The organism is Candidatus Pelagibacter sp. HIMB1493, from assembly GCF_052047995.1.
Classification (GTDB): domain Bacteria; phylum Pseudomonadota; class Alphaproteobacteria; order Pelagibacterales; family Pelagibacteraceae; genus Pelagibacter.
Genome location: NZ_JBNAIP010000001.1, coordinates 1150218 through 1261598, shown reverse-complemented (window position 1 = coordinate 1261598; position 111381 = coordinate 1150218). Strand labels below are relative to the sequence as shown.

Genomic DNA, 111381 nt, shown 5'->3' with positions numbered 1-111381 from the left:
AAAATGTTATTTTGGCTGCGGATAAAACGAGGGCTAAAACTCCAAAATTAATGGGACCGTTCATTGTTCCAAGAACAATGGCAAGTACAGCTTCTGCAACACTTGCTGTTCCATTTAAAATTAAAGGAACCAACTACACAATGAGTTCTGCTTGCGCAACAAGTGGCCACTGTATTGGTAATTCAATGGAATTAATTCAAATGGGAAAACAAGATGTTGTTTTTGCAGGTGGAAGTGAAGAAGTTCATTGGGCTATGACGGCAATGTTTGATGCGATGACTGCTTTATCATCAAAATATAATGATGCTCCCGAAACAGCATCAAGAGCATATGACAAAACAAGAGATGGTTTTGTGATTGCAGGTGGTGCAGGTGTGTTAGTGCTAGAGGAATATGAACACGCTAAAGCAAGAGGTGCTAAAATATACGCAGAATTAACTGGTTATGGAGCAACTTCAGATGGATACGATATGGTAGCTCCATCAGGAGAAGGTGCTGTCAGATGTATGCAAATGGCAATGTCTACTGCTAAAAATAAAATTGATTATATCAATACTCATGGAACTTCCACTCCAGTTGGAGATATCACGGAGCTAAATGCAGTTAAAAATACTTTTGGAGACAATATCCCAAAGATTAGTTCGACAAAATCTTTATCGGGACATCCACTTGGTGCGGCTTCAGTTCATGAAGCAATTTACTGTTTGATAATGATGAAGAATAATTTTATAGCTGGCTCTGCAAACATAAGTGAGATGGATGAAGAAGCTAAGAAATTTCCCATAGTTTCAAAAACTGAAACGGGGGCAACTTTAAATACAGTAATGTCAAATAGCTTTGGTTTTGGTGGAACTAATGCAGCTTTAATTTTTGAAAAGGTTTAATTTATGAGTTTAATGAAAGGCAAAAAGGGATTAATCATGGGTGTTGCAAATGAAAGATCTATTGCCTGGGGTATATCTCAAAAACTTGCTGAGGCAGGAGCTGAACTAGCATTTACATATTTAGGTGATGCTTTAAAAAAAAGAGTAGTTCCTTTAGCAGAAAAATTAAACTCAAACGTTACATTTAGTTGTGATGTTGAAAAAAAAGAAGAAGTTGTAAAATTATTTGAAGATATCAAATCCCAATGGGGTGAAATAGACTTTGTAGTTCATGCAGTTGCTTTCTCTGATAAATCAGAGTTATCAGGTGAATATTTAAATACAACTAGAGAAAACTTTTTAAGAAGTATGTTAATCTCATGCTTTTCATTTACTGAAGTAGCAAAAGAAGCTTCAAAGGTAATGAAACAAGGTGGAAGTTTATTAACTTTAACTTACGAGTCTACTAAAGCAATTCCAAATTATAACGTAATGGGTGTTTGTAAATCAGCTTTAGAAGCTAGTGTTAAGTATCTAGCTCGAGATTTAGGTGCCAAGGGCATGAGAGTAAATGCAATAAGTGCGGGACCTATAAAGACGCTAGCTGCATCTGCAATCGGAGATGCGAAATTCTTATATAAATGGAATGAAGACCATTCTTTTCTAAAAAGAAACGTCGATATCCATGATGTTGGTAATTCGGCACTATACCTACTAAGTGACCTTGCAAATGGAGTTACTGGTGAAATTCATTATGTAGATGCAGGATACAACAAAGTTGGAATGCCCGATCCAAAAAATATTAAATAAAACTTATTCAATTTATTTAATTACTTTATCTTTTTATAGCTAACCTCACGCTTTCATCAATTCTGTTTAACAATAAGTTCTCATTATTTTTTTTCATATATTCGTCAGTTGCTTGACGGGCACCTCGACACCAACCATAATCATCAATCACTAAAACTCCTTCCTTTGTTAAAATTGGATACAAATGTTCTAGCTCGTGATATGTTGAATTATACCAATCGGTATCTAGCCTTAGTAATGATATTTTTTTAGGTATAATATTTGGAATTGTCTGTTCTACGGGCCCTTTAACAAACACAAAGTTTCTCTCAGGATAATCTGTTGCGGAAAAAATATTATTTTTAACATCATCAACATTTCCTCCATATCCCCACAATGGTGCTTCTATTCCCCATTTTGGTTTTTTTTTGTAACCTAATTTTTCAATTTGATTTAATGAATCCTGATCCCATTTTTTTTTAAGAATTTTTCCATGCCAATCAACATCATTATTATCGGGTTCTGTCATTCCAGTAAAAGTATCATATAAAAAAATTTTTCTTTCAGTATCTCCAAAATATTTTAAAGATAGAGCCATAAGTATTACAGAGCCGCCACGCCAAACACCACATTCAACAAAATCTCCAGGAATTTTATTTTTAACTAAATAACCAATTGATTTAAAAAGTGAATATGATGGCTCTATTCCTCTTCCAATAGTCATTGTATATGGTGCAAATTTAGCAATAGTTTTAACGAAAAAAAGATCATATGGATCACCCTTTATGATATCTCTATAACTAAATTTTTTTCCATCAGGTAAAGTTATGGTTAAAATAGATTTATCTTCATCAAATTTAATAGAACCTTTAGACATTACTTTATTACAAATGTTCTTATCATAAAAACTGAAAACCTCTTGTCCATTTATAAAAATAAATATATTTACATTAGTTTTCGAACTAAAAAAGGCATTCTAATAGAACTCCTTAACAATTTAACTAAGAGTCTACTTGTTTCATAGAAAGTTTAACTTTACCTCTATCAAAGCCAATCACTTTAACTTTTACCTCATCGCCTTCTTTGACAACATCGGTTACTTTAGCAACTCTTTTATCTGCAAGTTCTGAGATATGAACAAGCCCGTCTTGTTTTCCTAAGAAATTAACAAATGCACCAAATTCCATAATCTTCATTACTTTACCTGAATAAATTTTATTCAGTTCAGCTTTTGCAGTTATGTCTTTAATCATTTGCATTGCGATGTATCTAGACTCTTCATCTGGAGCAGCAACTGTTACCACACCTTCGTCATTAACATCTACTTTCGCACCTGATTTTTCAACTATCTCTCTGATTGTTGCACCACCTTTTCCAATGACAGCAGCAATGTCTTTTTTATCAACATTAACTTGTTCCATTTTTGGAGTGTGTTTTCCAACATCAGATCTTGAAGCTGATAATGCTTTATTCATTTCTCCTAAGATATGAACTCTTCCATCTTTAGCTTGGCTTAATGCTTGCTCCATGATTTCAAATGTAATACCTGTAATTTTGATATCCATTTGAAGAGAAGTAATTCCATCTTTAGTTCCAGCAACTTTAAAATCCATATCCCCTAGGTGATCTTCATCACCTAAAATGTCTGATAAGACACTAAAGTCATCACCTTCTTTAATTAAACCCATTGCAATACCTGCAACTGGCTCTTTAATTGGCACTCCCGCGTCCATTAACGCTAAAGAAGTTCCGCAAACAGTAGCCATAGAAGAAGAACCATTAGACTCAGTTATTTCTGAAACTACTCTAAAAGTATATGGAAATGCCTCTTTCGTTGGTAATGAAGAGTTAATCGCTCTCCAAGCTAATTTACCATGTCCGATTTCTCTTCTACCAGTTCCAATTCTTCCAGTTTCTCCAACTGAAAAAGGAGGAAAATTATAGTGAAGCATAAATCGTTCTCTCTGAAGCCCATCTAAACTTTCAATTCTTTGTTCGTCATCAGAAGTCCCTAGAGTTGCAACAACAATTGCTTGTGTCTCACCTCTAGTAAATAATGCAGAACCATGAGCTCTAGGTAAAATACCCACTTCACACTCGATAGGTCTTACATCAGATAAACCTCTTCCATCAATTCTATTTTTATTTTTTAGGATATCAGTTCTAACAATTGATTTTTCTAGACTTTTTAGCTGACTGTTAACATCAAGATCTGTGTAGTTTTCATCTTCCTCATAAAGTTTTTTAGCTTTATCAGTAATTTCAGAAATTTGATTTGATCTATCTTGTTTATCTCTTGTAGCAAAAGCTTTTTTAAGATCTTCAGTAAAAGTTTCCTCAAGTTTTTTCTTAACTTCAGACAAATCTTTTTTCTCAACTGTCCATTCAGGTTTTCTACATTCTTTTGTAAGCTCCTCAATCATTTCAATCACTGGAACAAAGCCTTCATGACCAAATTTAACTGCATTTAACATTTCTTCTTCAGTTAAACCGCTTGCTTCTGACTCAACCATAAGCACAGCATCTTTTGTACCTGCTACAACTAAATCTAATTTTGATTTTTCTAACTCTGCTTTAGATGGGTTTAAAACATATTTTCCATCAATAAATCCAACCCTTGAGGCCCCTACAGGTCCCATGAATGGCATTCCTGATATAGCTAATGCTGCTGATGAAGCAGTGATTGATAAAATATCTGGTTCGTTTTCTTTGTCATATGAAATTACAGTTGGTAATAACTGTACTTCATTTTTAAATTCATCAGGAAACAAAGGTCTGATTGGTCTATCAATTAATCTAGAGATTAATGTTTCACTCTCAGTTGGTCTTGCTTCTCTTTTAAAATATCCACCTGGAATTTTTCCAGCTGCATAATATTTCTCTTGGTAGTTTACAGATAATGGAAAGTAATCCATATCAGGATTTACTTTTTTTGCCCCTACTACTGTTGCTAGTACGACTGTCTCTCCGCATGTTGCAATTATTGCACCGTCTGCTTGTCTTGCTACTTTACCTGTTTCTAAACTTATCTTCTTTCCCGCTACTTCAATTTCCTTCTTGTATACTTTAAACATTTCATTTCCATTTCGTTTCGTTCGTTTCGTTCCATTCTATCTATCTTGACTTCTATTTTCTTAAATTCAATTTCGACAGTACATTTTTGTAAGAATCCATTTTGTTTTTTTTTAGGTATTCTAACAATTTCTTTCTTCTATTTACCGCTCTCAACAATCCAACAGATGAATGTTTATCCTTCTTGAATTGCTTAATATGCTTCGAGAGAGTTTCAATTTTCTCTGTTAGCAAAGCAATTTGAATTTCTGAAGATCCAGTATCTTTATCATGCATTGCTAATTCTTGTGCTTTTTTATTCATGCCTCTTTCTTCCTATTTATTTGTTTGTTTTATTAAGTTTTCTATTTTTTCCGCATACTCAAAAGACTCATCTTTTCTAAAAAGTAATTTTGGTAAAAATTTCATAACCACTTTTTGTGATAAAATTTTTCTTATTAAAAATGAGTATTCTTTCAAAACATTAATTGTTTCTTCAGCATCTTTTCCTCCCAATGGAAGAACATATGCTTTAGCAATTTTTAAATCAGGACTCATTCTAACCTCAGTAACTGTTATAGTATTTGTTTCTAAATTTGGCACCTTAGCCTCATTTCTTATAAAAATCATGCTTAAAGACTGCTTAATCATCTCTCCAACTCTAAGCTGTCTTTGTGATACTGGTTTTCCTATTCTATCAGCCATTAAATTGATCTCTCTGTAGATGTAACACTGAATGCCTCTATTGTGTCGTTTTTTTGGAAATCCATATAATCTTTAACGGTAATTCCACATTCTTGACCATCACTAACTTGTTTTACTTGATTTTTTTCTCTGAAAATTGTTGAAACTTTTCCTGTGTAAATTATTGCCCCATCTCTAATAATTCTCACATCAGAATTGCTATTTATTTCACCTTCTGTAATTTTTGAGCCTGCAACTTTTCCAGCACCTGAAACTTTGAATATCTCAAGAATTTGCGCTGTTCCGGTAATTGTTTCTTGAACATCAGGAGATAATAGTCCAGACATTTTTTGTTTAACATAATCCAAGACTTCATAAATGATATTATAAGAAGAGATTTTTATTTTTTCATTTTCGGCAAGTTTTTTAGCTTCTTTACTCGGTTTAACATTGAAGGCTATTAGAACGGCATTAGATGCTTTGGCCAATGTAACATCAGTCTCAGTTACCATTCCAATATCTGCTAAAATTATTTTTGGTTTCACTTCTTCATGTTTAATTTGAGCAATTGCATTTTTGATAGCCTCAGATGATCCTTGTACATCGGATTTAATAATTAAATTTAATTCCTCAGAAGACTTATCTGAAAAAGCAGAATCTTGTGTTGCAAAGGTTAACAGGTTTTTTCCATCTTTGCTCTCTTGAGCTCTATTTTCACTCAAAGTTTTAGCTTCTTTTTCAGTGTCTAAAACAATAAAATCATCTCCCGCTTTAGCAGCACCATTTATCCCTAAAACTTCTACAGGGGTTGATGGTGGAGCCTCACTAATATTTTGACCTTTATCATTAATTATTGCTCTAACTTTTCCCCATTTTAAACCACTAACAAAAAAGTCGCCCTTTTTGAGAGTACCTGTTGTTACAATAATATTCGCAACCGGTCCTCTCCCAACGTCTATTTTTGATTCTAAAACGATTCCTGTAGCTTTAGACTCATAATCTGTCTTAAGATCTAAAATTTCAGCTTGTAAAATTATAGACTCAACTAACTTATCTAAATTTTGTTTAGTTTTTGTAGAAACTTCAACCATTAAAGTATCACCAGATAAGTCCTCTGCTATCAATTCATGTTCAAGTAATTGGTTTTTAATTTTCTGTGGATCAGCTTCAGGAAGATCACACTTATTTATAGCAACTACAATTGGAACATTCGCAGCTTTTGCATGTTTTATAGACTCGACTGTTTGTGGCTTAACTCCATCATCAGCTGCAACAACCAAAACTACTACATCTGTTAGTTTTGACCCTCTAGCTCTCATTTCTGTAAAAGCTGCGTGACCTGGAGTGTCTATAAAAGTTAATTTATTATTTTGACTTTCAATTTGGTATGCTCCTATATGCTGAGTAATTCCACCAAACTCTCCTGAAACTACATTTGCACTTCTTAAAACATCTAAAACAGAAGTTTTACCATGATCAACATGACCCATAACAGTAACAATAGGTGGTCTATTTTTTAAATTTTCTACTCTAGTAGCCTTTATTTTTTGAATAATTTCTTCTGCTTTTTCTTCTCTTATTGGATTATGTCCAAATTCTTTAACTAAAAATTCAGCTGTGTCAGCAGCTAAAGATTGATTAATTGTTACAGTTACTCCCATTCCAAATAAATATTTAATTACATTGCTGGATTGCTCCGCCATTCTATTGGCTAGCTCTCTAACAGTTATTGCCTCTGGAATATTAATATCTCTTTTTACTGATTTTGAATTTTCTTGCGCCTCTTCTTTGGAAGTGTTTTTCATTTCTTTTTGTCGAGCTCTTTTTACTGATGCTAAACTTCTTTCTCTTGCTTCTATTTCATCACTTAATGCTCTTGAAACAGTTAATTTTAATTCTCTTTTTTTTGTTCCAGCTTTTAATGTTTTTTTATCTTTTTCACTATCTCCCTTAAGTCTTTTGGTAGCTCTTTGTTCTGCCAGTTTTCTTCTTTCAAAATCGCTTGTAATTGGAGGAGATTTTGGTGCAAAAAATGGTTTCAATGGTGCACCTCTATTAAATGAGGTAGTAGATTTTGATTTTCCTACACCAGGTCTAAACGATCCACCTCTATTAGTGAATTTTCCACCTTGCTTTTCAATTACTCTAGAATTTTTTCCTTGAGTTTTAGCTATCTCAATATTTCTTATAGATTTCTTTGCAGAGCCGGATATTGTTAATTTTGTTTTTTTCTCCATTGCTCATCTCTCAATCTTTATAAATTATATTTCTAGCAGACATAATTAATTCATCTGCCTCTTCTTTAGATAAAGCAAAATCCTCTAGATAACCCTGAATTTTAACTCTCTCTCCTTTAACTACATCGTAGCCACCAGTAAGTTCATCAGATGCAAGATCTGCAAAATCTTCTAATGTTAATATTTTTTGTTCACCCAATGTAACTAACATTCCTGGAGTTAGACCTTTGAAGTTGATAAGAGCATCTTGTAGACCGAGCTCTTTAATTCTTTCCGATATATCTTCTTGATCTTTTTGATGAAACTCTTTTGCTCTTTCAATTAACGCTATAGCTGTTTCTTCCTCAATTCCCTCTATTTTAGTTAAATTTTCTGGCAAGCTATCTTTAATATCGTCTATTGTTGAAAAACCTTCAGCAACTAATAACTGACCTAAAGTTTCGTCCAATTCTAAGTTTTTAACAAAGTTATCTGTTTTTTCTTTGAATTCTAACTGTCTTCTCTCGGAGTCTTCCGCGTCAGTCATAATATTAATTTCATAATTTAACAACTTGGTTGCCAATCTTACATTTTGACCCCTTCGACCAATCGCTTTACTCAAATTTTCTTCAGTTAAAATCACATCAAGTTTTTTTCTTTCTGCATCAACATTGACTCTTTGAACTTCTGCGGGTGACAAAGCATTTGATACTAATATTGCAGCATCCTCTGACCAATTCACAATATCAATTTTTTCTCCTTGAAGTTCATTTACAACTGCCTGAACTCTAGAACCTCTCATACCAACACAAGCTCCAACAGGGTCTAATGATGTATCAACTGCTTTAACACAAATCTTTGCTCTACTTCCAGGATCTCTTGAAGAAGATTTAATTTCGATTAATCCATCATATATTTCGGGAACCTCTTGAACAAAGAGTTTTTCCATAAATTTTGGGTGAGCTCTAGACAAGAAGATTTGTTGACCTCTTGGCTCTCTTCTTACGTCATAACAATAAGCTTTTACTCTATCACCAGCTTTAACATTTTCTCTAGGAATTAATTCATTTTTTTGAATGATTGCTTCTGTTCTACCTAGATCAACAATAACACTTCCAAATTCTAATCTTTTAACAATACCACTTAAAATTGTATCTTTTTTATCAATAAAGTCATTAAATTGTCTTTCTCTCTCTGCTTCTCTAACATTAAAGCTTATTACCTGTTTTGCAGTTTGAGCAGCTATTCTACCAAAATCAAAAGATGGTAGTGGCTGAAGAACTTCATCACCGATTGATTTATCTTTATTATTTTCATTAAGACTTATCGCATCTTCTAATTTTATTTCTGTATTTGCGTTTTCAGGATTTTCAGAAATAACAAGTTTTCTGAACAATTCTATGTCTCCATTATCTCTATTGATTGAAACTTTAATTTCATTTTCTTGACCAAACTTAGATTTAGCTGCTTTAGCTATTCCTGTTTCCATAGAACTAATTATAAGTTCTTTATCTATAGATTTTTCCAAAGCTACTGCTTCAGCAATTCTTAATAATTCTAATTTATCTGCTCTTTTATTTAACATTTTTTAACTACTCCAAAAAAAAATGGGCCAAGGCCCATTTTGATAATTCAACAATGTAAAGGCAATATAGTAAAGTTTTTTTTTAATTCAACAGAAACTATTTAGAAAAAACATCGATTTTATCAGTTTTTTCCCACGAAAATGATCCATCATCTCCTGGAGTTCTTCCAAAGTGACCATAGGCTGCTGTTTTTTCATATATAGGTCTATTAAGGTTTAACATCTCTCTAATTCCTCTAGGACTAAGATCAAAATTTTCATTAATCTTTTCAACAACAAATTTGTTTTTATCTAAATCATTATCAAACAAATCAACATAAATTGATAGAGGTTTTGAAACTCCTATTGCATAAGCTAACTGTATCAAACATTTATCTGCTATTTTTGAAGCAACAACATTTTTAGCAATATATCTTGCTGCATAAGCAGCCGATCTATCTACTTTTGTAGGATCCTTGCCTGAAAATGCTCCTCCTCCATGGGGCGCTGCTCCACCGTAGGTATCTACAATAATTTTTCTTCCCGTTAAACCACAGTCCCCATCTGGACCACCTATTACAAAATTACCAGTTGGGTTTACATAAAACTCTTCTTCATTAAAGTCTTTAAGAAATTTTTCTGGAATTGATTTTAACATATACGGTCTTAATAATTCTCTTACCTGAGATTGATTTACACCAGATACATGTTGAGATGATATAACAACAGATTTTACTTTAGTTGGTTTACCATCAGTATATTCGAATGTAACTTGGCTTTTTGAGTCAGGTTCGATATTTTTTAATTTACCAGATTTTCTATCCTCAGCCATAAGTCTTAAAATTTTATGCGAGTAATGAATTGGTGCAGGCATAAATACATCTGTTTCATTACATGCATAACCAAACATTATACCTTGGTCTCCGGCACCCTCATCTTTGTTTCCAGATGAATCTACACCCATTGCAATATCGGCAGATTGAGAATGCAAATGACTTTCTATTTTTGTTGCTTCTTTCCAGGTAAATCCTTCCTGATCATATCCAATATCTTTTATACAATTCCTTACTTTTTCGATTAAAACATCTTTTTTAATCTCAGGTCCTCTTACTTCGCCTGCAAGCACAACTTTGTTTGTTGTCGTTAAAGTTTCACAAGCAACTCTTGAATTAGGATCTCCAGAAATATAACTATCAACAACCATATCAGAAATTCTATCTGATACTTTATCTGGATGTCCCTCTGAAACTGACTCACTTGTAAATAGGAAATTTTTTAAATTACTCATTTTTAATTTTATTAAATGAAAATATTAAAAAAATATACAATAAAATTATTAAACCAAAAATTTTATTCCCATATTTAGAAAAGGGTGTTGATTGAATTTTTCTCATTTTCGTAAAATCAATATATCCAACTTCATTAAACTTAATTTTTTCCTCAACGATACCGAGAGGATTTACTATTGCAGCTATTCCGTTATTAGCTGATCTAATTACGTATTTTCCACTTTCGATAGCTCGAAATATACTGTGAACAAAGTGTTGTTCTGGTCCTATTGATTGACCAAACCATCCATCCTCTGAAATATTTACTATTATATCAAAGTTATGATTTTTATATAATTTTCCAGAATAAATTATCTCATAACAAATTAATGGTAAAAATTTTATAGAAAAATTATTTTGATTTAACTCTATAATTTCCCTTTTATGACCTTTTGTGTAGGATTGATAATTGTTAGTTAACGATTTGAGACCTACTTTTTTTAATAAATTTTCCATGGGTAGAAATTCGCCAAACGGTACAAGATTTATTTTATTATAATAATTTAATAAATTAAGGTTATGGTCATAAACCGATAAAGAATTGTAATACTTAACTTGATCATTAACTTTTGATTTATTGTTTATACCTAAGATAAGTAAATGATTTTCGTTAAAACTTTCATTAAATAAATAATCATAACTTTGAATTTGATCCTGTGAAATTCCAGGCAATATACCTTCTGGCCAAATGAAAATTATTTTCTCTTTCTTGTTTGGTGAACTAATATTTATAAGATCTTGTATACTTGATAAAGGCCCTTCTCCTGAATAAAACCTATCTAAAGAAATATCAGTACCAACTAATCTTATTTTATAATCAAGTTTTTCAACATCACTATTGTAAAAATCCTGCTTATTTGAATATCCAAAGAAATAAAATAATAAAAATATTGAAGGTAAAATTAAGCAAAAAATTAAATCTTTTTTGTCATTCCGTAAAATGAAGAGCGCAGGACTTAGAAACAAAGTTATACAAAATAAGTTGAAAGAATATGTACCTATTAAAGATGTTATGCTTAAAATTTCTAAATGATTTGAAAAACTATATGCAATTAAGTTCCAAGGAAAACCAGATAAAATTGAACCTCTAATGAATTCTAGAAAACCAAAGATTACAGAAAATAACAAAATTGAACTCAATGTTTTATTTGGTTTAAAGAAAATAAATAAATAACATACAAAACCGTAAAATATCGCAATAAAAGAAGGAACTAAAATTAAAGCAAATGGAATTAAAAATTTAAAATTTTCATCAAATGTTAGTGAAATAGAGATCCAATATATATTTGTTAAAAAATATCCAAATCCAAATAACCAGCCATAGAAAAAAAATAATTTATGTTTGTTCTCTTTTCTTTTTATTAAAAAAATAAAGAATAAACTAAAAGATAAAAAATTAATTATTAACAAATTGAAAGGTGGTAAACTTAGTGAAGTTATCACTCCAAGAAACAATAAATAAACTATGTCAATATATAAATTTTTTTTCAATTTACTTAATTTTTGAGATAACTGATTTATAGATTTTTTCTTCTTCTTTTAACATTTTCAAATAATCTTTATTTTTTACATGATCAAAACCTAACAAGTGTAAAAAACCATGAATAAATATTTTAATTATTTTTTCTTTAAATTGTTTATCTGTTTGTGATTTTGGTTTATTCATAAAATTAAAACTAATAATTATATCTCCTAAGTAAGTTTGCTTTGATATTTTTAATATTTTGCTAGATGGGAAAGATAAAATATCAGTAGATTTATTTTTATTTCTAAATTTTTTATTTAAAATTTTAATTTTTTTATTATTTGAAAGAAGTAAAGATAAACTTATTTTTTTATTTAAAAATTTAAATTTTTTTGGAAAAGCATTTGCAATGCTTTTAAAAAAAAATTCTTTCTTTTTTAGTTTTTTAGACCAAGCCTTCTCTTCTGAGAAGACGTTTAAATTAATCATTTTTAGAGTAGGCTTTTACAATTTTAGAAACCAATGGATGTCTAACTACATCTGAATGATCAAAGTCTACAACTGAAATTTCATTTAGATGCCCCAATAATTCTTTTGATCTAACTAATCCTGACATACTTTTGTTAGGAAGATCTATCTGAGTAGGATCTCCATTGACTACAATTTTTGAATTTTCACCGATTCTTGTTAGAAACATTTTTATTTGTGTATCTGTTGCATTTTGTGCTTCATCTAATATGGCAAAAGAATTTTTTAGTGTCCTGCCTCTCATAAATGCCAAAGGAGCAATTTCGATATCACCAATTTCGATCATTCTTTGTATTTTTTCAAAATCAAATAAATCGTACAAGGAATCATATAAAGGTCTTAAATAAGGATCTACTTTTTCTTTCATATCTCCAGGTAAAAAGCCAAGTCTCTCTCCTGCTTCAACAGCAGGCCTAGATAGAATAATTCTTTCTATTTTTTTTTCTAACAACATAGTTAAACCAACTGCTACAGCTAAAAAAGTTTTTCCTGTTCCAGCTGGACCTGCTGAGATTACAATATCACTTTGTCTTAGAGCTCTGACATAGCTTTTTTGTTTTTCGGATCTGGGAATAATTGATTTTTTTGGTGTTTTTATAATGTCAGTTACATTATTATCTTTAACTTTCTCTTTAATCATAAATTGATCAACTGATGATATAAGATCTTTATTTTCGATTGAACCATTATTTATAAATTGATTAGTTAAAAATTGAATTGCATTTTTTATTAATTCATTTTTTTGTGGATCTGATTTTATCATTATTGAATTTCCCCTAGAATACAAACTAGAGTTAGTCATCTTTTCTAATTCTTTTAAATTTTTATTAAATTCTCCGGCAACACCCATGAGTAATTCGTTGTTGTGAAATATTACACTTAATGAATTGTTATCTGAGTAAACAAATTTTAGAGTGGTGTCGATTTTTTTTTTAATTGTATTATTCAAAGATTATGCCACCTTTTGATCTGGGTTGCTTAACAATTCTCCAAACAATGTAGTTCTATTACTATTTGTAATTTTTACTTTCACAATTTTTCCAATATGTTCTCTTTTACCATTAAAAATTACTGATGTCATATATTCAGTTCTGCCAAAAGCTTTGGATTTATCTTCAGTTAAATTTTCAACCAACACATCAATTGTTCTATTTTTTAATTTTTTGTTCATTTGGGTTTGATTTTCAGATAATAAATTTTGAATAATTTCTAACCTTTTCATTGAAATTTTTTTATCAATTAAATCTAAACCTTCTGCCTTTGTCCCAGGCCTAGGACTAAAAATAAATGAGTAAGAATTTATAAAATTAACTTTTTTAATTAAATCGACTGTACTTTGGAAATCTTCTTCAGTTTCACCAGGATAACCAATAATAAAATCACTAGAAAATTCAATTGATTGATTAATTTTTTTCAATTCGTCATAAACTTTTAAATAATGATCTATTTTATGTTTTCTATTCATCAACTTTAAAATCCTATCGGATCCACTCTGAACAGGAAGATGGACTAAAGGCATTAACTTTTTTGAGACTTTATATACTTCAATTAAATCATCAGTCATATCTTTTGGATGCGAAGTTGTGTATCTAATTCTTTTTATATCTTTAATCTTTTCAGTTTCTAAAATTAAATCAGATAGTCTTTTGCTATTATTATTGTAAGCATTTACATTTTGTCCCAAAAGTATGATTTCTTTTGCTCCATTTTCTGACAAATAATTTGCCTCCTCAATTATTTGATTAAATGGTCTAGAATATTCTGGTCCTCGAGTATATGGAACGACACAAAAATGACAAAACTTATCACATCCTTCTTGAATAGTTAAAAAAGACGAAACTTTACCTGCCTCATTCTTTATTTTGCTAAAATATTTAAATTTTGAAACAGCATCAAAATCTGTTTGTTCAATTTTTTTTCTTTTTTCAATATGATCCAGAATTGTTTCGTTAATCCTATGATAGGCTTGAGGGCCAATTACTAAATCTATATAAGGTTCACGTTTAAGCATCTCTTGGTTTTCTGCTTGAGCAACGCACCCTGCAATTATTACTAATGGTTTTTTTTTGGCTCTAAAGCTTTTTTTAACTCTTCCTATTTCAGAATAAACTTTTTCTTTTGCTTTATCTCTAATGTGACAAGTGTTTAATAAGTAACAGTCAGCATCTTCTAGATTTTCACTTTTTTGATAACCAATTTTCTTTAATGAATCAAAAATTCTATTTGAATCATATTCATTCATTTGGCATCCAAAAGTTTTTATAAATATTTTTGATTTTTCAATCATAGGGATTATACTATGCCAACTATGTCTTGATCTACATATGCATTAAATGAAACAGATCTTCTTTCTTCCTCAGTGTCTGTAAAAGGATAAACTGTGTGCATAACATAATTTGGAAAAAAATAAAAATCACCCACTTTTGGCTGGATTGTAAATATAGATTTAGAAAGAAATTGATGGGAACCATGAACCAGAACTAAATTGCCATTTCTATTTTTTTTATCTTTCTGAACGGTTTTACCCATATTATCAGGAACCTTTAAATAGCCGACTCCTGAGACATGACCACCATGAAAATGAATTGGATTGTATTCATTCTTAAACTGTCTAACGACCCAGGATGCAATTAAATCAAATTTTTTTATTTTTTTTTCAGTTTTTTTTAATAACCAGTCCTGTACGGAAAGAGCTAAGAAATCAATCCATTTTATTTTTTTCATGAAATCACCCTCCAATCTAAATTCTTGAGTAACATTACCTGCTAATTTATAGCCACCATCTAAAATTTCAGATTTTTTATTATCTTTTAAAATTTCATCAACATAATTGTTCATTGAATCTATAATCTCTTTAGGTATAGAAACCTTTGCGATTGAAGGGCCAAAAGGTTGTAAAATCTCTAAATCATTCATTATTATTTTTAATTTTAATTCCGTATAATTCTAATTTATGATCTACTAATTTGTATCCATATTTATCTGCTACTTTTTTTTGAAGTATTTCTATTTCTTCATCAACAAATTCTATTATTTCACCTGACTTCACATCAATTAGATGATCATGATGTCCTTCATTAAGCTCTTCATACCTTGCTTTTCCACCTTTAAACTCATGCTTGGTAAGTATTCCAGACTCTTCAAATAATTTTACTGTTCTGTAGACGGTGGCAATACTTATTTTATTATCAATCTTTGAAACTCTATTGTAGAGTTCATCAACATCAGGATGATCGGTAGACTCTGACATAACCTGGGCAATTATTTTTCTCTGATCTGTCAATTTTACACCTTTTGCTAAACATTTTTGTTCAATTGTTTCAGACATAATTTAATTTTAACTTATATAAATAGGGTTAATCAAATTTTTTTTAATTTTAAATTTATCACACAAATAAGGGACATTTTCATATTTTACATCTTTTTCACCTTTAAAATCTTCTAAACTATAGCAATAATAATCAATACTTTTTGCTAATTTAAGAGCCTTTACAACAGAGATAGAATTTCTAATCCCTGCAAAACTTCCTGGGCCTCTGTTAATGTATATTTTGTTAATATCCTTCAATTCAAATTTATTTAATTCCAAAAATTCTTTTATTAACAAAGTTAATTTTTCATAATTTATTTTAGTATTCTCATGAGTAATATTGTAAATATGATCATTAACTATGAGCATTAAAAAAATTTTATCTCCAGCTACATCAATTATAAGTTTATTCATTTTATCTTTATTCTTTAATTTTAGTTCTAAATCAGATGAAAATAATATCAAATTTTATTCAGAAGATAATGGCATTTTATCAATAATGTATCATCGTTTTAATGAACATAGGTACCCATCAACCAATATTAATATGGATGTGTTTAAGAAGCACTTAGAAATTGTTAAAAATTCTAAATACAATTTTCTTAATCCTAATGAATTTGATTCAAAATTTAAAACTTCAAAATCAGAAAAAGAAGTTTTGATAACAATTGATGATGCATTTGAATCATTCTACAATGAAGCTTGGCCACATTTAAGAGACAACAAAATTCCATTTATACTTTTTGTTTCAACAGAACCAGTTGGAAACAAAGGTTATATGACCTGGGATCAAATTAGAGAAATTGATACAGTGGATTTTTCTTTAATTGGACATCATTCACATAGCCACGGATATCTAATTGAAGAAACTGAAGAAAATTTCATTTTAGATATTGAAACTGCAAACAAAATTTTTAAACAAGAACTTAATTATATTCCTGATTTGTTCTCTTATCCATTTGGCGAATATTCTAAATTTATGAGAGATTATATTTCTCAAAACTTTGAATACGCATTTGGTCAACATTCGGGGGTTATTGATCTTAATAAAAATAAATTTGAATTGCCAAGATTTCCGATAAATGAAAAATACGGAGAGCTTAAAAGATTTAAATCTATAATTAATTATTATCCTTTAGAATATAAAAGTTTATCTCCAAATGAAAAACAGCTTACAATAAATGATAATCCACCAAATTTTAAAGTTGAATTTTTTAAAGAACAAAAAAATTTAAGTAAAATTACATGTTATTCCAACGAAGGAGACAAGTGGGATAAATCTAAAACTAATTTATCTAATCAAATCTTAACTATTGAATTTAGAGAACCTTTTAAGCCTAGAAGAGGCAGAATCAACTGTTCTTTAAATGACGATGGAAAATGGAGATGGTTTGGAGTTCAATTTCCAATCAAAAAAAATTAAATTAAGCTTTCTAAATCCTTGCTAGATGGCAACAATCTTGCCTCATCAAAATCTTTCAATTTATTTTGATTAATTATTTTTTGGAGAACTTCGATGTACTGATTTCCTGTTTCAGCATATTTATCTAAATGTTTAGATAAAATTATACTATCAAGTGGTTTATCATTGCTTCTCAATTCACTCCTAGCTTTTCTTAAATTTATGTAAGATTTATGAGTATTTAAATTTCTTAAATATGCTCTCACAGATAACTGTAAACTATTAAATTTCATGACTTTATGGGTTTCACCTTTCTCAGCTTCTTTAGGTTTTAAACCTTCACCTGACCATGTCCATTGACCAAATAAAGCATTCCCTTTTCTTGCAAATCTTGAAGTTCCCCAACCTGTTTCTTTTGCTGCTTGTGCAATTGCTAACGAAGCTGGAATTTCATCCATTCTTACCTTTAATGATGAAAAATCATTTTGCCTAACACCATATTGCTTAAATTTTTTCTCAAGCCATTTTTTTTCGATATCAGTATTGCTATTTTTATTTAAAATCGAAAAGAGTCTTTTTCTATCTATTCTAATTTTAGTATTTTCTTTAACAATCAATGGGAGTATTATTTTAATAAACATCTCCTTTTTTTTCTTTGAACTTGAAATATTATCAATTTCATTTGGAAGAAGTCCTATATCGATAGGCTTAACAAGCTTATTTTCTCTCACATCATTTAAATTATAATTTACTTCCTTAAATAAGGTATTAATTTCTGATGTTGTATACCTGACTAAATTAATTTCTGAATTATTTTCCTCTAAAATATCATAAAGTAAATCCATCTCATCTACTTCACCTGATATATCTTCTTCAATTAAACCATTTGTATTAAGTTTTTTTAATAAAAGATTTTTAGAATTATTTGTAAATTCCTTATGATTAAAATTTTTTTCAGCAAAGTTAATAAACATCGGGGTTATATAAAAAAATGAGATTAAAAAAATTCCACTTAACATAAATCTAGAAATAGAATTAATGCTTTTATTTTTACTAAATTGAAATTTAACTAAATTTTTTTTCATAAACTTTTATATCGCAACAACTTGTTTTACCTCTGGAAGATAGTGACATAGAAGATTTTGTACTCCTTGCTTTAAAGTCATTGTCGAACTTGGGCAGCCTGAACAGCTTCCTTGTAGTTGCACTTTTACTATTCCGTCTTTAAATTCTTTAAACTTTATATCACCGCCATCTCTTCCAACTGCGGGTCTAATTTTTTGATCTAAAATTTTTACAATTTTTTTCTCTATTTCACTTAGATTGTCATTTTTTTCTTCATCATTTTCATCAATGACGTATTCCTTACCATCTAAATAAAAGTCGTTTATTAATGAGATAACAATATGTTTAATTTCTTCCCATTTAATTTGGTCATTTTTATTTACTGAAATAAAATCCTGTCCTAAAAAAATACCCTCAACTCCATTGACTGATAAGATATTTCTAACCAAATCATTATTTATTTGATCTTTATTTGTGATTTCGTAAGGACCACTATTTGATACTTTCTTCCCAGGAAGAAATTTCAAAGAATTAGGATTTGGCGTTATTTCAGTTTGTACGAACATATTGTAAATATATATAGAGCTTATTTATAAAATTTAAACTTGATATTTAAATTATATTAAAATCCTAGTATTTCTTTAATTCTATCTATCTTTTTTGATGCAATTGAGTTTGCTTTTTCAACTCCTTCTAGAAGGATTTTATCTAAATAAGGTTGATCATTTAAAAGTTTTTTTATTTCTAGAGATATAGGTTCAATCTTTTTAACCAATAAATCAGTAAGTTGATTTTTAAATTCAGAAAAATTTTTACCTGAAAAAATTTCGACTGTATTTTGTAAAGTTGAATTATTTAAACTAGAATATATTCCAAGAAGGTTTCTTGCTTCTAACCTCTCATTTAATTCTTCAACACTACTTGGCATTGGTAACGGATCGGTTTTTGCTTTTTTAATTTTATTTACAATTGCATCTCTGTCATCTGTTAAATTAATTCTGCTTAAATCTGATAACTCGGATTTACTCATCTTTTTTGATCCATCTTTTAAACTCATAATTCTAGAAAATTCTTTTTGAATTAAAGGTTCAGGTACTTGCAAAAAGTTATCTTGATCAAAATCGTTATTAAACTTTTGAGCAATATCTCTACATAGCTCAAGATGTTGTTTTTGATCATCACCAACAGGGACATGAGTTGCATCATACAAAAGAATATCTGCTGCCATCAAAACAGGATATGAATACAGTCCAACGCTTGCTTTTTCTTTATCTTTACCTGCTTTTTCCTTGAATTGCGTCATTCTATTTAACCAACCCATTCGAGCAACACAGCTCAAAATCCAAGCTCCCTCTGAATGGGCTGCTACACCAGATTGATTAAAAATAATGCTTTTTTTGGGATCAATTCCACTTGCTATAAATGTAGCTACAGTCTCTCGGATATTATTTTTTAGCTCTTTTGGGTCTTGTTTAACTGTAATTGCGTGCAGATCAACTACACAGAATATACAATCATTATCAACGTCATTACTAAGGTCTACAAAGTTCTTGATTGCACCTAAATAATTACCCAAGTGAAGATTACCTGTTGGCTGAACACCAGAGAATATTTTTTTACCCATATTCTTAATAGTTTAATTTAATATCACTAATTTTAAAAGCTTTGATGAAATAACAAATAAATATGTAAAAGAATAGTGCAAATAATACGCTTAAGATTAAATAAATTGATTTAAAGCTATAATAAAATGAAAGTTGATTTTCAAAAAAGTTTAATAGAAAATTAAAGAATAATCCCATTAAAATTGATGCAAAAATTATTTTAAAGAAATTTAAAAAAAAGTTATTTTGAAAATAGAATAATTTATTATTTCTTAAGTATATAAATAGCACTATTGCATTAAACCATGACGAGATTGAAGTTGCGATTGGAATTATAATAAAACCTATTTTGTTAAAATAATAAATACTGATTAAAATATTTAAAAGAACTGAAATCAACGAAATATAAAATGGTATTTTTGTATTATGATTAGCAAATAAAAAACTTGAAAAAACTTTTATCAAAGCAAAAGCGGGTAAACCTAAGGCAAAATAGAATAAAGCAAGACTTGAATTATTAACAGATTCTTTATTAAAATTCCCATAACCAAACAACGCTGAAATTATTTCTTCTGAACCAATCACTAAGGCTATTGTTGCTGGAATACTTAAAAATAAACTTAGCTCTAAAGCTTTGTTTTGAATAAGAGAAATTTTTTCTTCATTTTTAGATTCAATAAACCTTGAAAGTTGTGGCAGAATCACGACTCCAATGGCAATACCGGCTATCGCTAGGTTGATCTGATAAATTCTGTCTGCGTAATAAAGATAAGAAACTGCGCTAGCTTGAAATGAAGCAATAATTGTTCCAACCAAAATATTGATTTGTGTTACGCCAGATGAAAAAATGCTCGGTAATAGTTTTCTAAAGAAAAACTTTACTTTTTCATCAATTGCTAAATTAAAAGTAAATTTTAATGAAAAAAATTTTTTAACAAAATAATATAAAAAAATTAACTGTAATAATCCTGCCAAGGATACACCATAAGATAAATAGTACACAAGTTCATCTCCTAAAGCTTTGGAAAATAATAAGACAATTATTAAAATAACATTTAATAGAATTGGTGCTGCAGAAGCTGCAGCAAATTTATTATGAGAATTTAATATTGCAGAAAAAAAAGATGCTAAACTAATAAACAATAAAAAAAGGAAAGTAATTCTTGTTAAACTGATAGCTAAATTCATTTTTTCTATATCGTCTACAAAACCTGGGGCAATAATTGATACAAATCCAGGCATAAAAACCTGAACGACTATTGTTAAAATTAAGAGACCTAAAAATAAAAGATTAAAAATATCATTTGCAAACTCGTTTGCAGATTTTTTTCCTTTGTTCATTTCAGACGTGTAGCTAGGTACAAAGGCTGCATTGAAAGTTCCTTCTGAAAATAATCTTCTAAATGTATTTGGAATTCGAAATGCTACAAAAAAAGCATCTGCCAACAAACCTGTTCCAAGAAATATTGCAATTAATATATCTCTAATATATCCAAGCAATCTGCTAATGATGGTATAAAAGCCAAATGTGCCTGTTGACTTAATTAAGTTCATAAATCATATTAGTCTTAATTTTACCCTAATTGTATACTTATTATCAGAATATATAGATCAAATATTCCAAATAATAAAAAATATAAAATAGATAAAGTTTGTATTCAGTTTAATAAAAATGAAAAAAACAAAGATTGATCATTACACAGATAAAGAAGCTTTAGATTTTCATAAGGATAAAAAACCTGGCAAGATCGAAATAATTTCTTCAAAGACCATGACTACTAAAAGAGATCTTGCTCTTGCTTATTCTCCAGGGGTTGCTGCCCCAGTTAAAAAAATAAGTGAGGATCCAGAAGCAGCTTATGATTATACGAGTAAAGGAAATTTAGTAGCAGTAATTAGTAATGGTTCTGCAATTTTAGGATTGGGAAACTTGGGAGCATTAGCATCTAAACCAGTTATGGAAGGAAAAGCAGTACTATTTAAAAGGTTTGCAGATATAGATTCGATTGATTTAGAAATAGACTGTAAAGACGCTGATGAAATTATCAATTCAATTAAAAACTTTGCTCCAAGTTTTGGAGGAATAAATTTAGAGGATATAGCTGCACCAGATTGTTTTATCATAGAGCAAAAACTTAGAGAAATATTAGATATTCCAGTATTTCATGATGATCAACATGGAACAGCAATTATCACAACAGCAGCTTTATTGAATGCACTCGACATAAGTGGAAAATCAATCAAAGATATAAAAGTTGTGGTTAATGGCGCGGGTGCTTCTGCTCAGGCTTGTACGGAGTTATTTATTAACTCAGGTGTTAAATCTGAAAATGTAATAATGCTAGATCGGAAAGGTGTAATTTATAAAGGAAGAGCGGAAGGTATAGATCAGTGGAAATCAAGATTTGCAATTAATACAGATCTAAGAACTTTAAGTGATGCAATTAAAGGAGCTGATGTTTTCTTAGGATTATCCTCAAAAGGTGTTTTGAAAAAAGAAATGGTTAAAAGCATGTCTAAAAATCCTATAATATTTGCATGTGCAAATCCTGACCCAGAGATTACGCCAGAAGAAATAAATGAAGTAAGAGATGATGCAATTATTGCAACTGGAAGATCAGATTATCCCAATCAAGTAAATAATTTAATTGGATTTCCTTACATATTCAGAGGCGCACTAGATGTAAGATCGAAAACAATTAATGAGGAAATGAAAGTTGCTGCTGCTAAAGCTATAGCAAAACTTGCTAGAGAAGATGTGCCAGATGAAGTTGTAGCGGCTATGGGAGGAGAAAGACCTCATTACGGCAAAGACTATATTATCCCATCAACTTTTGATCCAAGATTAATTAGTGTTATTCCAGCTGCTGTAGCTAAGGCAGCAATAGAAAGTGGAGTGGCTAGAAAAAAAATTGATAATTTTGAGAACTATAAAGAGCAACTTAAACAAAGATTAGATCCAACAGTTACAATTATGCAAGGTATAAACTCGTTCATTAAAAAAAATCAAAAAAGAATTGTTTTTGCAGATGGGGAAGATGAAAATACTTTAAAAGCTGCAATAGCATTTAAAAATTCAAAACTTGGTATTCCAATTTTAGTTGGTAAAGAAAGTAAAATTAAAGAGCAGATTAAAAATATCGGATACAGCGAAAATTTTGATATTGAAATTACCAATTCGAAAGATGAAGAAAAAAGAAAAAAATACGTAAATCATCTATTCAAAAAGCTTCAAAGGGAACAAGGCTTATTAGAGCGAGATTGCGATCGAATGGTTAGAAATGATAGAGTTGTTTGGGCTACAAGTATGGTCGCTTGTGGAGATGCAGATGGTGCAGTAACAGGAAATACTAGACGTTTTGGAGCATCTCTTGAAAAAATAAAACAAGTTGTAAATGTTAGAAAAGGCGAAATAATGTTTGGACTAAACATGGTTGTTAATAAAGGAAAAACAATTTTTATTGCAGATACAAGCGTTCACGAATACCCAACATCAGAAGAAATGGCAGAAATAGCAATTTCAGCAGCAAGAGTAGTAAGACTTTTTGGAATTGATCCAAAAATCGCATTTGTTTCTCACTCTACATTTGGACAACCTTTAACAAGTAGAACAAAACACATTCGTTCAGCAGTAGATATTTTAAAAGATAGACAGGTTAATTTTGAATTTGATGGTGATATGCAGCCCGATGTTGCTTTAAATCCTGATTATGAAGAACTGTACCCTTTTGCAAAAATAGTAGGTAAAGCAAATATCTTGATAATGCCTGGACAACATAGTGCAGCAATATCATATAAACTTATGAAAACTTTAGGTGATACTAAAGTTATAGGACCCTTATTGATTGGACTTGGTTTGCCAATTGAAATTGCTCCTCTTAGATCTTCAACATCAGAAATTATTAATTTAGCTTCAATTGCTGCTTATTCATCTGAGGTGATTGAATATCTAATAGATTAATTTTTTTGAATTCTCAAATCCTCAAGTAGCAAAATACTTGCCACAACATCTTCAACGTCAAGAATTTCTTTTGCTTCACTAATAACCATTTCTTTTTCTTCGTCAGTTAAAGCTATTCCATAAACATAAATTTTCTTTTTATAAGTATCAATTTGATAGTTGGTTGCTTTGATATTTTTATTGACTATTAGAGCTGTCCTTAATTGAGACGTTATTAGTAAATCTTTTGCTGATTGCTTAAAATTAAATTCCTCTTTTATTTTGATATCATTTCTTACCGATCTAGCGCCTTTTGTTTCCCAAGCAATTTTAGTAATTTTTAATTTCTCTTCTGGTGCATCAACTTTCCCAGTAATAAATATTCTTCCATCCAAAACTTTAGTTTTAACTTTTAAAAAATGTTTTTTATCCATAGCAAGTATTTTACTTGAAATTGTTTTTTGCATAATTGAGTCATCTATTTGTGTTCCCACTGTTCTCGGATCAATTGCAACTGACACTCCAGTGCCAAATAGACCAGTTGAGCTAACTCCTGGTACACAACCCGATAAAATAATAGATAAAAAAATAATTATTAAAAATTTAATTTTCATTTTTTAATTTTAAGCAAAAATTATAAACAATTTTTTTAGGAATATTTTTATTCCTACATATTAAATCTGTAATTTCTTTTGTTGTTAATTTGGTAATCATTTTCTTAATCAGATTAATATCTGATTCACTTAGCTTTTGTGAAGCTTTTTCTTCTTTTTTTTCAGAAATAACTATTGTTAACTCACCTTTTAATTCATTGTTAAATAATTCTAGTTCATCAATATTCTTTCTAATGTACTCTTCATATAATTTAGATAATTCTCTACAAAAGACTATTTTTCTTCCAGTAAAAAATTTTTTAAATCCAGGAATAAATTTATTTATTTTTTTGGATGATGAAAAAAAAACTAAACTGTGATTAAAATTTGATAGTTTTTTTAATTCATCTTCAATTTGATTTTTTTTTTCTGGTAAAAAACCATAAAACAAAAACTTATCCGAAAATCCACTTGCTGCAACAGCAGTTGTAACTGCTGATGGTCCAGGTATTGAAAATATATTAAGATTATTTCTTATACATTCATTTACCAATACTAAACCTGGATCAGAGATGCTTGGAGTTCCCGCATCTGATATAAGTGAAATTAATTTACCTGATTTTAAATATTCAATTATCTGTAATGTATTTTTTTTTTCATTGAATTTATGATTTGAAATCAATTTTGATTTAATTTGATATTTTTCTAATAAATTTTTAGAAACGCGTGTATCCTCACAAAGTATATAATCTGATTTTTCTAGAATCTCTAATGATCTAAATGATATATCTTTTAAATTGCCTATTGGTGTTGCCACTAAATAAAGCCCATTTTTATAATCATTTGATTTAAATTGTGGTTTTGTGATCATAATTCAGCTTAAAAATTATATAATAACATCAAAATGAAAAAGATTATCAAAATTATTTCAATTTCTTTGCTTCTCTTATTCTTAAACTTTTTAAATTTAGTAAATGCCAATGAAAAAATAAAAATTGGACTGTTAGTTCCGATGACTGGAGAAAATAAAGATCTGGGATCGTCTATTATTAAGGCTGTAAGTTTAGCTGTCAAAGATATTAATAATGATTTAATTGAAATTTATCCAAAAGATACCGCGTCAAGAGCTAACCAAACTCTTAAGTCTGCTTTTGAATTAAAACAAATGGGAATAAAAATTGTTATTGGACCAATATTTCATGAAAGTTTAACTTATTTAGATGAGATGAAAGATTTAACTTTTTTATCATTAACAAATAAGACTTTAGATTTACCTGAAAATGTAATTTCTGCTGGAATAAATTCCACATCACAGTTTAATACTATAAAAAAATTTTTAGATAATAATAATTTACAAAAAACTCTTTTTTTAACACCAATTCAGAATTTTGAGTTTGAAGTCAAATATGGTGTGAAAAATTCTAAAATAAAAGTTTTTAAAAATTTTGAATATAATACTGAACCAACAAAACTTACAAAACAAATTGAGGAAATAACTGAATACAAAATTAGAAAACAAAATCTAGCAGATGAAATAAGAAGAATTAAAGAGTCAAATGAACCAAATAAAGAAAGAAAAATTAAAAGCTTGGAAAAAAGATATACAATTGGAAATGTTAATTTTGATTCAATTGTTATATCTGATTTTGATGAAAGTCTTAAAAGTGTTGCAACCTCTTTACTCTATACCGACGTATCTCCAAAAAATAAATACTTTATAACCCTTAACCAATGGTTTGATGAAAGTTTAATGGAAGAAACAAATATTCAACCAATTTATTATCCATCAATTAATAAAGAAAACTTTGATAATTATAAAATCAAATATTTTAATGCTTTCAATAAAAACCCATCCCATCTCTCACTATTAAGTTATGATTTAGTTGGTTTAGTATATTATCTTTCATTGAAATCAGATCTTTCGAAAATGGATAAATTATTTAAGAAAGAAAATTCATTTAAAGGAAAGATAGGAATTTTTGATATTAAAGATAACAAAATTAATCACAGATTAAATTTTTATAAAATAGAAAATAAAAAACTTACAGAAATCTTTTAAGCTTTTTAAAAGCTTGATAACGATGGTCCATTTTGTATTTTTGAGATGGTTTCATTTCACCAAATGTTTTAGTTTTTTTAAGTGGGATAAAAATTGGATCATAACCAAATCCATTTTTTCCCTTTGGCTCATTTGATATTCGACCCTCAACTTTGCCTACTACACAGGCAATTTTTTTATTTAAATATGAAATTGATAGAGCGCAAACAAATCTTGCTTTAATTTTTTTATTTTTCCAATTCTTATCTTTTTTATCTAACTCTCTAAATACTTTTTTAATAGCTTTGTTAAAATCCCCAGATTTTCCTCCCCATCGTGCAGAATAAATTCCGGGTCTTTTATCTAAATGATCTATCTCCAAACCAGAGTCATCAGCCAAGCATATTAAACCAGTCTTTTTAGAAAAATATTTTGATTTAATTAAGGAATTTTCCTCAAAAGTTTTTCCATTTTCAACAGGACTTTTAAGTTTAAAATTAGAATTGGAGTAAATTTTGATATAATTTGGTAATAAACTCCTAATTTCTCTTAATTTACCCTTGTTGTTGGTACCTATTAGTAATTGTTTAATTTTTTGCTCAGACATCTAGAAATAATTAAATTGCTTACCATATATGAGCTCATGGAAAAAGAAGAAAACCAAAACAATACTCTAGAAAACGAAAATCAGAATTTAGAGAAAGAAACAGAAAAAACTGATGAAAGCTCAGCAGGTGAAAACAATCAGGAAACACTTCAGGAAACCAAAGAAGAGATTAAAGAACCAACTCCAGAAGAAAAAATTGCTGAACTCGAGGATAAACTGGCACGAACTTTTGCTGAAATGGAAAATCAAAGAAGAAGGTTTGAAAAGGAAAAAGAGGATGCCTTTGAGTATGGAGGTTCTAGCTTTGCTAAAGAAGCATTAAATTTAATTGATAACTTAGATCGTTCTAAACATGTTTTAGAAAGCGATGACAAGTTAAAAGAAACAGACGCTTTAAAAAAGACACTGGAGCATTTAGAAATAATAAAGAAAGATTTAATTTCTATTTTTGAAAAAAACAATATTAAACCAATTGATTGTATTAACAAAAAACTAGATCCTAACTTTCATCAAGCAATGATGGAGATTGAAGACGACACTAAAGAAGCTGGAACAATTATTCAAGAAATTCAAAAAGGCTTCACAATTAAAGATAGACTTTTAAGACCCTCATTAGTTGGTGTCTCAAAAAAAATTACCAAAAAAGAAGAAAAAACTGAACAAAATCAAGAAAATTCAGGAGATAAATAATAGTGAGATCAACTTGTAGTTTCAAATTTAAACCCTATATGACGAAAGAGACAATAATATTATGAGCAAAATAATTGGCATAGACCTAGGAACAACCAACTCTTGTGTTGCAGTGATGGAAGGAACACAAGCTAAAGTTTTAGAAAATGCAGAAGGAGCAAGAACGACACCTTCAGTAGTTGCATTTACTGATGAAAATGAAAAATTAATAGGTCAACCTGCTAAAAGACAGGCAGTAACAAATCCTGAAAACACAATTTTTGCAGTTAAAAGATTAATCGGAAGAAATTTTGACGATCCAACAGTAAAAAAAGATGTTGAGGCTGCACCATTTAAGATAGTTAACTCTGAAAAAGGAGACGCTTGGATTGAAGCTAAAGGAGAAAAGTATTCTCCCTCACAAATCTCCGCATTCATATTACAAAAGATGAAAGAGACAGCTGAAAAATATTTAGGATCAGAAGTAACAAAAGCTGTAATTACTGTACCAGCATATTTTAACGATGCACAAAGACAAGCTACAAAAGACGCAGGTAAAATTGCAGGACTAGAAGTTTTAAGAATTATCAACGAACCAACTGCTGCATCACTAGCTTATGGTTTAGATAAAAAACAAAATAAAAAAATTGCTGTATACGATCTAGGTGGCGGAACATTTGATGTTTCTATACTTGAGCTAGGTGACGGTGTATTTGAAGTTAAATCAACTAATGGTGATACTTTTTTAGGTGGTGAAGATTTTGATAATGCTATAGTTGATTATTTAATTTCTGAATTTAAGAAAGATAATGGTATTGATCTTAAATCAGATAAACTTGCTTTACAAAGATTAAAAGAAGCGGCTGAAAAAGCAAAAATAGAATTATCATCAGCAGAGCAAACAGACATAAACTTACCGTTTATAACTGCAGATAAAACTGGTCCAAAACACATTAATTTAAAGATGACTAGAGCAAAGCTTGAGGCTTTAGTTGAGGACTTAATTGCTAGAACAATGCCTCCATGTCAGACTGCTTTAAAAGACGCAGGAATTACCGCAAGTGAGATAGATGAAGTAGTTATGGTTGGTGGTATGACTAGAATGCCAAAAGTTTTAGCAGAAGTTAAAAACTTTTTTGGAAAAGACCCTAATAAAAGTGTAAACCCTGATGAAGTAGTTGCAATGGGTGCTGCTATTCAAGCAGGAGTGTTACAAGGAGATGTTAAAGACGTTCTTTTATTAGATGTTACACCTTTATCATTAGGTATTGAAACACTTGGTGGTGTTTCAACAAAACTAATTGATAAAAATACAACAATTCCAACTAAAAAAAGCCAAGTCTTCTCAACTGCTGAAGATAATCAGCCAGCTGTTTCTATTAGAGTTTTACAAGGTGAAAGAGAAATGGCTTCTGATAACAAGTTATTAGGTAATTTTGAATTGGTAGGTATTGCTCCAGCTCCAAGAGGAGTTCCTCAAATTGAAGTTACATTTGATATTGATGCTAACGGTATTGTAAATGTTTCAGCAAAAGACAAAGGAACTGGTAAAGAACAAAAGATACAAATTCAAGCTTCTGGTGGATTAAGTGATGAAGAAATTGAAAAAATGGTCAAAGATGCTGAAGCTAACAAAGAAGCTGATAAAAAGAAAAGAGAGTCAGTTGATGTAAGAAACCAAGCAGACACTTTAATTCACTCAACAGAGAAGAACTTAAAAGAGCATGGATCAAAAATTTCAGGTACAGATAAAAAAGCGATTGAAGATGCATCATCTGCTGTAAAAGAAGCTCTAAAAGGTGAAGATATTGAAGATATTAAGAAAAAAACAGAAGCTTTAGTTCAAGCTTCAATGAAACTTGGAGAAGCAATCTACAAATCACAACAAAGTGCTAAACCAGAATCGGGAAAAGATGATGGTGAAGATAATACAGGTAAAAAAGACGAAAATGTTGTTGATGCTGATTTCGAAGAAGTAAAAGACGAGAATAAAGAAAAAAGCGCATAAACTGACATTTAATTGTCTGGGGTAATTTGATGGCTAAAAGAGACTATTATGATGTCCTAGGCGTTAACAAGAGCGCAAGTCCTGATGAACTAAAATCTGCGTATAGAAAACTAGCAGTTAAATATCATCCAGATAAAAATCCTGGTGATTCAAAAGCAGAGGAAAAATTTAAAGAAGCTAGTGAGGCTTACGGAATACTTTCAGACAAAGAAAAAAAGCAAAACTACGATAACTTTGGACATGCTGCTTTTGAAAATGGTGGTGGTAGACCGGGTGGTGGTTTTGGTGGTTTTAGTGGAGCTGATTTTTCAGATATTTTTGAAGATTTCTTTGGAGATTTTGGAGGTGGGGGAAGATCAAAAAACAGAAGATCAAATAACAGAGGTTCAGATTTAAGATACGATTTATCAATTTCGTTAGAAGAAGCTTATCACGGTAAAAAACAAGATATAAAATTTGCAACTACTGAACAGTGTGGAACTTGCAAAGGTAATGGTTCAGAACCAGGTTATTCTCCAGATAGGTGTTCTTATTGTGGAGGAAATGGAAGAATAAGATCTAACCAGGGTTTCTTTACTGTTCAACAAACTTGTCCACAATGTAATGGTAATGGTGAAGAAATTACTAATCCATGCAATGATTGTAATGGTCAGGGTAAAAAACAAACATCCAAAAAAATATCTGTAACTATTCCTAAAGGAGTAGATGATGGTACCAGAATAAGACTTGCTGGAAAGGGTGAAGCTGGTAGTAGAGGTGGTGCTACAGGTGATTTATATTTATTTATAAATGTTCATTCTCATGAACTATTTAAAAGATCGGATGAAAACCTATTTTTTGAGTTTCCGCTATCTCTTGCTGATGCAGCTCTTGGAACTACCATTGAAATACCAACAATTGATGGTGGACGAGCAAAAATAAAAATTCCAGATGGAACTCAAAATGGTAAACAATTTAGATTAAAGGGCAAAGGAATGCCATTTATGAGAAGAGGTGATTTTGGTGATTTATATGTTCAGGTAAAAACCGAGGTGCCTGTATATCTAAACAAAAAACAAAAAGAATTATTGGAACAATTTAGAGAAATAGAAAACGATAAATCAAATCCAAGTATCAAAAAATTTTTTCAAAAAGCAAAAGACTTTTGGAAGAATTAAGATATGGGTTTAGAAGAGATTATTCCATCTATAGCTTTAATATTAATACTAATTCTAATTTTACCTAGCTTCATAAAATCAAACTTTAAGAAAAAAGTATTTTTTAAAAATTTAAGTATTTGGGGTGTCATTATAATTGTTCTTATGATACTTCTATACTTTATCAATTAATGAAAAAAATTAATTTAGCTATTTCTGGTTGCATGGGTAGGATGGGTCAACAGCTCATAAAATCATCAAAAAAAAATAAAAATTTTAAATTAGTTACACTCACAGAGAACAGATTAGTTGATAAAAAATTTAATGGGATTAAACCTGAGTTAAATTCTCATAAAGCATTTAAAAAAACTGACGTAATTATTGATTTCACAGTTCCAAATTGTACGCTTGAAATACTTAGAGTAGCCTCAAAATTAAGAAAAAAAGTAGTAATTGGTACAACTGGATTTACTAGAGAACAAGAAAATCAAATTAAAAAATATTCAAAAAAAATACCAATTTTAAAAGCTGGTAATATGAGTCTTGGAGTAAATTTATTGATGTATCTAACTGAAATTGCCTCTAAATCACTAAATGAGGAATACTTGACCAAGATATTTGAAGTACACCACAAACATAAAAAAGACTACCCATCTGGTACTGCTTTAATGCTCAGTAAAGGAATTGCTGATGGAAAAAATAAAAATTTATATAATTTAATTGGTAAAAAATTCTTAAATAAAAAAACTTTTCCTTATGGAAAAAAAATTAATTTTAACTCAATTAGAAAAGGTGAAATTATTGGTGAGCACGAAGTGAAATTCTCAAGTGGAAAAGAAGTAATTACACTAAACCATGAGGCTTTTGATAGAGCACTTTATTCAGACGGAGCTTTGACGGCTTCTAAATGGTTGATGAAAAAAAAACCTGGATTATATTCTATGAGAGATTTGCTTAACTTTTCATAATGAATGAAAAACAAAAAGCAAAAATCATAATAAAAACTTTAAATAAAATATATCCTAAAGCACCTGTTCCTTTAAAAAGTAAAAATACTTTCACACTTTTAATTTCAGTCTTACTTTCAGCACAATGTACTGATGTAAATGTAAATAATGTAACAAAAGACATATATCCAAAATACTATAAGCCTGAGCACTTTGTAAAATTAGGAAGAAAAAAAATTGAAAAATTAATAAGAAAAATTGGAATTTTTAGAGTTAAAGCCAAAAGCATTTATTTAATGTCAAAACAAGTGTTGGAAAAACACAAAGGTAAAGTGCCTAAAACTTTTGAAGAACTCGAAAAACTACCCGGTGTAGGACACAAAACAGCAAGTGTAGTAATGTCCCAAGGTTTTGGATATCCAGCTTTTGCTGTTGATACTCATATTCACAGACTTGCACAACGTTGGGGTTTAACAAATGGAAAAAATGTAATTCAAACTGAAAAAGATTTAAAAAGAATATTTCCTAAAAAAACCTGGTCTAAACTTCATCTCCAAATAATCTTTTATGGTAGAGAATATTGTAAAGCAAGAGATTGTCATGGAATGAAGTGCAAAATATGTACTACTTGCTATCCAAATAGAAAAAAACCTGTTATTACCAAAAAAGCTTAATATGAAAATTTTAGGAATAGGAAACGCTATTGTGGATGTCATTTGTAAAGTTGATGACAATTTTATCAATCAAAACAACCTTACAAAAAGTACGATGAAATTATTTTTTGACGAAAATGAATTCAAAAACTTATTAACAAATCTAAAAATTGAAAAAACAGTTTCTGGAGGATCAGTTGCAAATTCAATTGTTGGTATATCTCAGCTTGGAAATAAAGCTGGCTTTATAGGAAAAATTTCAGATGATGAGTTTGGTAGTAATTATGAAGAAGGGTTAAAGAAAGAAAATGTAGAATATTTTTATTCCAAAAAAAAAGAGGAATTACCAACTGGAACATGCTTAATACTTGTGACTCCAGATTCAGAAAGAACAATGTGTACTTTCTTGGGCACAGCAGGAAAAATTAATGAAAACGATGTTAGTTCAGATGCTATAAAAAAAAGTGAAATAATATTTTTAGAAGGTTATTTGTGGGATGAAGGAGAGCCAAAGAAAGCGTTTGATAAAGCTATAAATAATGCAAATAAAGTTGCAATGTCTCTTTCAGATCAATTTTGCGTCGATAGACACAAACCTCATTTTTTAGAACTAGTTAAAAATAAAATTGATATAACTTTTGCTAATGAACAAGAAATTGCTTCATTAATTGAAGCAAAAAATTTTGAAGAAATTATTAATTTTTCAAAACAACTTAATAAATTAGTGGTTGTAACCAGAGGAGAAAAAGGTGCGATGGTAATTAATGGTAATGAAGTTGTTGAAAGTGATATACAAAAAAATCTAAAAATAATTGACCTCACGGGTGCAGGTGATCTATTTGCTGCTGGATTTCTACATGGATTTATTAATAGATTATCAATAAAAGAAAGTTTAGAAAAAGGAACAGAAATGTCATCAAAAATAATTCAACAAATTGGTGCAAGATTAAATAAAGACTAAATAAATGAATGAAAAGAATGAAATATTAAAATTATTTCCTCAGCCAGTGTTTAAATTTAAAGTCAAAGACTATGAAAATCTAAATTTAAAACTTCTAGAATATATTTATAAACTTCAAAAAAAAGATCAAAAAGGAGTTAAAAAATCAAATGTAAATGGATGGCACTCCCAACCTTTTGATTTATCTAATCCAAATGAGATTCCTAACAAATTTTTTAGTTCAATTAATATCTATATAAAAAGTGTATTTAAAAGCTATGGTTGGTTGTTCGAAGGTAACAAGGTTAAATGCACTTCAATGTGGGCAATTATTAATAAAAAAAATAATTTCAATATTGAGCATGCACATCCTAATAATTATTTAAGTGCTGCGTATTATGTAAAAGCCCCAGATAAGTGTGGAAATTTCAAAGCATCAAATCCAAATATAATTAATAGGAACATGTATCCCAAAGCTGAAGTCGCTTCAGAATTAAATTCTAATAGCGCTGTAATCAATATTAGCGAGGGAGACTTGCTAATATTTCCGGCTTATCTTCCACATTCTGTTGAAGAAAATCAGTCAAATGAAGACAGGGTGATAATAAGTTTTAATTTAGATATTCTTAGATAGTTTGTTTAGATAATATCCCTTTTTATCACTTAAAATAAAGTCTTTTCTACCAAATATATTCAATATTTTTTTTCTTAATCTATGTATATGTGTTTCAACAGTATGAGTTTCTAGTTTAGTTTCATAACGCCACACTTTCAACTCAAGTTCTTTAATACCTACACATCTCTCAAACTTATTTAAAAAATTAATCAAGTTAGCTTCTTTTTCAGTTAAATTAATAACTTTTGAATTAAATATTAGTTCTCTTGAATTTAAATTCAAAATATAATTTCCGATTATTTGATTGGAATTATTTTTTGTCTTAAGTTTAATAAATTCAATATTAATTTTTTCAATTAATTTCGAAATTTTAATAGGAAAAGTAAATTCCAAAGTATTTTTATAATTAAGATTTTTTTTCCAGGTTAATATCAGAAATTCTAGATGATTAATTTTAGATAAATCTTTAACATCAGTAAAACTGTATAAATTATAATTTAAGTCCTCTTCTAATTCTTTTAAAACTTTATATAAAATAGGAATTGAGTAAATAATTAAATTTTGTTTAATCATAAATAGTAAAATATGATAATTTTTCTTAAAAATAAAGATACACTTATAGTAGGTGATTTTAAATTTAAATGTACTGTTGGGAAAAAAGGTTTATCTACAAAAAAAAAAGAGGGTGATAAAAAAACACCAAAAGGATTATTTTCACTAGGAAATTTATACTATAGAGCTGATAGAGTAGAAATACCCTTCACAAGGCTTACTAAAAAAATAATCAAAAAAGATATGGGATGGTGTGATGATATTAATTTTCCAAGATTTTACAACAAACTTATTAAAGTAAATAAAAAAATTAAGCACGAGAAACTTTTTAGGAAAGATACTAAGTACGATATGATGATATTGATTAAGTACAATTCTATTAAACCTAAAATCCCTAATGGTAGCTGCATTTTTTTACATTTAACAAATGATTTAAAACCAACAGCGGGTTGTATTGCAATTAAAAAAAGTGATTTTTTAATACTAATTAAATTAATTAATCCAAAAACAAAAATTTTAATAAATTAACTTCTTTTACCAAAAATGTTTGATCCTATTCTTAAATAGGTAGCCGAATATTTTGAAGCTTTCAAATAATCAGCTGACATACCCATACTTAACTCTTTAAAATTATATTTTTTATTTAAAAATTCCATTTTTTTAAAATAATCTTCAGCTTCTATGTTCTGTGGGGGTATACACATCAAGCCAATTACATTTAAGTTGAGACCCAAACAATATTTATAAAAGTCATCTAATTTTTCTATTTCTATACCTGATTTTTGTTTTTCGTCTCCAATATTTACTTGTATAAAAAGTTTAATTTTTTTTTTATTTTTTTCTTCTTCAGTGGCTATTTTATTTGCTAATTTTTCACTGTCTAATGAATGAATATAATCAAAGATTTTAACTGCAAATTTGACTTTGTTAGATTGAAGCTTGCCGATCAAATGAAGCATAATATTGGAGTTCTCTTCTTTTATTTTACTCCATTTATTGATTGTTTCTTGTACTTTATTTTCTCCAAAATGAATGTGACCAAAATCAATTAATGGCATCATTTTCTCAATAGGAAATGTTTTTGAAACTGCAATAATCTTTAAGTTTTTAAAAGTAATATCATTTAAATTAAGTTTTAATTGATCTTTTATGATATTGAGATTTTTAATAGTGATATGCATAATTTTTTTAAAAAATACTTTTTCATTAATGAATTTGAACCAAATCTAATTAAAAACCAAGATAAAAATACAACCATAATCTATCGAAATTATGATGAAAAAATTGATTTAAATAAAATATTAAAAATCAAAAATTTTTGTAAAAAAAATAATATTAAATTTTTTCTATCAAATAACATAAAATTAGCTGTTAGACTTGACTTAGATGGTGCCTATATTCCATCGTTTAATAAAAATTTTAATCATTTGACCTATTCATATAAAAAAAAATTTTCCATCATTGGCTCTGCACATAATTTAAAGGAAATAAGAATTAAAGAAAGACAACAAGTTTCTAAAATAATATTATCATCAATTTTTAAGAAAAATAAAAATTATCTAGGTTTAAATAAGTTTAACAATTTCTCTAAACTTTCAAAAAAAAGAATGGTCGCTTTAGGAGGTATAGACAATAACAACTTTAGAAAAATAAATTTATTAAATATTTCTGGTTTTGCAGGAATAAGTTTTTTCAAAAAAAAGGCCCCTATGTAAGGGGCCTTTATTAATCTTAACTTTAAAATAAATTAGAATGCAAATCCTAAATTAAGTTCGTATCCTTCAACATCAGCAGCAGTTGCACTACCACCTCTGTTTTCTACTGTGTTCATATGACCAGCAATAGTTATACCACCCATTGTGTATGAAGCTGAAATACCTGAATACTCTTCATCAGATGTCCAATCACCATCATTGTATGTGTGTTCATTGTAAGATACTGAGAAATCATCAGTTACTTGGTAAGAAATACCGATAGTATCTGACTCATCAGAGTTTGTTGCAGAAGCTGCATCTGACTCAGATTGTTGGTAACCAACAGTTATTGGACCATAAGCATACTTAACGTATAAAGTGCTATCGTCAATTGGTGTACCTGCAGTAGCTTCTGTTTCACCCATTGCATATCCAATTTCTAAACCTTCAGCCATTTCTGGTTTGAAAGTTATACCGAAGTCATTGTATACACCATTGTAAGCTGCAGCACTGTTCAATAGAACTGAAGCATGAACAGTTGCACCGTTAATGCTTGGTGAGTCATATCTTATAAGATCATTTCCACCATAACCATTGATAACTGAATCAGTACCAGTTTGAGTTAGACCATCCCATGCTTCTTCATAAGCAGTTGGAGTTTTGTCGTCCATTCCACCTAATACAGAATCACCACCGTGACCAGCGTACGTAATTGTACCTGAACCATCAGTGTCTATCGTGATAGAGTGATTGTCGATCGCACCATCATCTGATTCATCACCATCTAATTGTAAACTGAAAGTTACAGTCATACCATTGTCAAGCTCACCTGAACCTGAGAAAGTTACATGGTCATCATTTGAAAATGTAGTCTTTCCATTTTCGTCTGTTGTTGTCATATAAAGGTTAGCACCACCACTAACTGTCATCTCTCCTGCACTTGCTGAGAATGCAACTAAAGATCCAGCTAAAGCTGACGCACCTAGTTTTTTTAGATTGTTCATATTAATTACTCCTTATTAGTTTTTATTATTAATAATAAACATTAGCTTTTTAACAGTTCAGTTAAATATTGAGTTAAATAATCCCTTTAAATGCTAAAAAAATAGACAGTGTGATATATTTGCCACTATATTTGTTATATTTTATCTTAATTTTATGTAAAATTACTAAAACTAGTGTAAACCATGAATAAATTTCAATGATAACAAAATTAATTAACACAAAACTATTATTAATTTTTCTGATTTCAATTTTCTTAACCAACTGTGGAGGAAAACTTGGAGGATCAGATGCAAGAAAAATTTCACCTGACCCCAAAGCTAGGGTAAAAAAAAATCTTGAAGAGGGTAAAGGTTTTAGATTAGGTGATACCCTAAATAATAAATCAGGAACAAATTATGAATTTGCATCATCAAATGAACTTTGGAGGGCTTCTTTAGACACAATTGATTTTATGCCATTGTCAACAGCAAATTACAGCGGAGGCATTATCGTAACAGATTGGTATAGCGACAATCAAGAAATTGGTGAGTCTATAAAAATTACAATAAGATTCTTAACAAACGAGGTTAGATCCGATGCAATTAATGTTAAAGTTTTTTATAAAAAATGTGAGAGTACATTAAATTGTAAAATAAGTGAGTCCAAAAGCACTTTAAGAGAAGAGTTAACAAGATCAATTTTAAAAAAAGCAGCACTTTATAAAAAACAGAATGATGCGGAAAATTTTGTTCCTTATACTGATCCAAAAAATACTAAAGGACTTTAAAAATTAAATATCAGTGTCCAAAGAAAGATATAACTTTAAATTAATTGAAGATAAGTGGCAAAAGGTTTGGTCTGAGCAAAAATCTTTTAAAGCAGAAATAAAAAAAGATAAAAAAAAATTTTATTGCCTAGAAATGTTTCCATACCCTTCAGGAAAAATTCATATGGGTCATGTAAGAAATTATACTATTGGTGATGTGTTAGCGAGATACAAGAATTTAAAAGGATACAATGTCTTACATCCAATGGGATGGGATTCTTTTGGTATGCCAGCAGAAAATGCTGCAAGACAAAATAACTTGGATCCGAAAAGTTGGACAGAAGAAAATATATCCAATATGAAATCACAACTAAAAAGGCTGGGATTATCTATTGATTGGGATAGAGAAATCTCAACATGCTCCTCTGATTACTATAAACACCAACAAGAATTTTTTTTAGAATTATACGATAAAGGATTAGTTTATAGGAAAGAACAATATGTTAATTGGGATCCAATAGACCAAACCGTATTAGCCAATGAACAGGTCATAGATGGAAAAGGCTGGAGATCAGGCGCCATTGTTGAGAGAAAAAAGTTAAATCAATGGTTTTTTAAAATATCTAAATTTTCAAATGAACTCTTAGAAAATTTAGATCATTTGGAAAAATGGCCAAATAAAGTAAAAGTTATGCAAAAAAACTGGATTGGAAAATCTGTGGGATGTGAAATTGATTTCAAAATTGAACCAAAGAATAAACTGAATCATATTAAATGTTTCACTACAAGACCAGACACTTTATTTGGAATGTCCTTCCTAGCTTTGTCAGTAGATCATCCTCTATCAGATAATTATTTAGAAAATAAAGAATTTTTAGAATTTAAGAAAGAGTGTTCTAGGGTCGGCACTACAGAGGAGGCAATAGCAAATGCCGAAAAAATTGGTTTTAAAACTAACTTGTATGCAATTAATCCTTTTAATGATGAAAAAGTACCAATTTATTTTGCAAATTTCGTTATAATGGATTACGGACATGGCGCAGTTTTTGGTTGTCCCGCACATGACCAAAGAGATTTTGAATTTGCACAAAAATATAATTTAAGAATTAAGCCTGTAGTAACGCCAAATTTAAATGATAAAAATTTTGAGGTTACAAATGAAGCATATACAGGTGAAGGTTTTATTTTTAACTCTTCTTTTTTAAATGGCTTGAAGTATCCGCAAGAATCAGTTTTAAAAACAATTGAATATTTAGAAAAAAACAAAATTGGTAATAAAAAAATAAACTACAGGCTTAAAGATTGGGGTGTATCTAGACAAAGGTACTGGGGATGCCCAATCCCAATTGTATATGATCAAGAAGGTAATCCTCATAAGGTACCAAAAGAAGATCTACCAATTAAATTACCAAAAATAAGTAAATTAAAACCCACTGGCAATTCATTAGATGAGGAAGTTGATTGGAAATATATAAATATAAATGGAAAAAAATTCATTAGAGAGACAGATACGTTAGATACGTTTGTAGATTCCTCTTGGTATTTTTTAAGATTTTGCTCGCCTAATAATAAAAAATATGGATTTAAATTAGAGGAAGCAAATTATTGGATGCCTGTAGATCAATATATTGGCGGAGTTGAACATGCGATTTTACATCTACTCTACTCAAGATTTTTCATGCAAGCCTTATCCTTTAAAAATGAAACATTTAATTTTAAAGAACCATTTAAGGGCCTTTTCACCCAAGGAATGGTTTGCCATGAAACATACAAAGATAATAAAAATAATTGGATAAGTCCTGATGAAATAATTTCAATCAGTGGTGAAAATTTTCTAAAAAGAGACCAATCAGTTAAGATTACAACTGGACCGTCTGAGTCTATGTCTAAATCAAAAAAAAACACAATAGATCCAGAAAAGATCATAAATAATTTTGGAGCTGACTCTGTCAGACTTTTTATTCTTTCGGATAGTCCGCCAGAAAAGGATGTGCAATGGTCAGACGATGGTATAGAAGCTGCACATAGATTTGTATTAAAATTATGGTCATTACATTGTAAAATCAAAAAAGAAATTGAAAAAGATCACGATATTGAGGAAGGACAAAATTTAAATAAAATTACAAATATTTTTATAAAAAAAATCACAGATTCTTTTGAAAACTTTAATTATAATAAATCAATTGCAAGTATATATGAAATTTACAATTCACTTAATAAAGAAATAAATTCGAAGTATAAAAAAAATACTTTATTAAACAATTATAAAAAAATAATAATCTGTCTAAACCCTGTTTTGCCACATTTAAGTAGTGAAATTTTAGAAGAATTAAACTTAATAGACAATTATAGTTGGCCAATTCATGAAGATAAATATTTGGTTGAAAAAGATATATTTTACGTAATTCAAATTAATGGCAAAAAGAGATCTCTAATTAAATCATCAAAAAATATAAGTGAGGATGAAATTTTTGAAATGATACTGAAAGATGATAAAATTAACAAATATTTTAAAGATAAAAATATTAAAAGAAAAATATTTGTCCCAGGAAAATTAATAAACTTAATATTATAAATAATGAAAAATTTTAAATTTATATATCTTGTTATTTTTCTTTTTTTATTTAGCTGTGGTTACTCTCCGATTTATACATCAAGTGACAATAAAGATTTTAATATCAAAATTATAAATACAAATGGAAATAATGAAATTAATAATTTGTTCTTAAAAAAACTTGAAGTTTATAAAAATGAAAATAGTGATAAAGACTTTAACATTATAATAAACTCCTTTTATAATAAAAAAATATTATCAAAAAATGAAAAAGGTGATGCTACAAATTATAGATTAATTTTAGAAGTTAAAATAAATACTAATATTAATAACGAAAATATTAATTTAAACTACAGAGAAACTTTTGATATGAAGAAACAAGCTGAAATATTTGAAGAGGAAAGATATGAAAAATTAATTAAAAACAATATGATCACATCAATTGTGAGAAAACTTTTGAGCACCTTAAGTCAGCAGAAATGATATATAAACCTTATCATTTAACTAGTGAGATTGTAAATAAAAGTAAACTTTGTTTATTATACGGAAAAAATGAAGGTCACAAGAATGAAATTATTTCATCTGTAACTAAAAAGAATAAAAATATATCAAACTATGATGAAAGAGAAATTATAGAAAATTCATCTCAGTTTTTAGAAAATTTATTTAATCAGTCTTTATTTGATAATAAAAAATTTATTATAATTAAAAGAGCAACTGATAAAATACTTAAAGTTATTGAAGAAATTGAAAAAAAAAATATAGATGAAACAACAATTTTAATTTGTTCAGATGTTTTAGAAAAAAAATCAAAGTTAAGAAAATTTTTTGAAAAAAGCAAAGAAAACCTTTGCATACCTTTTTATCCAGACAACAATCAAACACTGGTAAAAATTTCCACTGACTATTTAAAAAATAAAAAAATACAAATGTCTCAAGTAAATATTAATTTGATTGTAAGTAAATGCAATGGTGATAGAGAAAAATTATTTAACGAATTAAACAAAATTGAAAACTACTCATTAAATGGCAAAAAACTTGATAGTCATAATATTTCTAAACTAATCAATTTATCCGAAGATCATAATATTTCGGATCTTATTGACAACTGTCTTGCAAAAAATAAGAAAAGGACAATTACTATTTTAAATGAAAACAACTTTGTTAGTGAAGATTGTATCGTAATTGCAAGAACTTTTCTAATTAAACTAAAAAAAATACTTATACTTTCTAGTGAATTTAAAAATAATAATAATATTGATTTAACAATATCAGGTGCAAAACCACCAATTTTTTGGAAAGATAAAGAAATTGTTAAACAACAAATATTCAATTGGGGACCAGAAAAAATAAAAAAGTTAATTTATAAAATTAGCGAAATTGAGTTTCTTATTAAGAAAAATATGCAAAATTCTGTTAATTTGATAAGAGATTTTATATTAGAACAATTAAACTCTAAAACTAATAATTAGATTTTATAATATCTATTATTTTATTTAACTGATCTAGATCTTTGTATTCAAAAGAAATTTTTCCCTTATTTCTTTTATTATTTTTTATATCAACATTTAATCCAATTTTATTTGATATTGATAATTCAAGTGCAATAATATTTGTATCTTTTGATAAATTAGTTTTTTTTTTATTTTTGAAAATTTTAACAAAATTTTCTGCTTGTCTAACAGATAATTTTTTTTCAATAATTTTATTTGCAACAAAGCTGGCATTATCAAGACCAACCAAAATTTTAGCATGTCCAGTTGATAATTTTTGCGTTTCAATTAATTTTATTACATCATCTGGCAAATTTAATAACCTCAAAGAATTAGTGATGTAACTTCTACTTTTACCAATAAATTTTGATACCTTTTCTTGATCATAAGAAAATTCATCAATTAATCTTTTATAACCTTGAGCTTCCTCTAGAGGGTTTAGATCGTGCCTTTGAACATTTTCTACAATTGCAAATTCTAAAGACTTTAAATCGTCAGCATCAGTAATAACAACAGGAACATTATGTAGACCTGCCCTTTGTGCTGCAAGCCACCTTCTCTCTCCTGCTATTATTTCAAATTTACCTTCAGCATAATTTGATTTTCTAACAATAATTGGTTGTATCATTCCCCTTTCTTTAATTGAGTTTGTCAAATCAATTAAATTATTCTCATCAAATGTTTTTCTTGGTTGATATTTATTTGGAACAAGGTCACTAATTTGTACTTCATTGTTCTGTGACTCTACTTTTGCTTCACCAATCAATGATGATAAACCTCTCCCCAGACCCTTTTTAATTTTATCCATTAAGCAGCACTTCCTATTGTTGACTCTTGATTTATAAATTCATCTGTAAAACTAAAATATGATTTACTTCCTGGACATGATTTATCATAAATTAAAACTGGCATTCCATGTGAAGGTGCTTCTGATAATCTAACATTCCTTGGTATTACTGTTGTATAAACTTTTTCATTAAAATAATTTCTTGCTTCTTTTTCAACTTGCGAGGATAATTTATTTCTTTTGTCATACATTGTTAAAAGTATACCTCTAATTTTTAATTCTGGGTTTAGATTTACCTTTATTCTTTCGATTGTCTTCATAAGCTGAGTAAGGCCCTCAAGAGCAAAAAATTCTGTCTGCAACGGAACTAGGAGAGATCCTGAACACACTAGTGCCATGACAGTTAACAGGCTAAGAGAAGGCGGGCAGTCTATAAGTATATAATCATAGGACCCTCTAGAATCATTTAAATAAGCTGCTAATTTACGCTTTAAAATAAAGGCTCTATTTGTATCATCAGCTGTTTCAACTTCCAATCCTGATAAATCAACATTAGAAGTTACTAAATCCAAATTTTCAAACTGTGTTTTCTTGATTACTTGATAAATTTCTTTAGTTCCATTCAAGACTCCATAGATTGTATCGCTTGAGTTTTCCATATTAGATAATCCAAGACCTGTAGTCGCATTTCCCTGAGGATCTAGGTCTATAACTAAAATTTTTTTATTATGTTGTGATAATCCGGCTGCAAGATTTATTACTGTTGTAGTTTTTCCTACCCCACCCTTTTGATTTATGACTGAAATAATTTGCATGTGATTTTTTTCAATTTCTTTTTAATTTTTTTTTTTAATTTTTTTTATATTTATCAAAAAAGAGTCCTTACTAGTTAAACTTTTCTTTTCTATATATTCTAAATTCCATTTTTTTTTTGAATTTTCAAAAACTTTTTTTCCACTTTTACCCATAAAAAAAATTAAATTTTTATATTTAGAAAAATTTTCATAAACTAAATCTAAAACTACTGGCATAGGTTTAAAAGCCCTCGACATAATTGTTCCTGTCTCTAAATTTTTTATCTCAAAAATATTTTTTTGAAAAACTTTTGTATTCAAATTTAATTTTTCTGAGACTTCTTTTAAAAAATGGCTTTTATGGTAGCTTTTTTCATACAAATGCACATTCATTTTATTTTTCATGTTTTTTAGTATAATTGCCACTATAATTCCTGGTAAACCAGCTCCAGAGCCTAAATCTGTGGTCGTATTGCAATTTAAATCAACAAAATCAATTATTTGTGCAGAATCAATAATATGACGCTCTATTATTGCATTTTTTGATGCTGTATTTTGACCAATTATGTTTATTTCTTTATTTTTTTCCAGAATCAGAGATATATAGTTTTCAAAGTCTAAAAATGTTTCACGTGAAACATTTAGATCATTAAGTCTAGAGTAAGAATTTAAAATTTCTTGATCCATTAAGCTATATGCTTAATAGACTTTCTTTTTACGTGTGACAACAAAATATATACAGCTGCTGGGGTTATTCCATCAATTCTTAAAGCTTGACCCATAGTTTTAGGCTTTATTTCTTTAAATTTAGCTTTAACTTCATTAGATAAGCCTGAAAGTCCATCATAATTAATTTTATCAGGAATAATTAAATTCTCATCCCTCTTAAATGCTAAAATATCTGCTTTTTGCTTCTTTAAATATCCTCTATAATGAGCATTAATTTCTACTTGTTCATCAATTTCTTTAGTAAAATAGGGTATTTCAGGCCATATTTCTCTAATTTTATTCATATTTACGTCTTTTTGAGTTAGCACCTCATTTGAAGATCTCAATATTCCATCTTTTGCTATTTTAATCCCAAATTTTTCTGCTTTAGATGGAGAAATACTAGACTTATTCATTTTTAAATTAATTTTTTTGATTTTTTCAAATTTATCCAAATATAAAGCTTTTCTTTTCTTTCCAATTAAACCAATTTCTATTCCCTTAGCTGTTAATCTTTGATCTGCATTATCTGCTCTCAAACTTAATCGATATTCTGCTCTTGAAGTAAACATACGGTATGGCTCCGCAACTCCCTTAGTCACTAAATCATCAATCATTACACCAATATAAGCATCAGATCTATCAAGTATAAAAGGCTCAAAATTTTTAACAGATAAAGCTGCATTTATACCAGCTATAAGGCCTTGCGCAGCTGCTTCTTCATATCCTGTTGTTCCGTTAATCTGTCCAGCAAGATAAAGATTGCTAATCTTCTTAGTTTCAAGGGTCAAGAATAGTTCACGTGGATCTATATAGTCATATTCTATAGCATATCCTGGTCTTATAATAGTAACATTCTCTAAACCATTGATATTATTACATATTTCTTGCTGTACTTCTGTTGGGAGGGATGTGGAGATACCATTTGGGTAAATTGTGTGATCATTAAGACCTTCTGGCTCTAAAAAAATCTGATGACGAACTTTATCTGCAAATTTTACTATCTTATCTTCTATAGATGGACAATATCTTGGACCTACTCCCTTTATATTACCTGAGTACATTGCACTTTTAGATAAATTTTTTTCTATAATTTTATGAACCTTCTCATTGGTATAAGTCATTCGACATGACACTTGTTTGTTTAAATTTTTTTTAGTCAGGAAAGAAAAAAAATAAGGATCATCATCTGCAAATTGTTCTTCAAGGTTTTTAAAATTTATCGTTCTTGCATCTAGTCTTGGAGGCGTTCCAGTTTTTAATCTTCCAATTTTAAAATCATATTTTGCTAATTGTTCACTTAAACCTGTTGAAGGCTTTTCATCATACCTACCTGCTGGTGTTCTTTCATCACCTATATGTATCAAACCATTTAAAAAAGTTCCTGTAGTTAGTATTAACTTGTTGCATAATACTTTTTTACCCTCTTTAGTTTCAAAACCGCTTATAGTGTTTTTATTAAAAGTAAACTTTATTACAGGATCTGAAAAAATGCTTAAATTACAGTAGTTTATAAGTTTTTCTTGCATAAATTTACGGTAAAGCGCTCTATCTGATTGTGTTCTTGGTCCACGTACTGCCGGACCTCTGCTTCTATTTAATAATCTAAATTGTATGCCTGATTTATCTGCAACATCTCCCATAACACCATCAAGTGCATCTATTTCTCGAACTAAATGACCTTTACCCAAACCACCAATTGCAGGGTTACATGACATCTCACCAATAGTTTCTATTTTATGGGTGAATAGGGCAGTGTTAACTCCTAGTCGAGCAGAAGCAGCAGCTGCCTCGCATCCTGCATGACCTCCACCAATTACAACTACATCAAATGACAAATCATTTTTCATGGGTTGAATTTATATGTGAATACATAATTTACAAGACAGGCTTAATTTTTTGTAAATAAACGTTAATTATCAATAGTTTTGGATAAAAAAAGTCTAAAAAATAAGGAAAATAGGGGATTACTTACCGATACAAAAATCGTTGAAAATACTACCTAATATCTCCTCTACATCAACTTTTCCAACGATCATACCCAAATGTCTAGTAGCTAATCTTAAATCTTCTGCTGCTTTATCAAAATCTTCTATTTCTTTTTTTTGATTAAAGTTATTCAAATGATCTAAACACTGTTCCAAATGTTGTCTGTGTCTTTCTCTAGTAATTAAAATATCATCACTAGTTATAAATTTATTTTTTAAATTATTTTTTATTTTTGAAATAAGTTCATTAATATTTTTATTATCTTTAATTGAGATTAAAACATGATTTATATTTTTAATTTCTGGATCAATTTCTTTTTCTAAAAGATCAGACTTGTTTATAACTAAAATTGCATTTTCATCTAATAAACCCTTCAAAACGTTTGTAAAATCAAGGCTTTTTGCTTCTACCACTACAAGCTTTAAATCTGCTTCTTCAGCTCTATTTAAAGATAATTTAATACCTTTTTTTTCTATCTCATCTTTAGATTCTCTTATTCCTGCCGTGTCAGATATTATTACAGGATAACCATCAATATTAAGATGAGTTTCGATAACATCTCTAGTGGTGCCTGCTATTTCAGAAACAATTGCAACATCTCTATTTGATAAATGATTTATTAAACTCGATTTCCCAGCATTAGTTGGTCCAAGAATTGCAATCTTAAAACCTTCTCTAATTCTTTCTCCAACTTTTTGATCATTTAAAATCTTTTCAATTTTTTGAATAACATCATTTGAATTATTTTTGATTTCATTCAAAATATTGTTTGGCAAATCTTCATCGGGAAAATCAATTTTAGCTTCAACATGAGACAAAATTTTTAGTAGTTTTTCTCTTAAAAAATTGAATTGATCTGCAGATTTTCCATTCATAATTTTAATTGCTTGTTGTCTTTGAATTTCTGTTTCAGATGAAATTAGATCAGCTATACTCTCTGCTTCTAGTAAGTTTATTTTTCCATTTTGAAATGCGAGTTTTGTAAATTCACCTGGCTCTGCTAATCTACAATTGTCAACTTGTGAAATGGAGGAGTGAAGAGCGTCTACAACAGCTTTACTACCATGAACTTGAATTTCAGCCATATCTTCACCTGTGTAGCTCTCAGGCCCAGGAAACCAAAGTATTATACCTTCATCAATTAGCTCTTGAGTGTTGATTTTATTGATTTTTCTTAATGTTGCTACTCTTGGAACAGGAACATCCTTTCCAGTAAGAAGTTTTATAACTTTTTGTGTTTCTTGTCCTGAAATTCTTATAACTGCTATACCTGAAATACCTGGACCAGATGATAATGCAAAAATAGACATATAATAATTTTTCTTAAACCATCTTTTTTCGATTTGTATAGTCTGTAATTTTTTTAATCAATTTTAAATTAGTTAAATTTTTCATTAAAAAGTGTTTGAATACATCTATAAAAATCCTTTGAGAATTTTTTTGTATCAAATAAGGGACTCGCTAATAACTTTTCATAAACTTCATTTCTTAAGTCTAATAACTTATCAATGTTTGAAGCATAAAATGATGCAATATCTATATAATTTTTAAAATCTTTTGCGATTAGTTTTTTCATTCCTAAATTAATATTAATAGATTCACCACACCTTGAATTAAAATTAAATCCTTTCATTACTAATATTGGAACACCCATCCACAGAGATTCGAAACTAGTTGTCACTCCATTATAAGGGAATGTGTCTAAACTTAAATCTATCTGTTTATATAGGTGTAAATGTTCTTTAAATGATTTAGTTTTTGCTTTAAACTCTATTGAGTTTGAAACACTGTATTTATTAAACCTTTCATACAATTTATTTAAATCTCTTGAAGAGCCAGACTTAAGAATTAGTTTTGAACCTTTGTTTTCTTTTAAAATTGTTGACCATGTTTCAATGGTCTCCTCACTAATTTTGGTAAAATTGTTAAAACTACCAAAAGTTATATATTTTTGTTTAATAAAAGGAGATGGATATTTTGGTCTTTCATATTTAAACCCAGAATGAACGTTCCATATGTTTGGCAAATAAACAATTTTTTCAGTATATAAATGTTTTTCGTCTGGATAAATTAAATTTTTATCAACAAAGATAAAATCCATTTCTTTTATGCCTACAGTATTGCAATATCCACACCAGTTGATCTGGATTGGTGCTATTCTATTTTTGTATAAAGCAATTCTGTTATCTGAAAGTAAACCCATAGTATCAATCATTATATCAATCTTTTGTTTTCTAATGAAATTGATAGCGTCTAAATCTTTTAAATTTTTTATGTTATAACTATTTGAAACTAATTTTTTAAATAGCTTTGTAGTTTCGTCTTGTTTTTTTATATCTATATTAAGAAATAAGTTAACCTCAAATTTATTTTTATTGTAATTTTCCAATATTGATCGTAAAAAATTATTTACTACATGATTACCTTTAATATCTGAGGACAAAATACCAACTTTAATTTTTTTCCCAATGATTTGATTTATAGGTACTAAATCAAATTCAGGAATTGCCTCCAATTTTTCATCAAATAATTTTGAATTTTCTAAAAAATTTATTTGATTCCATTTATATTTAAAGCTGTTGTGATAAATATATGAACATAAAATTAAGTGATCATTTTGTTCAAAATTCATAATTTTTTCTAAGTTTGTGATAATATTATCTACATCAGCAAATCGCTTATAAATTCTTGTAATAGCGAGCAAAATTTTTTTATTATTATCAAAGTGTTTATTATTTTTTTTATAAAAATTTATTGCTTCATAAAAATTTTCTTTACAATGGGACCTATTTCTCTCTGAAACATCCATATCGTAAAGATTTACACTAGAATTTACAAAATTATTAAATGCTCCAATTGTGTGGATACTTAAACTTTCTTTCAAGTATGCTTCTCTAAAAACTTTTATAGCTTCAATTAAATTATTTTTTGAATTACCATTTTTAAGCAATTTACAAACCCCCAATATATTTAACAATTGAGAATTTATATCTTTTTTGTCTATCTTATTTTCAACAACATCAATTATTTCATTATATTTTTTTTGATTAAAAAGTTCTGAGATATTTAGTTTTTTTTTAAGCATTAATTTGATTATTATAAATCAAATTTCTTACAAAAATAGATTTTATGAAGGCTTGTTCATTGAGTTAAAGAACTCAGCGTTATTTTTAGTATCTTTTAATTTTGAATTTATAAACTCTATTGCGTCCATGGTTCCCATTGGAGCTATAATTCTTCTTAATACATTCATTTTTTGCAAATCATTTTTATTGAATAATAGTTCTTCTCTTCTTGTTCCAGACTTTGTTATATCAATTGCAGGATAAATTCTTTTATCTGCAATTTTTCTATCTAGTACAGTTTCACTATTACCTGTTCCTTTAAATTCCTCAAAAATAACTTCATCCATTCTACTTCCAGTGTCAATCAAGGCGGTAGAAATAATTGTTAATGACCCGCCTTCCTCAATATTTCTCGCTGCACCAAAAAATCTTTTTGGTCTCTGAAGTGCATTTGCATCTACACCTCCTGTTAAGACTTTTCCTGAACTTGGTATTACAGCGTTATATGCTCTACCTAATCTTGTTATTGAATCTAGCAAGATAACAACATCTTTTTTGTGCTCAGTTAATCTTTTTGCTTTTTCTATAACCATCTCAGCAACAGCTACGTGTCGTTGTGCTGGTTCATCAAAAGTAGAACTAATTACTTCACCTTTTACAGTTCTTTGCATATCTGTAACTTCCTCTGGACGTTCGTCTATCAATAAGACTATAAGGTAACACTCTGGATAATTTTTAGCTATCGAGTTTGCTATGCTTTGTAAAATCATAGTTTTACCTGCTTTTGGTGGCGAGATAATTATTGATCTTTGACCTTTCCCAATTGGACTAACTAAATCAATTAATCTTGGGGTAAGATCTGGCTTTTTTTCTACCTTAGTTGTTTCAATTTCCATTACCAATTGTTTGTCTGGATATAATGGGGTCAAGTTATCAAACGCAATCTTGTGTCTTGCTTTTTCTGGTTCTTCAAAATTAATCTTGCTTACTTGTAACAATGCAAAATATCTTTCTCCCTCTTTGGGTGCTCTAACTGGCCCTTCAACAGTATCTCCTGTTCTTAAACCAAATTTTCTTACTTGGCTTGGACTAACATATATGTCATCCGGTCCTGGAAGATAGTTAGACTCCATTGCTCTAAGAAAACCAAAACCATCTTGTAACAACTGCAAGACTCCTACACCGGTTATTTCCTCTTTTTCAGCAACTTTTTTAAGAATGGCAAAAAGAATTTCTTGCTTTCTTAATGTGCTAGCATTTTCAATCCCAAGCTCTTCTGCCTGTGTAATGAGCTGTTCAGATGATTTAAGTTTTAGTTCTTGAATGTTCATGATTATTTTTTTGATAAGGACTTATCAGTTTTTATAATATATATGCTGTTTTTGTTATTTCAACCCTAGATTGGCTTAAAAATAGCTAAAAATACAACAATAATTAAAATTACAGTTGGTACTTCATTAATAATTCTAAAAAATTTAGAAGATCTGGTGTTTTTTTCATTTTTCAATGCTTGAAGACATTTGCCTAAATATTTATGATAAATTGATAGAAATAATACCAACACCAATTTGATTTGCATCCATAAATTTGAAAAAACTTCGAAGCCAATTAAATAAATTAATATTAATCCAAAAGCCCATGTTAGCAACATAGCAGGACGCATAATATAATTATATAGTCTCTTCTCCATCAAAATAAAAATATCATTGGTTTCTTTTTTTTCTTTGTTTTCAACATGATAAACAAAAATTCTTGGAAGATATAAAAGACCAGCCATCCAGGAAACAACGGCAATTAAATGTAAGGACTTAAAAAGCAAATAAGTATTCATTAATCAAATGTTTTTTTCAATTAAAGATTTTAATAAAATAATATGGTCCTCATTGTCATTTAAACATGGAACCATATCAAAGTTTTTTCCTCCAGCATTTATAAAATTTTCTTTACCTTGAATTAATATTTCTTCTAATGTTTCCACACAATCAGATGAAAAGCCTGGACAAATTGTGAGGATATTTTTAATTCCTTCTTTGGGTAAATTTTCTAATGTTTTGTCGGTGTACGGTTGAAGCCATTCTTGTGGACCAAATCTTGACTGAAAGGTAGTTTTGATTTTTATAAAATTAAACTTTTCTGAAATAAGTCTTGTTGTTTTATGACAATAGCAATGATACGGGTCTCCTTTATCAAAATATTTTTTTGGTATTCCGTGGTATGAAGCTATGATTAAGTCTGGTTTCCAGTTAATTTCATTAATTTTTTTATTAATTGAATTAACTAGTGCTTCAATGTAGAGAGGATTAGATTCATAGTGTGGTATTATTTTAAGGGAAGGTTGCCATCTCATTTTCATTAATGTTCTATAAACTTCATCACAAACAGTTGCTGTTGTTGCTGCTGCATATTGAGGATAGAGAGGAAGTATAACTAAATTTTCACAACCCATCTCGTGTAATTTGTGTATTTTACTTTTTATGCTTGGATTTCCGTATCTCATTGCAAAATCTAAAACAATATTTTCTTTTTGTAATAACTCGGAAGTTTTTTCACTTTGGTTTTTTGTATAATATAAAAGGGGAGACATATTTTCGTTTTTCATCCAAATTTCTTTATAAGCCTTGGCAGTTTTGGAAGGTCTAAAAGTTAGGATAAATAAATTTAAAATTATTTGCCAAACTATAGGATTTACTTCAATTACTCTTCTGTCTGACAGAAATTCCTTTAAATACTTTCTAATATCAAGCCAATTTGTCGAGTCTGGGGTGCCCAAATTAATTATAAGAACTCCTGTTTTCCCATATTTTATTGGCGGATGATTTTTATCCATAATTTAATTATTTTTTACTATTTCAATTAAGTTTGCAACCATCTCTGGATTGGTTTCAGGAAGAATACCATGTCCTAAATTAAATATATAAGGATGATCCTTGAAAATTTCTAAATATTTAGAAGTTTCTTTTTTCAAATTTTCATAGTCTGTTAAAAGAATTTTGGGATCTAAACCTCCTTGAATAGGAATTTTGATATCTTTAAGTATTTTTTTAGGATCAACATTATAATCAATACTTATTGCATCAGGTTTAACTATCTCACAAAATTCTTTATAATTTTTAATCTCTCTTGGAAAACATATTACCGGTACATTTAAAGATTTTACATACTCTACTAAATTTAAAGTAGGTGTGTAAATGTAATTTGGTAAATCTTTTTCCTCTAATAAACCAGCCCAACTATCAAAAATTTGGATAATATTTGCTCCATTATCTATTTGGTTTTTAATATGTACTTTTAAAAATTTTTCTATGATTAATAAAATTCTATTGATTAAAAAGTCATCTTTAAAAAAATTTTCATTTAAATCTTTTTTTGGAGATTTTAAATTAATCATATAGACTAGAAGAGTCCAGGGAGCACCTACAAATCCAATAGTGTTTTTATCTTTTACAATTGTATCAGAACTTACTTTTTTTATTGCTTTATAAACAGGATATATTTTTTCAACAAAATCTACTTCATCTAATTTTGCTATCTCATTTAGATCTAGACTATCTAATTTAGGACCAAAATTTTTCTCAAATTTTACTTTTTGACCTAAGCCATAAGGTAACATTAAAATATCAGAAAAAATTATTGCAGCGTCAATATTAAATCTTTTCAGTGGTTGTAGTGTTATTTCGGCAGATAAATTATCATTTAAACATAAATTAATAAAATCAGGATTTTTTTTTCTGATTTCTCTAAATTCAGGTAAATACCTACCTGCTTGTCTCATTATCCAGATAGGATTAAATGAAGTATCTTTATTGTAAATTATTTTGTTTAAAGGTTTCATATAAAAGTCTTATAAATTATTGTAGTATTAATATATCTTGTGAATAAAGGAGATTATTTTTTATAAACATTATACTTACAATTTATCAACAAGTTCGATGATTAAAATTGTTTAAAATGAAGCTTTTTTGATTATCTTAATTTTTGTGTATTGTTTTAGCTTATTTATTATTATTGTTAATAAAATTCAGGTTTTACAGATGTTATTGGAGAAATTTAAAATTGTGTAATTTAATCAAAATAATACAGAGTTTATTAACAATTTATTTATGAGTAATACATATCAAATTTATTTAATTTCTGACTCAACTGGAGAAACTTTAGATAGAATATTTTTAGCTCTTAAAGCACAATTTTTAAACATAGAATATAAAGTTAATTCTTATTCATTTACAAGAACAGAAAATCAAATTTTAAAAATCTTAGAAAATGCAAGAAAAAATGAAAATTCAATAATTCTATATACTATTGTAGATAATAACCTTGCTAAGTATTTAGCTAACGAGAGTCAAAATAAGAAAATACCATGTTTTGGAGTATTAGGTAATTTAATTTTAAATTTTTCTAAAATTTTAAATCAAAAAGCTACCCACGAGCCAAGTGGACAACACGTTTTGAATGATGAGTATTATGACAGAATTGAAGCAATTCAATTCACAATGAATCATGATGATGGAAATTTGATTAATGAAGTTGAAAAATCTGATATTATTCTTGTTGGTGTCAGTAGAACCAGTAAAACACCAACTTCTATTTATCTTGCTAACAAGGGCTTTAAGACATCAAATATACCTTTAGTTAATGAAAACTCCTTACCAGAAAAACTTAAAAAAAATCCTCATATAACTTGTGTTGTTGGATTGAGTACAGAACCCGAACGACTAGCAGATTTAAGAAAAAATAGAATGAATTCATTAAAAGAAACAGAAAGTATAGATTACACCAACTTAGAGAGTATAAAAAAAGAAGTTCTTCAAGCAAAAAAAACATTTCAAAAGTACAAATGGCCTTTAATAGATGTAACAAGAAAATCAGTTGAAGAGACCGCTGCCTCAATAATTAAAATACACGAAATATATTCAAACAATGTTAAGTAAAATTATTCTAGCGTCAAAAAGTAAGGTTAGAAAAAATATTCTCGATAAAAATAATATAGAAGTTATTGTGGAGCCTTCAAACGTTGATGAAGATATTGTAAAAATATCATTACTCAAAGAAAATGCTAGTCCAGAAATTATTTCAAAAAATCTAGCAGAGCTGAAAGCAAATAAAGTTAGTGCTAAAATTCAAGACAAAATAGTCCTTGGTGCAGATAGCGTTATTGATTTAGATGGAGAGTTAATTTCAAAACCTGAGAGTAGACAGGAAGCGATGGATATATTAAGGAAACTTAATGGTAAAATGCATTTATTAATAAGCTCTGTTTGTATTTCAAAAAATGGATCAATGATTTGGAACCACACAGACAAAGCAACTTTAATAATGAAAAGTTTTTCAGATTCAGAATTAGCAGAATATTTATCTAAAATATCAGATGAAAATCTTTATGCTTATAATGTCTATCAAATAGAAGGAGAGGGCAGAAATTTGTTCAGCAGCATAAAAGGAGACGAAGATACGATAATGGGCCTACCTATAAAAAAAATTAAGGAATATTTAAATCTACAAAAATGAAAAAATATTTTGTAATTGGAAACCCAATCAGTCATTCATTATCACCAAAATTGCATAACTATTGGCTAAAAGAAAACAATATTAACGCAGTTTATGAAAAAATTAAACTTGAAGAAAACGAAATTAAAGATTTTTTTCTTAAAATAAAAAATCAAGAAATAAATGGTTGTAATGTTACTGTTCCGTTTAAAAAATCAGTAATTCCTTTTTTAGATAAGTTAAGTGAAGAAGCAGAACAGACACAGTCAGTAAATACCATTTGCATTCATAACGGTGTCGTTGTTGGTCACAATACAGATATAATTGGTTTTCACAAAGCTATAAATAGTTTGAACTACAAAATTAAAGATAAAAAAATTTTAATTTTAGGTGCTGGTGGCGTAGTCCCATCATTAATTTTTGCTTTAAACAAAATGGAGGCTTCAGAAATAACTATAAGCAACAGAACTATTAAAAAAGCTGAGGATTTAAAAATTCAATTTAATAAAATTAATACTGTAGGTTGGGGTGAGTTGCCCGATTTTGATATGATTATAAATGCAACCAGTTTAGGTTTAAATAATGAGACCATCAATTTAAACACTTCTAATATTGGTGCAGATAAGTTGTTTTATGATGTTATTTATAATCCTAAAGAAACTAATTTTTTAAAATTAGGAAAAAAATTAGGTAACCAAATAGAAAATGGTAAACTAATGTTTATTTATCAAGCATTTGAAGCATTTAAATTGTGGCATGATGTTGAGCCTAACGTAAGTGAAAAAGTGTTAAAATTATTGGATCATGATTAAGATATGCATAATTGGTGAAATTGGTTCTGGAAAAACTTTTGTAGCAAATAACTTTGGATATCCAGTTTTTAATGCAGATCATGAAGTAGAAAAAATTTATAAAAAAAACAAAAAAATTTTTTTAAAATTAAGAAATGAACTTCCGCAATACATAACTAAATTTCCTATAGATAAGAATGAAATTATAAATGCAATTTTGAATAATCGGCATAATTTAAGAAAAATAATTAAAATTGTACACAAAGAGGTAAGAAAAAAACTTAATGTTTTCTTAAAGAATAATAAAAATAAAAAAATTGTAGTTTTGGATATTCCATTATTAATTGAAAACAAACTTTACAACAAAAAAGATTTATTGATTTTTGTTGATTCTAAAAAAAAAGACATTGATAAAAAACTAAAAAAAAGACCTAAGTTCAATTCAAAACTTTTGAAAATTTTTAGAAAAATTCAGTTAAGTCCAAATTATAAGAAGAAAAAATCTCATTATATAATTAAAAATACATTTACAAAAAAACCTGTTAAAAATGAAATTGCTAAAATTATAAATAAAATTTTATAAATGAAAGAAATCGTTTTAGATACAGAAACAACTGGAATATCAGTAAAAGACGGTCATAGAATAGTTGAAATAGGATGTATCGAATTAGATAATCTGGTGCCAATAAATAAGTTTCATACTTATTTAAACCCCGAAAGAAAAGTTTCTGACAAAGCATTTGAGGTTCATGGTTACTCAGATGATTTTTTATCAAAACAAAAGAAATTTTCTGAAATAGTAGATGATTTTCTTGATTTTATCGAAGGCAAAAATTTAATTATTCATAATGCAGAATTTGATGTTAGTCATTTAAATAATGAGCTCTCTTTGATAGGAAAAAAAAAAATTAGTAATGTAATAATTGATACTTTAGAATTAGCTAGATTAAAATTTCCAGGGACATCATCAAGTTTGGATGCATTGTGTAAGAGATATAGAATTGATAACTCTAGGAGAGTACAACATACAGCGTTAATTGACTGCGATCTTTTAGCTAAAGTTTATATAAATTTAATAGATCAAAAAGAGCCAGCACTTGACTTTAAAAATGATAATAATTTTGAAACAAAAAAATTAAATTCACAAGTTTCTTACTTTAAAAAAGTTGTTACTCCTTCAAAAGATGAAATATTAATGCATAAAGAATATTTGAAAAATTATTTAAAAAAAAATTATTTTAATTAAATCTTTTCATATAAAGATCTTCAAAATCTATTTTTTTTTCTAATTTAACACCTTCATAACCTGAATTATGAAGCATATTTAAAAATGATTTTTCAAGATCAGGATATATTTTAATTTGTGCATCACATAAAATTATTCTTTCTAGATCTTTTTTTTCTTTAACCTCATCATTTATTTTGACGATTGTTGCATAATTCATTTCAAAATATGATTTATGTGCTGAGTTTTCTTTGTCTTCAAATTTTAAGATTGTGTTTATTTCAACCATTTTGTTTTTTAAAGGTTTTGAATTGATATCAATATTTAGTTGATATTTTAAAATATTATCTTTTACATATACATAAGTCTCAGTGTCCTTTGTTTCACTTGACATATCTTTAATGAATTTTCCTAAAATTTTAAATTTATCTGTCATTTTTTTCGTCTAAATCTTCGTATTCGCCATCAATAAAATTTTTGTTTCTGGTATTTACAGTATTAAATTTTTTAAACAAACGATTAAATATAAATTTTCTAGTTAATGGAAAAATTAACAATAAGCCTAGTAGGTCAGTAGCAAATCCTGGAATTATTAATAATAAAGCCGCAAAAGCAATAACTGCACCAGATAAAATTTCATAAGCAGGAGTTTCGTTTTGTTTTAATTGGTTGAACGCTGATCTTAGGGTATTTAAGCCTTCATATTTTGCATAATATACTCCTACAATAGCTGTGATAAATATTAAAAATATTGTTGTTATTGCACCTATTTGAGCCCCTATCTTAATTAAAAGATAAATTTCAATTGCTGGTACAAAAATAATTGTTAAAAATATTGGGTTCATTTGTCCTTAATCTAAATTGCCGGTTGAAATTAATCAACAGAGTAATTACTATCTAACTATGAATTACAGTTTTGAGTACATCGATATAATATTACTTGCTATGATTGCAGGTTTTATTTTTTTAAGATTAAGAGGCATTCTCGGAAAAAGAACAGGTTTTGAGGGAAAATCTCCAGCTCAATTTAAAGAGGTTTTAAAAAATATTAAAGTTGATCAATCAACAAAACCCAAAGAAAGTTTTGATGATGAAGCACAAAAAGAATTCTTAAAAGGTGCTAAAATTGCTTATGAAACCATTATTACAGACTTTAGCGATAATGATAATAAAATTACAAATGCAAAGCCATTGCTAAATAAAGATATATTAAATCAATTTAATGAAGCACTAAAGGATAGAGCCAAAAGAGGCCATTTTGCAGAAATAACTTTTATTGGTGTAAATAAAGCAGATATCAAAGAGCATAAAAAAATTGGAAATATTTTAAATGTAACAGTAGATTTTATTGCAGAGGTCATTACTTGTATCAAGGATAAGGAAAATAAAGTTATTTCAGGAGATCCAGAAAAAATTAAAAAAATATATGATACTTGGGTTTTTTCTAGAGACACTACTTCAGTAAATCCAAATTGGCAGCTAGTTAATATATTAACTTAATTGAACGATAATATTTCAGATAAAGATAAAAAAGATTGGCAAACTTTTGTTTTAAGCAAAGATAAATTACCAAATAAAGATTTTAAACTACAAAAGCAGAATACGCCAAAAGTAAGATCTATTGATCTTCATGGATACACTTTAGAACAAGCAAATAATACTATAGAGAAATTTATATTAAAAGCGTATGAGGAAAAGGTTGGTAAACTAATCGTTGTTACAGGAAAAGGAATTCACTCAGATGTTGAAAATGATCCTTATGTTTCAAAAGATCTAAGTATTTTGAAATATTCAGTACCTGAATTTATTAACAATAATCAAAATTTAATGAAGGTCATAAATGATATACAGGATGCTACTATAGAAGATGGAGGTAGTGGGGCTTTTTATATATTTTTAAAAAAAAATAAATTTATAGAATAAATTTAGATAGATCGGTATCTTTAACGAGGTTATCAAGATTTTTATTAATATACTCTTTATCAATTACAATTTTTTCACCAGCCCTATCAGTTGCTGTGAAGCTTATATCATCTAATATTTTTTCAATTATAGTATGGAGTCTCCTTGCACCAATGTTTTCTACTGTTGCATTTACTTCAGATGCAATATTTGCAATTGTATCAATACCATCATCAGAAAATTCAAGATCAACATTTTCGGTTTTTAAAAGAGCTACATATTGTTTTATTAAACTGTAGTCTGGTTCTTTTAAAATTCTTTTAAAATCTCCGCTAGTTAAAGCTTCTAGCTCAACTCTTATCGGTAATCTTCCTTGTAATTCTGGTAGCAGATCAGATGGTTTTGCAAGTTGGAAAGCACCTGATGCAATAAATAAAATATGATCAGTTTTAATTGGACCATGTTTAGTATTCACAGTTGTTCCCTCGATAAGAGGTAATAAATCTCTTTGTACTCCTTCTCTAGAAACATCACCACCAACACGATCAGTTCTTGCTGAAATTTTATCTATTTCATCTAAAAATACTATACCGTTATTTTCTGTTGATAATTTAGCGGCTTTAACGATTTTATCTTGTTCAATTAGTTTGTCTGACTCATCATTTATTAAAATCTCATGAGACTCTTTAACTGTCATTTTTTTCTTTTTTTCTTTGTTACCCATAGACTTGCCAATCATTTCCCCAATGTTTATCATTCCAACATTAGCACCTGGCATTCCCGGGATTTCAAAAGACGTACCATTTGAGCCTGTATCACTTACAGCGATTTCTATTTCATTATCATCTAAGTCACCATTCCTTAGCCTTTTTCTAAAACTTTCTCTTGTTGCAAGGCTTGCTTTTTTTCCAACCAAAGCATCTAGTACTTTTTCCTCAGCTGCTTTTTGTGCTTGCGCATAAACTTCTTTCCTTTTTTTTACTTTTTCCATTGCAATTGCAATTTCAATTAAGTCTCTAACAATCTGTTCTACATCTCTTCCAACATATCCAACTTCTGTAAATCTTGTTGCCTCAACTTTAACAAAAGGAGCTTCAGCTAGTTTTGAAAGTCTTCTAGAAATTTCTGTCTTTCCAACTCCTGTTGGTCCAATCATTAAAATATTTTTTGGAAGAACTTCATTTTTCATTTCACCTTTCAAAGCCTGTCTTCTCCATCTATTTCTTAATGCAACAGCTACAGCTTTTTTTGCTTTATTTTGTCCAACAACAAAACGATCTAATTCTGAAACTATTTCTCTTGGTGAAAGAGCACTTACTAGAGAAGCTTCTTCTTTTTGAGTTTTCTCTTTTGGGTGTAGTGGGGTTACGTTTGAATTATCCATTAGATTTTTTCAATTTTAACATTTTCGTTTGTAAAAACACATATATCGGCTGCAACTTTAATAGCTTTTTTTGCAACATCTTCTGCGGATAAATCACCTTCAATTAAAACTTTTCCTGCAGCTAAAGCGTAATTCCCACCTGAACCTATTCCAATTACGTCACCCTCAGGCTCTAAAACATCTCCAGTTCCAGAAATTATATAACTATTATTTTTGTCACCAACAGCCATTAATGCTTCTAATCTTCTTAAGTATTTATCAGTTCGCCAATCTTTTGCTAACTCAACTGCAGCTCTAGATAAATTACCAGCATGTTTTTCTAATTTTCCCTCTAGTCTTTCAAATAAAGTTAATGCATCAGCTGTCGATCCTGCAAATCCTGCTACGACATCTCTTTTTTCAATTTTTCTAACTTTAGATGCTGTGCTTTTGACAACTGTATTTCCCATACTAACTTGTCCGTCACCAGCAACTACAACTTCATTATTTTTTCTAACCAGTACAATTGTTGTCATATCTAGTAAATGGTAACTATTTTTGATACTTCAAGTCTTTACACTAATATTGATATAGTTGGATTAAGTATGTATACCATTTAAAATATATGGCTAGAAAAGGAAAAGTATCACGAAAAACAAAAGAAACTAGTATCAATGTTGAATTAAACATTGATGGTAAAGGTAAATACCAAATTGATACTGGAATAGGTTTTTTAGATCATATGCTTGAACAATTATCAAAGCATTCATTAATAGATTTAAAAGTTAAAGCAAAAGGCGATACCCATATTGATCTTCACCACACCACAGAAGATACAGGGATTGCAATTGGAGAAGCTTTAAAAAAAGCTGCAAAAAAATTTGTTGGTATTAAAAGATATGCACACAGAGTTATCCCTATGGACGAAACATTAACTAGAGTTGCAATAGATGTTTCAAACAGACCTTATTTAATTTGGAAAGTAAAATTAAAAGTTGAGAAACTTGGCGAGATGGATACAGAACTGTTTAAGGAATGGTTCCAGGCATTTTCACAGTCCGCAGGCATCACAATGCATGTTGAAAATATTTATGGTGATAACAGTCACCACATTATTGAGTCTTGTTATAAAGCATTAGCAAGATCATTAAGAGAGGCATTAGAGATGGATCCTAGAAGCAAAAAAAGTATTCCATCAACTAAAGGCTCATTATAAGTTTAATGAACGTCACTATTGTTGATTATAATTCGGGTAATATAAGCTCTGTAATTAACTCGTTTAACGAAGTTGCCAAAGACAAAGTAAATATCGAAGTAACCTCAGATTTAAACAAGATTAAATCTTCTGATAAAGTAGTTTTGCCAGGGCAAGGTTCGTTTAAAAGTTGTGTCGATGCATTAAACAATATCGATGGTTTAGCTGATGCTTTGAATGAATTTGTAACCAATAATAAAAAACCTCTTCTTGGTATTTGTGTTGGGTTACAAATGTTTGCGGACATTGGATATGAAGAAATAGAAACCAAAGGTCTTGGTTGGATATCTGGCAAGGTATCTAAAATAGATAATCAATATGGAAAATTTAAACTTCCTCATATTGGATGGAATGAAATTGATATAAAGAAAGATAGTAAAATATTTAAAGGTATTGAAAATAAATCTCATATGTACTTTGTGCATAGTTATGAGTTTGTTCCTGAAGATAAAAATGTGATTTCTGCAACTACAAATTATTCATCAAATATTGTTTGTTCTGTTGAAAAGGAAAATATTTTTGGAACCCAATTTCACCCTGAAAAGAGTGATAAAATTGGACTTAAAATAATTGAAAATTTTATAAAGATATAATGAAAATTATTTTATTTTTATTATGTTTGGCAACCTTAGTTTCTTGCAACAATGCTTATGAAACCAAAGTAAATGATAACAATGAAAAACAAAATAAAATAATTATGAAAGTGACAGCTGCAACTGACATTAAAGTAAAAAAATGAAAATATTTCCTGCTATTGATATTAAAGACAAGAAGTGCGTGAGGTTGGTTAAAGGAGACTTTGATAACAAAACTGAATATGAAATGTCTCCAATAGAACAGGCTGGAAAATATAGTGACCATGGTTTTAAAAACTTACATATAGTTGATTTGGATGGGGCATTAACTGGTGAAACAATTAATTTAGATATTATTCAAGAAATAGTTAATAAATTTAATCTTAAAATTGAGATTGGTGGAGGTATAAGAAATTTTGAAAGTATTCAGAAATATACTGATGCTGGCGTTGAAAAAATTATTTTAGGAAGTGCTGCCATAAAAGACAAAAATTTTTTAAAAGAAGCTTGTAAAAAATTTCCAGACAAAATTGCTTTAGGTTTAGATGCTAAAGATGGTTATTTGTCTGTTTCTGGTTGGAAAGAAAATTCAGATCAATTGACTTTAGATTACCTAAAAGAAGTGAATGATTTTGGTGCCAGTAGATTGATTTATACTGATATCAATAGAGATGGGATGAAGCAAAGTCCAAATTTTGAGGAGACATTAAAAGTTGCAGATATCTCAAATTGTCCTGTGATTATATCTGGTGGCGTTTCCTCAATTGATGATATTAAAAAAGCCAAGGAATTAAATAATAAAAATATCGAGGGCATAATAGTTGGAAAAGCTATTTATGACGGTGATATTAAACTGGATGAATTAGTTAAGGAAGTAGATGCTTAAAAATAGAATAATACCTTGCTTAGATGTTAAAAATGGCCGTGTTGTAAAAGGAATTAACTTTGTTGATCTACAGGATGCAGGCGATCCAGTTGAACAGGCTAAAATTTATTCTGATGGAGGAGCAGATGAAATTTGTTTCTTAGATATTACTGCATCAAACGAAAATAGAAATACAATTTATGATGTTGTAGAGAAAACTTCTAAAAAATGCTTTGTTCCATTAACAGTTGGAGGAGGTATTAGAAGCGTTGATGATATAAATAAATTACTTAATTGTGGAGCAGATAAAGTTTCTATTAATACTGCAGCAGTTCAATATCCAGAAGTAATAGTTGAAAGCTCAAAAAAATTTGGTTCACAATGTATTGTGGTTGCTATTGATGCAAAAAAAGATGGAGATAAATGGGAAATTTTTACACATGGTGGAAGAAACAATACTGGAATTGATGCAATAGAATTTGCATCAAAAATAGAAAGTAGTGGAGCAGGTGAGCTATTGGTAACATCAATGGATAGAGATGGCACTCAAGCAGGTTATGATATTGAGCTTATGTCTAAAATTTCATCCAGGGTAAATATTCCTGTCATTGCATCAGGTGGGGTAGGGAAACTAGATCATTTAGTTGATGGAATTAGATTGGGAAATGCTAGCGCAGTCTTAGCAGCATCGATATTTCATTATGGCAAACACTCTGTAAAAGAGGCGAAGGAATATCTGGATTCAAAAGGAATACCTGTTAGAATTTAATATGCTTAATACATTAGAAAATTTAATTAAACTTGCAAGAGAGAGAAAAAATAATCCCCTTGAAGGTTCTTATACAAACAAATTACTTACAGATAAATCTCTCAGTAAAGCAAAAGTCTTAGAAGAAATTGATGAATTAATTGAAGCTATAGAAGAAAATACAAATAAAATACACGAAGCTGCTGACGTATTTTATCATTTATTAATGTATTTAGAAGCTAATGATGTAAAAATTGAAGAAGTAATGGAAGAATTAGAAAAAAGGAAAAAATGAGCTACGATGACAATAATATTTTTGCTAAAATTTTAAGTGGAGAGATACCCTGTAATAAAATTTACGAAGATGATTATGTTTTGTCATTTCATGATATCAACCCACAAAAGAAAATTCATGCTTTAGTAATCCCTAAAGGAAAATATATAGATCTTGATGATTTTAGTATGAATGCATCTTCAGAAGAGATGGTGGGCCTTTTGAAGGGTATTAATATAGTTGCAAAAAAACTAGGTATTTCAACAAAAGTAGGCCAAGGTTATAGGGCGCTAGCTAATATTAGTGAGCATGGTGGTCAAGAGGTTCCTCATTTGCATTTTCATTTATTTGGTGGCGAACCTGTTGGAAAAATGGTCGAGTGACAGAAGAAGTTAAAAGAAATTATCTAGAGATAAACTCACTGCATGATTTAAAAGATGGTGAATTACCTTCTGAAGATTATAAAGTTAATTTGATTGAACCGACCGATTTCCAGTTAAATAAATTTTTTTATAAAAATATAGGTAAAAAACATAAATGGATTGATAGATTAATATGGACAGAAGAGCAGTGGATCAAATACGTATCCAACAAAAATGTTAAAACATTTGTATTAAAAAATAAAAAAAATTTGGTAGGTTTTTTTGAATTAATTATCCATCCAGATAAGAAAGAGGTAGAGATTGCATATTTTGGAATATTAGAAGAATATCAGAATAAAAAATTAGGATCATTTTTGTTATCAGATGCCATTAAAAAATCATTTCAAGAAAAAGTAGATAGAGTTTGGCTTCATACTTGTTCATTGGATCATAAAAATGCACTAAATAATTATCTAGCTAGAGGAATGAAAATATTTAAATCAGAAATTGTTAAAATTTAATTTTGAAGAGGAGTTTTAAATATTTTTTCGTCAACAATTTGATTTGATTTAACTGAATAAAGGAGTGTGACAGCAATATTTTGATAAACATCCTTAGTTTGCCAGCCAATTAAATTATAATTATTTATATCAAAAAAAATATCTATCGATTGATTATTTTCATTTATTGTAAACTTGACCAGAGAATTATTAATAATTTCTTCGTTTAATTCGGCTATTTTTTTTAATAAGAAATTTTTATCTAAAATAAAATTTAATGGTGTTTTATCCAATGGATACCTGTAATAGCTAGAAGTAGATTTTATAACTAAAGATTTTCCATTTGAAACTATAACTTTGTTTTTTTGATCATACGCACAAAACATTTTTTTTGGATATTGAATTGTACAGTTTCCAAACTCAATTTTTCCATTTATACTTTGTTCAAAATCAAAATTTAAATTTAAGGTATCTTTTAATTTATTAATTATTTGACTTTTATTGTTTGCACTTACTTCATTAGATAAACTAATTAGATAAACCAATAGCAACAATCTCAACATCAAAGAACGTCTCTTTTACCCACATGATTTGCTTTGCTAACAATTCCATCAGCTTCCATCATATCAATTATTCGTGCAGCTCTATTGTACCCAATTTGAAGTTTTCTTTGTAAAAACGAGGTAGAGGCCTTTCCTTCAGATCTAATTATTTCAACTGCTTGTAGATATAATTCATCTTTATCTCCTTGATCTGTATTTGATCCCAACTCTTTCTCGTCTGCAAAATTTAAGATTTCATCAATATAATCTGGTTCAGCTTGTGATCTTAAAAAATTGTTTATTTTCTCTATTTCATTATCTGAGACAAATGGAGCATGAATTCTTACTATTCGATTAGCAGATGACATATAAAGCATGTCTCCCTTTCCTAATAACTGTTCTGCTCCTTGTTCACCAAGAATTGTTCTACTATCTATTTTTGAAGTTACTTGAAAAGATATTCTTGTTGGAAAATTAGCTTTAATTGTACCTGTTATTACGTCAACACTAGGTCTTTGTGTAGCCATAATAATATGAATACCAGCTGCTCTAGCCATTTGAGATAATTTTTGAATATAATTTTCTATTTCTTTACCTGCCACTAACATTAAGTCTGACATTTCATCTACCACCACAACTATGTAGGGCATTGGAAGTTTATGCTTGGCATTGTAACCATCAATATTCCTAACTCCTTCTTTCGTCATTAATCTGTATCTACTTTCCATTTCTTTTACGACCCAACCAAGTACTGACGCAGCTTTTTTTGCTTCAGTTATTACAGGGCAAAGTAAGTGAGGTATGCCTTCATATGTTGAAAGCTCAAGCATTTTAGGATCAATTAATATAAACTTACATCTTTCAGGTGTGTGACGGTAAAGAAGAGATAAAATAATTGTATTAATGCAAACAGATTTTCCTGAACCTGTAGTACCAGCAATCAGCAAATGCGGCATAGAAGATAGATCTCCTACAATAGATTTTCCAGAAATATTTTTACCAAGAGCTATTGGTAATTTAGTTTCCTTCTTTTTAAAATCAGCGTTATTTAGAATTTCACTTAGATAAACGTTTTCTCTTGAATTATTTGGTAATTCAATTCCTACAGTATTGCTGCCTGGTATAGTTGAAATTCTAGCAGATTCAGAGCTAGTATTTCTAGCAATATCATCTGATAAATTTATAATTTTAGAAACTTTTACGCCAGCAGCTGGCTCAAATTCATTGAGAGTTACAACTGGACCATGACTTACTTTTTGAATTTCGCCCTTAACTCCAAAGTCCATTAGAATTTTTTCTAAAAATTTAGGGTCATTAGTTTCATTTTTATTTGAGTTTTCTCTTTCTTTCTTAGTTGGAACTTTTAATAATTCTATTTTTGGTAATTGAAACTTATTTTTAGAATTTGATTTATTTTCTGCTTTGATAAATGGTAAGTCTTCTTGTATTAAGTTTTTGATTTCCTCTTGAGGAATATATTCACTTATAAGTTCACTTTTATCAGTGTAAGATTTATTTTCTTTTTTATTAAAAAATTTAAAAATTTTAATTAAAAAATTATAAAATTTAATAGGGTGAAAATTTACACTTAATAAAAATAAAGTAATTATCAGTATAATTAGAACATAGTAAATTAATGTTTCATTTGTAAGAATTATTGTGTTTAAAAAAGTTTGTCCAAAATAGTCTCCTACAAAACCTCCATTTCCATTTATATAAAGTGTAAAAGCATTAGAATAAAAATGGTTTAAAAATAACGTTCCAATTATAATATATAATATTGCTATAAAAGTATTTTCAATTATTAAAAAAAACTCCTTTAATCGAAATATATTGATACCAGTAATTATGTATGTGAAAGAAATAAGATAAGCAATGAATCCAAAAGATTGAAAAAACAGATCAGAAATAAAACTTCCTTGAAAACCTAATAAATTTTTAATTTCAGTATCTTTAGGAAAAATAAAGTTAGGGTCTTCAGGTGAATATGAAAAAAGTGCAATAAATAAAAGTATACCAGCGGAGAAAATTACTATACCAGATATTTCTGCTAATCGCTTTAAAGTAAAATTAAGTAATAAATTAGCTGTTTTTTTAATGTCCATTTATACAAATCAATTATACCACTTTGTATCATCTAATTTTTGTTGTTAAAATTAAAAATAATATGAGGATTTGTTTAATAGGAAGTGGATTAACTAGTTTAGCTTTAGCTAAAGTTTTAGTTAATCAGAATATACATGTAGATATTTTAAGAGATAAAAAAAAACAAATAATAGATCAATCTAGGACTATAGGTATTACAAAAAGTAATGTTGAATATTTTAATAATAATATAGTCAACATTGATAAAATAATTTGGAAATTAAATAAAATCGAAATTCTTTCTGACAAACTAAATAAAGAAAAATTGTTGGAGTTTCAAAATAATAATCAAGAACTTTTTTCAATGGTTAGAAGTTTTGATCTTTATAATATTTTAGAAAAAAGTCTCAAAAAAAGTAAATTTTTTAAAATACAAAATCAAATAAATTTAGAAAATATTCAGAACAAATATAATCTTTTAATAAATTTAAATTTTACAAATTTAATTGCAAAAAAATTTTTTAGTAAAAAAATTATCAAAAAATATAAAAGCTTAGCTTACACTTTAATACTAGAACATGAGAAAATCGATAATAAAATTGCACGACAAGTGTTTACAAAGATTGGACCTTTGGCATTTTTACCTATTTCTGATAAAGAAACTTCTATTGTTTATTCTATAAAAAATAGTACTCAAATTAAAAAAGAAAATTTAATAGAACTTATAAACTTACATAATCCAAAATATAAAATTAAAAAAATTAAAAAAATATCTTCATTTGAATTATTCTCTGTAAGTTTAAGAAATTATTATCATAAAAATATACTGGCTTTTGGTGAATTAACTCACAAAATACATCCTTTAGCTGGACAAGGTTTTAACATGACAATTAGAGATATAAAAATTTTATTAGAGATAATTCAAAATAAAATAGATCTTGGATTAGCATTAAATAGTTCTGTTAATAAAGAATTTCAAAAAAATACGAAACATAAAAATTTTATTTTTTCAAACGGGATCGATTTTATTTATGAATTTTTTAACCATGAGAGTAAGGCTAAAAATAACTTTCTCTTAAATTCTTTAAAATATTTAGGAAGCAAAAATTCTATAAATAACGTGCTAAAAAAATTAGCAGATACTGGTTTGAATTATTGATTATTGAATAGTGTTATTTTCATAGATATCGTGAGTATATGTTTTTAATATCTCAGCAATTTTATTTTTTCTAATATCTAAATTTTGGGCTTCCAATAAAACTTGTTTTTCTTCTAATGAAAAAGGTGAGGCCATCGCTAAGGCATTTATTGTTTCATCTAAACTTTGTTTTTCTAGTGCTTTCCAATTAATGATAAAACCTTTTTTTTCAAACAAAGATTTTAGGTCTTTGAAGATTAATTCTAAATCTGAAAATTTAAGATCTTCTTTTTTATTATCTAAATCTTGAATATAATCATTATAATCTACATGCAAAATTCTATATTTAGTTACAGTCTCTAATTCTTTGACAGATTTAAATCTTGCGACCCCCTTTAATTCTATTAAATACCTACCATCTTCTGTTTCTTTAAAACTAGTTATTTTACCAATACAACCCACTTTATGAAGTTCAGGTTGAACTTTTTGATAGCTAGATGATTGAGGTTGTATTATTCCTATTATCTTGTTTGATTTCATACTATCGTTAATCATATCAATATAACGAGGTTCAAAGATATTTAATGGGACTGTAGTTTTTGGAAAAATGATAAAATTACTTAATGGAAATACAGGAATATTAATTGGTAGATCTTCTTTTTTCATAATAAAATTAAATATAACATAGAAAATGTAAATTAGTATTGATTGAATTAAAAAAAGTGTTTAGTTATAATATTTTTTTAAGCGGGCATAGCTCAGTGGTAGAGCGTCTCGTTGCCAACGAGAAGGTCGAGGGTTCGACCCCCTTTGCCCGCTCCAATTAACTGTGATTAAATCAAAACTTATAACTGCTATTTTTCAAAAGTACTTAGATAATCATGATATTAGAGTTTTTAGAAAAAGTTTAATTTATTATTTATTATTTAGGGTTGTAAAAAATTTTCTATCACAAAATATAATTTTAAATATTTATGATTTTAAAGTTTATGGGAGTACTAATAAAAATAAAACTTCATATTTTTTATTAAAAAAATGTGAATTTGGAGATTTTCATGAACTTAATGTAATTAAAAAACTTTCAAATAAAAATAAAATTCTCTTTTTTGATTGTGGATCTAATTATGGTTTTTACTCTCTTTATGTTGCATCACTTTCCAAAGACAATAAAATAATATCAATTGAAGCATCCAAAAAAACATTTAATGAATTTGGAAAAAACATACATCTAAACAATTTTTTAAATATTAAGAATTTTAATAAAGCAATTTCTGACATAGATGATCAAATAATTACTTTTAACGAAAGCGAAAAAGATTGGGAAAGTTCCATCTCGCATAAAAATTTTAGCGTTTATTCATCTTATAAAGTTAAATCAATTAAAATTGATACTCTCGCTGAAGACTATAAATTAGAGAATTACGAAATAATAATTAAGTTGGATATTGAAGGAAATGAAATGAATGCAATACGTGGTTCATTAAATCTTATACGCAAATCATCTCCATTAATAATTATAGAGTTTTCTAAATATATTTTTAATAAAGATGATAATATTAAATATTTAAAAAATTTTTTATTTGATTATGATTATTCTATATATGATATAAATTATAAAAAAATGAAACTAGATGATATTATAATTAAATTAAATAATTTAAAAAAAAGACATAAAACAATTGGTAATTTTTACTTAATAAAAAATTATTCAAAAACTCTTAATGATTTTTTAAGTTGTGAATGATTTAACAAAAAAAAAATGTTTACCCTGTGAAGGTGGTGTTATTCCTTTTGATATATCTGAAATTCATAAATATCAAAAAAAAGTTGATGGTTGGGATATCACAGAAGATGAGAATAAAATTTTTTTTCTATTTAAAAAATTTAAATTTGAAAATTTTATAAGAAGTCAAAATTTTGTTAATGAAGTTGGCAAAATTTCTGAGGAAGAGGATCATCACCCAGACATAAGTTTTGGTTGGGGTTATGCAGAAATTAAAATTACCACACATGCTATTAAAGGCCTCTCAGAAAATGATTTTATTTTAGCTGCTAAGATAGATAAAATTACTAATGTCTGAAATGTCTTGTCTTAGAAAAGACCAGAATAGTATCTGTTTCGTTTGCAAATTTAATTATTTCTTTATCTCTAATTGATCCAGAAGGTTGAATTACAGCTTGAACTCCCGATTGAACTAATTTTTCAATTCCATCTACAAATGGAAAGAAAGCGTCTGATGCTGCAATCAAATTATCTCCAAATAAATTAAATTTTCTCATTTTATTAATTGCTATTTCACAACTATCTAATCTACTTGGTTGGCCTGATCCAATACCAACAATTGACTCATCTTTTGCTAGAACAATTGCGTTTGATTTAACATATCTACAAACATTGAATGCAAAAATTAAATTTTTAAGCATCTTAGGGCTTGGTTTTCTTTTTGATACAACTTTAAAATCTTCATTTTTAAATATTTTTAAGTCTTCAGATTGAATTAATATTGCTTCATTAGATGAATTGAATTTTGTAATTTCACTAATTGAATAATTTGTTGCATCAATTATACGTAAATTTTTTTTATTTTTAAGTAATCTTAGAGAATCATTATCAAAACCATTAGCAATAATTACTTCTAAAAAAAGTTTATTGAGCTCAACTGCAAGATTTTTCTTTATTTTAAAATTACAAGAGACAATTCCGCCAAAGGCGCTTATAGGATCACATGCTAATGCAGATTTATAGCTATCTATAGGATTTGAATTTATTGATACACCACAAGGGTTTGCATGTTTTACAATTACAGTGCCCTTATTTTTTGGTAATGATTTTGAAATAGTCAAGGCAGAAAATATATCGTTATAATTATTATAACTTAGTTGCTTTCCATGAATTTGTTTTAAATTAGTTTTTAAATTTTTTGAATAGTACCCACTGAATTGATGTGGATTTTCTCCATACCTAAGTTTTTCAATTAAATTTGCAGAAAAAATTTTTTTATCTGGCAAGTGTATATTTGTCTTTTTATTGAAATAACTTGAAATTACAGAGTCATAGTAAGCAGTTTCTGTAAAAGCTGTTCTTGATAGTTTTTCTCTGAAATTTAATGATGTAGCTCCGTTATTTTTATTCATCTCATCAATTAATTCTTGATATTGATTAGAAGAGGTAATCACGGTTACATCATTATAATTTTTAGCAGCAGACCTAACCATTGTGGGACCCCCCACATCTATATTTTCAATTATTTTTTTATGATTATTTGTAGTTTCTAAAGTTTTTTCAAAGGGATAGAAATTTACAATTACTAGATCAATATTTTCAAAATTGTTTTTTTTTAAGTCATTTAAATGTGTTTTATTATTTCTTTTATTAAGGATTCCTGCGTGTATTTTTGGATGTAAGGTTTTAACTCTTCCCTCTAAAATTTCAGGAGAATCTGTAAAATCAGATACTTCTAAACAATTAAATTTTAATTTTTTTATTTCTTTATAAGTTCCACCAGAACTAATAATTTTGATTTGATATTTTTTTAAAATTTCTAAAACTGGTTTCAAATTATTTTTATCTGATACAGAAATAAGAGCTGTCTTTATTTTTTTCATTATATTTTACTTATTTCCCATCTAATTACTTGTTCACTTTCATTGCTCATGCCAGAAATAAATATATTTTGGTTTTCTTGATATGAATTTTTATTACCGAAATATAAACCATTATCAATATTTATATCATAGTTATCACAACTAAATTGCCAACCCTCATCTTCTAATTGTATTAATATAAACTTATTATTTTGTGTTTTCATAACTTTAGAGTCGGGATGAAGATGAAATCTAATATCAAATTTAATTTGCTTATCTGGATCTTTTCTTACTATTTTATCATGACCAATAAATTTAAATTGTTCAGGATAGAATTCTATTTCTCTATGATGATCTAATTTAAACTTTTTCAAGTAACCATTATGACTAGCTGAAATTTTCCAATAATTCTTTTCAAAAACTATATTTTTATTTTCAATTTTTAAATCTTTTTGTATCAAAAAATTATCACCAGCTTTAATAAAATCGCATGAAGAATAATCTTCAATTGAAAGTGTACTTTGTAAAGCAGTGCTTTTGGAAAATTTATTTAGTCTGTTTTTTGGATCTGGATAATATCCAGAATTTGAAATTAATTTTTTATCGTTAGAAAAAATTTCAAAAGATAAGGCGCCTGCCTGATAATTTTTGGTATATATTTTTTCAGGATTTGATCCAATGTCAGCTGCAAGGATAAATTTTTTATTTTGTAATATTGTATATCCAGCTAACTCATTAATTTGATTTTTAAAAGTATATCCAAATCGTTTTAAATATTGGTCAAATTCATTATGATTAGATGAATAATTTCCATTAAAAAAGATATCTTGTTTTATGTTTTGCCATATAAAAGCATAACTGGATCCTAAATAATATATAGTTTCATCAACATATTCTGGAATTGGATTTTGCGATTCTTTAAACCATTCTCTAATAATGATTAGATATTTAAGATAAAAAACTAAATTTTGAATATTTCTTGATTTGGGAAAACCTTGTTTATCAAGAGAGTTTTTGATTAAATTTTTTAATATATTTAAACCACTGTCTAAATAATTTTTCTCATCTTTATACGCTAATCCTGTTAAAATTATTGCGGCACAGCCAATCAGTTTTTCTTCTGTTTCATCTAAATTTTTGATCTCATTTAATAAATGGTTAGTTTGTTTTTGAAGCATATGATTAAAATATAATCTATATTCCTCATTACTATCTTCATAAGTTAACTGATGATTGGAAAGCCAAGCAATAATTCTTTTTGCAGTAATATTGAATTCCCAAATATTTTCATTAAATTTTTCATTTTTATTAATCCAATTGAGAATAATTGATTGTGTGGTTTCTTTAGATGATTTTAAATCCAAACTAAAAAACCAAAAAAAATTGTTTAGTTTTTTGAAGTCTTTAGAAGAAATATTGTTTGTCCAGATAGTTTCAGTTACAAAATCTTCAATTTTATATTTTTTTTTCTGATACTTTATAATTGAAGATAAAAGATGAGGACTTGGTTTATATTCAAAATTGTTATCAAAAGTTTTTGAAATTCGCTTTTCATAAAAATTTGAATTTTTATATAATTTTTTAAATGAAGATTTTAATTTAAAAAATATTCCATTAGAAAGATTTAAGGAATTTTGAGATTGCATTAACTTATTTTGTTTTCAATAAATTAATATTTTTTTTAATATCTCCGTCATTGCTTTTAAAAACTGTTGTACCAGATACAAGAATATTAGCACCAGCTTCAATTGCTATTTTGCAATTGTCGAAATTTATCCCACCATCTATTTCAATATCAAAGTTAAGTTTTTCTATTTCTCTAATTTTTTTTAATTCTTTAATCTTTTCTAAAACTTCTGGCATGAATTTTTGTCCACCAAATCCAGGATTTACACTCATTATTAAAACTAAATCAATTTTATCTAATAGATTTTTTATTAAATCTATACTTGTTTCAGGATTGAGAGATACTCCTACCTTCTTCTTTAGATCTTTTATTTTATTTATTGAGTCTTCTAAATTATCAGTTGCTTCTGGATGTACAGTAATTATATCTGCACCCGCATCAGCATAATCTTCTATGTATTTATGTACTGGAGAGATCATTAAATGAACATCGAATTTTAATGAACAATGTTTTCTGAGAGCTTTAATTACTGGAGGACCGATTGTTAAGTTTGGAACAAAGTGTCCATCCATAACATCTACATGAATCATGTCAGCTCCACCTTCCTCAAGCCTTTTTATTTCAGTACCTAATTGGCTAAAATCAGCTGATAGAATTGATGGAGATATTTGTATATTTTTCATTGATACCTAGACTTACTAGTATCAATTTTTAAAATTTAATTGAATTAAAAAATTGATAAATCTGCCTAGAAATTTCACTTTCAAGAGGGAAGGATAACATTCCCATAACTGAATATCCCAAGATCCAAGGCATCAAATAAAATCTAATCATGAAAAAGAACCAAGCCACATAAAGAGGTACCAATGGTTGAATTATGAAAGAAGGAGTAACAGGTTTAAAAATTCTTAATAGGGGATTGGTAAATTTTACAAAAGCTTTCATAAAGAAAAAATTTGAGTCTTCTCTTTGAAAGATATTCATTGCTACTCTTCCAACTAAAGTCCACATTATAATTCCGAGAATATAGTCAATTATATAAACTAAAGGGTGAAAGTTGGCAGACATTAAGAAATTTATATTTGATCTTAAAAAGAAATAAAAGGGGCGAAATTAATCGCCCCTTAAAAAGATTATTTATTTTTGGCCGCCGATTACAGATGCACCCGCAGGTACCCTAGAATCATCAACCATTTTTTGTGTTGCAGCGCTTGGTGCTGAAGTCATTAAACTTACAACAACCATAGCCACTAAGCTAACAGTAGATCCGAAGATACCAAATGTTAACTGAGTAATTCCTAGGAATCCGCTTCCACCACTTCGTACCCAAACTAGATACGCGAAACCAGAAACTAATCCTAAGACCATACCAGCTATAGCACCTTCTTTATTAGCTCTCTTCCACCATACACCAAGTACAAGTGGCCAGAACAATCCAGACATCGCAAAGTCAAAAGCCCAGATTACTGAACCTAAGATACCTTGGATCTCCATTGCTGCAATAGTTGCTCCTGCAAAACCAATTACTACAAGTAATACCCTTGCAACAACAAGTCTTTTAGCAGTCTCAGCTTTAGGGTCTACCATTTTGTAGTAAACGTCATGCGAGATTGCATTTGCGATTGCAAGAATCAAACCATCTGCAGTTGACATCGCAGCTGCCAAACCTCCAGCAGCAACTAGACCTGAGATTACATATGGTAATCCAGCAATTTCTGGTGTTGCTAATACAACGGCTTTACCACCCATGAAGAACTCGTTTAATTCAACAGTTCCATTTCCGTTAAAGTCGCTTACAAACATCAGATTTGCTTGGTTCCAGTTTTGATACCAATCGATTGCTTGAACTTCTGCAATTGATTTACCAATAATACCTGTTGGTAAGTTTGGATCAATCAAAGCAAGTTTAGATAGTGTCGCTAACATTGGTGCAGAAGAATATAGTAGGAAGATAAAGAATACTGACCAACCTACTGATTTTCTAGCTGCTTTTACACTTGGAGTAGTAAAGAACCTCATCATTACGTGTGGTAATGAAGCTGTTCCCATCATCATTGCTAATGCTAATGAGATGAAAGCCCAAGGTGTTGCGTTAACTTCAGAGTGAGCCTTAGTAATACCAGCTAACCCTTTAGGCACTGTAGCTAAATCAGCAGCAGAGTTTTTAACAAACCCATACTGTTGCTCTAACTCACCAATTCTAGCAACTTCATCAGCTAACATGAAGTGTGGGAAGAAACCCGCACCAATATTATTACTGATCCAGAATACTGGAAGTAGGTAAGCTATAATTAGTACAATGTATTGCGCAACCTGTGTCCAAGTTACCCCTCTCATACCACCAAGCATTGAGCATAGTAAAATACTAACTAGTCCAACATATACTGCGTATTGGAATGGGATATCTAAAGCAACAGCTGCAATAGTACCTGTAGCGTTAATTTGTGCAGTCACATATGTGAATGATGCAACAGTTAAAACGATAACAGCCATCAATCTTGCAGTATTACCACCGTATCTAGTACCTACGAAATCTGGAACTGTGTAACAGCCAAATTTTCTTAAGTATGGTGCTAATAAAGTTGCAACTAACACATAACCACCTGTCCAACCTACAAGCAAAGCCATATACCCATAACCTTTGAAGTAAATTCCACCTGCCATTGCAACGAATGAAGCACCAGACATCCAGTCGGCTGCTGTTGCCATTCCGTTGAACACAGTTGGAACCGTTCTTCCAGCTACGTAATAGTTACTTGCTTGGGCTGTTCTAGATAGCCAACCAATTGCTGCGTAGATGAAAATGGTAAAACCTACAAAGCAAATACCTATTGCTTTTGCAGACATACCCATCTGCTCACCAATCGCCATTAAGATTATGAAACCTATAAATCCACCTGTGTAGATTCCATAAACTTTAGGCAAGTTATCTATAAAATTACCCTTAATCATTAGTCGTCTCCTTTTTCACTAAAGCCGAATTCTTCATCAATTTTTTCTTGTCTACCTGCAAACCAGAAAATAAGGATTACAAATATTGCAAGAGAACCTTGACATGTGAACCAATAAGTTAATGGATACCCAAAAGGTCCAGTAACTTCGTTCATTTCAGCTCCGAAAAGGAATATACCCATTGAGAATACAGCCCAGATTGCTAATGTAACAAATAGCAAACCTCTGGTCTTTTCCCAGTGTTGAGCGTTTTTCGCCATGTATACCTCTCTTTTTTAGTTATAACTGATAAAACCTTAACCATTATGAAAGAGAATAAAAGTGTAAAATTAGCCGTATTAGGTTAATTTTTTCTAATATTTTCAATAAAATTAACTTTTTATGGATAAAAAAAAATTAAGTTGGAAAGATTTATCTTTGAGTGATTTCAAAGTTTATTTTTTTTCATTGTTTAAAGCTTTTATTCCTAAAACAAAAATTAAAACTTTAGATGAGTTAGAGGAGTTTATCCAAACAAAATCTGCCTGGGTATCTCAAGTTACACTTTATAGTTACTTAAAAACTAGAATGGGGACAAGGTATGTTCTTCATTTTGATAATGATGAATTTATGAAGTCTGTCAATGAAGCTAAATGGAATATTTATTCTGTTGCTCTTCAAGATTTAACATTTTTCACTTTTTCTTATTTAAAAGTTAATTCTAGTTATAATGAATTAGATAAAGCTAAGGAAATTTTTTTAAAAATTTTAGATGATGAAACAACAAATAATATGCCTTTGAATATTATTGAAGAAGCAAAAAAAGAATTTGATGAAAGATTAATTAAAATTGATTGGGAAAAGTATCACAACGATCGTCCTTTCAATCCAAGTGCTTTGGCAATGTACAAATGGGCTCCAATAGCAGATGAATTAAAAACTCTTGATCGAAAAATAGTCTTAAATTCCGTTATTTTAAAATGGGATGTTATTAAAAAAGAATTTAAAGACAGAATACAGTTCTAAATATTTTTTCTGTTTTCAACCAAACTATCTACAACACTAGGATCGGCTAATGTAGTTGTATCTCCTAATTGACCATGTTCATTTGCAGCAATTTTTCTTAAAATTCTTCTCATAATTTTTCCAGACCTTGTTTTTGGAAGTCCCGGAGTGAAATGAATTAAGTCAGGTGTAGCAAGAGGACCAATTTGTTTTCTAACCCAAAGTTTTAGATCTCTTTCGAGTTCACCAGTTTCTCTTTCACCAGCATTTAATGTTACATAACAATATAGTCCATTACCCTTAATATCGTGTGGGTAACCCACAACTGCTGCCTCTGCTACCTTTGGATGAGCCACAAATGCACTTTCAATTTCAGCAGTACCCAAGTTGTGTCCTGATACAATAATTACATCATCTACCCGGCCTGTAATCCAATAATATCCATCCTTGTCTCTTCGACATCCGTCACCAGTAAAATATTTACCTTCAAACTGAGAAAAATAAGTATCTATAAATCTTTGATGATCCCCATATACTGTTCTCATTTGTCCAGGCCACGATTGAGCTATACAAAGTCTTCCTTCACCAGGCCCTTTTATCTCTTTGCCTGATTTATCAACTAACATAGGCTTAATTCCATAAAATGGTTTTGTTGCAGAGCCAGGTTTTAAAGGAATAGCACCTGTTTGAGGGGCAATTAATATCCCTCCTGTTTCTGTCTGCCACCACGTATCTACGATCGGGCACTTAGAATTTCCAACTGTTTTATAATACCACATCCAAGCTTCTGGATTTATTGGTTCACCAACAGTTCCAAGTAATTTTAAAGATTTTCTGGATGTTTTTTTGACAGGCTTATCACCTTCCCTCATTAAAGCTCTGATTGCGGTAGGTGCGGTATAAAATGTATTTACTTTGTATTTATCTACTATCTGCCACCATCTAGAGCTATCAGGATAGTTTGGTATTCCTTCAAACATTATAGTCGTTGCACCGTTCGAAAGAGGACCATAGATAATATAACTGTGACCTGTTACCCAACCAATATCTGCAGTACACCAATAAATATCTTTAGGTTTGTAATTAAAAATATATTGATGAGTCATTGATGCATACACCATGTATCCACCTGTTGTGTGTAAAACTCCCTTTGGTTTTCCAGTTGAACCTGATGTGTATAAAATAAACAAAGGATCTTCAGCGTTCATTTCTTCTGGCTCGCACTGAGAAGGAACATCTTTAATTAAATCATGATACCAAACGTCTCTATCATAATTCCAACTAACTGAGTTACCTGTACGTTTAACAACAATACATTTTTTTACATTAGGACAACTCTCTAATGCTTCATCAGTTGTTTCTTTTAATGGAATAGTTTTTCCTCCCCTAACACCTTCATCTGCTGTAATTATATATTCTGACTCACAGTCATTCACTCTTCCAGAAATAGAGTCTGCTGAAAAACCTCCAAAAATAATTGAGTGGACAGCACCAATCCTAACGCATGCTAACATTAAAATAGCAAGCTCTGGTATCATTGTAAGATAAATTGTAACCCGATCTCCCTTTTTAATGCCTAATTTTTTTAAACCATTTGCCGCTTTAGAAACTTTTTGGTGAAGCTGTTTGTATGTAATTTTTTGACTATTTTTTGGATCATCACCAACCCAAATTATTGCTGTTTTATCTTTTTTATCTTTTAGATGTCTATCGATACAGTTTGCAGATGCATTTAGCGTTCCATCTTCAAACCATTTAATTTTTACTTCTTTAGAACTGTATTTAACATCTTTAATTTTTTTATAAGGTTTAATCCAAGTAATTCTTTTTCCTTCTTTTTTCCAAAATTCGTCGTTATTTTTTATAGATTGAGAATATTTTTGCTCGTATTTAGTTTTGTTGGCCAAACTACTTTTGATCCACTCAGGTTTAGTTTTTATAATTAATTCAGGAGCAGGTTTTTCACTTTGTTTTAAAATTTTTTTTGATTTTTTTCTTTTAACTTTAGTTTTTTTCTTAACTGCAGTTTTCTTTCTTGTTTTAGTTTTTTTTTTAGATTTAGCTTTTTTCTTTTTTTTTGGCATGGAATATTTTTTTTTAAATTTTACTCATGTTATTTATAATTTTCCAGCTTTTATCATCAATTGGCATTACTGAAAGTCTACTTTGTTTAATAAGCGCTAAATCGCTCAAATCCTTATTTTTTTTGATATTTTCAAGGGTCACTGGTTTAGAGAACTTACTTTTAAATTGGACTGTTACTGCAACAAATCTTCCAGTCTTATCAGTTTTATCTAAATAGTGTTCTTTAATTACTTTTACTATCCCAACCACTTCTTTGCCAATATTAGAGTGATAAAAAAAACATAGATCACCCTTCTTCATACTTTTTAGATTGTTTGCTGCTTGATAATTTCTAACGCCATCCCAAGGTGCTCCTTTTTTTCCAGCCTTAATTTGTTGATCAATTGACCAAACATCTGGTTCAGATTTTAATAACCAATAGTTCATTACAGTTGCACTCCTGCACCTTTCAAAAATGCAGCTTTTTCATCTAAAGGCCATCTTGGTTTAGCTGGATAGTCCAAAGTATTAAATTCATTTAATTTGTATTTTTCTAGACCTACCATTGCAATCATTGCAGCATTATCTCCACAAAGTTCTATTGGTGGAAATATACTTTCATAATTATTAGCTTCACATAAATTAATTAACATTGATCTAATTTTTTTGTTAGCAGCAACTCCCCCAGCAACTACAAAAACTTTTTCTTTTAATTTATTTTCTTTTTCAAATTCTTCAAATGCTATCTTTGTTTTTTTATAAAGAATTTCTTCAACTGTCTTTTGAAAAGAGGCTGCTAAATCAAATTTTTCCTGATCTGTTTTTATAGATTTTGCAATTTTTAAAATTGCGGTTTTTAATCCTGCAAAAGATAAATTACATCCACCTTTATTAAAAATTGGTTTAGGCAAATCATATTTTTCAGGATCTCCTTTTTTTGCCAAAACTTCGATTTGTGGTCCACCAGGAAATTCAATTCCTAAAAGTTTAGCTGTTTTATCAAATGCTTCACCTAATGCGTCATCAATAGTTGTTCCCAATCTTTTATATTTTCCAAGACCTTGAACACTTAAATATTGTGAGTGACCTCCTGAAATTAATAATAATAGATAGGGATAATTTAAATGAGAATTTAACTTAGGACTTAATGCATGACCCTCAAGATGGTTAACTGCTATAAAAGGTTTATTAATTGCGCTTGCGAAAGCTTTTCCAAAACTTAAACCAACTGACAAACAAACAATTAAACCTGGCCCAGCAGTAGAAGCAACAGCATCAATTTCTTCAATTTTTTTTCCACTATCTGAAATTGCTTTTTCAACAATCCAATCTATTTTTTCTATATGTGATCTTGCTGCTAGTTCAGGAACCACACCCCCAAATTCTTTGTGAACATCAACCTGACTAGAAACAATATTAGATAAAACTGTTGGAATTCCTTTGTCATTTTCAGTTATTATAGATGCTGCCGTTTCATCACAGCTAGTTTCTATTCCAAGAATTAAGGGTTTTTTACTCATTCAAATAGTTTTTAATAATTGTACAATCTCAATACAAGTAAGAAATAAATTTTTAATGAATAGAAAAATTATAATAGGCTCAAGAGGAAGTAAATTGGCTTTGCTTTATGCGCAAAAAGCTAAAGATAAAATTATTGAAACTTTAGACTTACCAGATGATCAGATTGTTATTCAAACAATAACCACAAAAGGTGATCAAATTCAGGATCGAAGATTATCAGAGGTCGGTGGTAAGGGTTTATTTTCTAGTACGATTGAAAAAGAACTGAAAGAAAAAAAAATTGATATAGCGGTACATGCATTAAAAGATATGCCAGCCATCGAAACTGAAGGACTTAGAACTAATTCATTTTTACAAAGGACAGATCCAAGAGAAATTTTAATAACAAATGACAACAAAAATATTAAGGAATTAAAACAAAATGCAACAGTAGGAACCTCATCTTATAGAAGGGAATTTCAAATTAAAAAAATAAGATCAGATGTTAACTGTAAATTAATAAGAGGAAATGTAGATACTAGAATCAAAAAGCTAAAGGAAGGTATTTATGATGCAATAGTTTTATCTTATGCGGGTATAAAGTATTTAAATTTAGATAATGAAATTTCTGAAATTTTTTCGACTGATCAAATTATTCCAAGTGCAGGCCAAGGTATTATTGCTTTACAGTGTAGAGATGATGATGATGAAATTATAAAAGTTTTGGAAAAAATAAATCACAAAGATACTTATATGAGAGCTCACATAGAGAGAAACATTTTAAAGGTATTGGAAGGTGATTGCGAAACTGCAATAGGTGCTCATTCAATTATAGAAGGGGATAGAATAACAGTTGAAGCTGAACTATTCTCATTAGACGGTTCTCAAATATTTTATGAAAAAAAATCTGGTAATATTGATATGTTTAAAGAAATTGGAACAGAAGTTGGTAAAACTTTAAAAATTAAATCAAATAATTCATATAAAAAGTAAAATGCATATTTTGTTAACTAGACCTATAGAAGATTGTTCAGAAATGATAATTAAGTTTCAATCTTTAGATCATAAAGTTTCTCACCTGTCATTAATAAATGTTGAAAATGTTCAACATGAAAAAATTAACTTTAATGATTATGGTGGTATAATATTTACAAGTTCTAATGCAGTAAAAAATTTAAATATAGAAAATTTAAATAAAAAATTAATTTGTTTTTGTGTTGGTAGTGCTACAGAAAAAAAAGCTAGAAGTTTAGGATTTCAAAATACAATTGCTGCAGAAGGAAATGTTTCAAATCTTAAAGAACTAATTTTTCAAAATTATGAATTAAAAGAAACTCCACTTCTTTATATAAGTGGTGAGATCATAACAACTGATTTAGACCAACAATTATTAAAAGAAGGGTATGCTGTTAAACGTATTATTAATTATAAAGTAAATCATACAGAAAATTTTGATGAAAATTTTGTTAACGAATTAAAGCAGAATATACCTGATATTGTTTATGTTTATTCTCAAAATAGTGCCTCTAGTTTCTTAAATTTTATAAAAATCTATCAAACAGAAAACCTTTGGATGAATACAAACTTAATGTGTATAGGTGAAAAAACCTCGTCAATATTGAATGAAATCAAATGGAAAAAGATATTTCTTTTTAATCCTGGAGAAGAAGAGTTTTTGTTATATAAAATTTAGGTATGGAATTAATAAATAATTTTTCTGAAATATTTTTATCTGTTTGGAATAAAGGAATACTTGGTGTTGATATTTTTCAAATTTTAATTGGAATAGGGATATTCTTACTTTTTTTAGTCTTTAGAGGGTTAATCAGTAAATTAATTATAAAAAAATTAGAAATTATTTCAAAAAGAACAACAAACAAATTAGATGATACTTTTGTTCAGTCATTAATTGGTCCAGCTAGATTTTTACCAATTGTATTAGGTTTCTTTATAGCGAGTTACTACATGACCTTTTCAACAGAGGGTAGGGAAGTAGTTGACACAATTAATAGAACGTTAATTACGATATTAATTTTTTGGGTTATTCACCAAATTATAGAACCTATTTCATATATCTTAAGTGGACTAGATAAACTTTTAACTAGAGAACTTATTGGTTGGATAATTAAATCACTTAAGATTTTAATATTTATTTTAGGATTAGCTGCAGTACTAGAATTATGGGGTATTAAAATTGGACCAATTATTGCTGGTCTTGGTTTGTTTGGAGTTGCTGTTGCACTTGGAGCACAAGATTTATTTAAAAATTTAATTTCTGGAATTTTAGTATTAGTTGAAAAAAGATTTAAAATTGGAGATTGGATTGCAGTGGATGGGATTATTGAGGGTACAGTTGAAAAAATTGGTTTTAGATCAACAACAATAAGAAAGTTTGATAAATCTCTAGCGATTATTCCTAATTTTCAATTTGCAGAAAATGCTGTTGTTAATGTTAGCGAAACATCCAATTGGAGAATTAGATGGATAATTACATTACAGTACGATTCTACAATTGATCAATTAAAGAAAATAAGAGAGGAAATTGAAAGTTATATAAACAACAGTGAAGACTTTAATCAATCAACTGGGGTTGCGGTTAGAATTGAGAAGTTTTCTGATAGTTCCATAGATTTATTGGTGAGATGTTTTACCAATTCAAATAGTTGGAGTAATTCACTAGAAGTTAAAGAGAGATTAGCAATTGAAATTAAGCAGATTGTAGAAAAAAATAAGGCCTCTTTTGCTTTCCCAAGTCAGTCAATTTATGTTGAGAAAAAATGATAGCAATTTTTTATTTAGTTTTACAGATTTTAAAACTGTATTCTTATGTAGTAATAGCAAATGTAGTTATAAGCTGGTTGATAGCATTTAATGTTTTAAATACTCAAAACAGATTTGTTTACTCAATTTTAGAGCTTACTTATAAATTAACTGAGCCAATACTTAATAAAATTAGACGTTTTTTACCCAATTTAGGATCACTAGATATTTCACCAATCGTTCTTCTTCTATTGATTTGGTTTATTGAAATGTGTATGAAGCTCTACATTGCACCAATTATATTTTAGAAAGTAAAATGATTTTAATTGACGGAAAAAAAGCTGCAGCTGAATTAAGAGAAGAATTAAAACAAGAAGTATCAGGACTTAAATCCAAATATAATAAAGTTCCTGGTTTAACTGTAATATTAATTGGAGATCTTACTCCAAGCCAAATTTATGTTCGTAATAAAGAAAAATCAGCAAATGAAGTAGGGTTAAAATCAGAAGTAATTAAATATCCAGATAGTGTTGAAGAAAAAACTGTTTTAGAAAAAATTGAAGAATTAAATAAAGATGAAACAGTATCAGGAATTTTAGTTCAATTGCCGTTACCAAAACATATAGATAAGCAAAAAGTTATTGAGGCAATTGATCCTTCTAAAGATGTAGATGGTTTTCATCCAATGAATGTAGGAAATCTTTCATCGGGTTATGAAAGTTCAGTTCCTTGTACACCTCTTGGCTGTTACTTGTTAATTAAAAAAATTGAACCAAATTTAAGTGGAAAAAAAGCAGTAGTAGTTGGTAGATCAAATTTAAATGGAAAACCAATGACGCAATTACTTTTGAAAGAAAATTGTACCGTAACAATTACCCATTCAAAAACTAAAGATCTAAAAGCTGAATGTTTAGAAGCTGATATAATTGTTGCAGCAGTTGGAATACCTGAGCTTGTAAAAGGAGATTGGGTAAGGAAAGATGCAATAGTAATTGATGTTGGTATCAATAAAACTGATAAAGGTATTGTTGGAGATGTTGATTTTGAAGATGTTTCAAAAAATGCAAAAGCTTTAACTCCTGTTCCAGGTGGAGTGGGGCCAATGACTATCGCTTGTTTATTAAAAAACACAATTGAGTGTTTTAAAAGATCCCAAAAATAAAGACTTTTTATATAAGTTTAATTGTCTCAAGGATATTTAAACTGATTTAATTACTGTTGTATTTGATAAGCTACTTTAGATGAAAAAACCTAAATACGAATACAGAATTGCAATAATAATGATCTTATTAACTGCTGTTCCAATTGGAGCTACTCAATTAGGTTGGTATTTATATAATAAACAAGTTGGTTTTGATTTTGGAATGATTGCTGGAGTTTTTTCTGTTATCTTAGCTGGATATTTGATGTACGAAAAAGGTTGGAGAGATGAGGATGAGGATTAATTAATGGAAAAAATTATTTTTTTTGCTTTAGCAGTGCCAATTTTAGGATTTGTTTTTTACTTAGGTGGTTCTGCAATTATGAAGGGTTTTAAGGCTAAAGTTGATAATCGACCAAATAAACCTGAGGACACAGAATCACATTCAGAAACAGTAATTAGACCTTCAAATAGTAACGATCTAAGTTCTGAAATTTCTAAATTAAATGAGTTGTATAAAAATGGAGCTCTTACTCAAGAAGAGTTTGAAAAAGCTAAAAGTAAATTACTGAATAATTAAATTTAGACATGTTTAAGATTATTCCCAATAAAAAAAATATTGGGGCTGAGATTATTGGTAACGTTAAAAAAATTTCTAAAAAAGATTTTAAAATTTTTTTAAAAGCACTTGAGCTTTATGGTATGATTTTTTTTAGAAGACAAAAACTAAATTCTTCACATTATATAGCGTTTGCTAAACATTTTGGGAAATTAGCAAATTATCCAAGACTAAAAGGATTAAGTAAGAAATATAAGCAAATTACTGTCGTTCAAAGGAAAGCAACAGATAAGGGACCTAGTTTTGGAGAACAGTTTCACACAGACTCAATTTACACAAAAAAACCACCTAGATTTACAATGCTTTATTCTAAACTAGTTCCTAAAAAGGGTAGAGCAAATACTGAATTTTCCTCTCAATACTTAGCTTATGATTATTTGCCTAAATCAATAAAAAATAAATTACTCAAAGTGAAGGGAAGGTACTCTTCTGAAGGACCAATTTCAGTTACTACAAGAGAAAGAGTAAAAGAGAAGGGTAGAAAGATTGAAGAATTGAAATCTATTCATAAAATTATAAAAAAGATAAACTCTAAAAATACGATTTATTGCAGCCCCGGACATCTTGTAGGATTTTCTCCAAATTTAATAAATTCTGAAAAAGTTAAAAAACAATTATTTAAGCACCAAGTTAAAAAAAAGTTTCAATACTCATTAGAATGGGAAAAAGATCAGTTAGCTATTTGGGACAATAGATCCATGCTCCACCAAGCTACCCCTTTTAAAGGTAATAGAATTATGCACAGAATAACTATATTGTAGTTATAATAATTCGTTTAAGGATTTTACCTCTCCAATATTAAATGTAATTGCATCTTCTCTTTTAAATCCATAATTTTCTGCATTATCTTTAAATCGTATTGGTGGTTCCATAATTGGCTCTAAAGATAAAACAAAAGTCCCCCAATGCATTCCTAATACTTTTTTGCTTTTAAGATCTTTTGCTACATTTAAAGCTTCTTCTGGGGTTGTATGGTAAATAGTTTTATCGAACATTGGTTTAAAATTATATGCTCCAATGTTGATCATAGTAAGATCAATCGGACCATATTTTTCTCCTAGTTCTTTATAGATATTTCCATAACCAGTATCACAAGCAAATAAAATTTTTCTATTTTTATATTCAATTAAAAAATTCCCCCACAAAGTTTTATTTGTGTCTGTTAGACTTCTTTTTGACCAATGAACTGCTGGTAGTAAGGTTATTTTTAAATCACTATTTATATTTTTGTGATCATACCAATCCATTTCATTTACATCTTCATAATTCTTAAAATATTTTCCAAGGTTAAGTGGAACTAATACTTTTGCATCCTTGTATGGAAAATTTTTGATAGTTGACATGTCTTGATGATCATAATGGTTATGAGTTAATAAAAATAAATCTATTTTTGGAATTTCTTTAAGATCTAATGCAGGTTTAGTAAATCTCTTTGGTCCAAATATTAACGGACCTGCATTTTTTGAAAAAACAGGATCAGTAATAATTGTTGTATTACCTAATTTAATTAAATAAGTAGCATGCCCAATCCAGGCAACGTAATCATCATTTTTGTATTTTTCTAAATCAGATTTAACTTTTTCTTTTTTGACAATATGCTCTTTTGGAAAATTAAGACTAATATTTTTTCTTAATTTACTGAAAGTTCTATAAGAAAATTTACCTGATCTAGATATTACAACAGGTGAACCCTTAGGATTTCGAAAAGTTCCATCTGATAAGTGGTGATAAGGTTTTTCTTTCATTTTATTAATTTTTTTTTTCCATTAGCCACAAATCATCTCCAGCTAAAAAGTAAATTTTCCCATCAACTGGGTGAACTTGTATGTCTCTAATTCTCCCAATTTTATCCTTAAAAATAATTTCATCTTTGATTTTAGATGTGTTTGAAAATATTAATTTTCTTAAAGATTTATCTTTAAGAGAAGTAATTAATGCGTGACCATTCCATTCCTCAAACTCTTTACCTTTATAAATTGTAATAGCACTTGCAGCAATTGATGGAACCCAATATTGAATGGCTTTTGTAAATCCTGGTTTCCATTTTGGACCAATTTTAGTTCCAGAGTAATTTGTTCCTCCCCACCCTAAAATTTTCCAACCATAATTTTCTCCTTTTTTCGCTTCTCCAAACCAATCACCACCTCTTGCACCATGATTGCTCATATAAATTTTTCCATCAAATTCTGAAAAAGTTAAACCCTGAGGATTTCTAACTCCAATCTGGTATATCTCTGGAAGCCAATCTGGCTTTTTCTCAAACTTAGGGTTATCTTTTGGAATAGTTCCATCTAAATTTATTCTAATAATACTTCCTGGATGTTGAGTTGGATCTTGAGCAATCATATTCATGCCCCTTTCACCTGCAGAAGCAAATAAATAATTTTCCTTGATAGCAAGTCTTGATCCAAAATGATATCCAGACTCAATAGGTGGTTCAGCTTGAAATATATTTTTAAAATTTAAAGAATTCTTATTTAAATCTGCTTTTGCAATTGAGGTACTGGTTTTCCAGTCTCCTCTATTTTCTGAATATGAAATCCATAATTTTTTATCTTTATGAATAATATCTAAAAGACCACCTTGACCATGAACAAAATAGTTTAAATTATGTTCAACTTCTGAAATATTTTTTGAAACAATGTTTATTATTTTAATTTTGCCACCTTTTTCTGTAACAATTAATTCTTCACTATTGATGAAACTTGAACCCCATGGTTCACTAAAAGACCCTAATTTTTCAAAATTATAATTTTTAGAATTTGCTGTTGCAGAAATTAAAATAAAAAAAAATATAAAAATAAATTTTTTCACTTTATGAAAGTTTAGATCTACCGCCATCTACAGCTATAACTTGACCAGTGATCCAAGAACTATCTTCTGTAAGTAAAAATTTAGCAAGTGATGCTGAATCTTTTCCTTCCCCTAATCTTTTTAATGGATGCGCTTTTGCAATACCTTCTGCTAAAGCAGCATTTTTTAACATTGGTTCAGCAATTTTAGATTTTGTTAAGCTTGGTGCCACACAATTTACTCTTATGTTTGGAGCAAATTCTGCAGCTAAAGAAACAGTCAGACCTTCAACAGCTGCCTTTGCTGAAGCTATAATTGCATGATTGGTGAAACCTCTTTGTGCTGCAACAGTTGAAAACATTACAATTGAACCTTTATTTTTTTTTAAACTTTCTTGATATCCCTTGATAGCCTCTACAGCAGAATAAAGATTAAGTTTCATGCATTTTTGAAAATCTTGTTCATTAATCATTCTAAGTGGCTTTAAGTCTATAGATCCTACACAGTAGGCCAATCCTTTGATTTCAGAAATATCTGATTTAACTTTTTCTACAAAACCTTCTTCAAGAACATCTACGATAGTATGTGAGCACCCAAGCTTTTCTACAATTGGAGCAAGTTCACTTTCATTTCTTGCAACTAAATGAATATCATTTCCTGAATTTTTTAATTGTTCTGCTAAACTAGATCCAATCGAGCCAGTTGCACCAAAAATAAGATATTTTTCTGACATAAAAATTTTTATTAGTTATATTTAAATATGAAGTTATTTTTTATACTTGGCAATCAATTATTTCCAACAAAATACATTGACCGCTTCAAAAAAGACCATCTATTTTTTATGGCTGAAGATAAGGGTTTATGCACCTATGAAAAGCATCATAAACAAAAAATTTTATTATTTTTATCATCAATGCGATCTTATGCTGATGAGTTAAATAAAAATAAATTTAAATTAGACTATGTCAAAATTGAAGACAAAGAGTTTCATGATGATTATTTAAAAAAGTTAAAAAAAATTATTACTCAAAAAAAAATAAAAGAAATTTCTAGTTTCGAAGTAGAGGATAAATTTTTTGAAAAAAAAATTTCTCAATTTTTAAAAAAAGAAAAAATTAATTGGAATGTAATTCAAACACCAATGTTTTTAAATTCTAGAGAAGATTTTAAAAATTATTTATCAAAATCAAAAAAACCTTTTATGGCAACTTTCTACAAGGATGTTAGAAAAAAATCTGGAATATTGATGGGGTCAGATGGTAATCCAATCGGAGGTAAATGGAGTTTTGATGAAGATAACAGAAATAAATTACCAAAAGATATATTAATTCCTAAATTTCCAAAAATTAATGAAACTAGTCACACAAAAAAATTGAAGCATATTATTGAGAAGGAATTTAAAAATCATCCAGGGAGTACAGAGAATTTTTGGTTTGCTACTGAATATGATGATGTAGTTAAACTTTTAAACTTTTTTATAAAAGAAAAATCTAATCTATTTGGTGATTATGAGGATGCTGTTGATCAAAAAGATAATGTTCTTTTTCATAGCGCTTTAAGTCCTTACATAAATTTAGGTATAATCACACCTGAATTTGTTATCCTAAAAATTTTAGATTTTCATAAAAAAAATAAAATTAGAATGAATTCTTTAGAAGGTTATATACGTCAGGTAATTGGTTGGAGGGAATTTATGCGTGGAATTTACCAGTCCTACTCACAAGAAATGGAAACTGGAAATTTTTTTAAACAGAATAGAAAAATGAGAAGTTCATGGTATGAGGGCTCAACTGGTCTTCCACCTTTAGATTATGCAATTAAAAATGCAGTCAATTATGGCTGGTCACATCACATTGAAAGATTAATGATCTTATCCAACATCATGAACCTTTGTGAGATAAAGCCCGCAATTGTTTATAAGTGGTTTATGGAGATGTTTGTAGACTCATCAGATTGGGTAATGGTTCCCAATGTATATGGAATGGGATTGTTTAGTGACGGAGGGATTTTCGCGACTAAACCATATATATGTGGATCTGCATATTTTATGAAAATGATGGACTTTAAGAAAGGTGATTGGTGTAACACCATGGATGGTCTTTATTGGAGATTCATAGACCGAAACAGAAAATTTTTTTTAAAAAATCCTCGTCTTTCAATGATGGTCCGTATCTTTGATAAAATGAAACTTGATAGAAAAAAATTAATTTTATCCGAAGCAGATAAATTTATTAAACAAAATACAAACTAAATTTTATGTATATTGCCATTACTGGCTTAAAGCCAAAAAATTTTTTTTCAAAATTAAGATTTTGGTTGTTAGCAATCCCGTCTTTTAAGGCAGCACAAAAAGCCGAAGGAAATATATTTTGTGAAACAAAGCCATTTAACGGATACCAACATACTTTAACAGCTTGGAAAGATAGAGAACTAATGGTTAAATATTTAAATGGAACTCAGCACTTAAAAGCCATGCGAAACTTTAGAGCAATTGCAACAGGCTCTACATATGGTTATGAAAGCGATCATATTCCAACTTGGGATGAAGCTTTAGATCTTTGGAATAAAAATTTTAAAGAATATTAAATTGAAAAAACAAAACTTACCCACAAAAATATGTCCTGTATGTAAAAGACCATTTACGTGGCGAAAAAAATGGAAACTTAATTGGGATAAAGTAAAATATTGTTCCAAGAAGTGTTCTAAGCTAAATTAATTATAGTGAATATAATTGTACTACAACACATTAGAATAGAGGATCCAGGTTACATTAAAGATTTAATGCTATCTGATGGATTTAATTTAACTACAATAGAGTTAGACGAAGGTGAAAAAATACCAGAGGATCTTAGCAAATTTGATGGAATGTTTTGTATGGGAGGTCCAATGGATACCTATATGGAAAAAGAATATCCATGGTTAATTGAAGAAAAGAAAAAAATTAAAGAATTTGTTGTAGATTTGAGAAAACCATATTTAGGTTTTTGCTTGGGCTGCCAATTATTAGGAGAGGTAGTAGGTGGTAAAGTTGTTAAATCAAATCCTGCAGAAATTGGTATTATGGATATTGATTTTTCTAAAGAAAAAGAAAACGATAATTTGTTTTCACAATTTCCTGATAAGATAAAAAGTTTACAATGGCATTCTTATGAGGTCCAAGGAATTGAAAAAAATAATGATATAACTTTATTGGCTTCCTCACCGATTACTAAGTATCAAATATTTAAATATCAAAACCACGCTTACGGAATTCAATTTCATATAGAAATAAAAGATACAACAGTCAATGAATGGGGATGCGTTCCTGAATACAAGAAAGCTTTAGAAGATCAGCTTGGTAATAATGCTTTAGAAAAATTTGATCAATCAGCAAAAGATAATATGAATGACATGAACAATTATTCTACAATACTTTATAATAACTTTAAAAAACTTTTATGATTTGCATAAAGACAGAAATACCTAATGAGCTAAACGATATAGATGATGAACTTAAAGCAATCTATCACAGCAAAGATACAGTTTGTTTTTACATTTTTAAAACAAGAGAGTTAAGAAATGAATTTTTAGAAAAAACAAAGGGTATGAATAAAAGTGAACGTGAAGAGATATGTAAAAATTATGAATAATAAAATTTTTGAATGGGCAGGGGTTGTTACAGCAATATTATATTCTTTATTTGTGGCTTTAAACATAGGTATAGAATTTTTTGGTTTTTGCTTATTACTTTTGTCATCTATTTTAATCGGAATTTGGGCTTACAGAGGTGGACACAAAGGAATTCTCTTACTGCAATTTTTTTATGCTACCGCTGGAATTATAGGTATGGTTCGATGGTTTTAGCTCAAGGTTGAAACAATTTTGGGAATATAATTTTTAAAATTAAAAAATCCTTTATTACAATATTGCCAAGCTAACTGATCAAGGCTTCTGTATAAATAATCTACCTTTAAATTATTTGAGTTTAAGAAGTCTAAATTTTCACCAACTGTAGGATACAAACCATAACAATTTTCAATGTTTGTCACTTCACTTATATCAATTAACTGAAAATCAATAGATTGATTTTTTAATCTTTGTCCTTGGTCTTCTATTAACTGAGATTTAAATTTCACCAATTTTTCACTGAGTTTTATAGATCTATTTTCATTTTTGTTAGAAACTAAGTAAATTTTCTTAAAGTTTTTTTCTTTAAAGTCAGTGATTTCAAATGAGAGATTATTATCAAAAATTAAAAGATTTTTTTCTTCAATATTTTGTGGATTAGTAAAATCTTGTTTTATTATTTGATAAGATTTTTCTGAGATCTTAGGAGGGGCATTTTCATTTAATTTTATGTTTTGAAATCTATTGTTCGTGAATTTTTTAATATTCCATTCACTAGCAAGATAGTGTTTGCCTTGAGTTTGGATACCCGCAACCCATCTCCATCCTAGAGTATTTGATGCAGCATCTCCATCATAAAGATTTTGCATGAAAAATTCTGCACCTAGTTGCCAAGGTAGTTCTAAGGTAAAAATCCAAATGCTAGCAAACCACATTCTTGTGTGATTATGCAAATAATTGTTTTCTTTTAGTTCTTTAACCCACTCATTGAAGCATTCAATATCTGTTTTTCCCTCAATTGCTGATAGGTAATTTTTATTATTTTGAAATTCATTTTTTATTTGATTTAATTCAATAAGATAATCTGTCCAAACATTTGGTCTTAGCTCTAACCAACCTTTCCAATAAGTTCTCCATAAAACTTCTTGAATAAATTTTTCATTTTTTGAAAAAGAAAATTTGCTTAGAGCTTTCTGGATGACCTCTTTTTCGTTAATAATTCCATGTGTTATGTATGGAGATAAGCAAGATATGTTATTTCTTTTTTCAGGACCAAAATCAAAATTTCTTAATTTAGAGTATTCTGCAAGACCGTTATCGATAAAATTATTTAATTGATTTAAGGCCTTAGCCCTTGAAGCTTCAAACATCATTTTAAATTATTTTGATTTTTTTTTCTTGAGACCCAATTTATCACTATGTCTCAATCTTAAGACAACAATTGCTCCAGCAATTAATAAAATCGCGACCGCTTCATAAACAAGTGCAGTAGGATCCATTTCTTTTCCTTGTAAAATAATAAATCGTGCAAGAGCAGTAATCGCAATAAGCAGTGGAAGGGTAATACTAATTGATTGTTGGTTCCAAAAAACTCTAACCATCGCTAGGACCTCTAGATAAAGAAACATTAATAGTAGATCAGCTAATGTTACAGATTGATTTAAGAACATATTTTTCATCTCAATTCCAACTGCAATAACTGTGCTGATTAAGATAATAACCATCAAAGCTAGTTGTAAGTTTTTCGCTATCTTGTCCATTATTTATCTTTACTAAATGGAAGCCATTTTTCAAAAACTGATTTTGACGGCCCATCATAAGGAATTGAATAAGAACTAGGATTAGGACTAGTTAATACTTCAATACCTTTTGAAAAAACAAATATAAATACTATCACAAAAACAATTACCATAATCTTAAATGGGTCAAAATTTTTAGTTTCAAATACACTGCTAGATCTTTCCTCTGCTTTATGAAATTGTTTAAAAGTCATATACACAGCAAAAATTAATCCTACATGCGCCACATAAAGACCTGCCCAACCAAATGCAAATGTTGTGTATGAGAATACATATAAACTGAAAACCGTAGTCCAAATAAAACTTAGAACTAAAAGAATTTGAAGTCTAACTGTTTTGGGTAGTGCTCTCAGATCATTTTTACTATCATCAAACAAAATGTTTGCAGCATCTTTCATCCAGTTTTTTAATGAGTCCATGTATTTAACATATAGTTTTAAAAAGTTATAACAAAGGAAAAATTGACTTAATTTTAGTTTAAGTTTGAATTTATTGCATTTTCCAATTGTGTTACACTTTGAGCACCTGATATAAAATCATTTCCTATCTCATAAAACGGAACACCACTTATATTTTTTTTTGTAGCAATTAATATTTTTGAATTTACATCCTCAATGTTTTTATCATTGATAAAATTTTTAAAGATCTCTTCAGAAATATCATGTTGTTTTGCAATATTGGTTAAAACATAAATATCTCCTATGTCGAGACCATCAATAAAATATGATTGATAAATTTTTTCTTTTATCTGGTTTTGTATATTAAATTTTTCACTCAAAATTATTAGCAAATGAGATAGAACTGTATTAGGAGTTTTTTTTATTTTATCTAAATTAAAATTCATTCCAGTCTCTTTTGCTTTTAATTTCATATTTTCATACATAGGTTCTGCAAATTTTTTCCCACCAAATTTTATCTCAAGATATTTATCACGAGCTATTCCCTCTAGAGGCATATCAGGGTTTAATTGAAAAGGTATATGTTTAATTTCAAATTTAATGTTTGGAAATTTTTTAATCGCTTTATTTAAATTTTTATGACCTATGTAACACCATCCACAAATAGTGTCTGCGAATATTTTTATTTCCATTTATTTATGAACGAAGTTTTTTCTTATGAAAATTAATAAATCTTTCAACATTAGATTTGTTAAATGTTTTATTTTCTTCAAAGGAAACTTTTTTCATAGAGTAGGCTGAACTATTTGTAATTCGAGACTCTATTATTACATTTCCTTTATAAAGTTTAAGTTTTACTGAGCCATTAACTTTGTTTCTTTTAAGATCTACAATTTTTTGAAGTTTGAATCTCTCTTTTGAATACCAATAACCATTATAAATAAGTTCAGCATATCTTGGCATAATCTGATCTTTTTTATGCATTGTTTCTTTATCTAAAGTTACGGACTCGATTGCTCTATGCGCATGAATTAATAAAGTTCCACCTGGTGTTTCGTATACACCTCGAGACTTTATTCCAATAAATCTGTTTTCAACTAAATCGACTCTTCCTATTCCATTTTTTCCAGCAATATTGTTCAATTTTTCTAATAGTTTTGAAGGAGACATTTTTTTTCCATTAATTGCAAAGGGATCTCCATTTTTAAAATTGATAGTAATAAATGAAGGCTTGTTTGGAGCTCTCTCAGGAGAAACTGTTCTTTGGAAAATAAATTCTGGCGCAGAATTTTTTGGATTTTCTAATACTTTCCCTTCCGTTGATGTATGAAATAAATTGTCATCTACTGAAAAAGGTGGAGCACCTTTTTTATCTTTTGGTATTGGTATCCCATGTTTTTTTGCATAGTCAATTAAATCAGTTCTTGATCTTAATTTCCAAATTCTCCATGGAGCAATAATTTTTATTTTTGGTCCAAAGTAATGATAACCTAATTCAAATCTTACTTGGTCGTTTCCTTTTCCTGTAGCGCCATGTGAAACTGCATTAGCTTTAAATTTTTTAGCAACTCTTATTTGGTCTTTGGCAATCAATGGTCTAGCAATAGAAGTACCTAATAGATACACCCCTTCATAAATTGCATGTCCTCTAATCATTGGATAAACGTAATCTTTTACAAAAACATCTTTTAAATCTTGGATAATAATATTTTTGACACCAAATTTTTTTGCATTCTTAAAAATTTTTTTTCTATCAATTTCTTGACCAACATCAGCAGTATAACAAATTACTTCAGCTTTATAATTTTCTTGAAGCCATTTTAAAATTATGGATGTGTCTAAACCGCCTGAGTAGGCAAGTACAATTTTATTTTTTGATTTCATTTAATTATGTGCAAGCTTTTTTTGATGCGTTGTAAGCTTTTGTAAATCCAAGTAAAGAATAATGATCAATTGTTTGGGATCCATTTTGATTGTAACCGGTAATCATTATTCTTGATCCCTTCTTCATTCTACTAATCATTTTTACTTCAATTTTGTTATCAGCAATCCATGCAAATCCTTGCTGCATTATATCAAACTTAAATTTGTTCTTTCCAGATGCTGCAATAACAGAATTCTTGTTATTAAATTCATATCCAGGAGTAACACTTACTTCATTTGAAATACTTTCTTCTGGTCTAAAAGTTACAAATAATTTTGCATCTCTTTTGTTTGATTTTGGTGCTTGAAGTACAGGTACTGATTGAGCAAAACATACTTTGCCATCAGGTTCATATGCTACCATTGCCTCCCAATCTTTATATTTACCAATTTTTTTTACTTCCTGAGCAAATAGATGATTTGAACTTAAGATAAATATAGTTGATAAAATTATTATTTTTTTAATTAAGGACATGGGTTTGGATAAATTGTTTGAACTTGATTGATTTCTTCAATGACATCATTAGATAAATTTACATTTACACTTTCTATATCTGATTTCAACTGCTCCATTGTAGTTGCACCTATAATTACACTTGTCATAAATTCTTGAATTTCACAGAATTTAATAGACATTTGAGTCATATTTAAATTGTGTTTTTCACAGATTTTAAAATAAAGTTCTACAGCAGCCTCTGTGTTGGGTTTTCTATATCTTGTCCAAAAATCAAAGTCTCTTTCCATTCTTGATCCTTTAGGAAAATTTTTATTTCTGTACTTTCCCGTTAAGTATCCACTTGCTAGAGGTGAATATGCAAGGCATCCAATTTTTTCTCTAATAGAAACCTCGGCTAATCCCACTTCATAAGATCTATTTAGTAAGCTGTATGGATTTTGAATAGACATCATTCTTGGTAAATTTTTATCTTTTGAAAGCTGCAAATAATTTAACGCTCCCCAAGGAGTTTCGTTTGAAAGACCAACGTATCTTATTTTCCCAGCTTTAATATATTTATCTAATTCCCCAAGAACATCTTCAAATTTATTCCAATCATTTTCTTTATGAACGTAACCAAGTCTTCCAAAATTATTTACATTTCTTTCTGGCCAATGAAGTTGATATAAATCAATATAATCTGTTTTAAGTCTTTTGAGACTATTGTTCAAAGCCGACTCTAAGTTTGGACCTGTAAAACTATTTTCTCCATTCCTTAAATAATCTCTTGCTGGACCAGCAACTTTCGTAGCTAAAATAACTTCATTTCTTTTTTTTGTTTTTTCAAACCAATTACCAATTATTTCTTCAGTGTCCCCATAAGTTTCTTTACGAGGAGGAACTGCATACAATTCAGCTGTGTCCCAAAAATTTACTCCATTGCCTAAAGCAAAGTCCATTTGTTCAAATGCTTCATCTTGAGTATTTTGTTCTCCCCAAGTCATTGTACCGAGACAAATTGTACTTACATCAAGATCGGTATTTCCCAATTTTTTGTAATTCATTAATGTTTTATGTTAACTTTTTATTAATCTTTTAAGGTGTCTTGAATAATTATTAAAAGACTATTATATGTAGCATATTATGGAATTTGATAAAAACGGAATATTAAACAGAGCAAAAGCAGCGCAACAAACTGCAGCTGTAATGGATGAAGGCTTAAGAGCCTACATGTTAAAAGTTTACAACTATATGGCAACAGGTGTGTTGTTAACAGGGATCATTGCATTAATGACATTTAAGATGTCAGTCGTGACTGATCAATCAGGAGCAATTGTTGGATTAACACAAATGGGGAATGCAATCTATTTGTCAGGACTTAAATGGTTAGTAATGCTGGCTCCTTTAGGTATCGTTTTTTACATGAGTTTTGGAATTAATAAGATGAGCGCTTCAAAAGCTCAAACAACATTTTGGGTGTTTGCAGCTTTAATGGGTCTTTCATTGTCTTCAATCTTATTAGTTTATACTGGCTTGAGTGTTACTAGAGTGTTTTTCATAACATCAGCAACTTTTGGAGCGATGAGTATTTATGGTTATACAACAAAAAGAGATTTAACTAAGTTTGGCTCATTTTTGATGATGGGATTGATTGGTATAATTATTGCATCAATCGTTAATATTTTCTTGAAGTCTTCAATGATGTACTTTGTAATTTCAATTTTAGGTGTTTTAATTTTCGTAGGTTTAACAGCCTATGATACTCAAAAAATTAAAAACATGTATGTTGCAAGTGACTCTGGTGAAATCATTGGAAAAAAAGCTGTCATGGGTGCTTTAACATTATACCTAGACTTTATTAATCTATTTATAATGTTGTTAAGACTTTTTGGTCAAAGACGATAGTTTATTTTTGAAGTTTCTTCCAATTAGTATTTTTAAGTAAAGACTTAAGCTCATAAGAATTTTTTAAAATCTTACCGCTTGTGTCTGTGATTAAGTATTTTAAATTTTTATTTTTTGGCTTAAAATTTTTACAAATTTTATAGAGCGCATTCTCTGCCGCATTCCTAAATACACTAAAGCTAACTTGTTTGCTTGATATGTTGAGACCATAATCTTTCCAAGAGCCTTCGGAAACCATCTTTGCATAAAGATCTAAAATAATTTTAAGCTCATCTTTTTCAAAAAATTGTCTTTCCTCTATTTTATTATGTGGATTGTTTACTACTAATCTTAAGTTATTACGCATCTATTTTATGTTTATTTATCAAAGGTACCTGAAATCCAGTAAACACTATTGTTATTGGAAGCATTCCCCATACTTTAAAATTAACCCAAAATTCTTCAGTTTGTGTTCTCCATACAAATTCATTTAATAATGCAAGACCAAAGAAAAAAAACATCCATCTTCGATTTAAAATTTCCCATCCGATATCTGACAAAGGTATTGATTTCCCCATAACTTTTTTAAGCACTGGTTCTTTCGTAAAGTATTTTCCAAAATATAAAGCTAGAGCAAACATGATATTTATTATTGTTGGTTTTACATAAATAAATATTGGATCATTAAAGTAGATAGTGAGACCTCCAAAAAAAGTTATTAGAATTCCACTTAACAGAGGCATTGGTGGAATTTTTTTTTCAAAAAACCAAACAACAGCCAATGCAATAATAGTTGCAACTATTAAGGGAGGAATTGCTACTGATAAATTTTTTCCACTGTTGTAATAATAGAAAAAAAATATTGCTAGTGGTCCAAAATCAGTAACAAATTTTAAAAAAGATTTATTCACTTAAAAGATATTAACATATTTGCCACATCACAAAACATTAATATTTTTTACATTGATTTTTATTTTTAAATACCCATACTAACTAACATGGCAATTCAAAAAGCTAAATTCTCAATTGGAGATATTGTTAAACATAAGCACTTCGAATTTAGGGGTGTTATTTATGATGTAGATTTCGAGTTTAACAATTCAGAGGAATGGTATCAGTCTATTCCAAAAAATGTTAGACCAAGAAAAGATCAGCCTTTTTATCATCTACTTGCCGAAAACGACGAAATCACTTACGAAGCTTATGTTTCAGAGCAAAATCTTTTGATGGACGATTCAGACGAGCCTATAAAACATCCGTTAATTGAAGAAATTTTTTCAGGTAAAAAAGGCTCAAGTTATTTCAAGCTTTCTAATTAGCTATCATTATTCAAACACATTTATTTCCAATCTAGGCCACACTAATTTTTTATAAAATAGTTATATTCTGATCAAGAGTGTTAAAAGTTAATCTTTCTTTATTATCTCCCCCTCTTCATTCTTGATCAGATAATTTTTCACAATAGTATTTTCAAAATAAATCCCTAAATTAGAGTTATGTTTAAACTTTTAGAGCCAAATAAAATTTTTCAAATTACTTCGAAGGCGCCAAAATATGTTTTATTTTTATTTGTTGTTGTTCTATCTGTTGGATTAGTTGAAGCACTAATATTGTCTCCAGAAGATTACAAGCAGAGTGACGCTGTTAGAATTATGTATGTTCATGTTCCTGCTGCATGGATTTCTCTTGGAATTTTTTCTTCGATAACTGTTTTGTCAATTTCAGGATTTATTTTTAAAAACAAAAATTTTTTTTTAATATCCAAAAGTTTAGCACCTTCAGGTTTTGTTTTTAACATAATTGCTTTGGTAACAGGTTCTATTTGGGGGAAACCAACTTGGGGAACATGGTGGGCTTGGGATGCGAGGATTACTTCGATGTTAATTTTAGCTCTATTTTATGCTCTATACCTAATCTCTTGGAGAATTTATGAAAATGAAGAAAAAGTATTTAAAATCTCAACCTTTATTACCATTCTTGGAATTATCAATGTGCCAATAATTAAGTACTCTGTTGATTGGTGGAACACACTTCACCAACCTGCCTCAATAAATATCTTGTCTAAAAGCTCAATTCATTCATCAATGCTTTATCCTTTATTAATAATGACTGCGGCATTTGCTCTATTTTCGTTGTTAATTTTCTTAATGAAATATAATACAGAACTGATAAAAATTAAAAATAAAGGTTTAGATAGACTATGATTAACGACTTATTATTTATGAATGGATATGCAGTATACGTGTTATCTGCATTTGGTTTTACTTTATTAAGTTTCCTAAGTTTATATTTAGTAACAAAAGTTCAATTTATTAAAGAACAAAGTAAATTTGTTGCTAAATTTGGATCACTTAACACTGAACAAGCTAATTCTGCAAAATCACAAAGAATAAATAAAGAAATTTTAGCTGACGCAACAAACAACTAATTTTTGATCGATGTATGGTCGAAAAGTTAAGTTAAGATTTCTATTTGTTTCGACTATTTTATTAATTTTAATATTAACTGTTTTTTTAGTTCTAAAATCTTTAGAAGAAAACGTTGTTTATTTTCAATCTCCTTCAGAGATTAAGTCATTAACTGAGCTTACAAATAATAAAATTAGAGTAGGTGGAATGGTTAAAAAAAATTCTATTAATATGAATTCTAATGAAGTGAATTTTATTATTACAGATTTTAAAAATGAGATTAATGTTACTTATTCAGGTGCTGTCCCAAATTTATTTGAAGAAGGAAAGGGAGTTGTGGCCGAAGGTGTTTTGAAAGACAGAAATTTCTTTTCAGCAACAAAAATTTTAGCAAAGCATGATGAAAATTATATGCCTCCCGAGGTTAAAGCTGCATTGGAGGAAAATTAATTGATTTATAGTGTTGTTGGATATTATGCACTTATTTTAGGATTAATTAGTGGTTCAATTTTGATTTATTTTTCAATTCAAAATTTTAGAAATTCAGAAATTTTGGATACTAAAATATTATCATTATCATTTTTACAATTATTTTTTGTTGTTGTTAGTTTTTTTGGTTTGGTTTTATCTTTTATAGTTTCAGATTTTAGTAACGAAACTGTATTTAGTAATTCCCATACTACTAAACCTTTGTTTTACAAAATTACAGGAACCTGGGGGAACCATGAGGGTAGTTTATTATTGTGGTTGTTGGTTTTAACATTATTCATTTTCATTTTTTTATTAAGAACAAATAATCAATCAATAAAATATAAAACTCTAACAACAATATTTCAGCAGATAATAATTATTGGTTTTTTTATATTTTTATTAAAAACTTCTAATCCATTTAATTACTTATTCCCAATTCCTGAGGAAGGTTTAGGTTTAAACCCAATATTGCAAGATCCTGCATTAGCAATTCATCCACCTATTCTATATTTAGGCTATGTTGGTTCATCAATAATATTTTCTTCCACATTAGCAGCAACAACTTTAAAAATGGTTTCTGGAAGCTGGGCAGCTCATATAAAAAAATGGACTTTAATTTCATGGATATTTTTAACGTTAGGAATTTTACTAGGTTCTATTTGGGCATATTATGAACTTGGGTGGGGAGGATTTTGGTTTTGGGATCCAGTTGAAAATGTATCTCTTATGCCTTGGTTAGCATTGACCACATTGTTACATTGTATATTAGTTTTAGAGAAAAAATCGATTTTAACCTCTTGGGTTATAATTTTATCTATTGCTACATTTACACTTAGTATGTGTGGAACTTTCTTAGTCAGATCAGGTATCCTTAATTCAGTTCATACTTTCGCTAACGACCCTGAAAGAGGTCTGTTCATATTAATATTTTTATTTGTTCTAATTTTTATTTCTTTATTTATTTTTTTCTTTTTTCATAAAGAGGGTCAAAAAAATTCAATAAATCTTTTTTGGTTAAGTAAAGAAAGTGCGATTATATTAAATAATTGGTTCATGATGTATTTTTTATCTGTGGTTTTAATTGGTACAGTGTATCCAATTTTTTTAGATGTAATTTCTTCAGAAAAAATATCAGTCGGTCCACCGTTCTATCATAAACTAATTATCCCTTTCTTAATTCCATTTTTAATCGCTATGGCGATTGGACCTCAATTGAAATGGATTAAATCTAACTTAGAGAGTAAAAAAATTCTTATATTTTTATTATTTATATCAATTTTAATATCTTATTTGATTATTAAGAATTTTCATAAAAATTTACTTGTAAACACTATTTTAATCTCAAGTGCATTTTATTTGTTTTTTATTACTGTGAGGGATTTTTTTACAAAAAAATATAAAAACATTTCTCAAACTATTGCTCACTTTGGATTTAGCTTATTAATTTTAAGTATTTTATTTAATAATTTGCTTTCTAGCGAAGTAATAACCAATCTTAAAATTGGTCAGAGTTATGAAAACTCAAAAATTAAAATTACACTTGAAGATGTAAACCAGAGAAGTGAAAAAAATTACAACTCAGTGGTAGCAAATTTTAAAATAATTTCTTCAGATGGAAAAATTAATAAAATGTCTCCAGAGTTAAGAATTTACAATCAGCCAAATATAGTAACTAGCGAAGCTGATATTAAAACTTCTTTAATGAAAGATAAATTTATTGTCATAAACTTAGTGCAAAATCAGGAATATTTTAATGTTAGATATCAAGACAAACCTTTTATGCTTTGGATATGGGTATCAGTATTATTATTAAGTATTGGTGGAATATTAAGTTTTTTTAAAAAGAGAATATGAAAAATAAATTAATACCTTCAATAGTAATAATAAGTTTTATAATTATTTTTTTAATATTTTATAAAGGTTTGCAAAATACAAATATTTATACTCCCAAGTCAGAAATAAAAAAAGATATTCCAAGTTTTTCTAGTATTAAATTTGATAGCAAAGAAAATGTAAATTCATCAGAAATATTTAATTCAAATAAATTTTATTTATTAAACATATGGGCCTCGTGGTGCGTACCCTGTAGACAAGAACATTCTTATTTAATGAAATTAAGTGAAAACAATAAAGTAACTTTAATTGGATTAAATTATAAAGATAATTTTAATAATGCTCAAAATTTTCTAATAAAATTAGGAAATCCATACGAAACAATTTTATTAGATGAAGATGGTACAATTTCAATAGAGTGGGGGGCATATGGTGTGCCAGAAACTTTTTTGATCCATAAAAATAAAATAGTTGCAAAATATATTGGACCATTAAATGAAAAATTAATTAACGAAATTAACTCGATAATAAAATGAAAATTTTAAAAATTGCTTTAATTATTTTATTATTAATTCCAAAAATATCATTTGCTAGTGATCAGCTTGAAAGAAATAAGATTACGAAAAATTTAAGATGTTTAATTTGTCAGGGTCAATCTGTGTATGATTCTGATTCAGATTTTGCAAATAGCATGAAAATTTTAGTTGATAAAAAACTTGAGGAAGGATTATCTGAAAACCAAATTTATGATTTTTTTAAAGAAAAATACGGAGAATGGATTTTGTATGATCCTGGTTTAAATAAAAATACTTATATTCTTTGGTTATTGCCAATATTGATATTTTTACTTGGAGGTGCAATAATCCTCAAAAAACTAAAATTTAAAAATTAATCCAAAATGCATTTAAAAAAAATTCTGATTTTACTTATATTTCTAGCGTTTCCGATTTCATCAAATGCAGAGGAAATTAAACAGAGAGATTTAAATACTGAGTTTAACGTTTATACTGGGATGTTTGATTTTAGTGACGATGGAAAAAAATCAGAATTAATTGGCTTTCAGCATCAAAATGAAAACTTAAATAGAGATACTTTTCTTGGAAATTTATCACCTATTACTGGTGCTCTTATAACTGCAGATAGTGCGGCTTATGTTTATACAGGAGTAGAAGCACAATATAAAATAGGTTCTTTAAATTTTAATCCAAGTTTTACTCCAGGATTATATCACGAAGGTGATGGAAAAGACTTAGGTCACGTTTTAGAATTTAAATCTGAGTTACAAATTTCTTTAGATATGTCTGAGAGCAGTCAATTTGGTTTTTCATATAATCATATATCTAATGCAAGTATAGGAGATAAAAATCCTGGGGCAAATAGTTATATGTTTAATTTCTTTAAAAGCTTCTAATACACTTTTATGAATTTAAATGATTGCTATAATTTTGATGACTTTAGAAAATTAGCCAAGAAAAAATTACCAGCACCAATATTTCATTATATTGATGGAGGTGCTGATGATGAAATAACTTTAAACAGAAATACAGACTCATTTAACGACTGTGATTTAGTTCCTAATATTTTAAACAGTGTTGGAGAGCCAGATTTATCTACAACAGTTTTTGGTAGAAAAATTGATATGCCTCTATTTTTGTCTCCTACAGCGATGCAAAGTTTGTATGACCCAGAAGGTGATAAAGCTTCTGCTAGAGCAGCAGAAAAATTTAATACAATTTATAGTATGTCAACAATGGCATCATTCTCTATAGAAGAAGTTGCGAATGTTTCTAGCGGTCCAAAACTATTTCAACTTTATATCCATAAGGATAAATCAATTACTGATGATTTAATTGATAGATGTAGCAGAGCAAATTTTGACGGTATGTGCATTACTGTTGATACATTAGTTGCAGGAAATAGAGAAAGAGATCATAGAACTGGTTTTACTACTCCACCTAAATTTACATTAGATAGTTTATTAAGTTTTGCCATGAGACCTGGTTGGGTTTTTAAATATTTTACTAATAAAAAATTTGAGTTAGCAAATATTAAAAACAAAACCGACAAAGGAACAAACATAGCTAAATCAGTAATGGATTATATTAATGAGCAATATGATCCAGCGATGAATTGGAAAGATGCAGAATACTGTATTAAAAAATGGAATAAACCAATGGCACTAAAAGGTGTAATGTCCGTTGAAGATGCAAAGAGAGCAATTGATATAGGCTGTACAGCGATAATGATATCTAATCATGGAGGAAGACAATTGGATGGATCTAGGTCACCCTTTGATCAAGTTAAAGCAATTTCAGATGCAGTAGGTGATAAGTTAGAAATTATTCTAGATGGTGGAGTAAGAAGAGGAACGCATGTTTTAAAAGCTCTTGCAGCCGGCGCAACAGCTTGTAGTTTTGGAAAAGCATTTCTTTTTAGTTTGGGCGCTGGAGGACAACAAGGTGTTGAAAGATTACTAGAGAACATGCAAAAAGAAATTAGAAGAAATATGATTTTGATGGGCTGTAAATCTGTAAAAGATCTTGATGCATCAAAAATAATCTACAGAAATTAAGATAAATTAAGGAAATTCAAATTTTATCTTAATTAATAGACAATCAATTTAATTTATGTATATTTTCCAACTTTATTATGAAACTAGCAGCATCACTTAATAGACTTGGAACAGAGAGTGCTTTTTCAGTTTTAGCAGAAGCTAAAAAATTAGAAGCGCAAGGAAACCCAATGATACATCTTGGATTGGGTCAACCAGATTTTAAAACACCTAAACATGTTGTTGAAGCTGCAAAAAAAGCTTTAGATGATGGTCACCATGGGTATGTTCTTTCAAACGGAATTTTAGAGTGCAGACAAGCGGTTACTAGATGGATCAAAAAGAGATATAACGCTGAAGTAGATCCAGAAAGAATTATCATAATGCCAGGTGGAAAACCTACAATGCATTATGCAATACAGTGTTTTGGTGAGCCAGGAGCAGAAATTATTCATCCAACACCAGCTTTTCCTATTTATGAATCTATGATTAATTATACAGGCTCTACTGCTGTACCTTATGATTTAACAGAAGATAAAGATTTAAAATTTAGTGCAGATAAAATTTTATCTTTAATCACTGAAAAGACTAGATTGTTAATTTTAATTAACCCTAACAACCCAACTGGAAGTTTTGTTGAGAAGTCTGAAATTGATAAATTAGCAGAGGGTTTAAAAAAACATCCGCATGTTACAATCCTAAGTGATGAAATTTACAGTAGACAAATATTTGACAATAAAGAAATGCCAACATTCTTTAATTATCCAGAGTTAAGAGACAGACTAATTGTTTTAGAAGGTTGGAGTAAAGCTTACTCAATGACAGGATGGAGACTTGGTTGGAGTTTTTGGCCAGAGCAATTAATTGAACATATAAATAAACTATTAATCAATAGTGTATCTTGTGTTAATGCTGCAGCTCAATTTGCAGGAATAGCAGCACTTGATGGACCAGACGATTCAATTGATTTGATGATGGAAAAATTCACACAAAGAAGAAAACTAATTCATGAAGGATTAAATAGTTTACCTGGAGTAGAATGCAGTTTGCCAGGGGGAGCTTTTTACGCATTTCCAAAAGTTATAGGAACTGGAATGGATGGTTCAGAGTTTTGTAAAAGAGCTATGCATGAAGCGGGTGTTGCTATTGTCCCAGGCACAGCATTTGGAAAAACATGCAAAGATTACGTAAGATTTAGCTTTGCTGCATCTCAGGATAACATTTCTAACGCATTGGAAAATATCAAAAAAATGCTAGGTTAAGCTATGTCTGAAATAGCTTTGCCAAAAATTGATAGATCTATTGTATCTAATAAATCTCAGATAGTAAAAAAACTATCAAGCATAACTAACCCAGAAAACGTTTTAAGCGAAGCTGATGAATTAAGACCTTATGAAACTGATGCACTTTCAGTTTATACCCAAACGCCCCTAGCTGTGGTCTTGCCTGAAAACACTAAAGAAGTTAGCGAAATTCTTAAATATTGTAATGAAGAAAATATCAAAGTAGTTCCAAGAGGCGCTGGTACAGGTTTATCTGGTGGAGCATTACCTTTGCAAGATGCCATCCTTTTGGGTTTAGGAAAATTTAATAAAATTTTAGAAATTGATTATGAGAATAAATGTGTGATCACTCAACCTGGTGTTACTAATTTAGGAATTACTCATACTGTAGAACATAAGGGTTTTTATTATGCTCCAGATCCATCTAGTCAATTAGCATGCTCAATAGGTGGTAATGTGGCTGAAAATTCAGGAGGTGTTCATTCTTTAAAATATGGAACCACTACAAACAATATTTTAGGTGTAGAAATGGTAATGATGGATGGAACCATTTGTAAAATTGGAGGAAAATCTTTTGATCAAGAAGGGTATGACCTTATGGGATTAATTTGTGGTTCAGAAGGATTATTAGGCGTTGTTACTGAAGTAACTGTTAAGATTCTGAAAAAACCAGAAGTTGTTAAAGCAGCTTTAATTGGTTTTCCATCTATTAAAGAAGGAGGAGATGCAGCGTCTGAAATAATTTCAAGTGGAATAGTTCCAGCTGGAATGGAAATTATGGACAAAGCTCTTATTGAAGCAACAGATAATTTTAGCAAAGCTGGTTATCCAAGAGATGCTGAATTATTATTAATCGTTGAACTTGATGGAACAGAGTCAGAAGTAAATGAGTTGATCAAAAAAGTTGAGATAATTTGTAAAAAAAATAATTGTTCAAGTTTAAAACTAAGTAAAAATGAAAAAGAGAGATTATCTTTCTGGGCTGGGAGAAAAGCTGCGTTTCCAGCATGTGGAGCGATGGCCCCAGATTATTATTGTATGGATGGCTCAATACCTAGAGGTAAACTCGCAGAAGCTTTACTTGAAATAAAAAAACTTTCAGAAAAGTATAATTTACCAGTGGCAAATTGTTTTCATGCAGGTGATGGAAATTTACATCCACTAATTATGTTTGATGGAAATGATAAAGAGCAGTTAAGAAAAACCGAAGAGTTTGGATCAGAAATATTAAAGACTTGCGTAAGACTTGGAGGAGTAATCACAGGAGAGCATGGAGTTGGTATCGAAAAAAGAGAACTTATGTGTGAGATGTTCAATGACGATGATATTCAACAACAGTTAGATATTAAAAAATCATTAGATGAGAAAAATTTATTAAATCCTGGAAAAGTATATCCTATTCTTAGAAAATGCGCGGAGGAAGGAAGGGTTCATGTCCACAAAAGCAAAGATAAATTCCCAGATCTTCCAAGATTCTAATAATATCTATTATCCAAAAAACGAGAGTGAAGTTTCAGAATTAATTAGAGAACTTTATAAAAAAGATTCTCCCACAGAAATAATAGGACATAATTCTAAAAGCTTCATAGGAAATAAAGCTCAATCAGCAAACACAATGTCGCTTTCAAAATTAACAGGCATAATAGATTACAGACCTGAAGAACTATATATTAAAGTAAAGGCTTGTACGCCAATAGAAGAAGTTGAAAAAATACTTGATGAAAATAATCAGGAATTAGCTTTTGAGCCTATTGATTTTGGTTATATAAAAAATGGTGTATCTAACAAAGGAACTATAGCAGGGTATTTATCCTGTAATTATGCAGGCTCAAGAAGGTTTAAAGTTGGAAGTGTTAGAGATCATGTGTTAGGTTTTAAAGGAGTAAATGGTAAAGGGGATATTATCAAATCAGGAGGTACAGTAGTTAAAAATGTTACTGGTTATGATTTGTCAAAACTTATAGCTGGATCCTTTGGCACCTTAGTAGCTTTAACAGAAATCACTTTAAAGGTTCTACCAAAAAAAGATTCTTCAAATACAATTGCAATTTATATTGATAAATCTGAGGAAATTTTTGATTTATTTATTAAATTATCAAGTTCCAGCAGTGAAATATCAGGAGCAGTGTATGTTCCTAATAAATCAAAGGATGATGATTTTTTGAAGAAAAAAAATTCTGTATTTAAATTTAATGATTTAAAATCAAATACTTCTTTTCTAGCTTTTAGAGTAGAGGGAGATAAAATTTCAATTAAGGAAAAAATTAAAAATTTAAGTAAAGAGCTTGAACTTGATAAATTTGAAAATTCTACTTTAGATGTTTATCAGTCAGAACCATTCTGGAAAAAAATCAATAATTTAGAAATTTTTGAGAATACCAAAAATAATTTAATCAGAATGGTTATTCCTCCAGCAAAAGGATCAAATTTATTAAAATTTTTAGATAATAAATATAAATATTTTGTGGATTGGTGTGGATCATTATTTTGGATAGAAGTTGATGAACATAAAGAAGAAAAAATAAAAGAGCTAAAAAAAATAGCTTTGGAATCTGGTGGTTATTTAACTGTAATAAAAACTTCTGCAGATTATGATTATGGAGAATCAATTTTTACAGTTGATGATATACGTTTGATGATTTCAGAAAAAATTAAGAAAAGTTTTGATCCAAAAAGAATTTTAAACCCTGGAAAAATGTATAGAGGAATTTAATGCAGACAAAATTTACTGAACAGCAACTTAAAGACTCTGATAATTTTGCTACAGAAAAAGTATTTAAAAAGTGTGTTCACTGTGGAATGTGTAATGCTACTTGCCCTACACATCAGCTGTTAGGTGATGAATTGGATGGTCCAAGAGGTAGAATTTATCTTATTAAGGACATGTTGGAAAATAACAGAAAACCAACTGAAAAAGTTGTTAAGCATATCGATCGTTGTCTTTCATGTTATAGCTGCATGACTACTTGTCCTGCTGGTGTGAATTACATGCACATCATAGATCATGGAAAAAAATATATTGAAAAAAATTATCAAAGATCTTTTTTTGATAAACTAATTAGATATTTTTTATCAATCACTTTACCAAATGTTAAAGTATTTAGACTCTCAAGTTTTTTTGTTAAATTGGCAATGCCATTTAAATTCTTAATGCCTACAAAGATTAAAGACATGATTGAATTAATGCCAACAACTTTTCCAAAAAAAACTTTACCTATTAAAGAGATTTACAAAGTTTCGGACAAGAAAAGAATAGCAAGAGTTGCTTTATTAACTGGATGTGTACAAAAAGAAATTTCACCTCAAATAAATGAAGCAACAATCAGATTATTAAATAGACATGGGGTTGAAGTTGTAGTTCCAAAAAAAATTCGTTGCTGTGGATCTTTAAATCACCATCTAGGAAAAGAAGAGGATGCTCACCAAGATTTTAAAAATAATATAAATACTTGGTATGAGGAGCATCAAAAGGGAAATTTAGACGCAATTTTATCTAATACATCAGGTTGTGGTACTACCATGAAGGATTATGGTTTTATTTTTAGAGATGACAAAGAGTTAAGTAAAAAAGCAAAAGTCATATCAGATCTTACAAGAGATATTTCTGAATATATTTTTGAAAGTTTAAAACTAAATATAAAATCTAAAGGAAAGAAATATAAAGTTGCTTATCACTCTGCATGTTCAATGCAGCATGGTCAAAAAGTCCATTCACAACCAATTTCATTACTTGAAAAAACTGACAATGAAATTATGGAAATTCCACAAGGACACATTTGTTGTGGATCAGCTGGAACTTATAATATTTTACAATCAAAAATTGCAAAACAACTACTAAAAAATAAGGTAAATAACATAGAAAGTTTAAACCCTGATTTTATTTCAACAGGAAATATTGGTTGTATTACCCAAATTTCTCATGGTACTAAAGTTCCAATTTTACATACAATTGAAGTTTTGGATTGGTACACAGGCGGTCCCAAACCTGAAATTTTAAAATAGGGGTTTTATGAAAAAAATTTTAATTACAAGAAGACTGATCCGAGAGAGTGAAGATAAAGCATCAAAATTATTTGAAGCTAAATTTAATTCAAATGATGAACTTTATTCACAATCAAAAATTATTGAAATGAGCGAAGGATGTGATGGAATTTTATCATCTTTAACTGAAAAATTAGATGCTGATACAATAAATAAACTTCCAGATAGTATTAAAATAATTTCAAATTTTGCAGTTGGTTTTGGAAATATTG

The 111381-nt window shown here is 28.8% G+C and carries 128 protein-coding genes and 1 tRNA gene (2 of these 129 running past the window's edge); 67 read left to right on the top strand and 62 right to left on the bottom strand.

Annotated features, from left to right (window positions below; genetic code table 11):
- Together fabB and ACTTBK_RS06705 are read left to right on the top strand one after the other, a co-directional pair.
- A protein-coding gene (gene fabB / locus ACTTBK_RS06710) for a beta-ketoacyl-ACP synthase I (protein WP_440619259.1) crosses the window boundary here: on the top strand, window positions 1-884 show its 3' portion. The gene continues 328 nt to the left of window position 1, outside the view; the window shows 884 of its 1212 coding nt (coding positions 329-1212); its start codon lies beyond the left edge, outside the window; it ends in the stop codon at window positions 882-884.
- A 3-nt stretch (window positions 885-887) separates the two neighbouring features.
- A complete protein-coding gene (locus ACTTBK_RS06705; protein ID WP_440619258.1) occupies window positions 888-1673 on the top strand; it encodes an enoyl-ACP reductase FabI in 786 nt (261 codons plus the stop codon).
- A gap of 25 nt (window positions 1674-1698) precedes the next feature.
- Here the strand turns inward: ACTTBK_RS06705 and ACTTBK_RS06700 are convergent, their stop codons facing one another.
- The 14 genes from ACTTBK_RS06700 to ACTTBK_RS06635 all read right to left on the bottom strand — a co-directional run bounded on the left by ACTTBK_RS06700 (window position 1699) and on the right by ACTTBK_RS06635 (window position 16212).
- Window positions 1699-2529: a TylF/MycF/NovP-related O-methyltransferase gene (locus ACTTBK_RS06700; protein WP_440619257.1), complete on the bottom strand. Its 831-nt coding sequence runs from the start codon at window positions 2527-2529 to the stop codon at window positions 1699-1701.
- Window positions 2530-2653: 124 nt separating this feature from the next.
- Complete coding sequence (pnp, locus tag ACTTBK_RS06695; protein WP_440619255.1) at window positions 2654-4726, bottom strand: polyribonucleotide nucleotidyltransferase; 2073 nt, start codon at window positions 4724-4726, stop codon at window positions 2654-2656.
- Between the two features lie 52 nt (window positions 4727-4778).
- On the bottom strand, window positions 4779-5027 hold the full coding sequence (gene rpsO, locus ACTTBK_RS06690; RefSeq protein ID WP_075485648.1) for a 30S ribosomal protein S15: 249 nt from the start codon (window positions 5025-5027) through the stop codon (window positions 4779-4781).
- Window positions 5028-5039: 12 nt separating this feature from the next.
- Window positions 5040-5408, bottom strand: a complete 369-nt coding sequence (rbfA, locus tag ACTTBK_RS06685) for a 30S ribosome-binding factor RbfA (RefSeq protein WP_075485631.1) — start codon at window positions 5406-5408, stop codon at window positions 5040-5042.
- Window positions 5408-7624, bottom strand: coding sequence for a translation initiation factor IF-2 (infB, locus tag ACTTBK_RS06680; protein ID WP_440619252.1), 2217 nt, complete (start codon window positions 7622-7624; stop codon window positions 5408-5410). The genes rbfA and infB overlap by 1 nt, the downstream gene beginning before the upstream one ends.
- A gap of 10 nt (window positions 7625-7634) precedes the next feature.
- On the bottom strand, window positions 7635-9188 hold the full coding sequence (gene nusA, locus ACTTBK_RS06675) for a transcription termination factor NusA (RefSeq protein WP_440619250.1): 1554 nt from the start codon (window positions 9186-9188) through the stop codon (window positions 7635-7637).
- A gap of 97 nt (window positions 9189-9285) precedes the next feature.
- Window positions 9286-10455, bottom strand: a complete 1170-nt coding sequence (gene metK / locus ACTTBK_RS06670) for a methionine adenosyltransferase (protein WP_440619249.1) — start codon at window positions 10453-10455, stop codon at window positions 9286-9288.
- Window positions 10448-11986 (bottom strand): apolipoprotein N-acyltransferase, encoded by a 1539-nt coding sequence (gene lnt / locus ACTTBK_RS06665; RefSeq protein ID WP_440619248.1) that lies wholly within the window; start codon window positions 11984-11986, stop codon window positions 10448-10450. Before lnt ends, metK begins: the two co-directional genes overlap by 8 nt.
- A gap of 1 nt (window position 11987) precedes the next feature.
- Window positions 11988-12449, bottom strand: a complete 462-nt coding sequence (ybeY, locus tag ACTTBK_RS06660) for an rRNA maturation RNase YbeY (RefSeq protein ID WP_440619246.1) — start codon at window positions 12447-12449, stop codon at window positions 11988-11990.
- Window positions 12442-13437, bottom strand: coding sequence for a PhoH family protein (locus tag ACTTBK_RS06655; RefSeq protein ID WP_440619245.1), 996 nt, complete (start codon window positions 13435-13437; stop codon window positions 12442-12444). The genes ybeY and ACTTBK_RS06655 overlap by 8 nt, the downstream gene beginning before the upstream one ends.
- A gap of 3 nt (window positions 13438-13440) precedes the next feature.
- Window positions 13441-14775 (bottom strand): tRNA (N6-isopentenyl adenosine(37)-C2)-methylthiotransferase MiaB, encoded by a 1335-nt coding sequence (gene miaB / locus ACTTBK_RS06650; protein ID WP_440619244.1) that lies wholly within the window; start codon window positions 14773-14775, stop codon window positions 13441-13443.
- 5 nt (window positions 14776-14780) lie between these two features.
- Window positions 14781-15404 carry a putative 2OG-Fe(II) oxygenase gene (locus ACTTBK_RS06645; RefSeq protein WP_440619242.1) on the bottom strand — a complete coding sequence of 208 codons (624 nt, stop codon included), beginning with the start codon at window positions 15402-15404 and terminating at the stop codon, window positions 14781-14783.
- Window positions 15397-15816 (bottom strand): Fur family transcriptional regulator, encoded by a 420-nt coding sequence (locus tag ACTTBK_RS06640; RefSeq protein WP_440619240.1) that lies wholly within the window; start codon window positions 15814-15816, stop codon window positions 15397-15399. The genes ACTTBK_RS06645 and ACTTBK_RS06640 overlap by 8 nt, the downstream gene beginning before the upstream one ends.
- Before the next feature lie 9 nt (window positions 15817-15825).
- Window positions 15826-16212 carry a peptidase M22 gene (locus ACTTBK_RS06635; protein WP_440619239.1) on the bottom strand — a complete coding sequence of 129 codons (387 nt, stop codon included), beginning with the start codon at window positions 16210-16212 and terminating at the stop codon, window positions 15826-15828.
- Here ACTTBK_RS06635 and ACTTBK_RS06630 point away from each other — a divergent pair.
- Window positions 16160-17221, top strand: a complete 1062-nt coding sequence (locus ACTTBK_RS06630) for a polysaccharide deacetylase family protein (RefSeq protein ID WP_440619237.1) — start codon at window positions 16160-16162, stop codon at window positions 17219-17221. The two genes, ACTTBK_RS06635 and ACTTBK_RS06630, sit on opposite strands and share 53 nt — an antisense overlap.
- Here ACTTBK_RS06630 and ACTTBK_RS06625 read toward each other — a convergent pair.
- From ACTTBK_RS06625 to murJ, 4 genes are read right to left on the bottom strand one after another with little or no spacing between them, the layout of a single operon-like run.
- Window positions 17218-18285 (bottom strand): glucosaminidase domain-containing protein, encoded by a 1068-nt coding sequence (locus tag ACTTBK_RS06625; RefSeq protein WP_440619235.1) that lies wholly within the window; start codon window positions 18283-18285, stop codon window positions 17218-17220. The genes ACTTBK_RS06630 and ACTTBK_RS06625 overlap by 4 nt on opposite strands.
- Window positions 18286-18291: 6 nt before the next feature.
- Complete coding sequence (locus tag ACTTBK_RS06620; RefSeq protein ID WP_440619234.1) at window positions 18292-18831, bottom strand: NifU family protein; 540 nt, start codon at window positions 18829-18831, stop codon at window positions 18292-18294.
- A 56-nt stretch (window positions 18832-18887) separates the two neighbouring features.
- The gene (gene trpS, locus ACTTBK_RS06615; protein ID WP_440619233.1) at window positions 18888-19889 is read right to left on the bottom strand and encodes a tryptophan--tRNA ligase; all 1002 of its coding nucleotides are present in this window, start codon (window positions 19887-19889) and stop codon (window positions 18888-18890) included.
- Window positions 19890-19893: 4 nt separating this feature from the next.
- Entirely contained in the window at window positions 19894-21423 is a 1530-nt protein-coding gene (murJ, locus tag ACTTBK_RS06610; RefSeq protein WP_440619231.1) for a murein biosynthesis integral membrane protein MurJ, read from the bottom strand.
- A gap of 118 nt (window positions 21424-21541) precedes the next feature.
- Between murJ and ACTTBK_RS06605 the strand changes: the two genes are divergently transcribed.
- Window positions 21542-23830 carry an NADP-dependent malic enzyme gene (locus tag ACTTBK_RS06605; RefSeq protein ID WP_440619229.1) on the top strand — a complete coding sequence of 763 codons (2289 nt, stop codon included), beginning with the start codon at window positions 21542-21544 and terminating at the stop codon, window positions 23828-23830.
- Here ACTTBK_RS06605 and ACTTBK_RS06600 read toward each other — a convergent pair.
- Complete coding sequence (locus tag ACTTBK_RS06600; RefSeq protein WP_440619227.1) at window positions 23827-24423, bottom strand: BON domain-containing protein; 597 nt, start codon at window positions 24421-24423, stop codon at window positions 23827-23829. The genes ACTTBK_RS06605 and ACTTBK_RS06600 overlap by 4 nt on opposite strands.
- On the bottom strand, window positions 24413-25273 hold the full coding sequence (gene rsmI, locus ACTTBK_RS06595) for a 16S rRNA (cytidine(1402)-2'-O)-methyltransferase (protein ID WP_440619225.1): 861 nt from the start codon (window positions 25271-25273) through the stop codon (window positions 24413-24415). Before rsmI ends, ACTTBK_RS06600 begins: the two co-directional genes overlap by 11 nt.
- A 33-nt stretch (window positions 25274-25306) precedes the next feature.
- On the opposite strand from rsmI, the gene ACTTBK_RS06590 reads away from it, so the two are divergent.
- On the top strand, window positions 25307-26461 hold the full coding sequence (locus tag ACTTBK_RS06590; RefSeq protein WP_440619223.1) for an ABC transporter substrate-binding protein: 1155 nt from the start codon (window positions 25307-25309) through the stop codon (window positions 26459-26461).
- Here ACTTBK_RS06590 and rdgB read toward each other — a convergent pair.
- Entirely contained in the window at window positions 26445-27047 is a 603-nt protein-coding gene (rdgB, locus tag ACTTBK_RS06585) for an RdgB/HAM1 family non-canonical purine NTP pyrophosphatase (protein WP_440619221.1), read from the bottom strand. The genes ACTTBK_RS06590 and rdgB overlap by 17 nt on opposite strands.
- A 36-nt stretch (window positions 27048-27083) precedes the next feature.
- Here rdgB and ACTTBK_RS06580 point away from each other — a divergent pair, with 36 nt between their 5' ends.
- The 7 genes from ACTTBK_RS06580 to ACTTBK_RS06550 all read left to right on the top strand — a co-directional run bounded on the left by ACTTBK_RS06580 (window position 27084) and on the right by ACTTBK_RS06550 (window position 34034).
- Entirely contained in the window at window positions 27084-27737 is a 654-nt protein-coding gene (locus tag ACTTBK_RS06580; RefSeq protein WP_440619220.1) for a nucleotide exchange factor GrpE, read from the top strand.
- A 61-nt stretch (window positions 27738-27798) separates the two neighbouring features.
- Window positions 27799-29724: a molecular chaperone DnaK gene (gene dnaK / locus ACTTBK_RS06575; RefSeq protein WP_440619219.1), complete on the top strand. Its 1926-nt coding sequence runs from the start codon at window positions 27799-27801 to the stop codon at window positions 29722-29724.
- 29 nt (window positions 29725-29753) lie between these two features.
- Window positions 29754-30881, top strand: coding sequence for a molecular chaperone DnaJ (gene dnaJ / locus ACTTBK_RS06570; protein ID WP_440619217.1), 1128 nt, complete (start codon window positions 29754-29756; stop codon window positions 30879-30881).
- 170 nt (window positions 30882-31051) lie between these two features.
- Window positions 31052-31828, top strand: coding sequence for a 4-hydroxy-tetrahydrodipicolinate reductase (gene dapB / locus ACTTBK_RS06565; RefSeq protein ID WP_440619216.1), 777 nt, complete (start codon window positions 31052-31054; stop codon window positions 31826-31828).
- A complete protein-coding gene (gene nth, locus ACTTBK_RS06560) occupies window positions 31828-32481 on the top strand; it encodes an endonuclease III (protein WP_440619214.1) in 654 nt (217 codons plus the stop codon). The genes dapB and nth overlap by 1 nt, the downstream gene beginning before the upstream one ends.
- A 1-nt stretch (window position 32482) precedes the next feature.
- The gene (locus tag ACTTBK_RS06555) at window positions 32483-33421 is read left to right on the top strand and encodes an adenosine kinase (protein WP_440619213.1); all 939 of its coding nucleotides are present in this window, start codon (window positions 32483-32485) and stop codon (window positions 33419-33421) included.
- Window positions 33422-33425: 4 nt separating this feature from the next.
- Complete coding sequence (locus ACTTBK_RS06550) at window positions 33426-34034, top strand: TIGR02466 family protein (protein ID WP_440619212.1); 609 nt, start codon at window positions 33426-33428, stop codon at window positions 34032-34034.
- Here the strand turns inward: ACTTBK_RS06550 and ACTTBK_RS06545 are convergent.
- Window positions 34017-34589: a winged helix-turn-helix domain-containing protein gene (locus ACTTBK_RS06545; protein ID WP_440619210.1), complete on the bottom strand. Its 573-nt coding sequence runs from the start codon at window positions 34587-34589 to the stop codon at window positions 34017-34019. The two genes, ACTTBK_RS06550 and ACTTBK_RS06545, sit on opposite strands and share 18 nt — an antisense overlap.
- A gap of 12 nt (window positions 34590-34601) precedes the next feature.
- On the opposite strand from ACTTBK_RS06545, the gene ACTTBK_RS06540 reads away from it, so the two are divergent.
- The gene (locus tag ACTTBK_RS06540) at window positions 34602-35096 is read left to right on the top strand and encodes a L,D-transpeptidase family protein (protein ID WP_440619209.1); all 495 of its coding nucleotides are present in this window, start codon (window positions 34602-34604) and stop codon (window positions 35094-35096) included.
- Here the strand turns inward: ACTTBK_RS06540 and ACTTBK_RS06535 are convergent.
- Complete coding sequence (locus tag ACTTBK_RS06535; RefSeq protein ID WP_440619207.1) at window positions 35093-35749, bottom strand: YggS family pyridoxal phosphate-dependent enzyme; 657 nt, start codon at window positions 35747-35749, stop codon at window positions 35093-35095. The genes ACTTBK_RS06540 and ACTTBK_RS06535 overlap by 4 nt on opposite strands.
- Here ACTTBK_RS06535 and ACTTBK_RS06530 point away from each other — a divergent pair.
- A complete protein-coding gene (locus ACTTBK_RS06530) occupies window positions 35744-36283 on the top strand; it encodes a thiamine phosphate synthase (RefSeq protein ID WP_440619206.1) in 540 nt (179 codons plus the stop codon). The genes ACTTBK_RS06535 and ACTTBK_RS06530 overlap by 6 nt on opposite strands.
- A gap of 32 nt (window positions 36284-36315) precedes the next feature.
- Here the strand turns inward: ACTTBK_RS06530 and ACTTBK_RS06525 are convergent, their stop codons facing one another.
- Window positions 36316-37266, bottom strand: coding sequence for a porin (locus tag ACTTBK_RS06525; RefSeq protein WP_440619205.1), 951 nt, complete (start codon window positions 37264-37266; stop codon window positions 36316-36318).
- A 197-nt stretch (window positions 37267-37463) separates the two neighbouring features.
- Here ACTTBK_RS06525 and ACTTBK_RS06520 point away from each other — a divergent pair, with 197 nt between their 5' ends.
- Genes ACTTBK_RS06520 through holA form a run of 4 tightly spaced genes read left to right on the top strand, consistent with a single transcriptional unit; the run spans window position 37464 to window position 42038 of the window.
- Window positions 37464-38033, top strand: a complete 570-nt coding sequence (locus ACTTBK_RS06520) for a DUF3576 domain-containing protein (RefSeq protein ID WP_440619204.1) — start codon at window positions 37464-37466, stop codon at window positions 38031-38033.
- Window positions 38034-38046: 13 nt separating this feature from the next.
- On the top strand, window positions 38047-40587 hold the full coding sequence (gene leuS / locus ACTTBK_RS06515; protein ID WP_440619203.1) for a leucine--tRNA ligase: 2541 nt from the start codon (window positions 38047-38049) through the stop codon (window positions 40585-40587).
- 3 nt (window positions 40588-40590) lie between these two features.
- Window positions 40591-41049, top strand: a complete 459-nt coding sequence (locus ACTTBK_RS06510; RefSeq protein WP_440619201.1) for a hypothetical protein — start codon at window positions 40591-40593, stop codon at window positions 41047-41049.
- Entirely contained in the window at window positions 41046-42038 is a 993-nt protein-coding gene (holA, locus tag ACTTBK_RS06505; RefSeq protein ID WP_440619199.1) for a DNA polymerase III subunit delta, read from the top strand. Before ACTTBK_RS06510 ends, holA begins: the two co-directional genes overlap by 4 nt.
- Here the strand turns inward: holA and ACTTBK_RS06500 are convergent.
- The 10 genes from ACTTBK_RS06500 to hemE form a co-directional block, all read right to left on the bottom strand.
- A complete protein-coding gene (locus ACTTBK_RS06500) occupies window positions 42028-42867 on the bottom strand; it encodes a ParB/RepB/Spo0J family partition protein (RefSeq protein ID WP_440619197.1) in 840 nt (279 codons plus the stop codon). The genes holA and ACTTBK_RS06500 overlap by 11 nt on opposite strands.
- Window positions 42867-43661: a ParA family protein gene (locus ACTTBK_RS06495; protein WP_440619196.1), complete on the bottom strand. Its 795-nt coding sequence runs from the start codon at window positions 43659-43661 to the stop codon at window positions 42867-42869. The genes ACTTBK_RS06500 and ACTTBK_RS06495 overlap by 1 nt, the downstream gene beginning before the upstream one ends.
- A 21-nt stretch (window positions 43662-43682) precedes the next feature.
- Window positions 43683-44327 carry a 16S rRNA (guanine(527)-N(7))-methyltransferase RsmG gene (locus ACTTBK_RS06490; RefSeq protein ID WP_440619194.1) on the bottom strand — a complete coding sequence of 215 codons (645 nt, stop codon included), beginning with the start codon at window positions 44325-44327 and terminating at the stop codon, window positions 43683-43685.
- Window positions 44327-46198 (bottom strand): tRNA uridine-5-carboxymethylaminomethyl(34) synthesis enzyme MnmG, encoded by a 1872-nt coding sequence (mnmG, locus tag ACTTBK_RS06485; protein WP_440619192.1) that lies wholly within the window; start codon window positions 46196-46198, stop codon window positions 44327-44329. The genes ACTTBK_RS06490 and mnmG overlap by 1 nt, the downstream gene beginning before the upstream one ends.
- A 117-nt stretch (window positions 46199-46315) precedes the next feature.
- Window positions 46316-47647 (bottom strand): tRNA uridine-5-carboxymethylaminomethyl(34) synthesis GTPase MnmE, encoded by a 1332-nt coding sequence (gene mnmE / locus ACTTBK_RS06480; protein ID WP_440619191.1) that lies wholly within the window; start codon window positions 47645-47647, stop codon window positions 46316-46318.
- Window positions 47648-47715: 68 nt separating this feature from the next.
- Window positions 47716-49422, bottom strand: coding sequence for an O-linked N-acetylglucosamine transferase, SPINDLY family protein (locus ACTTBK_RS06475; RefSeq protein WP_440619189.1), 1707 nt, complete (start codon window positions 49420-49422; stop codon window positions 47716-47718).
- Between the two features lie 42 nt (window positions 49423-49464).
- Complete coding sequence (rho, locus tag ACTTBK_RS06470; RefSeq protein ID WP_440619188.1) at window positions 49465-50733, bottom strand: transcription termination factor Rho; 1269 nt, start codon at window positions 50731-50733, stop codon at window positions 49465-49467.
- Between the two features lie 65 nt (window positions 50734-50798).
- Window positions 50799-51233: a protoporphyrinogen oxidase HemJ gene (gene hemJ, locus ACTTBK_RS06465; RefSeq protein WP_440619186.1), complete on the bottom strand. Its 435-nt coding sequence runs from the start codon at window positions 51231-51233 to the stop codon at window positions 50799-50801.
- Between the two features lie 3 nt (window positions 51234-51236).
- Window positions 51237-52229, bottom strand: a complete 993-nt coding sequence (gene hemH / locus ACTTBK_RS06460; RefSeq protein WP_440619184.1) for a ferrochelatase — start codon at window positions 52227-52229, stop codon at window positions 51237-51239.
- Window positions 52230-52232: 3 nt separating this feature from the next.
- Window positions 52233-53234 carry a uroporphyrinogen decarboxylase gene (hemE, locus tag ACTTBK_RS06455; protein WP_440619183.1) on the bottom strand — a complete coding sequence of 334 codons (1002 nt, stop codon included), beginning with the start codon at window positions 53232-53234 and terminating at the stop codon, window positions 52233-52235.
- Between the two features lie 268 nt (window positions 53235-53502).
- Between hemE and ACTTBK_RS06450 the strand changes: the two genes are divergently transcribed.
- From ACTTBK_RS06450 to dnaQ, 5 genes are read left to right on the top strand one after another with little or no spacing between them, the layout of a single operon-like run.
- Window positions 53503-54330, top strand: a complete 828-nt coding sequence (locus ACTTBK_RS06450; RefSeq protein WP_440619182.1) for a pyruvate, water dikinase regulatory protein — start codon at window positions 53503-53505, stop codon at window positions 54328-54330.
- A complete protein-coding gene (locus ACTTBK_RS06445) occupies window positions 54320-54907 on the top strand; it encodes a Maf family protein (protein ID WP_440619181.1) in 588 nt (195 codons plus the stop codon). The genes ACTTBK_RS06450 and ACTTBK_RS06445 overlap by 11 nt, the downstream gene beginning before the upstream one ends.
- Complete coding sequence (gene aroE / locus ACTTBK_RS06440) at window positions 54904-55698, top strand: shikimate dehydrogenase (protein ID WP_440619179.1); 795 nt, start codon at window positions 54904-54906, stop codon at window positions 55696-55698. Before ACTTBK_RS06445 ends, aroE begins: the two co-directional genes overlap by 4 nt.
- Window positions 55691-56260 carry a dephospho-CoA kinase gene (gene coaE, locus ACTTBK_RS06435; RefSeq protein ID WP_440619177.1) on the top strand — a complete coding sequence of 190 codons (570 nt, stop codon included), beginning with the start codon at window positions 55691-55693 and terminating at the stop codon, window positions 56258-56260. The genes aroE and coaE overlap by 8 nt, the downstream gene beginning before the upstream one ends.
- The gene (gene dnaQ, locus ACTTBK_RS06430) at window positions 56261-56923 is read left to right on the top strand and encodes a DNA polymerase III subunit epsilon (RefSeq protein ID WP_440619176.1); all 663 of its coding nucleotides are present in this window, start codon (window positions 56261-56263) and stop codon (window positions 56921-56923) included.
- On the opposite strand, the gene ACTTBK_RS06425 is transcribed toward dnaQ, so the two are convergent.
- Together ACTTBK_RS06425 and ACTTBK_RS06420 are read right to left on the bottom strand one after the other, a co-directional pair.
- On the bottom strand, window positions 56916-57338 hold the full coding sequence (locus tag ACTTBK_RS06425; RefSeq protein WP_440619174.1) for a protein-export chaperone SecB: 423 nt from the start codon (window positions 57336-57338) through the stop codon (window positions 56916-56918). The two genes, dnaQ and ACTTBK_RS06425, sit on opposite strands and share 8 nt — an antisense overlap.
- Window positions 57328-57747, bottom strand: coding sequence for an FxsA family protein (locus tag ACTTBK_RS06420; RefSeq protein ID WP_440619172.1), 420 nt, complete (start codon window positions 57745-57747; stop codon window positions 57328-57330). Before ACTTBK_RS06420 ends, ACTTBK_RS06425 begins: the two co-directional genes overlap by 11 nt.
- 58 nt (window positions 57748-57805) lie before the next feature.
- Between ACTTBK_RS06420 and ACTTBK_RS06415 the strand changes: the two genes are divergently transcribed.
- Complete coding sequence (locus ACTTBK_RS06415; RefSeq protein WP_440619171.1) at window positions 57806-58402, top strand: Tim44/TimA family putative adaptor protein; 597 nt, start codon at window positions 57806-57808, stop codon at window positions 58400-58402.
- Window positions 58403-58825 carry a Smr/MutS family protein gene (locus ACTTBK_RS06410; RefSeq protein ID WP_440619169.1) on the top strand — a complete coding sequence of 141 codons (423 nt, stop codon included), beginning with the start codon at window positions 58403-58405 and terminating at the stop codon, window positions 58823-58825.
- Here ACTTBK_RS06410 and hslU read toward each other — a convergent pair.
- Window positions 58815-60188, bottom strand: coding sequence for an ATP-dependent protease ATPase subunit HslU (hslU, locus tag ACTTBK_RS06405; RefSeq protein ID WP_440619168.1), 1374 nt, complete (start codon window positions 60186-60188; stop codon window positions 58815-58817). The genes ACTTBK_RS06410 and hslU overlap by 11 nt on opposite strands.
- Entirely contained in the window at window positions 60188-60703 is a 516-nt protein-coding gene (gene hslV / locus ACTTBK_RS06400) for an ATP-dependent protease subunit HslV (RefSeq protein ID WP_440619166.1), read from the bottom strand. The genes hslU and hslV overlap by 1 nt, the downstream gene beginning before the upstream one ends.
- Window positions 60704-60792: 89 nt before the next feature.
- On the opposite strand from hslV, the gene hisB reads away from it, so the two are divergent.
- From hisB to ACTTBK_RS06360, 8 genes are read left to right on the top strand one after another with little or no spacing between them, the layout of a single operon-like run.
- Complete coding sequence (gene hisB / locus ACTTBK_RS06395) at window positions 60793-61383, top strand: imidazoleglycerol-phosphate dehydratase HisB (RefSeq protein ID WP_440619165.1); 591 nt, start codon at window positions 60793-60795, stop codon at window positions 61381-61383.
- Window positions 61384-61388: 5 nt separating this feature from the next.
- The gene (gene hisH, locus ACTTBK_RS06390; RefSeq protein ID WP_440619164.1) at window positions 61389-62015 is read left to right on the top strand and encodes an imidazole glycerol phosphate synthase subunit HisH; all 627 of its coding nucleotides are present in this window, start codon (window positions 61389-61391) and stop codon (window positions 62013-62015) included.
- Window positions 62015-62161 (top strand): hypothetical protein, encoded by a 147-nt coding sequence (locus ACTTBK_RS06385; RefSeq protein ID WP_440619163.1) that lies wholly within the window; start codon window positions 62015-62017, stop codon window positions 62159-62161. Before hisH ends, ACTTBK_RS06385 begins: the two co-directional genes overlap by 1 nt.
- The gene (hisA, locus tag ACTTBK_RS06380) at window positions 62158-62883 is read left to right on the top strand and encodes a 1-(5-phosphoribosyl)-5-[(5-phosphoribosylamino)methylideneamino]imidazole-4-carboxamide isomerase (protein ID WP_440619162.1); all 726 of its coding nucleotides are present in this window, start codon (window positions 62158-62160) and stop codon (window positions 62881-62883) included. The genes ACTTBK_RS06385 and hisA overlap by 4 nt, the downstream gene beginning before the upstream one ends.
- Window positions 62876-63631, top strand: coding sequence for an imidazole glycerol phosphate synthase subunit HisF (gene hisF, locus ACTTBK_RS06375; protein ID WP_440619160.1), 756 nt, complete (start codon window positions 62876-62878; stop codon window positions 63629-63631). Before hisA ends, hisF begins: the two co-directional genes overlap by 8 nt.
- 1 nt (window position 63632) lies before the next feature.
- Window positions 63633-63905: a phosphoribosyl-ATP diphosphatase gene (gene hisE, locus ACTTBK_RS06370; protein ID WP_440619159.1), complete on the top strand. Its 273-nt coding sequence runs from the start codon at window positions 63633-63635 to the stop codon at window positions 63903-63905.
- Window positions 63902-64267 carry an HIT domain-containing protein gene (locus tag ACTTBK_RS06365; protein ID WP_440619158.1) on the top strand — a complete coding sequence of 122 codons (366 nt, stop codon included), beginning with the start codon at window positions 63902-63904 and terminating at the stop codon, window positions 64265-64267. Before hisE ends, ACTTBK_RS06365 begins: the two co-directional genes overlap by 4 nt.
- Window positions 64264-64767, top strand: a complete 504-nt coding sequence (locus ACTTBK_RS06360; RefSeq protein WP_440619157.1) for a GNAT family N-acetyltransferase — start codon at window positions 64264-64266, stop codon at window positions 64765-64767. The genes ACTTBK_RS06365 and ACTTBK_RS06360 overlap by 4 nt, the downstream gene beginning before the upstream one ends.
- On the opposite strand, the gene ACTTBK_RS06355 is transcribed toward ACTTBK_RS06360, so the two are convergent.
- Both ACTTBK_RS06355 and ACTTBK_RS06350 read right to left on the bottom strand, forming a co-directional pair.
- Window positions 64764-65309 carry a LolA family protein gene (locus tag ACTTBK_RS06355; protein WP_440619156.1) on the bottom strand — a complete coding sequence of 182 codons (546 nt, stop codon included), beginning with the start codon at window positions 65307-65309 and terminating at the stop codon, window positions 64764-64766. The genes ACTTBK_RS06360 and ACTTBK_RS06355 overlap by 4 nt on opposite strands.
- On the bottom strand, window positions 65309-67393 hold the full coding sequence (locus ACTTBK_RS06350; RefSeq protein WP_440619155.1) for a DNA translocase FtsK: 2085 nt from the start codon (window positions 67391-67393) through the stop codon (window positions 65309-65311). The genes ACTTBK_RS06355 and ACTTBK_RS06350 overlap by 1 nt, the downstream gene beginning before the upstream one ends.
- 62 nt (window positions 67394-67455) lie before the next feature.
- Between ACTTBK_RS06350 and ACTTBK_RS06345 the strand changes: the two genes are divergently transcribed.
- Entirely contained in the window at window positions 67456-68532 is a 1077-nt protein-coding gene (locus ACTTBK_RS06345; protein WP_440619153.1) for a ubiquinone biosynthesis protein UbiB, read from the top strand.
- Here ACTTBK_RS06345 and ACTTBK_RS06340 read toward each other — a convergent pair whose 3' ends face one another.
- Entirely contained in the window at window positions 68533-69177 is a 645-nt protein-coding gene (locus ACTTBK_RS06340) for an LON peptidase substrate-binding domain-containing protein (protein ID WP_440619152.1), read from the bottom strand.
- Window positions 69178-69258: 81 nt separating this feature from the next.
- Here ACTTBK_RS06340 and ACTTBK_RS06335 point away from each other — a divergent pair.
- The 3 genes from ACTTBK_RS06335 to ACTTBK_RS06325 all read left to right on the top strand — a co-directional run bounded on the left by ACTTBK_RS06335 (window position 69259) and on the right by ACTTBK_RS06325 (window position 70592).
- Window positions 69259-69333, top strand: a tRNA-Gly gene (locus ACTTBK_RS06335).
- Between the two features lie 7 nt (window positions 69334-69340).
- Window positions 69341-70255, top strand: a complete 915-nt coding sequence (locus tag ACTTBK_RS06330; protein WP_440619151.1) for an FkbM family methyltransferase — start codon at window positions 69341-69343, stop codon at window positions 70253-70255.
- Window positions 70248-70592, top strand: a complete 345-nt coding sequence (locus ACTTBK_RS06325) for a 4a-hydroxytetrahydrobiopterin dehydratase (protein ID WP_440619149.1) — start codon at window positions 70248-70250, stop codon at window positions 70590-70592. The genes ACTTBK_RS06330 and ACTTBK_RS06325 overlap by 8 nt, the downstream gene beginning before the upstream one ends.
- On the opposite strand, the gene purH is transcribed toward ACTTBK_RS06325, so the two are convergent.
- The 6 genes from purH to ACTTBK_RS06295 form a co-directional block, all read right to left on the bottom strand.
- Window positions 70582-72117 carry a bifunctional phosphoribosylaminoimidazolecarboxamide formyltransferase/IMP cyclohydrolase gene (purH, locus tag ACTTBK_RS06320; protein ID WP_440619148.1) on the bottom strand — a complete coding sequence of 512 codons (1536 nt, stop codon included), beginning with the start codon at window positions 72115-72117 and terminating at the stop codon, window positions 70582-70584. The genes ACTTBK_RS06325 and purH overlap by 11 nt on opposite strands.
- Window positions 72117-73742, bottom strand: a complete 1626-nt coding sequence (locus ACTTBK_RS06315; protein WP_440619146.1) for a heparinase II/III domain-containing protein — start codon at window positions 73740-73742, stop codon at window positions 72117-72119. Before ACTTBK_RS06315 ends, purH begins: the two co-directional genes overlap by 1 nt.
- 4 nt (window positions 73743-73746) lie before the next feature.
- Entirely contained in the window at window positions 73747-74406 is a 660-nt protein-coding gene (gene rpe / locus ACTTBK_RS06310) for a ribulose-phosphate 3-epimerase (RefSeq protein ID WP_440619144.1), read from the bottom strand.
- Window positions 74407-74434: 28 nt separating this feature from the next.
- Window positions 74435-74791 (bottom strand): hypothetical protein, encoded by a 357-nt coding sequence (locus tag ACTTBK_RS06305; protein ID WP_440619143.1) that lies wholly within the window; start codon window positions 74789-74791, stop codon window positions 74435-74437.
- A 69-nt stretch (window positions 74792-74860) separates the two neighbouring features.
- Complete coding sequence (locus ACTTBK_RS06300; RefSeq protein ID WP_440619142.1) at window positions 74861-76675, bottom strand: sodium:solute symporter family protein; 1815 nt, start codon at window positions 76673-76675, stop codon at window positions 74861-74863.
- Window positions 76675-76935 (bottom strand): DUF4212 domain-containing protein, encoded by a 261-nt coding sequence (locus ACTTBK_RS06295; protein ID WP_440613626.1) that lies wholly within the window; start codon window positions 76933-76935, stop codon window positions 76675-76677. The genes ACTTBK_RS06300 and ACTTBK_RS06295 overlap by 1 nt, the downstream gene beginning before the upstream one ends.
- A 121-nt stretch (window positions 76936-77056) precedes the next feature.
- On the opposite strand from ACTTBK_RS06295, the gene ACTTBK_RS06290 reads away from it, so the two are divergent.
- On the top strand, window positions 77057-77680 hold the full coding sequence (locus ACTTBK_RS06290) for an esterase (RefSeq protein ID WP_440613627.1): 624 nt from the start codon (window positions 77057-77059) through the stop codon (window positions 77678-77680).
- On the opposite strand, the gene acs is transcribed toward ACTTBK_RS06290, so the two are convergent.
- Genes acs through tsaD form a run of 3 tightly spaced genes read right to left on the bottom strand, consistent with a single transcriptional unit; the run spans window position 77677 to window position 81243 of the window.
- Complete coding sequence (gene acs, locus ACTTBK_RS06285; protein ID WP_440619141.1) at window positions 77677-79743, bottom strand: acetate--CoA ligase; 2067 nt, start codon at window positions 79741-79743, stop codon at window positions 77677-77679. The genes ACTTBK_RS06290 and acs overlap by 4 nt on opposite strands.
- Window positions 79744-79756: 13 nt before the next feature.
- The gene (locus ACTTBK_RS06280) at window positions 79757-80170 is read right to left on the bottom strand and encodes an EVE domain-containing protein (protein ID WP_440613629.1); all 414 of its coding nucleotides are present in this window, start codon (window positions 80168-80170) and stop codon (window positions 79757-79759) included.
- Complete coding sequence (gene tsaD, locus ACTTBK_RS06275; protein ID WP_440619139.1) at window positions 80170-81243, bottom strand: tRNA (adenosine(37)-N6)-threonylcarbamoyltransferase complex transferase subunit TsaD; 1074 nt, start codon at window positions 81241-81243, stop codon at window positions 80170-80172. The genes ACTTBK_RS06280 and tsaD overlap by 1 nt, the downstream gene beginning before the upstream one ends.
- 55 nt (window positions 81244-81298) lie before the next feature.
- Here tsaD and hemC point away from each other — a divergent pair, with 55 nt between their 5' ends.
- The 8 genes from hemC (at window position 81299) to ACTTBK_RS06235 (ending at window position 86504) form a co-directional block, all read left to right on the top strand.
- Entirely contained in the window at window positions 81299-82216 is a 918-nt protein-coding gene (gene hemC / locus ACTTBK_RS06270; RefSeq protein WP_440619138.1) for a hydroxymethylbilane synthase, read from the top strand.
- Between the two features lies 1 nt (window position 82217).
- The gene (locus ACTTBK_RS06265) at window positions 82218-82916 is read left to right on the top strand and encodes a uroporphyrinogen-III synthase (protein WP_440619137.1); all 699 of its coding nucleotides are present in this window, start codon (window positions 82218-82220) and stop codon (window positions 82914-82916) included.
- 2 nt (window positions 82917-82918) lie between these two features.
- Window positions 82919-84004, top strand: a complete 1086-nt coding sequence (locus ACTTBK_RS06260) for a mechanosensitive ion channel family protein (protein WP_262589969.1) — start codon at window positions 82919-82921, stop codon at window positions 84002-84004.
- Window positions 84001-84291, top strand: a complete 291-nt coding sequence (locus ACTTBK_RS06255; RefSeq protein WP_440619136.1) for a YggT family protein — start codon at window positions 84001-84003, stop codon at window positions 84289-84291. The genes ACTTBK_RS06260 and ACTTBK_RS06255 overlap by 4 nt, the downstream gene beginning before the upstream one ends.
- Window positions 84292-84299: 8 nt before the next feature.
- Window positions 84300-85145, top strand: a complete 846-nt coding sequence (locus ACTTBK_RS06250) for a bifunctional 5,10-methylenetetrahydrofolate dehydrogenase/5,10-methenyltetrahydrofolate cyclohydrolase (RefSeq protein WP_440619135.1) — start codon at window positions 84300-84302, stop codon at window positions 85143-85145.
- Between the two features lie 79 nt (window positions 85146-85224).
- A complete protein-coding gene (locus tag ACTTBK_RS06245) occupies window positions 85225-85428 on the top strand; it encodes a hypothetical protein (RefSeq protein WP_262589965.1) in 204 nt (67 codons plus the stop codon).
- A gap of 3 nt (window positions 85429-85431) precedes the next feature.
- A complete protein-coding gene (locus ACTTBK_RS06240; RefSeq protein WP_440619134.1) occupies window positions 85432-85704 on the top strand; it encodes an SHOCT domain-containing protein in 273 nt (90 codons plus the stop codon).
- An 8-nt stretch (window positions 85705-85712) separates the two neighbouring features.
- On the top strand, window positions 85713-86504 hold the full coding sequence (locus ACTTBK_RS06235) for a TauD/TfdA dioxygenase family protein (protein WP_440619132.1): 792 nt from the start codon (window positions 85713-85715) through the stop codon (window positions 86502-86504).
- Here the strand turns inward: ACTTBK_RS06235 and ACTTBK_RS06230 are convergent, their stop codons facing one another.
- The 3 genes from ACTTBK_RS06230 to ACTTBK_RS06220 are packed head-to-tail and all read right to left on the bottom strand — an operon-like array spanning window position 86505 to window position 89269.
- Window positions 86505-87488 (bottom strand): MBL fold metallo-hydrolase, encoded by a 984-nt coding sequence (locus ACTTBK_RS06230; protein WP_440619131.1) that lies wholly within the window; start codon window positions 87486-87488, stop codon window positions 86505-86507.
- A gap of 4 nt (window positions 87489-87492) precedes the next feature.
- Window positions 87493-88584: a PQQ-dependent sugar dehydrogenase gene (locus tag ACTTBK_RS06225; RefSeq protein WP_440619130.1), complete on the bottom strand. Its 1092-nt coding sequence runs from the start codon at window positions 88582-88584 to the stop codon at window positions 87493-87495.
- On the bottom strand, window positions 88559-89269 hold the full coding sequence (locus ACTTBK_RS06220) for an SDR family NAD(P)-dependent oxidoreductase (protein WP_440619128.1): 711 nt from the start codon (window positions 89267-89269) through the stop codon (window positions 88559-88561). Before ACTTBK_RS06220 ends, ACTTBK_RS06225 begins: the two co-directional genes overlap by 26 nt.
- A gap of 27 nt (window positions 89270-89296) precedes the next feature.
- Between ACTTBK_RS06220 and ACTTBK_RS06215 the strand changes: the two genes are divergently transcribed.
- The 6 genes from ACTTBK_RS06215 to ACTTBK_RS06190 are packed head-to-tail and all read left to right on the top strand — an operon-like array spanning window position 89297 to window position 92379.
- Window positions 89297-90787 carry a cryptochrome/photolyase family protein gene (locus tag ACTTBK_RS06215; protein WP_440619126.1) on the top strand — a complete coding sequence of 497 codons (1491 nt, stop codon included), beginning with the start codon at window positions 89297-89299 and terminating at the stop codon, window positions 90785-90787.
- Between the two features lie 5 nt (window positions 90788-90792).
- Window positions 90793-91122, top strand: a complete 330-nt coding sequence (locus ACTTBK_RS06210; protein ID WP_440619124.1) for a hypothetical protein — start codon at window positions 90793-90795, stop codon at window positions 91120-91122.
- Window position 91123: 1 nt separating this feature from the next.
- On the top strand, window positions 91124-91252 hold the full coding sequence (locus ACTTBK_RS06205) for a DUF2256 domain-containing protein (protein ID WP_440613643.1): 129 nt from the start codon (window positions 91124-91126) through the stop codon (window positions 91250-91252).
- Between the two features lie 5 nt (window positions 91253-91257).
- Window positions 91258-91977, top strand: a complete 720-nt coding sequence (locus ACTTBK_RS06200) for a type 1 glutamine amidotransferase (protein ID WP_440619122.1) — start codon at window positions 91258-91260, stop codon at window positions 91975-91977.
- Window positions 91974-92165: a hypothetical protein gene (locus tag ACTTBK_RS06195; RefSeq protein WP_440619120.1), complete on the top strand. Its 192-nt coding sequence runs from the start codon at window positions 91974-91976 to the stop codon at window positions 92163-92165. The genes ACTTBK_RS06200 and ACTTBK_RS06195 overlap by 4 nt, the downstream gene beginning before the upstream one ends.
- The gene (locus ACTTBK_RS06190) at window positions 92158-92379 is read left to right on the top strand and encodes a hypothetical protein (RefSeq protein ID WP_440619118.1); all 222 of its coding nucleotides are present in this window, start codon (window positions 92158-92160) and stop codon (window positions 92377-92379) included. The genes ACTTBK_RS06195 and ACTTBK_RS06190 overlap by 8 nt, the downstream gene beginning before the upstream one ends.
- Here ACTTBK_RS06190 and ACTTBK_RS06185 read toward each other — a convergent pair.
- Genes ACTTBK_RS06185 through ACTTBK_RS06155 form a run of 7 tightly spaced genes read right to left on the bottom strand, consistent with a single transcriptional unit; the run spans window position 92376 to window position 97762 of the window.
- Window positions 92376-93515, bottom strand: coding sequence for an FAD-binding domain-containing protein (locus ACTTBK_RS06185; RefSeq protein WP_440613646.1), 1140 nt, complete (start codon window positions 93513-93515; stop codon window positions 92376-92378). The two genes, ACTTBK_RS06190 and ACTTBK_RS06185, sit on opposite strands and share 4 nt — an antisense overlap.
- A 6-nt stretch (window positions 93516-93521) precedes the next feature.
- The gene (locus tag ACTTBK_RS06180) at window positions 93522-93902 is read right to left on the bottom strand and encodes a phosphate-starvation-inducible PsiE family protein (protein WP_075504930.1); all 381 of its coding nucleotides are present in this window, start codon (window positions 93900-93902) and stop codon (window positions 93522-93524) included.
- On the bottom strand, window positions 93902-94360 hold the full coding sequence (locus ACTTBK_RS06175) for a hypothetical protein (protein WP_262589950.1): 459 nt from the start codon (window positions 94358-94360) through the stop codon (window positions 93902-93904). The genes ACTTBK_RS06180 and ACTTBK_RS06175 overlap by 1 nt, the downstream gene beginning before the upstream one ends.
- Window positions 94361-94413: 53 nt before the next feature.
- Complete coding sequence (locus ACTTBK_RS06170; RefSeq protein WP_440619117.1) at window positions 94414-95031, bottom strand: DsbA family oxidoreductase; 618 nt, start codon at window positions 95029-95031, stop codon at window positions 94414-94416.
- Window positions 95032-95035: 4 nt separating this feature from the next.
- Window positions 95036-96223: an argininosuccinate synthase gene (locus ACTTBK_RS06165; protein ID WP_440619116.1), complete on the bottom strand. Its 1188-nt coding sequence runs from the start codon at window positions 96221-96223 to the stop codon at window positions 95036-95038.
- Window positions 96224-96227: 4 nt separating this feature from the next.
- Entirely contained in the window at window positions 96228-96737 is a 510-nt protein-coding gene (locus ACTTBK_RS06160; protein WP_440619114.1) for an invasion associated locus B family protein, read from the bottom strand.
- On the bottom strand, window positions 96728-97762 hold the full coding sequence (locus tag ACTTBK_RS06155) for an aldo/keto reductase (protein WP_440619112.1): 1035 nt from the start codon (window positions 97760-97762) through the stop codon (window positions 96728-96730). Before ACTTBK_RS06155 ends, ACTTBK_RS06160 begins: the two co-directional genes overlap by 10 nt.
- Window positions 97763-97841: 79 nt before the next feature.
- On the opposite strand from ACTTBK_RS06155, the gene ACTTBK_RS06150 reads away from it, so the two are divergent.
- On the top strand, window positions 97842-98603 hold the full coding sequence (locus ACTTBK_RS06150; protein WP_440619111.1) for a Bax inhibitor-1/YccA family protein: 762 nt from the start codon (window positions 97842-97844) through the stop codon (window positions 98601-98603).
- Window position 98604: 1 nt separating this feature from the next.
- Here the strand turns inward: ACTTBK_RS06150 and ACTTBK_RS06145 are convergent, their stop codons facing one another.
- Window positions 98605-98949, bottom strand: a complete 345-nt coding sequence (locus ACTTBK_RS06145; RefSeq protein ID WP_440619110.1) for a DUF2794 domain-containing protein — start codon at window positions 98947-98949, stop codon at window positions 98605-98607.
- The gene (locus ACTTBK_RS06140; protein ID WP_440619109.1) at window positions 98942-99493 is read right to left on the bottom strand and encodes a septation protein A; all 552 of its coding nucleotides are present in this window, start codon (window positions 99491-99493) and stop codon (window positions 98942-98944) included. Before ACTTBK_RS06140 ends, ACTTBK_RS06145 begins: the two co-directional genes overlap by 8 nt.
- Window positions 99494-99580: 87 nt before the next feature.
- Here ACTTBK_RS06140 and hspQ point away from each other — a divergent pair, with 87 nt between their 5' ends.
- The 14 genes from hspQ to ACTTBK_RS06070 form a co-directional block, all read left to right on the top strand.
- Entirely contained in the window at window positions 99581-99901 is a 321-nt protein-coding gene (gene hspQ, locus ACTTBK_RS06135) for a heat shock protein HspQ (protein ID WP_262589942.1), read from the top strand.
- Window positions 99902-100078: 177 nt separating this feature from the next.
- Window positions 100079-100786 (top strand): heme ABC transporter permease CcmC, encoded by a 708-nt coding sequence (gene ccmC / locus ACTTBK_RS06130; protein ID WP_428078967.1) that lies wholly within the window; start codon window positions 100079-100081, stop codon window positions 100784-100786.
- Complete coding sequence (locus ACTTBK_RS06125; protein ID WP_440619108.1) at window positions 100783-101010, top strand: heme exporter protein CcmD; 228 nt, start codon at window positions 100783-100785, stop codon at window positions 101008-101010. The genes ccmC and ACTTBK_RS06125 overlap by 4 nt, the downstream gene beginning before the upstream one ends.
- Window positions 101011-101020: 10 nt before the next feature.
- Window positions 101021-101440, top strand: a complete 420-nt coding sequence (gene ccmE / locus ACTTBK_RS06120; protein ID WP_440619107.1) for a cytochrome c maturation protein CcmE — start codon at window positions 101021-101023, stop codon at window positions 101438-101440.
- The gene (locus ACTTBK_RS06115) at window positions 101441-103315 is read left to right on the top strand and encodes a heme lyase CcmF/NrfE family subunit (protein WP_440619106.1); all 1875 of its coding nucleotides are present in this window, start codon (window positions 101441-101443) and stop codon (window positions 103313-103315) included.
- Window positions 103312-103830, top strand: a complete 519-nt coding sequence (locus ACTTBK_RS06110; RefSeq protein WP_440619105.1) for a DsbE family thiol:disulfide interchange protein — start codon at window positions 103312-103314, stop codon at window positions 103828-103830. Before ACTTBK_RS06115 ends, ACTTBK_RS06110 begins: the two co-directional genes overlap by 4 nt.
- Complete coding sequence (locus ACTTBK_RS06105) at window positions 103827-104186, top strand: cytochrome c-type biogenesis protein (RefSeq protein ID WP_440619104.1); 360 nt, start codon at window positions 103827-103829, stop codon at window positions 104184-104186. The genes ACTTBK_RS06110 and ACTTBK_RS06105 overlap by 4 nt, the downstream gene beginning before the upstream one ends.
- Before the next feature lie 6 nt (window positions 104187-104192).
- The gene (locus ACTTBK_RS06100) at window positions 104193-104705 is read left to right on the top strand and encodes an acyloxyacyl hydrolase (RefSeq protein ID WP_440613658.1); all 513 of its coding nucleotides are present in this window, start codon (window positions 104193-104195) and stop codon (window positions 104703-104705) included.
- A gap of 9 nt (window positions 104706-104714) precedes the next feature.
- Window positions 104715-105866 carry an alpha-hydroxy acid oxidase gene (locus ACTTBK_RS06095; protein WP_440619103.1) on the top strand — a complete coding sequence of 384 codons (1152 nt, stop codon included), beginning with the start codon at window positions 104715-104717 and terminating at the stop codon, window positions 105864-105866.
- A gap of 77 nt (window positions 105867-105943) precedes the next feature.
- Window positions 105944-107107, top strand: a complete 1164-nt coding sequence (locus ACTTBK_RS06090; RefSeq protein ID WP_440613660.1) for a pyridoxal phosphate-dependent aminotransferase — start codon at window positions 105944-105946, stop codon at window positions 107105-107107.
- Window positions 107108-107110: 3 nt separating this feature from the next.
- Window positions 107111-108607, top strand: a complete 1497-nt coding sequence (locus ACTTBK_RS06085) for an FAD-linked oxidase C-terminal domain-containing protein (protein ID WP_440619102.1) — start codon at window positions 107111-107113, stop codon at window positions 108605-108607.
- On the top strand, window positions 108561-109841 hold the full coding sequence (locus ACTTBK_RS06080; RefSeq protein WP_440619101.1) for an FAD-binding protein: 1281 nt from the start codon (window positions 108561-108563) through the stop codon (window positions 109839-109841). The genes ACTTBK_RS06085 and ACTTBK_RS06080 overlap by 47 nt, the downstream gene beginning before the upstream one ends.
- A complete protein-coding gene (gene glcF, locus ACTTBK_RS06075) occupies window positions 109841-111130 on the top strand; it encodes a glycolate oxidase subunit GlcF (protein WP_440613663.1) in 1290 nt (429 codons plus the stop codon). Before ACTTBK_RS06080 ends, glcF begins: the two co-directional genes overlap by 1 nt.
- A gap of 7 nt (window positions 111131-111137) precedes the next feature.
- Window positions 111138-111381 carry the start of a 2-hydroxyacid dehydrogenase gene (locus ACTTBK_RS06070; RefSeq protein WP_440619100.1) on the top strand. Its footprint extends 710 nt past the window's final position, so the window shows 244 of its 954 coding nt (coding positions 1-244); the start codon lies at window positions 111138-111140; its stop codon lies off the right edge, out of view.

What these genes read in the sequence shown, in the direction of transcription:
- ACTTBK_RS06705 (WP_440619258.1), top strand. Translation starts at nt 888, where the DNA reads ATGAGTTTAATGAAAGGCAAAAAGGGATTAATCATGGGTGTTGCAAAT.
- ACTTBK_RS06700 (WP_440619257.1), bottom strand. Translation starts at nt 2,529, where the DNA reads ATGTCTAAAGGTTCTATTAAATTTGATGAAGATAAATCTATTTTAACC.
- pnp (WP_440619255.1), bottom strand. Translation starts at nt 4,726, where the DNA reads ATGTTTAAAGTATACAAGAAGGAAATTGAAGTAGCGGGAAAGAAGATA.
- rpsO (WP_075485648.1), bottom strand. Translation starts at nt 5,027, where the DNA reads ATGAATAAAAAAGCACAAGAATTAGCAATGCATGATAAAGATACTGGA.
- rbfA (WP_075485631.1), bottom strand. Translation starts at nt 5,408, where the DNA reads ATGGCTGATAGAATAGGAAAACCAGTATCACAAAGACAGCTTAGAGTT.
- infB (WP_440619252.1), bottom strand. Translation starts at nt 7,624, where the DNA reads ATGGAGAAAAAAACAAAATTAACAATATCCGGCTCTGCAAAGAAATCT.
- nusA (WP_440619250.1), bottom strand. Translation starts at nt 9,188, where the DNA reads ATGTTAAATAAAAGAGCAGATAAATTAGAATTATTAAGAATTGCTGAA.
- metK (WP_440619249.1), bottom strand. Translation starts at nt 10,455, where the DNA reads ATGAGTAATTTAAAAAATTTCCTATTTACAAGTGAGTCAGTTTCAGAG.
- ybeY (WP_440619246.1), bottom strand. Translation starts at nt 12,449, where the DNA reads ATGATTAATTTAAACGTCTTCTCAGAAGAGAAGGCTTGGTCTAAAAAA.
- miaB (WP_440619244.1), bottom strand. Translation starts at nt 14,775, where the DNA reads ATGATTGAAAAATCAAAAATATTTATAAAAACTTTTGGATGCCAAATG.
- ACTTBK_RS06645 (WP_440619242.1), bottom strand. Translation starts at nt 15,404, where the DNA reads ATGAATGATTTAGAGATTTTACAACCTTTTGGCCCTTCAATCGCAAAG.
- ACTTBK_RS06640 (WP_440619240.1), bottom strand. Translation starts at nt 15,816, where the DNA reads ATGTCTGAAACAATTGAACAAAAATGTTTAGCAAAAGGTGTAAAATTG.
- ACTTBK_RS06630 (WP_440619237.1), top strand. Translation starts at nt 16,160, where the DNA reads ATGAGCATTAAAAAAATTTTATCTCCAGCTACATCAATTATAAGTTTA.
- ACTTBK_RS06635 (WP_440619239.1), bottom strand. Translation starts at nt 16,212, where the DNA reads ATGAATAAACTTATAATTGATGTAGCTGGAGATAAAATTTTTTTAATG.
- ACTTBK_RS06625 (WP_440619235.1), bottom strand. Translation starts at nt 18,285, where the DNA reads ATGAAAAAAAATTTAGTTAAATTTCAATTTAGTAAAAATAAAAGCATT.
- ACTTBK_RS06620 (WP_440619234.1), bottom strand. Translation starts at nt 18,831, where the DNA reads ATGTTCGTACAAACTGAAATAACGCCAAATCCTAATTCTTTGAAATTT.
- trpS (WP_440619233.1), bottom strand. Translation starts at nt 19,889, where the DNA reads ATGGGTAAAAAAATATTCTCTGGTGTTCAGCCAACAGGTAATCTTCAC.
- murJ (WP_440619231.1), bottom strand. Translation starts at nt 21,423, where the DNA reads ATGAACTTAATTAAGTCAACAGGCACATTTGGCTTTTATACCATCATT.
- ACTTBK_RS06605 (WP_440619229.1), top strand. Translation starts at nt 21,542, where the DNA reads ATGAAAAAAACAAAGATTGATCATTACACAGATAAAGAAGCTTTAGAT.
- ACTTBK_RS06600 (WP_440619227.1), bottom strand. Translation starts at nt 24,423, where the DNA reads ATGAAAATTAAATTTTTAATAATTATTTTTTTATCTATTATTTTATCG.
- rsmI (WP_440619225.1), bottom strand. Translation starts at nt 25,273, where the DNA reads ATGATCACAAAACCACAATTTAAATCAAATGATTATAAAAATGGGCTT.
- ACTTBK_RS06590 (WP_440619223.1), top strand. Translation starts at nt 25,307, where the DNA reads ATGAAAAAGATTATCAAAATTATTTCAATTTCTTTGCTTCTCTTATTC.
- rdgB (WP_440619221.1), bottom strand. Translation starts at nt 27,047, where the DNA reads ATGTCTGAGCAAAAAATTAAACAATTACTAATAGGTACCAACAACAAG.
- ACTTBK_RS06580 (WP_440619220.1), top strand. Translation starts at nt 27,084, where the DNA reads ATGGAAAAAGAAGAAAACCAAAACAATACTCTAGAAAACGAAAATCAG.
- dnaK (WP_440619219.1), top strand. Translation starts at nt 27,799, where the DNA reads ATGAGCAAAATAATTGGCATAGACCTAGGAACAACCAACTCTTGTGTT.
- dnaJ (WP_440619217.1), top strand. Translation starts at nt 29,754, where the DNA reads ATGGCTAAAAGAGACTATTATGATGTCCTAGGCGTTAACAAGAGCGCA.
- dapB (WP_440619216.1), top strand. Translation starts at nt 31,052, where the DNA reads ATGAAAAAAATTAATTTAGCTATTTCTGGTTGCATGGGTAGGATGGGT.
- nth (WP_440619214.1), top strand. Translation starts at nt 31,828, where the DNA reads ATGAATGAAAAACAAAAAGCAAAAATCATAATAAAAACTTTAAATAAA.
- ACTTBK_RS06555 (WP_440619213.1), top strand. Translation starts at nt 32,483, where the DNA reads ATGAAAATTTTAGGAATAGGAAACGCTATTGTGGATGTCATTTGTAAA.
- ACTTBK_RS06550 (WP_440619212.1), top strand. Translation starts at nt 33,426, where the DNA reads ATGAATGAAAAGAATGAAATATTAAAATTATTTCCTCAGCCAGTGTTT.
- ACTTBK_RS06545 (WP_440619210.1), bottom strand. Translation starts at nt 34,589, where the DNA reads ATGATTAAACAAAATTTAATTATTTACTCAATTCCTATTTTATATAAA.
- ACTTBK_RS06540 (WP_440619209.1), top strand. Translation starts at nt 34,602, where the DNA reads ATGATAATTTTTCTTAAAAATAAAGATACACTTATAGTAGGTGATTTT.
- ACTTBK_RS06530 (WP_440619206.1), top strand. Translation starts at nt 35,744, where the DNA reads ATGCATAATTTTTTTAAAAAATACTTTTTCATTAATGAATTTGAACCA.
- ACTTBK_RS06535 (WP_440619207.1), bottom strand. Translation starts at nt 35,749, where the DNA reads ATGCATATCACTATTAAAAATCTCAATATCATAAAAGATCAATTAAAA.
- ACTTBK_RS06525 (WP_440619205.1), bottom strand. Translation starts at nt 37,266, where the DNA reads ATGAACAATCTAAAAAAACTAGGTGCGTCAGCTTTAGCTGGATCTTTA.
- ACTTBK_RS06520 (WP_440619204.1), top strand. Translation starts at nt 37,464, where the DNA reads ATGATAACAAAATTAATTAACACAAAACTATTATTAATTTTTCTGATT.
- ACTTBK_RS06510 (WP_440619201.1), top strand. Translation starts at nt 40,591, where the DNA reads ATGAAAAATTTTAAATTTATATATCTTGTTATTTTTCTTTTTTTATTT.
- holA (WP_440619199.1), top strand. Translation starts at nt 41,046, where the DNA reads ATGATATATAAACCTTATCATTTAACTAGTGAGATTGTAAATAAAAGT.
- ACTTBK_RS06500 (WP_440619197.1), bottom strand. Translation starts at nt 42,867, where the DNA reads ATGGATAAAATTAAAAAGGGTCTGGGGAGAGGTTTATCATCATTGATT.
- ACTTBK_RS06495 (WP_440619196.1), bottom strand. Translation starts at nt 43,661, where the DNA reads ATGCAAATTATTTCAGTCATAAATCAAAAGGGTGGGGTAGGAAAAACT.
- ACTTBK_RS06490 (WP_440619194.1), bottom strand. Translation starts at nt 44,327, where the DNA reads ATGGATCAAGAAATTTTAAATTCTTACTCTAGACTTAATGATCTAAAT.
- mnmG (WP_440619192.1), bottom strand. Translation starts at nt 46,198, where the DNA reads ATGAAAAATGATTTGTCATTTGATGTAGTTGTAATTGGTGGAGGTCAT.
- mnmE (WP_440619191.1), bottom strand. Translation starts at nt 47,647, where the DNA reads ATGTCTATTTTTGCATTATCATCTGGTCCAGGTATTTCAGGTATAGCA.
- ACTTBK_RS06475 (WP_440619189.1), bottom strand. Translation starts at nt 49,422, where the DNA reads ATGCTTAAAAAAAAACTAAATATCTCAGAACTTTTTAATCAAAAAAAA.
- rho (WP_440619188.1), bottom strand. Translation starts at nt 50,733, where the DNA reads ATGAACATTCAAGAACTAAAACTTAAATCATCTGAACAGCTCATTACA.
- hemJ (WP_440619186.1), bottom strand. Translation starts at nt 51,233, where the DNA reads ATGAATACTTATTTGCTTTTTAAGTCCTTACATTTAATTGCCGTTGTT.
- hemH (WP_440619184.1), bottom strand. Translation starts at nt 52,229, where the DNA reads ATGGATAAAAATCATCCGCCAATAAAATATGGGAAAACAGGAGTTCTT.
- hemE (WP_440619183.1), bottom strand. Translation starts at nt 53,234, where the DNA reads ATGAAACCTTTAAACAAAATAATTTACAATAAAGATACTTCATTTAAT.
- ACTTBK_RS06450 (WP_440619182.1), top strand. Translation starts at nt 53,503, where the DNA reads ATGAGTAATACATATCAAATTTATTTAATTTCTGACTCAACTGGAGAA.
- ACTTBK_RS06445 (WP_440619181.1), top strand. Translation starts at nt 54,320, where the DNA reads ATGTTAAGTAAAATTATTCTAGCGTCAAAAAGTAAGGTTAGAAAAAAT.
- aroE (WP_440619179.1), top strand. Translation starts at nt 54,904, where the DNA reads ATGAAAAAATATTTTGTAATTGGAAACCCAATCAGTCATTCATTATCA.
- coaE (WP_440619177.1), top strand. Translation starts at nt 55,691, where the DNA reads ATGATTAAGATATGCATAATTGGTGAAATTGGTTCTGGAAAAACTTTT.
- dnaQ (WP_440619176.1), top strand. Translation starts at nt 56,261, where the DNA reads ATGAAAGAAATCGTTTTAGATACAGAAACAACTGGAATATCAGTAAAA.
- ACTTBK_RS06425 (WP_440619174.1), bottom strand. Translation starts at nt 57,338, where the DNA reads ATGACAGATAAATTTAAAATTTTAGGAAAATTCATTAAAGATATGTCA.
- ACTTBK_RS06420 (WP_440619172.1), bottom strand. Translation starts at nt 57,747, where the DNA reads ATGAACCCAATATTTTTAACAATTATTTTTGTACCAGCAATTGAAATT.
- ACTTBK_RS06415 (WP_440619171.1), top strand. Translation starts at nt 57,806, where the DNA reads ATGAATTACAGTTTTGAGTACATCGATATAATATTACTTGCTATGATT.
- hslU (WP_440619168.1), bottom strand. Translation starts at nt 60,188, where the DNA reads ATGGATAATTCAAACGTAACCCCACTACACCCAAAAGAGAAAACTCAA.
- hslV (WP_440619166.1), bottom strand. Translation starts at nt 60,703, where the DNA reads ATGACAACAATTGTACTGGTTAGAAAAAATAATGAAGTTGTAGTTGCT.
- hisB (WP_440619165.1), top strand. Translation starts at nt 60,793, where the DNA reads ATGGCTAGAAAAGGAAAAGTATCACGAAAAACAAAAGAAACTAGTATC.
- hisH (WP_440619164.1), top strand. Translation starts at nt 61,389, where the DNA reads ATGAACGTCACTATTGTTGATTATAATTCGGGTAATATAAGCTCTGTA.
- ACTTBK_RS06385 (WP_440619163.1), top strand. Translation starts at nt 62,015, where the DNA reads ATGAAAATTATTTTATTTTTATTATGTTTGGCAACCTTAGTTTCTTGC.
- hisA (WP_440619162.1), top strand. Translation starts at nt 62,158, where the DNA reads ATGAAAATATTTCCTGCTATTGATATTAAAGACAAGAAGTGCGTGAGG.
- hisF (WP_440619160.1), top strand. Translation starts at nt 62,876, where the DNA reads ATGCTTAAAAATAGAATAATACCTTGCTTAGATGTTAAAAATGGCCGT.
- hisE (WP_440619159.1), top strand. Translation starts at nt 63,633, where the DNA reads ATGCTTAATACATTAGAAAATTTAATTAAACTTGCAAGAGAGAGAAAA.
- ACTTBK_RS06365 (WP_440619158.1), top strand. Translation starts at nt 63,902, where the DNA reads ATGAGCTACGATGACAATAATATTTTTGCTAAAATTTTAAGTGGAGAG.
- ACTTBK_RS06355 (WP_440619156.1), bottom strand. Translation starts at nt 65,309, where the DNA reads ATGTTGAGATTGTTGCTATTGGTTTATCTAATTAGTTTATCTAATGAA.
- ACTTBK_RS06350 (WP_440619155.1), bottom strand. Translation starts at nt 67,393, where the DNA reads ATGGACATTAAAAAAACAGCTAATTTATTACTTAATTTTACTTTAAAG.
- ACTTBK_RS06345 (WP_440619153.1), top strand. Translation starts at nt 67,456, where the DNA reads ATGAGGATTTGTTTAATAGGAAGTGGATTAACTAGTTTAGCTTTAGCT.
- ACTTBK_RS06340 (WP_440619152.1), bottom strand. Translation starts at nt 69,177, where the DNA reads ATGAAAAAAGAAGATCTACCAATTAATATTCCTGTATTTCCATTAAGT.
- purH (WP_440619148.1), bottom strand. Translation starts at nt 72,117, where the DNA reads ATGAAAAAAATAAAGACAGCTCTTATTTCTGTATCAGATAAAAATAAT.
- ACTTBK_RS06315 (WP_440619146.1), bottom strand. Translation starts at nt 73,742, where the DNA reads ATGCAATCTCAAAATTCCTTAAATCTTTCTAATGGAATATTTTTTAAA.
- rpe (WP_440619144.1), bottom strand. Translation starts at nt 74,406, where the DNA reads ATGAAAAATATACAAATATCTCCATCAATTCTATCAGCTGATTTTAGC.
- ACTTBK_RS06305 (WP_440619143.1), bottom strand. Translation starts at nt 74,791, where the DNA reads ATGTCTGCCAACTTTCACCCTTTAGTTTATATAATTGACTATATTCTC.
- ACTTBK_RS06300 (WP_440619142.1), bottom strand. Translation starts at nt 76,675, where the DNA reads ATGATTAAGGGTAATTTTATAGATAACTTGCCTAAAGTTTATGGAATC.
- ACTTBK_RS06295 (WP_440613626.1), bottom strand. Translation starts at nt 76,935, where the DNA reads ATGGCGAAAAACGCTCAACACTGGGAAAAGACCAGAGGTTTGCTATTT.
- ACTTBK_RS06290 (WP_440613627.1), top strand. Translation starts at nt 77,057, where the DNA reads ATGGATAAAAAAAAATTAAGTTGGAAAGATTTATCTTTGAGTGATTTC.
- acs (WP_440619141.1), bottom strand. Translation starts at nt 79,743, where the DNA reads ATGCCAAAAAAAAAGAAAAAAGCTAAATCTAAAAAAAAAACTAAAACA.
- ACTTBK_RS06280 (WP_440613629.1), bottom strand. Translation starts at nt 80,170, where the DNA reads ATGAACTATTGGTTATTAAAATCTGAACCAGATGTTTGGTCAATTGAT.
- tsaD (WP_440619139.1), bottom strand. Translation starts at nt 81,243, where the DNA reads ATGAGTAAAAAACCCTTAATTCTTGGAATAGAAACTAGCTGTGATGAA.
- hemC (WP_440619138.1), top strand. Translation starts at nt 81,299, where the DNA reads ATGAATAGAAAAATTATAATAGGCTCAAGAGGAAGTAAATTGGCTTTG.
- ACTTBK_RS06265 (WP_440619137.1), top strand. Translation starts at nt 82,218, where the DNA reads ATGCATATTTTGTTAACTAGACCTATAGAAGATTGTTCAGAAATGATA.
- ACTTBK_RS06260 (WP_262589969.1), top strand. Translation starts at nt 82,919, where the DNA reads ATGGAATTAATAAATAATTTTTCTGAAATATTTTTATCTGTTTGGAAT.
- ACTTBK_RS06255 (WP_440619136.1), top strand. Translation starts at nt 84,001, where the DNA reads ATGATAGCAATTTTTTATTTAGTTTTACAGATTTTAAAACTGTATTCT.
- ACTTBK_RS06250 (WP_440619135.1), top strand. Translation starts at nt 84,300, where the DNA reads ATGATTTTAATTGACGGAAAAAAAGCTGCAGCTGAATTAAGAGAAGAA.
- ACTTBK_RS06245 (WP_262589965.1), top strand. Translation starts at nt 85,225, where the DNA reads ATGAAAAAACCTAAATACGAATACAGAATTGCAATAATAATGATCTTA.
- ACTTBK_RS06240 (WP_440619134.1), top strand. Translation starts at nt 85,432, where the DNA reads ATGGAAAAAATTATTTTTTTTGCTTTAGCAGTGCCAATTTTAGGATTT.
- ACTTBK_RS06235 (WP_440619132.1), top strand. Translation starts at nt 85,713, where the DNA reads ATGTTTAAGATTATTCCCAATAAAAAAAATATTGGGGCTGAGATTATT.
- ACTTBK_RS06230 (WP_440619131.1), bottom strand. Translation starts at nt 87,488, where the DNA reads ATGAAAGAAAAACCTTATCACCACTTATCAGATGGAACTTTTCGAAAT.
- ACTTBK_RS06225 (WP_440619130.1), bottom strand. Translation starts at nt 88,584, where the DNA reads ATGGCGGTAGATCTAAACTTTCATAAAGTGAAAAAATTTATTTTTATA.
- ACTTBK_RS06220 (WP_440619128.1), bottom strand. Translation starts at nt 89,269, where the DNA reads ATGTCAGAAAAATATCTTATTTTTGGTGCAACTGGCTCGATTGGATCT.
- ACTTBK_RS06215 (WP_440619126.1), top strand. Translation starts at nt 89,297, where the DNA reads ATGAAGTTATTTTTTATACTTGGCAATCAATTATTTCCAACAAAATAC.
- ACTTBK_RS06210 (WP_440619124.1), top strand. Translation starts at nt 90,793, where the DNA reads ATGTATATTGCCATTACTGGCTTAAAGCCAAAAAATTTTTTTTCAAAA.
- ACTTBK_RS06195 (WP_440619120.1), top strand. Translation starts at nt 91,974, where the DNA reads ATGATTTGCATAAAGACAGAAATACCTAATGAGCTAAACGATATAGAT.
- ACTTBK_RS06190 (WP_440619118.1), top strand. Translation starts at nt 92,158, where the DNA reads ATGAATAATAAAATTTTTGAATGGGCAGGGGTTGTTACAGCAATATTA.
- ACTTBK_RS06185 (WP_440613646.1), bottom strand. Translation starts at nt 93,515, where the DNA reads ATGATGTTTGAAGCTTCAAGGGCTAAGGCCTTAAATCAATTAAATAAT.
- ACTTBK_RS06180 (WP_075504930.1), bottom strand. Translation starts at nt 93,902, where the DNA reads ATGGACAAGATAGCGAAAAACTTACAACTAGCTTTGATGGTTATTATC.
- ACTTBK_RS06175 (WP_262589950.1), bottom strand. Translation starts at nt 94,360, where the DNA reads ATGGACTCATTAAAAAACTGGATGAAAGATGCTGCAAACATTTTGTTT.
- ACTTBK_RS06170 (WP_440619117.1), bottom strand. Translation starts at nt 95,031, where the DNA reads ATGGAAATAAAAATATTCGCAGACACTATTTGTGGATGGTGTTACATA.
- ACTTBK_RS06165 (WP_440619116.1), bottom strand. Translation starts at nt 96,223, where the DNA reads ATGAAATCAAAAAATAAAATTGTACTTGCCTACTCAGGCGGTTTAGAC.
- ACTTBK_RS06160 (WP_440619114.1), bottom strand. Translation starts at nt 96,737, where the DNA reads ATGTCCTTAATTAAAAAAATAATAATTTTATCAACTATATTTATCTTA.
- ACTTBK_RS06155 (WP_440619112.1), bottom strand. Translation starts at nt 97,762, where the DNA reads ATGAATTACAAAAAATTGGGAAATACCGATCTTGATGTAAGTACAATT.
- ACTTBK_RS06150 (WP_440619111.1), top strand. Translation starts at nt 97,842, where the DNA reads ATGGAATTTGATAAAAACGGAATATTAAACAGAGCAAAAGCAGCGCAA.
- ACTTBK_RS06145 (WP_440619110.1), bottom strand. Translation starts at nt 98,949, where the DNA reads ATGCGTAATAACTTAAGATTAGTAGTAAACAATCCACATAATAAAATA.
- hspQ (WP_262589942.1), top strand. Translation starts at nt 99,581, where the DNA reads ATGGCAATTCAAAAAGCTAAATTCTCAATTGGAGATATTGTTAAACAT.
- ccmC (WP_428078967.1), top strand. Translation starts at nt 100,079, where the DNA reads ATGTTTAAACTTTTAGAGCCAAATAAAATTTTTCAAATTACTTCGAAG.
- ACTTBK_RS06125 (WP_440619108.1), top strand. Translation starts at nt 100,783, where the DNA reads ATGATTAACGACTTATTATTTATGAATGGATATGCAGTATACGTGTTA.
- ccmE (WP_440619107.1), top strand. Translation starts at nt 101,021, where the DNA reads ATGTATGGTCGAAAAGTTAAGTTAAGATTTCTATTTGTTTCGACTATT.
- ACTTBK_RS06110 (WP_440619105.1), top strand. Translation starts at nt 103,312, where the DNA reads ATGAAAAATAAATTAATACCTTCAATAGTAATAATAAGTTTTATAATT.
- ACTTBK_RS06105 (WP_440619104.1), top strand. Translation starts at nt 103,827, where the DNA reads ATGAAAATTTTAAAAATTGCTTTAATTATTTTATTATTAATTCCAAAA.
- ACTTBK_RS06100 (WP_440613658.1), top strand. Translation starts at nt 104,193, where the DNA reads ATGCATTTAAAAAAAATTCTGATTTTACTTATATTTCTAGCGTTTCCG.
- ACTTBK_RS06095 (WP_440619103.1), top strand. Translation starts at nt 104,715, where the DNA reads ATGAATTTAAATGATTGCTATAATTTTGATGACTTTAGAAAATTAGCC.
- ACTTBK_RS06090 (WP_440613660.1), top strand. Translation starts at nt 105,944, where the DNA reads ATGAAACTAGCAGCATCACTTAATAGACTTGGAACAGAGAGTGCTTTT.
- ACTTBK_RS06085 (WP_440619102.1), top strand. Translation starts at nt 107,111, where the DNA reads ATGTCTGAAATAGCTTTGCCAAAAATTGATAGATCTATTGTATCTAAT.
- ACTTBK_RS06080 (WP_440619101.1), top strand. Translation starts at nt 108,561, where the DNA reads ATGTCCACAAAAGCAAAGATAAATTCCCAGATCTTCCAAGATTCTAAT.
- glcF (WP_440613663.1), top strand. Translation starts at nt 109,841, where the DNA reads ATGCAGACAAAATTTACTGAACAGCAACTTAAAGACTCTGATAATTTT.